Below are 101,837 nucleotides of genomic sequence, written 5' to 3'. Positions count from 1 at the left end.
TTCGGGCAGCGGTTCGGGTTCGGGCAGTGGCTCGGGTTCGGGCAGCGGCTCGGGTTCGGGCAGTGGCTCGGGTTCGGGCAGTGGCTCGGGTTCGGGCAGTGGCTCCGGTTCCGGCAGCGGCTCCGGTTCGGGCAGCGGGTCGGGCAGCGGGTCGGGCGACAATGGCTTTGGCACTGGCGGCGGCGACGGCAGCCCCAACGACATGGACGATACGGACAGGTAGCTGACTCCGGTGCGGGTGGTTCGCTACCACGCACCCGTGCCGGATCCGGTTGCAGTCACCGCTTCGTGCGAAGCCCCATAACGGAACGAGGCGACACCCGCCTCGTTCACTCCGCGAAATCACAGGCCCTGGACGTCACCATCCGAAACCCGTGCATCAGCTGTGAACAGGCAGAAGAACGTCGGTAGCTCGAATTCCAATGTTTCCTTCGCGAATGCCCTGGGATTCGCGGCGTGGATTTTCGTCGCTCACTTCTTGTATCTGTACTTCCTGCAGCTGCAAACGGTGTTGCTGACGAACGACGTTGGTATCGCCTCCATAACCGGCGGTCAGTTTCAGACTCTGATCACAAGTTGTTTGTTGGCTGCTCTATTTCTAACTCTTTACAGGGTTGGGTGGCTGCGCCTGTGTTTTGTGCTGGCGATGACGCTTTTGCTTTTGCTGTATGCGACCAACAACGTCTACTTCGCGATATCGGGCCAGCCCTTTTCACTATCCGCGACGGAAGGCGTCGGGATCAGCGATATAGGCCGCTACTGGGGTTCGTTCGCTGCGGAACTGGGAGTTCTCCAGTATCTGGATTACGGTTTGGCCTTGGCGATAGGCGCGTTCCTGTTTTGGCTGGCCTCCAGGCTGGCGGCGCCGGGGTCAACCCGGTTCTACCGTGCTCCCATTTACATCGCGATCCCGTTGCTGCTTTTGACCTTTGTCGGATACGGCCTTGCCGGCAAGGCGGATGGCAGGGCGGAGGCATTGACCAGGAACCCGTTGCTGGTGCTGGTCACCGAATTTGGAGCCGAGGCCAAGGAGGGGCCGCCCTCGCTCGTCAATGTGATGCCGCCGGAGAAGTTCTACGGCCTGGCGCACGGGACGGAACTCGCGGATCCCGGCGCGCGGTCCATTCTTGCGAAGAATCTGGAGATCCTCCAGAAACGCGAACGCAATGTCGTTTTCGTCATTTTGGAATCCGTCGGCAGCAGGCAGCTTCTCGAAAACGGTCTGCCCCGCGCCGACATAGCGCCGTTCCTGCATTCGCAGGCCGGGAACTCGATCGTCTTTGACAATCTCACGACGGTCTTCCCCGGATCGACGCGCTCGCATGTGGCAATCACGACCGGCGGGCGGACCATCACCTGGGGGTCCGTCTACTCGGAACTCCTGTATCCGTTCCGGGGGCAGACGCTCGTGTCGGCGTTCCGGGAAGCCGGCAGGCCGACAGCGCTTTATTCCGCCGGCGGGCTCGACTTCGAGAACTTGAACATCTTCTACGCCGATCTCGGGTTCGATCAGACGTTCAACCCGGACAGCCTCTCGGCCGACGAGGTCGCGAAGTACCGAACGCACAGTTGGGGCCTGGATGAGCGGCTTGTGGCGGATCGGGCCCTGAAGTGGGCCTCGGGGCGCGAGCCGTTCTTTCTCACGCTCCTCAACGTCATCACGCATCACCCCTATGGTGCGCCCGCCGACTACCAATCGCCGTTTGCCGGCGGCGACAATTTCGACAAATACCGGTCCGCGGTCCATTTCACGGACAGTGTTCTGCGGACGATGGTGGAGGGGCTGAAATCTCGCGGTTTCGCCAAGGACACCCTTCTGTTCATCGTCGGAGACCATGGTGAAGCGTTCGGCGACAAGCATGCCAACAATTTGCTTCACAACAACTTTCTATACGAGGAGAACGTACGGGATTTCCTGATGGTCATCGATCTCTCGGGCGAGATAGAGCCGTTGAGCCTGCCGGTTCGCGGTTCAGTCGCGGATGTCATGCCGACCATCCTGGACACGCAGGGAATAGACGCCGAGCAGGGCGTGATTGGTCAAAGCCTGTTTTCGCGGGACTACGCGGAGCGCATTGCATTTTTCCACAAGAACTCGGAGCCGGAAAAATGGGGCCTGCGCGATGGCCAATGGAAATTTATCGTCGACAAGGCGGACTCCGCGAACCCGGAACTTTACGACCTCGACAACGATCCCCACGAGCAAACCAATCTCGCCGCGAAATTTCCCGAACGCATCGCCGACTACGTCATTCGCCTGGGAAACTGGTATGTGCAGACCAACGACGCGTTCGTTTCCAGGCTTGAGGGTTACGACTACAAGAGCAGTCAGGGCATGACTGTCGCCGGGCTCTCGGAGCCAGGCCCAAAACGCATCGCGATCGGCAGCAAGAACGATCATCTTCCATTCGTGCCCTTGGAAGGCAACATAAATCCCGAAGAGGACTTCGTCGTCTGGACAAACGGACCCGCCTATCCGCAGACGCGGAACATCGAATATCGCTTCACGGACCCATCCGGCGCGAAACAGTCGATTTACATGGACCACACCAGGGAGTGGTCCACCGTGTGGTTGCGGCCGTCGCTAGACGCGCCGCGCGCTGAGGGCGACTGGATGGTGGAGCTCTATGACGGCGACCTCAAAATCCTTGAGAAGCCCTTCACCGTCTCGCGCGGCGCGCCGCTTCGCTGGTCGTTCATGGACAAGACGCCCGGCATCCGCGCCATCAACGTCGGCGTGAAGCCGGAGGGCGAGGATTTTCACATCCTTCAGGACATCAATCCGCGCGAGTCCGCGGCCGTCATCGTTCACGGCGTTCCGTTCGAAAAGGACCGCATGCTGGAATATCTCTGGATCGCGCCGGACGACACATACAGCGCCTACACCTTTGCCCAGAAAGCCGGCTGGGACACATCGTGGACCTTCCGGAAACCCGATGGCCCGATGGTGCCTGGCAAATGGCGGGTGGAGGTCTGGATGGATGGCGATTTCCTGATCGGCAAGGATTTTCGCGTCTCGGCGGACGCGCCCCTTTTCCTGCCGATCGGAGGCCTTGCTTTGAACTGATCTCGATCCCCGAGTACGGACGATGGTCGAAGACAGTTCCGAAAACTGCCCACCTACCGCGGACTCACTCGCCGCTCGCCTACCCCAATATCCCCGGCAGGTTCAGCCCCTTCGCTCGCGCGCAGTCCACCGCGATCTCATAGCCCGCGTCGGCGTGGCGCATGACGCCGGTCGCCGGGTCGTTCCACAGAACGCGCTCCAGCCGCTTGGCCGCCTCCTGCGTGCCGTCGGCGACGATGACCATGCCCGCATGTTGGGAAAATCCCATGCCGACGCCGCCGCCGTGGTGCAGAGACACCCAGGTCGCACCCGAGGCGGTATTGAGCAGCGCGTTGAGCAGCGGCCAGTCCGACACCGCGTCGGAGCCGTCCTTCATCGCCTCCGTCTCGCGGTTGGGCGAGGCGACCGAACCTGAATCCAGGTGGTCGCGGCCGATCACGACAGGCGCCTTCAACTCACCGCTTGCCACCATCTCGTTGAAGGCGAGGCCGAGCCGGTGGCGGTCGCCCAATCCTACCCAGCAGATGCGCGCGGGCAGGCCCTGGAAGGAAATACGCTCGCGCGCCATGTCCAGCCAGTTGTGCAAGTGGGTGTTGCCTGGAGTCAGCTCCTTCACCTTGGCGTCGGTGCGGTAGATGTCCTCCGGGTCGCCCGAGAGTGCGGCCCAGCGGAACGGGCCGATGCCGCGGCAGAACAGCGGGCGGATATAGGCCGGCACGAAGCCCGGAAAAGCGAAGGCGTTCTCGAAACCCTCGTCCTTCGCCACCTGCCGGATGTTGTTGCCGTAGTCCAGCGTCGGCACGCCGGCGTTCCAGAACGCGACCATCGCCTCGACATGCTCGCGCATCGACGCCCGCGCGGCCTTCTCCACCGCCTTCGGGTCGCTCACCCGCTTCTCGCGCCATTCGGCCATCGACCAGCCCTTGGGCAGGTAGCCGTTCAGCGGATCGTGCGCCGAGGTCTGGTCGGTCACCATGTCGGGGCGCACGCCCCTGCGGAAAAGCTTGGGCACGATCTCGGCCGCGTTGCCGAGCAGGCCGACCGACTTCGCCTCGCCCGCTTTCGTCCAGCGCTCGATCTTCTCCAGCGCTTCCTCGATCGTCTCGGCGCGCTCGTCGAGATAGCGGGTGCGCAGGCGGAAATCGATGGAATCAGGATTGCACTCGATCGCCAGGCAGCACGCTCCGGCCATCACCGCGGCCAGCGGCTGCGCGCCGCCCATGCCGCCCAGCCCGGCGGTCAGGATCCACTTGCCCGTGAGGTCGCCGCCATAATGCTGCCGGCCCGCCTCCACGAAGGTCTCGTAGGTGCCCTGAACGATGCCTTGCGTGCCGATGTAGATCCACGATCCGGCCGTCATCTGGCCGTACATCATCAGGCCCTTCTTATCGAGCTCGTTGAATTTTTCCCAGTTCGCCCAGTGCGGCACGATGTTGGAATTGGCGATCAGGACGCGCGGCGCGTTCTCGTGCGTGCGGAACACGCCGACCGGCTTGCCGGACTGGACGAGAAGGGTCTCATCCTCCTTCAGGACTTTGAGCGTCGCGACGATGGTGTCGAAGTCGTTCCAGGTGCGCGCCGCCCGTCCGATGCCGCCATAGACGACGAGTTCGTTCGGGTTCTCGGCGACGTCAGGATCGAGATTGTTCATCAGCATCCTGAGCGGCGCCTCCGTCGTCCACGAAAGCGCATTGAGTTGGCTGCCGCGGGGACTGCGAATCTCGCGGATGTTGTGTCTCGGATTCGATGTAGGGTCGGTCATTGTCTCGTCTCCCGCGAAAACGCGTCTTTGGGGTCGATTTCCGGCGCTAGACGGCATCAAACGTGCCCGCCGGCGTGCTTGTGAACAAATTCAGCGGCCCTTGCGGGCGAGTTGGTAGGCAAGCGCCTCGATTCGTTGCAGGATTTGCTGGAGCACCTCGCGAAGCCTCGCCGATTTTTCCACGTCTTGGTCGAAGGGCGGCGTCTCGCTCTTCAGGTGCGTCGCCTGCGTCAGCTCCATCTGGATGGCGTGCACGCCCGCCTCCGGCTGGCCGTAATGCCTGGTCGTCCAGCCGCCGCGGAAGCGTCCGTTGGTGACCGCCGTATAGCCTTCCGCCGCCCGGCAGATGGCGCTAACCTCTTGTTCCATAAGAGGATCGCAGGTTCTGCCGCCGTCGGTGCCGATGCTGAAGTCGGGCAGCCTGCCCTCGAAAAGGAAGGGGCAGACCGAGCGGATCGAGTGGCAATCGTAGAGAACCGCAACCCCGTGCCTGGCCCTGACGCGCTCGATCTCGGCTTGCAGTACCCGATGGTACGGCTCGTGGAAGCGCAGGACGCGCTCCGACGTCTCGGTCGCGTCAGGCTCCCGGCCCTCAATCCAGAGCGGCTGGTCATCGAAATCCGTCAATGGAATCAAGCCTGTAGTGTTCTGTCCGGGGTAGAGGCTCCTGCCTGTCGGGTCGCGGTTTGCGTCCAGGCAATAGCGGTGGCAGGTCGTGCGCACCGTCGTCACGTCGGGCATAAGCCCTTGATAAAGCTCGTGAACATGCCAGTCGGTGTCGCGCAGCTTGCGGCCCTCGTCGTTCAGCTTCGCCCAGATGTCCTCGGGCACATGCGTACCGGTGTGCGGGAAGGCAAGGATCAGCGGCGAGGCGCCACGATTTAGCTCAACCATTTCCATGGCTTAGCTCTCCAGCCCCGGCAGGATGCCTGATCTCACGCTGGCGTTTAGCGTACCGTCGAGCACCATTGCCGCCGCCGCCTTCAAATCGTCCGCCATATAGCGGTCGGTCTCCAGTTCCGGCACTTTCGACCGTACCGCCCGGTACGCCTTCAGCAGTTCATGGCCGGTCTTCAGCGGCGCGCGGAAGTCCACCCCTTGCGCCGCCGTCACCGCCTCTATGCCTATGATTCCGCAGAGGTTTTCGGTCATCTGCAAGAGCCGCCGCGCGCCGTGGCAAGCCATCGAGACATGGTCTTCCTGGTTCGCCGAGGTCGGCGTCGAATCGACCGAGGCCGGGTGCGACATCTGCTTGTTCTCGCTCATCAATGCAGCACTCGTGACCTCCGCTATCATCAGCCCCGAGTTCAATCCGGGCTTCTTCGCCAGAAACGCGGGCAAACCGAACGACAGCGCCGGATCGACCAGCAGCGCAATGCGCCGCTGCGCGATCGCGCCGATCTCACAGACGGCTATGGCGATCTGGTCGGCGGCGAAAGCCACTGGTTCTGCATGGAAATTTCCGCCAGACACCACCGAACCGTCCGCGAGAACGAGCGGATTGTCGGTCACCGCATTGGCCTCGATCTCCAGCGTGCGAGCCGCCATCCTGAGCAGGTCGAGGCAGGCGCCGTCGACCTGCGGCTGGCAGCGGATGCAATAGGGATCCTGCACCCGCTCGTCGCCTTCGAGATGGCTGTCGCGGATCTCAGATCCTTTCAGCAGCGCCCGCAACGCGGCGGCCGTCTCGATCTGGCCCTTGTGGCCGCGAAGTATATGAATTTCCTCGTGAAATGGCGCGGAAGAGCCCATCGCGGCGTCGGTCGAAAGCGCGCCCGTGATCAGCGCCGCGTTGGCCGCGCGATGCGCTCGGAACAGGCCGGCCAGCGCCAGTGCGGTCGACACCTGCGTGCCGTTGATCAGCGCTAGGCCCTCCTTGGCGGCCAAGGTGATCGGTTTTAGCCCGGCCTTTTCAAGGCCTTGCGCGGCGGGCATCCGTTCACCGCGATAAAGGACCTCGCCCACGCCGAGCATCGCCGCCGTCATATGCGCCAGGGGCGCGAGGTCGCCGGACGCGCCGACCGAGCCTTTTTCGGGAACGACCGGCAAGACGTCCTTCGCCAGCATCGCCTCGATCATCGCAACCGTGTCCGGCCGTATGCCCGATGCGCCTCGGCCGAGCGAGATCAGCTTCAAGGCCATGACAAGCCTAACGATTTCGGAGCCAAGCGGCGCCCCGACGCCGCAGCAATGCGACAGGATCAGGTTGCGCTGCAGCGTCTCGACGTCCTCCGCCGCTATCCGGACGCTGGCGAGTTTTCCGAAGCCGGTGTTGATGCCGTAGACCGGATCGCCCTTGTCGACGATCTTGCGGATGACGCTCGCGGCGGCGGCGATTTTTTCCCTGCAGCTCCCGTCCAGCGAGGGCAGGGCGCCTTCGTAGATTTCTCGCAGTTCGGCGAGGGTGACCTGCCCGGGTTTCAAAACCAGCGACTTCATTGGCCCCTCCAGACGCGGCGGTATAAAGGATTGAATCCCATGCGATAAACGAGTTCCGCCGGGCTCTCGACGTCCCAGACGGCGAGGTCGGCCCACTTGCCGGGCTCCAGCGTTCCTGCCTCGGCGGCGAGCCCCAGCGCCCGTGCCGCCTCGCGGGTCACGCCGGCGATACACTCATCGACGGTCATGCCGAACAGCGTCGCCGCCATGTTCATGGTGAGCAGCAGCGATGTCAGCGGTGAGGTGCCCGGGTTGTTGTCGGTCGCGACCGCCGTCCTGACGCCATGCCGGCGAAACAGGTCGATGGGCGGCTTCCTGGTCTCGCGGATGAAATAGAAAGCGCCGGGCAGGATCACCGCCACGGTGCCGGCCTCAGCCATCGCCACCGCGCCGGATTCATCAGTATATTCAAGGTGATCGGCCGACAGCGCGCCGTATTGTGCAGCAAGCGCTGCGCCGTGCAGGTTGGACAATTGGTCGGCGTGGAGCTTGACCGGCAGGCCGAGCGCCGTGGCCCTGTCGAAGACGCGGGCGATCTGCTCGGGCGAGAAGGCGATGCCCTCGCAAAATCCATCGACCGCGTCGGCAAGGCCCTGCGCGGCGATCGTCGGCAGCATCTCGTTGGCGACCAGATCGATGTAGGCGTCCTTGTCGCCCGCGGCCTCCGGCGGCAGAGCATGCGCGCCGAGGAAGCTGGTGCGTACCGTAACGTTCCGTACGCCCGCGAGGCTCCGGGCCGCGCGCAGCGACTTCGCCTCGTTCTCTAGATCGAGCCCGTAGCCCGACTTGATCTCGATGGTGGTCACGCCTTCGGCGATCAGCGCATCGAGACGCGGCAACGATTGCCGGACCAAATCGTCCTCGCTGGCTGCCCGCAGCGCCTTCACGGAGGAGACGATGCCGCCGCCCGCCCTCGCGACCTCCTCATAGGTCGCGCCGGCGAGCCGCATCTCGAACTCGTTTGCGCGGTTGCCCGCATGGACAAGGTGGGTGTGGCAATCGATCAGGCCGGGAGTCACCAGCCGGCCTTTGCAGTCGATCACCTCGGCCTTGTGGGCGAGTTCGGCAGGCAGTTCGGACTCCAGACCGGCAAAGACGATGCGGCCGTTCTGCGCGGCCACCGCGCCCGCGAAAACCGATCCATGACTACGCTCGCACATCGTTGCAAGCCGGGCATTGCGCCAGACGCTGATCCGATCCGATGCTGGAGCCGAAGCCATCGCCTCCATTCCCTCCGTGGCGAATTATGTATATACATATAAGAGATAACGCCGTCAGCAGTCAATGGGAGGATATCAGATGCGCATACTTCGCGCAGAGAACTACCGCCGGATGCCCTGGAAGAACGGCGGCGGGGAGACGGCGGAGATCGCCGTTTCTCCCGAAGGCGCCGGGCTCGAAGATTTCGAGTGGCGCATTTCAATGGCGCGGGTCGATGCGGGGGGTCCATTCTCGGTGTTTCCCGACGTGGACCGCACGCTGTCGGTTCTGGAGGGCGAGGGAATAATGCTCTCGATCGCGGACCGGCGACCCGAGAGGCTGACCGGCGCTTCCGCGCCCTACAGCTTCCCGGGCGACGTTGCGGCGAACGCCGACCTCGTCGCCGGCCCGATCACCGATCTCAACGTGATGGCGCGGCGCGGCCGGTACAGACACCGGGTGATCGTCCATCAGGTCGAGGAGGCGAAGGACCTGTCCTTCAACGGAACGCAGGCGTTGCTGTTTTGCCCGTCATTAGACCTGCGCGTTAGAGCCAATGCCTTCGACGAGCGTCTCGCCCGCTTCGATGCCGTCATCCTGAAAGATCCGCAAACCGCGCTTCGGATAGTGGGTCGCGGGCAGATCTTCGTGATCGAACTGGACAGACTGCCCTGACCGAACGCCGCCCAGAGATGTTGTCCGAAGGGGATCGAAAGCCCGGGATCCCGCCGTCAAGTTTCCCGCCACAGCCACACCGACATCGTGCCCGACCGGCCTCTGATGCTCGATTGCACCGGCCCGTCGAGCCGGCCGGAACTGGGCAATACCTCGCTGCCGGCAGCGCGGTAGAGGTCCGCGCTTATTGCGATGTCGGCACGGTGCTGCGCGGCGACTTCCATGAGCCGGCTCGCCACGTTCACGCTGTCGCCCGTGGCGGTGATCTGCTGCTGGCTGCCGCCGCCGAGGCGCGATGCGACGATCGAGCCGCAATGCGCGCCGAGCTTGATCCCGATGCGCCTGGCGACCGTCACCGGCTGCGCCACGAGCCAGGCGCGGGCATGCGCGGCGAGCGCGACCGCACAGCGCATCGCATTCGCAGGATCGTCAGGCGTAGGCTGGGGAAGACCGAACACGATCATGGCGCCGTCGCCCATGAAGTTGGTGATGACGCCCTTGTGCGCTTCCGCATCCTTCTCGACCAGCCGGTAGAAATCGTCGAGCAGTTCCCTCATCACCGATGCGCTGGCCACCTCGCTGAACCCGGTAAAGCCTGACAGGTCGATGAAAACGATGGCCGCCTCCTGCCGGACGGGCTCTTTCAGGAAATCCGGATTGCGCGCCAGCCAGTCGCGCAGCGCCGGCGCCTGGAAGCGCCTGAGAAGCTCGTTCTGCCGTGCCAAGCGCTGAGTTCGCCGGCGATCGAGCCAGATCTGCGCCGAACCGAAGACAATGGCGGGCGGCATGCCCGCCGCAAGGGGTAGCGCTGCGCTCAACCACACGCCTTTCGTGAAGAAGACGAAGTTCACGGCGAGCCACAACGCCGCTACGGCCGTGATCGCAAGGAAGCCGAGCGCGCTGCGTCGCCACGCCAGCAGCGCCACGAGAATGATCGGCAGGATGACCGCAAGCGCTGCGTCCGCAAGACGGACCCGGTTGTCCCGGACCAGCCCGTCGCCGGCGACCAGATGCGAGATGGTGGTCGCGACCACCTCGACGCCCGGCAGAACCGGGTCGAAGGGGGTCGGGAAAACGTCGCCGCTGCCGATCACGGTGGCTCCGATCACGACGATGCGGCCGGCGACCTTTTCGCGATCGAGATTTCCCGCCAGGACCGACGTAGCGCCAACCGTCTCGATGGTGCCGCGCGGGCCGTAATAGCTGATCGGCAGGCGCTGACCGAAATCCGTCGAAACCGTATGGTCTCCCAGTACGATCCGGGCCGGTTCGAAGGAAGGCGCCGCGTTCATGGCGAGCGACACCGCCTGCAGCGGAAACGAAACCTCGAGCCTGTCGGCCGTCCGGAAGATCATTGGAGAGAGACGCGGCGTACCGGCGTAGTCGGTCGACACGTTGACGATGCCGATCGCCGCATTTTGAGCAAAACGGTCGAGTGGAAGCGCGAAACCGTCGGCGATCGGCACCCGTGCCAGCGCGCCCTCGCCATCGGCGCCGAGCGTCTGCCGTGTTTCGTCGAAAACAGCCGCGCCGGCAATGACGCCGCGGCTGCGGGCCAGCGCGTCGGCAAGCGCTACATCGTCGGCCTCCTCGCCTGCATCGAGAAGCAGCACGTCGAGCGCAATGGCCTTAGGAGAAAGCTCCGCCACGGCATCGACGATGCGGGCAAGCGTGCCGCGGTCGACGGGATATTTTCCCTCATGGCCCACGAATTCATCGTCGATGGCGACGATGAGCACGACCGGAGGCGGCCTTCGCACGCCCCGGGCAAGGGTGCGCAGGTCGGCCATCGTCGCCTCCAGGCGGTCGAGCATCCAAACGTCGCCGCGCACATGCGGTATGGCCAGGAAAGCGCCCCACAGGCCAGCGAGGATCATCGCGACGATGGTCTGCAGCCGTCGACTGCCCATGAAGCTTATTCGCCGAAGCGGGCAAGCAGCGCCGCGACGCGCGCGGCGCCCCACCGGCGCACCGTCAACGGCGCCGTTCCGGCGTCCACATCGACGCCTTCGCCGGGTCCGAGCGCCACGCCCCGTTCACCCGCCCGGCGACTGACGGCAACGCGTCCGTCGACAACGAAGACCGAGGTCGTGTCCCCAGCCACGTCGACGGCCCATTTCGTCCCGCGCACGGCGGCGATCGCTTGCGGGGTGACAACCTCGAAGCCGCCCTCGACGGCTCCGGCCGGCGCTTCCAGCAGCAGCGCGTTGCCGTCGAGAGTGGCGGCTTCCGGCCCGGCGGCGGCAGCGCGGTCCAGAAGATTGAAGTTCGTGCCCTCCTCGGCGGTGATCTTGACGCCGTTCGGGCAGGTCAGAACGGTGCGCGGGGGATCCTGCAACACCTCTGCCTGACAGCCGCCGGCTGACTGAGCGAATGCAGCCGACGACCAGGCGACAAGCACAACCGCGGCAGGGGCGACGCCCGCCAGGCAATTCCTACCGAATGTCATGGATCTCTCCTTGTTCGCCCGATACCGCCGCAAACCACCGCTTGACCACCTCTATAGCACTTCCTCGACCCTCTCAAACGCCGCGCTTCGGTCAGCCAATTGCTCCAGCCACGAAAAAGCCTCAATCGCGACATTGTCACGACCGCCGATCCGGGCTTTTATCGAAGCCGCATTTTAGATGCCTTCCGGCAGTCGGCCGCGCGGTCTCGCGGGGCAACCGACCCGGAATGCTGCAACGCAACCAAATGCAGCGAAAACAGTTAAGCGAGAGCTCCGCGGTTACGCGGAGTTGAGGGTCCGACGGATTTTAGATGAATATTCAAACTGATCCTAAGCTGCTGGAAAAGCCGGCGCATCATTTCCCGGCTGCTCCAGAACGGACAATTCGTGCGCAATACCTGCACGAGGATCGGCTGAAGGCACTCGGCGAGAGCCTGGCGCGCAACGAAATCCCGTCGATTTTCGGGATGGAGAAATTCGATTTCCAGAAACGCGTGCGTGAGAACGCCGCGAAGATCCTCGACGTCTACCGCACCACCAATGCCGCGCAGACGCGCGGAGAAATGGTGACTCCGGCCGCGCAATGGCTGCTCGACAACAATTATCTGGTCGAGGAGACGATCCACGAGATCAAGCGTGACCTGCCCCGCCGCTTCTACCGCGAGCTGCCGGTGATGACGCTGCCTGACGGCACGACCGTGCCGCGCGCGCTGGCTCTCGCCTGGATCTATGTCGCCCATTCCGACAGCACGGTCGCCGGTCACACTTTCAAATCGGTGGTCGAAGGATTCCAGTCGATCGAGCCGATGAAGATCGGCGAACTGTGGGCGCTGCCCTCACTGCTGCGCTTCGTGCTGATCGAGAATTTGCGGCGTATCGCGGTCCGGGTGAGCCGCGCGCGTCAGATGCGCCAGATCGCCAATGAAGTCGCCGACCGCGTGCTCGCAACGCCCGACGAGGACAACGACCTCAAAATCCTGGCTCCCTACGCGGCGCATGCTCGCGACACCACCTTCGCCACGCAGCTTCTTTATCGCCTGCGCGACGGCTCGCACAATTCCGGCAAGGCATTGACGTGGCTCGAGAAGGAGCTGGAGAAGTCCGGTAGCGACGCCGAAGAGATCATCATCGCCGAACATCAGACGTTGTCGTCCGGCAACGTCACCACCGGCAACATCGTCAGGGGCCTGCGCCTCATCAACGATATCGAGTGGACCGCCTGGTTCGAGGACGTCAGCCGGATCGACGCGCTGCTCAGGGAACGTACCGACGTCGCTTCACTGGACTTTGCCTCGCGGGACCAGTACCGCCAGGCGATCGAGGATCTGGCGCGACGCTCCAACGTCAGCGAGTTCGACGTGGCCGAGCGGGCGACGCAACTCGCCGGCTACGGTGAAGCGCACGCGCCGGGCGGGACCCAAGAGCAAGCCGAGGTTGCGGCTCCGGCGGTCCAGCCGATCGCGGACAATGTAGGCTTCTTCCTGGTCGGCTCGCGCCGCGAGGAGCTCGAGCGCTCGATCGGCTACAGGCCCGGTTTCGGCCGCCGGCTCATGCGTGCCTTCCGGGCGACAGGCTGGACGGGCATCGTCGTACCGGTCTTCCTTCTGACGGTGCTTCTGATGGTCATGGCAGGACAGGCGCTGGCGGCGATCGGCCTGCCCGAGCCGGCGATCGTACTGCTGCTCGTGCTTTTTGCCGTGCCGGCGAGCGAAGGCGCGCTCGGCTTCTTCAACACGATCGTGCTGCTGTTCCTGAAGCCGACGCGGCTCGTCGGCTACGAATTCAAGGACGGCGTACCCGCCGAGGCGCGCACCCTGGTCGTGGTGCCGACCCTCATCGGTTCCCGCGACGACGTCGAGGAGGCTGTGCGCAAGCTCGAGGTGCATCACCTCGCCAATATGACGGGAGAGGTGCATTTCGCGCTGCTCTCCGACTGGCCCGACAGCGATGTCGAGCAGAGCGTCGCGGACGACGAGATTCTAGCCTTCGCACGGGCCGAGATCGCCCGGCTCAACCTGCGCTATCCGATGAGCGGGCCGCCGCGCTTCTACCTGTTGCATCGCCGCCGGCTCTACAATCCGTCGCAGCGGTGCTGGATGGGATGGGAGCGCAAGCGCGGGAAACTGCACGAGCTGAACCTGCTGCTGCGCGGCGACCCAGACACGACCTTCCTGACGCCGGAGGCGCCGCTGCCGCAAGACGTGGTCCACGTCATGACGCTCGATGCCGACACGCGCATGATGCGCGATGCCGTCGACGGTCTGGTAGGCAAGCTCTGCCATCCGCTCAACCGGCCGGTGATCGATCCGGCGGCTGGCAAGGTGGTCGCCGGCTACTCCATTCTGCAGCCGCGCGTGACCCCCTCGCTGACGACCGGCGACGAAGCTTCCTTCCTGCAGCGCGTCCTGTCGTCGAACCGCGGCATCGACCCATATGTGTTCGCCGTCTCGGACCTTTACCAGGACGTGTTCGGTGAAGGCTCCTTCACCGGAAAGGGCCTTTACCACATCGACGCGATGGAGACGGCGCTTGCCGGCCGCATTGCCGAAAACCAGGTGCTGAGCCACGACCTTCTGGAAGGGTCATTCGCCCGCTCCGCGCTGGTGACCGATGTCGAGGTGGTCGAGGACTATCCGACCCGCTATTCGGTCGACGCGTCGCGCCAGCACCGCTGGGCGCGGGGCGATTGGCAGCTGCTCGGCTACATCTTCAGCCCGAAGTCCGGGGTGCCCGCGCTGTCGCGGTGGAAGATGGTCGACAATCTCAGGCGTTCGCTGACCCCGATCTTCTGGGTGATGGCAACGGTGGCCGGCTGGGCGCTGCTGCCTTTCACGCAGGCGGCGCAGTGGCAGGCGCTGCTCGTCCTGGCGCTGTTCATGGCGCCGACCTTCGACATCGTGGACGCGATCCTGCCGAAGAGCCGCGAGGCGACGGTGCGCGGCCACTTCACCGCGCTGGCGCGCGATGCCGCCTTCGGTACGGCGCTGGTGGCGCTGCGGGTGGTCCTGATGGCGCACAGCGCCTGGATGATGGGCGACGCAATCGTGCGGACGCTCTACCGCATGTCCGTTACCCGGCAGAACCTGCTCGAGTGGCGCACCGCCTCCGACGCTTACCGGACGGGCGACAACAGCGTCGGCTCCTACTATCGCCTGATGTACGGCGCGGTGGTCATTGCGGTCGTCGGGCTCGCCATCGCGGTCGCCGCCGATTCCACCGGCGCATTCGTCGGCTTCTTCTTCCTCTTCTTCTGGGCAGGATCGCCGGCCTTCGCGTGGTTGATCAGCCGTTCTGCCGAGACCGAGGACCGGCTGCACGTCTCGCCCGCCGATACCGCGCAGTTGCGGACGGTAGCGCGCCGCACCTGGCACTATTTCGAGACGTTCGTGACGGCCGAGCAAAATCACTTGCCGCCCGACAATTTCCAGGAAACGCCCCTTCCGGTCGTTGCGTCGCGCACCTCGCCGACCAATGTCGGCGTCTATCTGCTGTCGATCGTGTCGGCGCGGGATTTCGGCTGGATCAGCCTGACGGACGCGGCGGCGCGCATAGACGCGACGCTGACGACCATCGAGAACATGGAGCGGCATCGCGGCCATCTCTTCAATTGGTACGAGACGACGACGCTTCGCCCCCTTTCTCCGCTCTACGTGTCGAGCGTCGACAGCGGCAACCTCGCCGGCCATCTGGTGGCGGCTGCCGCGGCCTGCGCGGAATGGGCCGAGGCGCCATCGGTGCATCTGCAGGGCGATTTCGAGGGTATACTCGACTGCGTCACGATCCTTGACGAGAGCCTTTCCGACCTGCCGGACGATCGCCGGCAGCTGCGCCCGCTGCGCCAGCGCCTCGTCGACCGCGTTGTCGGCATGCGCCGCGCCGTCGAGACGATCAAGACGCAGCCTGAGATGGCGTCGATCCGCACCATAAACCTGACGGTTCAGGCGAGCGAGATCCGCAAGCTCGCCGTTGCCATCGATACCGAGGCGAAATCGGAAAAGAGCGCCGTCCTCGCCGATTGGGCGGCAAGGCTGCAGGCCACTTGCGAGGCGCATGTGCAGGACGCGCACAGCGACGACCAGACCGTCGCGGAGCTGCGCAAGACGTTTCTGGCGCTCGGCCAACGCTGCCGCCAGTTCGCTTTCGAGATGGATTTCTCGTTCCTGATGCGCAGGGAGCGCAAGCTGCTGTCGATCGGCTACCGCGTCGAGCAGCACCAGCTCGACGAGAGCTGCTACGATCTGCTCGCCTCCGAAGCGCGGCTGACCAGCCTGTTCGGTATCGCCAAGGGCGACCTGCCGACGGAACACTGGTTCCGGCTCGGACGGCCGATCGTCGAGATCGGGTTCCGGGGCGCGCTGATGTCGTGGTCGGGCTCGATGTTCGAATATCTGATGCCGCCGCTGGTGATGAAGGAGCCGCAAGGCAGCATCCTGAACCAGACCAGCCACCTCATCATCAAGCGCCAGATCCAGTATGGCCGCCAGAAGCGCGTGCCTTGGGGAATTTCGGAGGCGGCCTACAACGCGCGCGATCCCGAGCTGACCTACCAGTACACCAATTTCGGCGTGCCCGGCCTCGGCCTGAAGCGCGGCCTGGGGCAGAATACGGTCGTAGCACCTTATGCGACTTTGCTCTCCGCGCAGTTCATGCCGCGCCAGGCGGTTGAAAACCTGGAGCGCCTGACGGCGATCGGAGCTCTCGGCCGCTACGGCTATCACGACGCGGTCGACTTCACGCCCGAGCGTGTGCCCGAGGGCACCGACCACCAGGTTGTCTACAATTACATGGCGCATCACTCCGGCATGTCGATCGTCGCTGTTGCGAACGTCGTCTTCGAGGGCCGCATGCGCGACCGCTTCCACAGCGATCCGGTCATCGAGGCGGCGGAACTGCTGCTGCAGGAGAAGGCGCCGCGCGACATTCCGGTATCGACCGTGCGTACGGAGGCCGACGAGCGCGTCAAGGGCTTGGCGGTCGAGCAGAGCCCGGACACGCGGCTGGTGCTCAACCCTGCCGCGGCGCTGCGCTCGACCAGCCTGATGTCCAACGGCCGCTACTCGGTGATGGTGACCGCGACCGGTTCAGGCTACAGCCGCTGGGGCGACATGGCGGTGACGCGGTGGCAGGCCGATCCGAGCGAGGACCGGCTTGGCACCTACATCTTCCTGCGCGACACCTCGACCAACGAATGGTGGTCGGCAACCGCAGAGCCCAAAAAGGCGGCGGACGAAGTCTGCGAGACGCTTCTGTGCGACGACAAGGCGACATTCATCAAGACGGTCGGGACCTTGCGGACTGAAGTCGAGTGCATCGTCGTCTCGGAAGGCAACGGCGAGGCGCGCCGCATCACCATCATCAATGACGGGTCGACCGACCGGCTGATCGAAGTGACGTCCTTCGCCGAGCTGGTGCTGGCCTCCGAAGCAAACGACAACGCCCATCCGGTCTTCTCGAAGATGTTCGTCGAGACGGAGATCTCGGCAAATCGAAACATCATCTTCGCGGAGCGCCGCAAGCGCGCCGCGGACGAGCCCGACATAGCCGCGGCGCATTTCGTCACCGATCCAACCGGCGTGCGTGACGCGGAAGCCGAAACCGATCGGCGCGCCTTCATCGGGCGAGGGCGCACGATTGCCGACCCGGCGGCCTTCGACCCCGACTCCCGTCTCGGCGGCCATCACGGCTTCACGCTCGATCCGGTGGCGGCGCTGCGCCGCAGGGTGCGCGTTCGTGCCAACAAGAAGGTGTCGCTCACCTTCTGGACCGTTGTGGCGTCGAACCGCGCGGAAGTCGAGGCGGCTGTCGGCCGCCTCGACCATTCCGGGGGATTCCAGCGGCAGGCCACGCTGGCCTGGACGCAAAGCCAGGTGCAGACGCGGCATATGGGCTTGAGCCTCGCCGACGCCGCAAACGTCCAGAAGCTCGCCTCCTACCTCATCTATCCGGATCCGTTTTTGCGCCAATCCGCTGATGTCGTCGCATCCGGCCTCGGCCGTCAGTCGGCGCTCTGGCCGATGAGCATCTCAGGCGACTACGCGATATTTGCCGTGAGGATCGGCGACGTCGCCGACCTGGACATCGTGGCGAGTGCGCTTCGCTATCAGGAATACATGCGCGCAAGGGGGCTCGTCGCCGACCTCGTCATCATCAACGAACAGGCTTCGTCCTATGTCCAGGACCTGCAGCAGGCGATCGAACAACTGTGCGAGAATAGCCGGTTGCGGGGCAAGGAACTCGGACCGCGCCAGCACATCTTCGCGGTGCGCCGCGACCTGATGGACGAGAGTTCCTACAAGACGCTGCTCGCGGTCGCGCGCGTGGTACTGCACACCCGCAATGGGCGCATCTTCGACCAGATCGAGCGGGCCGAGGCGGCGGCGCTGGCCGCGCGCGACGCCGCACGTCTGGCTATCGGCGAAACGGCCGAAACCGCGGGCAGTCCGGTTTTTGCCCCGGCGCCTGCACGCATCAGCGCGCCTGCGAGCGGCGACGGGCTGCAATCATGGAACGGCTTTGGCGGCTTCGACCGAAACGGCCGCGACTATGTGGTGAGGCTCGGCTCCGGCCGCCGAACCCCGCATCCCTGGATCAACGTCATCTCCAACAAGGCGTTCGGCTTCCACACCTCGGCGGAAGGCGCATCCTTCACCTGGAGCCGCAACAGCCGCGATTTCCAGCTGACGCCCTGGTCGAACGATCCGGTGACCAATCGCCCCGGCGAAGCCTTCTACGTCTACGACCAGTCAAGCGGCAAAGCCTTCTCGCCCTTCGCAGCCGTCGCGCCCGATCCCGCTACGAGCCACGAGGCGCGCCATAGCCAGGGTGTTTCCATCTTCACCGCCAGACGCGGCCCGCTGTCGCTCGAGCTGACGCAGCTCGTCGATCCGGCTGATCCTGTGAAGCTGTCGCGTTTGACGATACGCAATTCCGGATCGGTCGCCGCGCGGCTGACAGTCTACGCCTATGTCGAGTGGGTGCTTGGCAACAACCGCGCGAAATCCGCGCCGACCATTGTGCCGTCGATTGACGCGAGGACCGGCGCGCTGTTTGCCCGCAACCCTTACAGCCTCGATTTCGGCGACCGCGTCGCTTTTCTGGCGTCGGATGGCCAGGCGCAGTCGGTGACGGCCGACCGTCGCGAGTTCATCGGACATGAGGGGACAGTCGAACTGCCGAGGACGGTTGCCGCCGGAGCCGCGCTCTCGGGCAGGGTGGAGGCCGGCGCCGATCCCTGTGCTGCGATGGCGCGCGACGTCGAGGTTCCGGCCCACGGCGAGGTCACGCTGCTGTGGCTTCTGGGCGACGCCGGCTCCCCCGATGAGGCCAGCGCGCTGGCGCAGAAGCATCGGGACAAGGATTTTGACGAACGTCTGGCAGAGACCGAGAAGGAATGGCGCGGTTTCCTGGACACGTTGCAGGTCGAGACGCCGGACGCCTCTTTCGACGCAATGGTCAACCACTGGCTGCCCTACCAAAGTGTTGCCTGCCGCATCCGTGCGCGTTCGGCCTTCTACCAGGCGAGCGGCGCGTTCGGCTTCCGCGACCAGCTGCAGGATACGCTTGCGTTGCTGCTGCACGATCCGCAGCTTGCGCGCGACCAGATTCTGAACGCCGCGCGCCGGCAGTTCGAGGAAGGCGACGTGCAGCACTGGTGGCTGCCGCGCACCGGCGCCGGCGTCAGGACGATGATCTCGGACGACGTGGTGTGGCTGGCCTATGCAGTCCACCGCTATGTCCGGGTGACCGGCGACGATTCCCTCCTGACCGAGCAAGTGCCCTATATCGAAGGCGATCCGCTGCAGCCGGGCCAGCACGACGCCTTCTTCACACCCGAGGTCACCCAGCAGACGACGAGCGTCTACGAGCATTGCGTGCGCGCTCTCGACCTGGCGGTGGCGCGCACCGGCGCCAACGGCCTGCCGCTTATCCTCGGCGGCGACTGGAACGACGGCATGAACCGCGTCGGCGAGGAGGGCAGGGGCGAAAGCGTCTGGCTCGGCTGGTTCCTGCTCAAGACGCTCGGCAACTTCATCGGCATCGCGAAGGCGCATGGCGACGCGAAGCGCGCCAAGGCCTGGGACAAGCACTCCAACAGGCTGAAGCAGGCGCTGGAGAACGCCGCCTGGGACGGCGAATGGTACCGGCGCGGCAGTTTCGACGACGGAACGCCGCTCGGCTCTCGCGATTCCGACGAATGCAAGATAGACTCCATCGCACAGTCGTGGAGCGTGATGTCGGGCGGCGGCGATCCGGTACGCTCGAGGACCGCGATGGAGGCCGCGACCAGACATCTGGTCGACGAAGAGCTGCAGATCATCAAGCTTTTCACGCCGCCCTTCCACGACACGCCCAAGGAGCCCGGTTACATCAAGAGCTATCCGCCCGGCGTGCGCGAGAATGGCGGCCAGTATACCCATGCCGCCGCCTGGTTCGTCATAGCGCTGGCCGAGATGGGCAAGGCGGACGATGCCTACCGCTGCTTCTCGATGCTTAATCCGGTCAACCATTCGCGCGACGAGAAGGCGGCCGAGCAGTATCGCACGGAGCCTTATGTCGTGGCGGCGGACATCTATTCGTCGCCCGACAAGGGCGGGCGGGGCGGCTGGACCTGGTACACCGGGTCCGCCGGCTGGATGTACCGCGCGGCGGTCGAAAGCATCCTCGGAATCCGGAAGGAAGGCAGCCGCCTGACCATAAAGCCGGCGCTGCCTGGCCACTGGGACGGCTACAAGGCAACGTTGCGACTTTCGGACGCGGTCTACCGGATCACGGTTCGCCGCGAAGACGGCATTGAGGCGGCTATCGAGATTGGCGGCGAACGCAGCCCGGGTTGTCAAATCGACCTCAGGCAGACCGGAGACGTTGAAATTACAGTATTCATTCCAAATTGATCTTGAAAATTTTTCACAAAGCTGGCGCGGCCCGCCATTTTTTCGCCGCAAGGTTGCCATTTTTTCTTAATTCTCAATCCGTTAGCTGGATCACAGGACGTTACATGCCGTTGTGGTTTGTTGTTCGCCGATGGGGAACGGGGCCGTTAGGAGCGCATTGAACTGCGACCCGACAGCGAGTACGACAGTCCCTGCATTGTGCGCTGCACAATTTTCATGACGAGGTAATTGCGTGTCATTGTTCGAAATCTACTGGAGGGCTCTCCGGTATCTCGGTGCAGACAAGAGGCGCGTTGCCTTCATCTGCGGCGCCAACGTCATCCTCGCCATGGTGACCATTGCCGAACCTATCCTGTTCGGCCGCATCATCGACGCCATCACGGAAAAGGGCGACCTCGTGCCGACGCTGGCGCTGTGGGCCGGAATCGGCGCATTCAACATCGTCGCCTTCGTGCTGGTTGCGCGCGGCGCCGACCGCGTCGCGCATGCGCGCCGGGCAGGCGTGCTTTGCGATTCCTTCGAACGCGTCATCACCATGCCGCTTGCCTGGCATCACGAGCGCGGCTCGTCGAACACCCTGCACACGCTGCTTAGGGCGGTCGACGCCTTGTTCTCGCTCTGGCTCGAATTCATGCGCCAGCATCTTTCCACCTTCGTCGCGCTGGTGTTGCTTGTGCCCACTGCGCTGACGCTGGACCTGCGCATGTCGCTGGTGCTGGTAGTGCTCGGCGCCCTCTACGTCGTCATCGGGCGGCTGGTGATGCGCAAGACCAACGAAGGCCAGAGGTCGGTAGAGCGGCACTATCATAAGGTTTTCGGGCATGTCAGCGATTCGGTTGGCAACGTCGCGGTCCTGCAAAGCTACAACCGGGTCAGCCATGAGACCGAGGCGCTGCGCGCCCAGGCGCGCGCGCTGCTTGCCGCGCAGAACCCAGTGCTCGACTGGTGGGCGCTGGCGAGCGCCATGCACCGGCTGTCGTCGACGGTGTCCATGATGGTCGTGCTTCTGATCGGTGCGCTGCTGGTCTCGCGCGGCGAACTCAGGATCGGCGACATCGTCGCCTTCACAGGCTTTGCGTCGCTTCTCATCAGCCGGCTGGACCAGGTTTCCAACTTCGTGAACCAGGTTTTCGACGCGCGCGTGAAACTCGAGGAGTTCTACCGCCTCGAAGACGCCGCCGCGATTGCCCAGGAACCGGTCGACCTGCGCGAGCTCGAGCGCGCGGACGGCGACGTGCGCTTCGAGGACGTGAGTTTCGAGTTCCCCAATTCGGGGCAGGGCGTCGCGGACATTTCCTTCGACGTGAAGGCGGGACAGACGGTCGCCATCGTCGGACCGACCGGAGCCGGCAAGACGACGCTCATCAACCTCCTGCAAAGGGTGCATTCGCCGCAGCATGGCCGCATCCTGATCGATGGCGTCGACATCGCCGGCGTGACCCGCAAGTCGCTGCGGCAGTCGATCGCCACCGTCTTCCAGGACTCAGGTCTTTTCAACCGGTCGATCGAGGAGAACATCCGCATCGGGCGCGCCGGAGCGGTGAACAACGAGGTTCACGCTGCGGCGGAGGCCGCCGCGGCGCATGATTTCATCCTGGCCAAAAGCGAAGGCTACGATACGCTGGCGGGAGAGCGGGGGAGCCAGCTTTCCGGCGGAGAACGGCAGCGGATCGCGCTTGCCCGCGCGATTCTCAAGGATGCGCCGATCCTGGTGCTGGACGAAGCGACCAGCGCGCTCGACGTCGAAACCGAAGCCCGGGTCAAGGAAGCGATCGACCGCCTGCGCGCCGGCCGCACAACCTTCATCATCGCGCACCGTCTGACGACCGTGCGCGACGCCGATCTCGTCATCTTCCTCGACAACGGCCGCATCGTGGAGATGGGCGGCTTTGCAGAGCTGTCGGCGCGCAACGGGCGCTTTGCCTCGCTGCTTCGGGCAGGCGGGCTGCTCAATGACGAAGAGGTGCGCCGTATTTCGCGCATCGCGGCGGTGGAAGCAGCCGCCTAGCTTTCCAGCCGCATCGAGGTCGGCCCGGCGCGCCGCGCCCTTCAGCCTGAAGGCCATGCGGCGCTTGGCGCGATTGCGGCAGGTCAGCCGCGGGTTTATGTAGCTCGTCATGAGCGACACCAGCGGCAGCGAGACGAGGAGCGGGACGAGGCGGTTTTCCGACCTCGCCAATCCGAGCAAATTCTTGGCGATGGCCGATCGCATACTGCCCTGGATGGCAGGCGCGAGTTCCATAATGCTCGCCGCCGGGCTCTATCTGGGCTTCAGCGCGCCGGAGGACTTCCAGCAAGGCATTACGGTGCGGATCATGTATATCCACGTGCCGTTCGCCTGGCTTTCCATGCTCTGCTATTCGCTGATGGCGCTCTCGGCGCTTGGCACGCTCGTCTGGCGGCATCCGCTGGCCGATGTTGCGCTTAAGGCGGCAGCGCCCATCGGAGCGGTGTTCACCGCTCTCGCGCTCGTCACCGGCTCCATCTGGGGCAAGCCGATGTGGGGCACGTGGTGGGTGTGGGACGCGCGGCTGACCTCGGTCTTTGTGCTTTTCCTGATGTATCTCGGCATCCTTGCGCTGACGCGGGCGATAGACGATCCGGCCAAGTCGGCGCGCGCGGCGGCGATCATCACGCTGGTCGGCTTCATCAACATCCCGATCATCAAGTTCTCGGTCGACTGGTGGAACACGCTGCACCAGCCGGCGTCGGTATTCAGGCTCGACGGGCCGACCATCGACGCCACGATGCTGGTGCCGCTGCTGGTGATGGCGGTCGGCTTCACGCTGCTGTTCCTGACGTTGCATGTGGCGGCAATGCGCACCGAGATCTACCGCCGGCGGGTGATCGCAATGCGCCAGATCGCGGCAAGGCGGGCTGCGTAGTCCGCCAGACAGCGGGAAGCCGACGCTGTTCTTATCGATCAATGATTGGGATCGAGAGGCACCGGTTGGGATGCGTCGCCGACGCGCGCAACTTCTAAAGTCAGGTCGTACCAAGGCTCCTCGTCAAAGCATGGCCCTGGCGAAAGGCAACCTGCTACCAGGCTTATCGTGAACGGCCATTTGTCTCCGACCCGGGGCATTTTTTCGAGCAGCATCGCTTGCGGCAGATCGACATGATGCTGGCCGATGCGCGTCTGTCTGTGCTTGAGCCGATCTGTGCTGCCGAGCGGCAAGATATCGCTGTCCGTTTCCGGCGCCGAAAAACCGGGACCAAAGGACCAGGGCCAGTTAAAAGTCTTTTCCCAGGCAGAAATATTGAACGTGATCGGCGCTGGACTGCCAGCCTCCTGACACAACCAAATATCGTTGGGAGAGCTATCGGGATCGATGGCCGGCATGATGCACTGCTCGCCTGTCTCCAACGTGTACCATTCGTCGCCGTTAACCGAATATCGTCTGACACTCAATTCATATTGAGCAGCGTTGACGATGAAAACGACATCGTCGGACCCAAGGAAGTCGATGCCGGTCTCGTCCTTGACGTAAAACTCGATAAACCTGATCTGGAACCGTGGCGCCGGCCCGGTTTCCACGCCGATATTGTTGGTGCTGCCCGTAACTGGCTGGGCAGTGGCGCTGTTTAATACAGCGTTCAGGAAGAACAGTGCGCTTATCAACATTCCTTTGCATGAATGCCGCATAGCAAACTCTTGGCCGCTTTTGCCCGTCCGCCCAATTGGCAAGGTTAGGACAGTTGCCATAATCAAACAAGCGTTGACGGTGCTTCTTAGGGAGGTCCGCTGAAATCGCCTAGGGCCACTCCACAGTCGAATATGCCTCGCGCATTTCCGTTATGTCGGCAAGCTTCGCGTGGAAGGCCGACCAGTCGTCGCTGTTGGCGATCGGCTCCCAGAGCGCCTCGACCTCGTCGATCAGCATGGTGCATGGCTTTTCACGCGAGAAATAAGCGTGGTCGAGGCGGATGCCGGCATCGGTCTTGTGTGCAGCGAGGGTTGCAAAGACGGGCTCGAAGTTCTCGGCGGCGTAGAACTCGGCTGACGGGCTAGCCGCAGCGCGCTTCTCGCTCGCCCGACCGCCAAACCAGTCGAAGAAGAACTGCTCGAACGGCATTTTCGTGTCGATCAGGAACTTCCAGACAGAGCGGACGAGCGCGGTCGCGGCATCCTCGCCGGCAGGCGCGAGGCCGAGGCGGCGCAGCATCGCCGCGTTGAAGGCGCGCTGGAAATGCGGTTCGAAGCCGCGCAGCACGTCCTCGAGTTTCGACTTCTCGGCAAGCGGCAGCAGGCATTCGGCAAGCCGCGTCAGGTTCCAGAGCAGGGTGTCGGGCTGGCGGCCATAGGCGTAGAGCCCGGTCTGGTCGAAATAGGCCGCGGTGAAGGCCGGATCCAGAACTGGCAGGAAGCGCCAGGGGCCGTAGTCGAAGCTCTCGCCGGTGATGTTGATGTTGTCGGTGTTGAGCACGCCGTGCACGAAGCCGGCAAGCATCCAGCCGGCCCCGGTGACCGCCACGCGGCGGCTGACCTCTTCGAGGAAGCGCAGCGCGCGCTCGCCGATGTCGTCGTGCCAGAGTTCCGGCATGTAGGTGCGGATGGAGTGGTCGAGCAGCTTTCTGATGTTGTCATGATCGTCGAGGTAGAGCAGGCGCTGGAAGCTGCCGATGCGGATATGCGAGTGGCTGAGCCGGACCAGCACTGAGGATCGGGTGGGCGAGGGCTCGTCGCCGCGCATCAATTCCTCGCCGGTCTCGATCAGGCTGAAGGTCTTCGATGTGTCGACGCCCAGCGCCTCCAGCATCTCGGTGGCGAGCACCTCGCGCACGCCGCCCTTCAAGGTGAGCCGGCCGTCGGCGGTGCGCGACCATGGCGTGCGTCCGCTGCCCTTTGTGCCGAGGTCGAGCAGCCGGCTGTCCTCGAGGTCATGCATCTGGGCGAAGAGAAAGCCGCGCCCGTCGCCGAGCTCGGGGTTGTACACGCGGAACTGATGGCCGTGGTAGCGCAGCGCCAGCGGGATCGGATTGCCGCCGGGGAGGGACGCGAAACGGCCGAAATGGTCGAGCCATTCGGCGTCGGTCAGGCTGCCGAGGCCGACACGCTCGGCCCAGCGCTGGTTGCGGTAGCGGAGGGTATGCTCGGGAAACCTCGCCGGCTCGACCTCGTCGAAGAAATCGCTGCCCAAGGCGGCATGGGCGAGAGAGGGACGGAAGGCTTTCGAGACGGGCATGAAGTCGCTCCGGCCGGAAGCGCCGGCGCTGCACCAGACTTAGCGTCCATGGTGGAAGACGGCGAGGGTCCAATTTTCACGAAGGACGCGGTGATGGCCGAGTTACGGCTCCGGCCGACAAAAAAACCTTACTCCACGAACACCTTCACGCTAGCGGCGCGGCCGGCGGCGTCGATGACGGTGAGCGTGGAATAGCCGGCGCCGTCGGGCTGCCAGATCGCCTCGCGCCGTCGCTCGATCTCGACCAGCGGCTTGCCGTTGGCGAGCCAGCGGAACGGCGCGCGTCCGCCCTGCAGCTTGAGCACCAGCGGGATCGCATCCGCTGTGGCAGCGCCGAGCTCGACGCGTGCTCCGTCGGGCGGGAAGACAATGCGCGGGGCGGGCTCGGCGATGGCGCGGGGTGCTGGCGCAAGTTCGCCCGCCTGTGCGGAGACGAAACGCTCCAGCGTCACCGGCAGGTCGCCGTGGGCGGAACGGAAGGCGCCAGAAGGGGGCCGGCGAAGGGGCGTTGCTGCGAGCCCGGAGCGCACAAACCCTTCGAAGAGGACGGGCGCGGCGGATTCGTAACCGGAAATGCCGGGCACCGAGCCGGAATCGGCACGGCCGACCCAGACGCCGAGCACATGGCGGCCGTCATAGCCTACCGACCAGGCGTCACGGTTGCCGTAGGAAGTGCCGGTCTTGTAGGCAATGCCGCGGGGCGCTGCGCCAACCGGCGGCCGGACCCCGGCCAGTATATCGGTGACTTGCCAGGCAGCCTGGGCCTCGAGGACCATGCCGTTGGCGAGCGGCGCGGGCGCGGCGGCTTCCGAGCCGTCGCGCAGGACCTTCGCCTTGCCGCCGTTCGACAGGCCCGTATAGAGCTGGACGAGGTCGCGCAGCGACAGTCCGATGCCGCCGAGGCCGATGGCGAGGCCTGGCGCTTCGCCGACGGGCAGCGTCGGCGTGACACCGGCCTGGCGGAAGCGCGATACCAGCCGCTGCGGACCGACGGCGTCGAGCAGCCGGATTGCCGGCACGTTGAGCGAAAGCTGCAGCGCCTGGCGAACGCTGACGTCGCCCTGATAGGTCATGTCGAAATTCTTCGGCCGGTAGCCGGCGAAGTCGGCCGGGCGGTCCTCGATCAGCGTTTCCTGCGCGACAAGGCCTTCCTCCATCGCGAGACCATAGATGAACGGTTTCAGCGTCGAGCCGGGCGAGCGCAGCGTGCGGGTCATGTCGATCCAGCCAGAGCGGCTGGGGTCGAAATAATTCGCCGAGCCGACCTCGCCGAGGATTTCGCCGGTCATGGCGTCGGCGAGCACCATGGCCACCGAGATGCGCGGGCCGAGCTTGCGCGCGGCTTCGAGGGCTACGGCTTCCAGCCCTTCCTGCACGCTCTTTCTGATCGTGAGCTGATGCCTGGATTCCGCCGGGCGGCTGCGAAGCGCGGCGTCGGCGGCATGGGCGGCGAGCGCAGGCAGCGCCCGGCGAACGCCGGTGACCTCGTCGAGCGCCGCCCGCGCGGCCTCCATCTCGCCAAGGCGGCCGGCGGTGACCATGCGGGCAAGCACGCGGTCGCGCGCGTTTCTCGCGCCTGCGGGATTGCGGTCGGGCCGGCGGCGCTCGGGCAGTTGGGGCAGTGCGACCAGCAGCGCGGATTCCGAGACGCCGAGCCGCTTCGGCTCCTTGCCGAACCAGGCGAGCGAGGCAGCGCGCACACCCTCCAGATTGCCGCCATAGGGCGCCAGCGTGAGATAGCGTTCGAGGATTTCGGCCTTGGACAGCCGCCGTTCGATCTGGATGGCGCGGAAAATCTGCCGGATCTTCCTGCCGAAGCTGCGGCTTTCGCGCGGCTCGATCAGGCGGGCGAGTTGCATCGACAGGGTCGAACCGCCCGACACGATGCGGCCGTTGCCGGCGAACTGCGTGAACGCGCGGGCGAGCGCGATGTAGTCGACGCCGGCATGGTCATAAAAACGCTTGTCCTCGTAGGCGACCAGCATCGCGACGAATTGCGGATCGACCTGGTCCAGCGTGGTGGCGAGACGCCAACGGCCGTCGGGGGTAGCATAAGCGCGCAAGAGCTGCCCGTCGCGGTCGGTGACCTCGGTCGAGACGGCGAGCTTTTCGGGCAACGGCGCCGGGAAAGCGCGGTCGGCGGCTTCGAAGGCAGCCCAGGTCAAGCCGGCCACGGACACAAGCGAGGCGGCGGTGATCGCGCCGCGGCGGAGCCATTTGTCGAGCCGCATGGCGCTGCCCCTCATCCGCCTGCCGGCACCTTCTCCCCGCAAACGGGGAGAAGGTAGATTGCCTCGGTCACGGCGCCTTGACCTCCATCATGCCGGTCGAGGTGCGGGCCGAATATTGCGGCCGGTACATGTCCTCGACGCCGGCGGCCGGATGCACGAAGATGCCCGGCGTCACCGCACGCACCACATAGGCGAGCGTGATGTTTCGGTCGGAGCCGTCCTCGCGGTCGAAGGCCGCGATGAAGCGGTCGTTGCGGAACTCCAGATGCGCCGCGTCGGTGCGCTGCAGCCAGCCGAAATTCGCCAGGTCCGCGCTGGAAACCAGGCGTGGATTGTCGATCTCGAAACCTGCCGGCAACAGGTCGTTGACCAGCACGCGCGAAGCCCAGCTGTTCTGCTCCGTGACTTGCAGGACGACGACGAAACGCTCGTTCTGCGTCACCTCGGTGACATTCGCCTCGCTGCCGTCCAGCCGGTAGTAGGCACGCGAGATGGTGAAGCCGTCGCCGCCGGCGGGCAGCGGCTGGGCAGGTGCCGCGACCGTCGTGACCACGGCCTGGATCGGGGCCGTTCCGGCGTTGCCGACGACGATCGGCTGGGCGAGGAGCTCCTCGCCCGTCACCGTCCTGGAGAACGCGCCGGTATAGGGCTGTCCGTCGACGGTAAGCTGGAGCGCGGCGTTCCCGGCCTGCAGCGCGCGCGCCGCAAGCAGCATCCAGGCCTCGTCCTGCGTGCTCGTCCAGCGCGTCGCGGCGCGTTCGGCCGAGACGATGCGGATGAGCTCCGGCACGACCGACGGCATCGGCCGGCTTTCGGCGGCGAGGGCCAGCATGGCCGCTCCGTCGCGAAGCTTTGAGCCGTAGTCGGAGCGATACCAGTCGTAGTCGGGCGTGTTCTTTGCCAGCTGGAGCGCCGCCGTGAAGGCCGCCTCCGAACGCTGCGCATCGCCGTAGAGCGCCAAACTCGCGCCGAGCTGCGCCACCGCCAACGGGCTCGAGAAGGCTTCGATCTGCGTATCGGAATAATAGCGCAAATCGCCGACGGAAGCCCGCTTGTTGCGGGCAAGCACGTAGAGGGCATAGGCGATCTCGGAGCCGCGGTCCTCGAGGTCGATGTCGTAGGCGAGCGAGTTCTGCAGGTTGGAAAGCGCCTGGCTCATCGCCTGTGAAGGCACGTCATAACCCTTCTCGCGGGCGCGGGTCAGGAAGTCGGAGACATAGGCGTCGAGCCAGAGGTCGCCCGAGCCCGGTCCCCAGAGGCCGAAACTGCCCGACGAGGACTGGTAGTTGAGCACGCGCCAGATGGCGTCCTGGATGCGCTGCTTCAGCTCCGGTTCGTCCTTCATGCCGGCGCCTGCCGCAAGTTCGCTGACATAGAGCAGCGGCAGCGCGCGGCTGGTCGTCTGCTCCGCGCAGCCGTAGGGGTAGCGGTCGAGCGTCATCAGCATCGAGGGCACGTCGAAGGCAGCGGCCTGGGATACGCCGACGCTTACCGTCGCGCCTTCGAGCAAACTAGCGGCGAGAAGCTCGCGGTCGACGCGCAGCGACGAGCCGTTCGGGCCGAGGTCGACGACCATGCGGGTGGTGACCGGCGTCGCCGCGGGGCGCACCGGCAAGGCAAGCGCCTGCTCGACGGCGAGGCCGTCCGGGTGGGTGAGCCGGATCATGACGCCGCCATCGCCTGCTGTTTCGGCAATCAGCGGCACGGTCATGGTGATGCGTTGGCCGCCGGTGAGCGTCACCATGTCGGGCAGCGCCCCGGTAGAGATGTCGCCTGACGTCTCGATGGCGAGCGCATAGTCGCCGTCGGGACCGTCCGTGTTGGCGATATCGAGCCGCATGACCGCCTGGTCGCCCGACGCCAGGAACCGCGGCAGGCCGGCGGTGATGACGACCGGATCGCGCACGATGACGTCCTGGACCGCGTGTCCTACGGCCTGTTTCGTCCAGGCGACTGTCATGATGCGCACGGTTCCGTTGAACTGCGGAATGTCGAATTCCACCGTGGCCTTGCCGTCATTGTCGAGGCGAACGGCTCCGGAGAAGAAAGCGACGAGCTTCTCGACCGGCGGACTGCCTTCGGCGGACAAGGCCGCGCCATCGCCGCCCGTGCGGATGCGGCCGGCCACGCCCAGCGAGCCGTCGATCAGGCGGCCGTAAAGGTCGCGCAGTTCGATGCCCATCCGGCGCTGGCCGAAGAACCACGCTTCCGGATCGGGCGCCTGGTATTTCGTCAGGTTGAGGATGCCGACATCGACGGCCGCGACCATCACGTAGGCGTCGCTGCCGGGCGCCGCCCCCGTCACCGCGACCGGGATCGAGAGGGTCGAACGCGGCGTCGACTTTTCCGGCGCGGCTGTGGCGACGGTGAGCTCGCGCTGGCCGGGGTCGACCTTCAGCCACTTCACGCCGATGGCGCGGGCGGGCATGCGCGATTGGCTATCGGTTCCGGGCGCCTCGCCCGGCCGGTAGAGCGTGGCGGTGACATAGGCGCCGGCGCCCCAGTCCGCGCCGACGGGGATATCGATCGTGGCGCCGCCCTCGGGCACCGTCGCGGAGACGGTGGCGATCAGCTTCTCGGCGCCGACGGCGATCAGCAATTCGCCGCCGAAGCGCGGCGAAATCTTCAGCCTGGCCACTTCGCCGGGCGCGTAGGTATCCTTGTCGAGAGCGATCTCCAGGCCGTCAGGCGTCTCGGTAGAGCTGGCTGTGACGTACCAGCCGGCGTCGAACTCGTAGCTGGTAGCCGGGCCACCCGGTTCGGGCGTCTCGATCTCCAGCCGGTAGCGGCCCCAGTCGACCGCCTGCGAGATGGAAATTTCGCTGTCGGCGCTGATATCGACCGTGCCTGACGCAACCGCCTCGGTGGTGGTCACCGGCTCGTAGTTCCAGTAGTTGCCGGAGCGGTACCACTGGTAGTTCCGCTCAAGCTTGACGAGCTTCCACAGCGCGCCTGATATCGCCTTGCGCTTGCCGGAGGCATCTGATGCGATGATCGAGAATTTAGCCGTGCCGCCCTGCGGAACCTCGTTGCCGGCGAAATCGGGCCGGATGCCGATCATATCGGCGGTCGGGCGCACCGCGATGTCGAGCGATCGCTCGACGGCGCGGCCGCCGGCTTCGCGCATGCGCACGGTCAAGGTGGCGTCGATCAGCCGCGTGGTCGAGGGCAGCTGCTCGATGGCGACCGGGAAAGTCGCCTTGCCGTCGTCGCCGATGACCGGCAGCGCGGGAAGCGGTACCCGGTTGGCCTGGACGTCCTGCTCGTCGGCGAGCCCGAACCAATAGCCCTTGAAGCTGTCCCACTCGCGTTTCGTGGACAGCGCAAGCTCACCCTCCAGCGCGAGGCCGGCAGCCGGCGCGCCGTAAAGGAAACGGCCGTCGACGGTGATATCAGCGGTCTCGCCGGCGGCGATCTCCGGCTTGTCGGAGGTCATGTCGAACTCGATGCGGTCGGGCACGAAATCCTCGACCAGGAAAGCCTGGGAGGCGACCGGCGGCTCCTTCGGATCGGTGTGGATAGCCAGCGTCCAGGTGCCGCGCATGGCGGCGGACGACAGGCCGAGATCGACGGCATGGCCGCCGGCCGACGCGCCGTCCGACACGATGCGGCGGTCCTCGACGCCGTCGGGTCGCGTGAAGATGAAGGTGAGCGGCAGGTTCTCGACCGCATCGGCAGCGCTGTCGCGCGCGAGGGCCGCGGCATGCACGGTCTCGCCGGCGCGGTAGATGCCGCGCTCGGTCCAGGCGTAGACGTCGAGCGCTCCGGGCGCTTCGCGGCCCGCCACGCCGCGGTCGGACAGGTCGAAGCCGGCCTTGGTCATGTCGAGGAAGACGAAATCCTGGTCGCCGCTGGAGGCCATCAGCACGGCAGGCGCCATGCCGCCTTCGCCGCGGTTGAGGCCGGGGTTGAAGGTGGCGCGGCCCTCGGCGTCGGTCGTGGCGGTGCCGAGAATCTCGTTGTTGCGGGCAAGCAGAGTCAAATCGACATTGGCGAGGGACTTCGCGGTCCCGAGCGAACGGGCAAAGACGTTGAGGCCGTCCTGGCCGGTATAAGTGGACAGGCCGATGTCGGAAACGACGAACCACTGGGTGGCGCGCGAAATCCAGGAATCGGTGCGGTCGTCCTTGGGCTGCGCGGTCAGCACATAGACGCCGGGCTTGCGGTTGGGCAGCGCCTCGTCAACCGGGAAGCTGGTCGTCACTTCCTTGTTCAGCTCGTTGGCGATGACCAGTTCGCCCTCCCAGACCGGGGCTCCGAGCTGGGTCGAGACGCTGTCGAGATCGTAGCTGTCGAGCTGGCGGAGAAACTGGTAGCCGGAAAGGAGCTGCGCCAGCGAGCGGTCGCCGACGCGGAAGAGCTTCATGTCGGCGACATCCATGTTGACGGTAACGACCGGGATGCCGCGCCGGGCGGTGGAGGGCAGCACGAAGCTGTCGCCGGTGAAGCGGGCGGTCGGGGCGCGATCCTGGATGTAGATCGACAGCACGACCGGGCCTTCGAGCACCTCGCCGATCGCCGCCGGCAGGCCGGGGCGGAAGGCTATGCGGTAGTTATGTCCGTGCTCAAGTCCCTCGACGCAAATCTGGCGACCTTCGGCCTCGACGCTCCTGGGCGCCGTCTCTTCGACCGTCACGAAGGGGGCATAGTCGACGCCGGCCTTGACGAGGTCCTCGGAGAACTGGGCGCAAACCCGCGGCGAGGCGCTGTCGGCCTCGACCTTGTGCTCGACCACGCGGAAACCCTTGCGGGCCTTGAGGTCCTCGTATTCGGCTCGGACCGAGGCCGAATTGTCCAAGGCGAGGCTGGCCTCGTAGGCCTGCAGCGAGGGCCGGAACAACTCGCGTCGATCGAGCCCTACCGCGATGGTGGCCAGCACATCGGCGCGTGTCGCGGCGGTGCGCAGCAGGAGATAGGCGTTATAGGCGGCCGACGTGGCGTCGCTCTGCAGAGACGCCGTTTCCTGGCTGTTGATGGCTTGGACTGCAAGGACGGCGCGCGCGAGCTTCAGCCACAGCGTCCCGTCATTGGGGTCGGTCGCGACAGCGGTGGTAAAGCGCTGGACGGCCGTGCGCGGGTCGCCGGTAAGCAGCGCAGCATCGCCGGCGGCGGCCAGAGCCGCGAGGCCCTGCTCGCCGACCGCGACGGACCCGTTGGTCAACCGGGTCCGCATGCTGGCGGCTTCGTCGACCATCCAGGCTGGGAAGTAGGTGAGAGCGGGCGGTGCGCCGATGTCAGGGTCGCCGCTGATCGGAACGACCTTGCCCGCGACCGCGCCGCTGAATGGCTTGATGGTCGCGAAATCGGACTTCAGGAAGCACCATTTCGCCTTGGTGTTGTAGGTGAACGCGCGGCACTGGCCGTCGCCAAGGCAGGACGTCTTGCACTGGTCGAGCGTAACGTTCTGCTCGGACCTCAGATCGAAGCCGAAATAGTCGGAATTGTCCGAAGTGACGACCTGGCGGGCCTCGACGGCCCAGGCGGCATTGACGAAAGCGAACAAAAGGAACGTCAGAACCGAAACAACCGAAAGCCTACGCGCGTGCATGCCGCATCTCCCCCAAAAACACGATCTGCCCTACCGTGGCGCAGCCAGATCCGCCAACGCGCCCAACGGAGACAGGGAGCCGCCTGTCACGGTTTGGTTTGCGCATCCCGCCCTACATGCTATGTCGCAAATTCCGCACCGGAACGCAAAAAACAAAAATCGCGGTGACGAGAGCTTCAAGTGCCATTTCTGACACATCGATTGTGGCCCCTTTACGAGCGCTTCAGAACTTCATTTCAATTTTAGTTTTGATGGTTAGTTTGGCGGAAATGGCAGTAAAGCGTGCGGAGAGTACAGGGAGGCTGATAGCAGGACGCGGCGCGCGGCTCCTGCTCTGCGCCTTGTTGTCAGGCGCTGCCGCCCTGACGCATGCGCCGGCGGCAAACGCCTTCGAACTGTTCGGCTTCAAGCTTTTCGGCTCCGACGACGAGGAAGGAGAGGACATCGTCGACCCGCTCAATTACACCGTCACGCTGACGGTCGAAGGCGACGACGAGAAGCTCAAGGAGGCGCTCGATAAGGCCTCCTCGCTGGTCCAGGACGTCAAGCGCCCGGTTTCAGGGTCGCTTGGCCTGATGGCGAAGGCTCGCGCCGATCGCGAACAGCTGGTCGCCGCGCTCTATTCGGGGTCACGTTACGACGGCGTCGTCACGATCGCGATAGATGGGCGATCCATCGACGATCTGCCGCCCGATGCGGATTTCGGAGCAGGACCGGTGCCAGTCACGATCACCATCGATCCGGGCGCCGTGTTCACCTTGGGCGAAATAGCGCTCGGCGGCGATGCGGCCGACCTCGCGCCGGCGGAGTTCGGGCTCATTCCAGGCGGCGATGCCGGGTCGCGCGCGATCCTCAAGGCCGAAGCTGAGATTGTACGCCGCCTGAAAGAAGACGGGCGGCCGCTCGCGGCCATAACCGGCCGCGACATCGTCGCCGACCACGATACGGCCACGCTCGACGTGACGCTCGCCGTCGAGGCCGGGCCGGTCGCGGGATACGGCCCGACAGTGGTGTCGGGCACCGAAACCATGGATCCAGATTTCACGGCCTATGTGACCGGGCTCAAGGAAGGAAAGCAGTATTCGCCGAAGGAGATGGAGGAGGCGCGCGACCGTCTGCTGGCGCTCGGCGTCTTTTCGAGCGTGACGGTGAGGGAAGCGGAGACGCTCGACGCTAGCGGCCAGATCCCCATCGAGGTCGAGGTCAGCGAGCGAAAGCTGCGCTACTACGGCGTCGGCGCCACCTTCTCCAGCACTGACGGGCTGGGCGTTGAAGGTTATTGGGGCCACCGCAACCTCTTCGGACGCGGGGAGACGCTGCGCATCGAAGGCTCGATCAGCGGTATCGGCGACCAGGACACCTCGGACTTCGACAGCAACGACACTTCGGGTCTCGGCGAGCTGAACTACAGCGCCGCGATCCTGTTCGAGAAGCCGGGGGTCATCGGACCGGATTCGAAGTTCTTCTCGCGATTCCGGACCGTCTACGAGCATCCCGACGCCTACGACCGCTTCTCGACCGAGATCGCGGCCGGCGTGTCTTACCAATTCACGCGCGAGCAAAGCGCTTCGGCAGAAGTCTCGCTGGAATACGAAGACGTCTCCGACTTCTATCACCCCGACGGACAGCGCCATCTTATAGCCAGCATCCCGCTGCAATACGTTTTTGACAATCGCGATGACAAGCTCAACCCGAGGCGTGGGTTCCGGGCGCTGGCCTTTGCGGAACCGGCTCATGATTTTCTCACGGGAGCGACCTTCGTGAAGTTCCGCGGCGAACTCTCCGCTTACAAGGCGATCGACGACGCGCAGCGCTTCGTCGTCGCCGGGCGGGTGGCTGCGGGGTCGATTCTGGGCGCGTCGGTGGAAGACATTCCGGCTGACAGGCGGTTCTATGTCGGCGGCGGCGGATCGGTACGCGGCTACGAATATCAGGGCATCGGCCCCAAGGATCCCGAGGGCAATCCGATCGGCGGGCGCTCCTTTATGGAACTGTCCGGCGAGTTGCGCGTGCAGGTCACCGAGACCATCGGCATCGTGCCGTTCGTGGACGCCGGCACGGTGTCCGAGGACGAATTCCTGGGCTCGGCGCGCTTCCAGGTCGGCGCGGGCGTTGGCCTGCGCTACCTGACGCCGTTCGGGCCGCTCAGGATCGACGCGGCGGTGCCGGTCAACCCCGAGCCGGGCGATCCGGACTTCGCCATTTATGCCGGCGTCGGCCAGGCGTTCTGACCAATGCGGTTCGTCAAGCTTTTCCTGCGCATCCTCCGCTACACGATCTATGCCGCGCTCGCCTTCGTCATCGCCGCCGTCGCGGTGCTGACGCTGACCGAGCGGGGCAGGGACAATCTTGCAGGGTTGATCTCGGATTTCGTTTCCTCGCCTGACCGGATCATCAAGATCGCGGGCATGGACGGCATCTGGTCGGGCAATCTGACGCTGCAAAGCGTGGTGCTGGAAGACGCGGACGGACCCTGGCTCGTGGCGCGCAACGTCGCGGTCGATTGGTCGCCGCTCAAGCTTTTCTCGGCGACGTTCGCCGCCGACCGCATCTTCGCCGAGCGGATCGAGCTGGCGCGCGCGCCAAAGCCGGCGAGCGAGCCCAAGGAGGAGGCGGGTCCGTTCTCGCTGCCGGTTTCGGTCGATCTCAAGCAGATCGACTTGCCCGACATAGCGCTCGGGCCGGCGCTCGCCGGCGGCGTCGCATCGGTCGCGGCGAAAGGTTCGGCGCGTGCGGAAGCCTCGCCGCTGCAGATCGTGTCGCAACTCAACATCGCGCGCAGCGACGGGCGCGCCGGCAATATCGACGCATCGATCGATTTCGCGCCGGACGAGAACCGGCTTGGCATCGACATCCGAGCCTCTGAACCGGCGGGCGGCATCCTTGCCAATCTGCTCAAGCTTCCCGGTGAGCCGGCGGTCGAAATCAACGTTTCGGGCAGCGGGCCGGCGGCCGACTGGTCGGGCAGTGGCACCTTCGCCGTCGACGGGACGGTCGTCACCCGCGTCGAGGCCCGGCACCAGTTGACCGACAGGGGCAGTGCGATCGAGGCCAAGGGCGACGGCGATTTCGAGCGTTTCATGCCGGAGAACCTCAAGCCGCTGCTATCAGGGAAATCGAGCTTTGACTTCGCCGGTCTCCTGACAGGGGCCGGAGGCGTCCAGGTCGAGCGCGCCACCATCGGAAGCAATGCCATCGAGGCCACCGCGTCGGGCACGCTCGACCCGGAAGGCGCCAGCGACTTCGCACTGCAGATCGAGGCGGCGGGAGAGGGCGTGCCGCTCTCGTTCGGCACCGAAGACAGCCCGATCGACATGGTGCTGCAGTCGGCATCGTTTCGCGCCATCGGCGACGGGCGCGAGCCGAACCTCGACATCGCCGCCTCGCTTTCGAGAGTGGCGACCAACGACGCCGAGCTCGACGATCTGGCGATAGCGCTGCATTCCGACGCCTTCAACATCGAGAGCCGCAGCGGGCCGGTAACCGGAACCGCCACCGCGGCAGCCTTGATCATCGACAATCCGACCATCGCACCGCTGATCGCCGGCAAGATCAGCGCCGGGATCGCCGGCACGCTGACGACGGATACGCTTGTTGTCACAGACGGCAATCTCGGCAGCGAGGCGCTGGCGGGCAAATTCACCGGCGAAGTGTCGCTGGTCGATGGCTCGGTGACGCTGAAGCTCAACGCCGACGTGGCGTCGGCGGCGCTGCCGGCTTCGTTGCGGCCGGCGCTTGCGGAACGGGTCAACTTGACGGCCGATATCTCCCGGGACCATGAGGGAATGGTTTCGGCCGATCCCTTCGCCATCTCGTCGGGCGAGCTCTCGGCATCGGGAAAGGTGCGCACCGCAAACCAGGAGATCGACGCCGACATCACCGGCCGGCTGGGCAATGTCGGGCTGCTGGCTCAGGGCGCGACCGGCGCCGTCGACCTCGCGGTGACGGCAAAGGGGGCGCTGGCGAAGCCCGATGTGTCGCTGACGGTAACCAGCGACCGGATCCAGGCGGCGGGACGCGAGATCGAAGGGCTGAAGCTCGTCGCGACAGGCAAGGCCGACGTCGACAATCCAGCGGCGGACGTGTCGCTGACCGGCGTGGTCGGTGGCGAGACGCTCGACGGCAAGGCCAAACTGTCAACCTCTGGCGGCAGGCGCGAGGTCAAGGGACTGACGCTATCGCTCGGGGCAAACCGGATTGCCGGCGATCTGGTGCTTGACGAGAAATTCCTGCCGCTCGGCACGGTCAACTTCCAGCTTCCCGATGTCGGCGCGCTGGCAGCGCTTGCGCTGGAAACGGTGAAGGGCGACCTCAACGGCACGATCAGCTTCACCGACGATGCCGGCAAGCCGGAACTTGCCGTGAACGCCACGACCAAGGCGATTTCGCGCGGTGACATCACCGCGGCCAACGTCGCGATCGACGCTACCGTCAACGACTATCTTTCGGCGCCTGCCGTCTCCGGGCGCGTGCAGGCGGCGACGGTGACTTCCGGCGAGACGGTGATAAAGGGCATCGACGTGACGCTGACCCAGCAGGCCGGCTGGACAGGCTTCGACGGCGGCGCGACGGTGTCGGATATCCCGGCACGCGCCTCCGGCCGCGTGCAGGTTGCGAACGGCAGAACCGTGATCGAGCTAGCCTCCGGCCAGGCCACCGTGCGCGGCCTGAAGGTGGCGCTGGCGCGCCCGTCGAGGATCGAGATTGCTGGCGGCGCCACGACGCTCGACAAGGTCGCGGTCGACGTGGGCGGTGGCACTGCCTTGGTGTCGGGAACGGCGGGCTCGACGCTGAATCTCAATGCCACGCTGACGGCCGTGCCGGCCTCGGTCACGAACAATTTCGTGCCTGGCCTCGATGCAGCAGGGACCATTTCCGGCACCGCCAGGGTTACAGGTGCGGCAGCCAATCCCGCCATAGGTTATTCGATCGACTGGAAGAGCGCGCAGACGGCGCAGACGCGTTCTGCCGGCCTTGGTGCGTTCGCCGTCGCGTCCAGCGGCGATTTTACCGGCGGCAGGCTGAAGTTCCAGGCCAATGCTGCGGGCGGTGGAGGCCTCGGCCTCAAGGGCGGCGGCACGGTGGACACGGGGTCGCGCGCGCTCTCGCTCGATTTTTCGGGCGGCGTGCCGTTCTCCTTCCTGGCTTCTAAGCTGGCGTCGTCGGGTCTGGCGCTCACCGGCAGCTCGAACGTCAATCTGCAGGTGCGCGGCACGACCAACGCGCCCGTCATCGGCGGTTCGCTGTCGACATCGGGCGCGCGTTTCGTTGCCGCGGCTTCCGGCATCGCCATCAACGACATCCGCGCCGAGATCGCGATGGCGAACGGCGTCGCAACCGTGCGCACGCTGACCGGATCGCTATCGACCGGCGGAAGCATCTCCGGTTCGGGAACCGTCGGCATCAATCCCGGCAGCGGATTCCCGGCTGATCTCAAGATCAAGATCGTCAACGGGCGCTACACGGACGGGCGTGTCGTCACCACGACGCTGAACGGCGACCTCGCCATCAGGGGGCCGCTGCTATCGAGGCCAGTGCTGTCGGGCACGGTGAACCTCGAGAAGACAGTCATCACCGTGCCAGACAGGCTGCCGGGCTCGCTCGCCGCGCTCGATGTCAGGCACAAGAATGCGACGCCCGCGGTGAACGCGCAGGCAGCGGCGCTGGCGCCGTCGACAGCCATCGGCGGAGGCTCGGGGGCGCTGACGCTCGACCTGACGGTGAACGCCAACAATCAGATCTTCGTCACCGGGCGCGGCCTTGACGCCGAACTCGGCGGCAGTCTCAGACTGACCGGCTCGACCGCGGCGCCGCAAGCCGTCGGCCAGTTCACGCTGCGGCGCGGCCGGCTCTCCGTGCTCGGCAGGCGGCTCATCTTCTCGCGCGGCACGATCAGCTTCGCCGGCTCGCTGGTCCCCACCCTCGACTTCGCGGCCGATTCGGACGTCGGCAGCACCACGGTTACGGTGACGATCAGCGGCCCGGCCAACAATCCAAAATTCAATTTCTCCTCCGTGCCCGCGCTACCAGAGGACGAGGCGCTGGCGCAGCTGATCTTCGGCCGGTCCATGTCCAACCTGTCGCCGCTGCAGATCGCCCAGCTTGCGGATGCGGCGGCATCGCTGACCGGTGCGGGCGGCAGTTCATCGCTGCTTCAGTCGCTGCGCAGCCAGATCGGCGTCGACGATCTCGATATCAGGACCAATGAGGACGGAAGCACTTCAGTATCGGCCGGCAAATACCTCAACGACCGCACGTATTTCTCGCTGGAAAAGGGCGACAAGGCCGGCTCCGGCAAGGCCAAGATCGATCTCGATATCGGCAAGGGCGTGAAGTTGCGCGGCGAGGCGAACGACGGCGGGGAAGCCAAGGGCGGCATCTTCTTCGAACGCGAGTATTGAGCAGCTTCCCGGGCGCGGACGTTCTGGCCTTACTTCAGGAGCGCTTCTGGCGCTGTCGGTGTCGACGCGACCGTCTCATTCTAATCGTGTCGGCAGGATTTCCGGAATCTCGCCGCGTTAACAATTTTGCGCCAAGTTTGTCGCATTCGCGCATACCGGCTCCCATCCAAAGTTGCACATTCTCTACGGGTTCTCATTCCCGTCTGCTTTGACAACGCAGGCCGGATGCGGAATTGTAATCGGCAGAAAGCCAACAATGGGAGTTCGTCATGACATTCTACAGGAGTAACGGGGACCGCGTTCCGGACCACATCCGCGAGATGGCCGAGAGCGCCAAGGCGGGAACGGTGGACCGTCGTGAATTTCTCGCGATGGCAAGCGTGTTCGGCGCTTCGACCGCGATGGCCTACGGCATGCTCGGCGTTGCGGTGCCGATGGAGGCGCAGGCCCAGGAGCCCAAGAAGGGTGGCGTCCTGAAGGTCGCGATGTCGATCAAGGATCCCAAGGACCCGCGTACCGCCGACTGGTCCGAAATCGCCAACGCTCAGCGCCAGACCCTCGAAGGACTGGTAAAATACACGCGCGAATTCACCTTCGAGCCAAATCTCATCGAGAGCTGGGATGTGAACGACGACGCCACCGAATACGTCCTCCACGTCCGTCCGAATGTCGCCTGGACCAATGGCGACACCTTCAACGCCGACGACGTGGTCTTCAACTTCACGCGTTGGGCCGACAAGAGCGCCGAAGGCAATTCGATGCCGGGCCGTCTCGGCACGATCGTCGATGAAGCTTCGGGCAAGCTGCGCGAAGGCGCGGTGACCAAGGTCGACGACATGACGGTCAAGATTTCGCTGACCAAGCCTGACATCGCGTTGATCCCGAGTCTGTGCGACTATCCGGCACTGATCGTGCACCGCTCGTTCGACGAGACCGGCCGCGATTTCGTCAAGAACCCGATCGGGACCGGCGCGTTTGAGCTCGTCTCCTACGACGTCGGCCAGAAGGTCGTGTACAAGCGTCGCGAAAACGGCGCCTGGTGGAAGGGCGACGTTTATTTGGACGGCGTCGAATTCATTGACTACGGCACCGATCCGTCGGCCATGGTTTCCGCTTATGAGGCGGGCGAAGTGCACACCAACCACGAGACCACGGCCGACTACGTGACGATCCTCGAAGGCGTCGGCGCTCTGACCTCGGAAGTCGTCACCGCTTCGACGATCGTGGCGCGCACCAACGTCGCCAACAAGCCTTATGACGACCAGAAGGTGCGCAACGCGCTGCAGCTCGCGGTCGATAACGCGGTCGTGCTTCAGCTTGGCTACGGCAATGCCGGCGCGCCGGCGGAAAACCACCACGTCGCGCCGATCCATCCGGAATATGTGGCGCTGCCGAAGATTGCCCGCGATCCGGCAAAGGCCAAGGCGATGATGGCCGAAGCCGGCCAGGCCGACTTCGAGCACGAACTGATCACCGTCGACGAGGACTGGCACAAGAACACCGGCGACGCCATCGCCGCGCAGTTGCGCGACGCCGGCATCAAGGTCAAGCGGACGGTGCTGCCCGGCTCGACCTTCTGGAACGACTGGACGAAGTATCCCTACTCGCTCACCAACTGGAACATGCGTCCGCTTGGCGTCCAGGTGGTCGCCATCGCCTACCGGACCGGCGAGGCCTGGAACGAGGCAGCATACTCCAATCCGGAGCTCGACGCCGCCATCGGCGAGGCGCTTTCCATCGCCGACGCGGAGAAGCGCAAGGTGGTCATGGAGAAGATCGAGACCATCCTGCAGAGCTCGGGCATCATCATCCAGCCCTACTGGCGCAAGCTCTACAACAGCTCGATGCCTTCGGTGAAGAACCACGGCATGCATCCGACCTTCGAGCATGAGTACGGCAAGGTCTGGCTGGAAGAAGCTTGATCGCTTCGGCGACGGGAGAGGGGCTCTGCCCCTCTCCGCTCAAATGACAACTGGACGCATCTAACCCCAACCCGCACGGCAGGGGGCGAGCATGCTTGCATTCATTCTACGGCGTCTCGGCACCATGGTTCTCACCATGTTCTGTCTGACGATGGTCGTATTCTTCATGATCAATCTCGAGCCGAACCTGCGCAAGCTGGCAATCAGCCAGCTCGACATGCGCTCGTCTGATGCGCATATCGAGAGCTGGCTGACGAAGAACGGATACCGTCAAAACTTTTTCCTGCGCTACGGCCAGTGGCTGGGTGTCGTGCAGAAGCAGCCCAACATCGATCCCGATACGGGCAAGGCTGTACCCAGATTCAGCTACTGCAACGAGCCGGCCGAACCTCACTACGGTGGCATACTGCAGGGCGATTTCGGCTGTTCGACCAAGTTCAAGACGACCGTCGCCTCGAAGCTCTTCCCGGCGCTGGGCGCCACCGGCATCCTGATGTTCTGGGTCATGGCGACGATGGTGCCCATCGCGCTGCTGATCGGCATCCTTGCCGGCATGCGCGAAGGCACGCGAACGGACCGGACGCTCTCGGTCGCCTCGATTGCGACGACGGCCACGCCCGAATACGTTTCGGGCATCATCTTCACCGTCATCTTCGCTTCGTGGCTCGGCTGGCTGAATGGCTCGGCGGCATCGGCCACCGGGCAAGGCATCACCTTCTACAACTTCACCCTGCCGGTGATGACGATGGCGATCTACGGCATCGGCTATATTGCCCGCATGACCCGCGCCTCGATGGTCGAGGTGATGACGCAGCAATACATCCGCACGGCGCGTTTGAAGGGCCTCTCATTCTCCAACGTGGTCATCAAGCACGCGCTGCGCAATGCGCTGATCGCGCCGTTCACCGTCATCATGCTGCAGTTCCCGTGGCTGCTGACCGGCGTCGTTATCGTCGAGACGATGTTCCGATATCAGGGTTTCGGCTACACGCTGGTCGAGGCAGCCCAGAACAATGATATCGACCTTCTGCTTGGCTGCTCGCTGGTGTCGGTCCTCATCGTGCTGATGACGCAGCTCATCTCCGACATAGGCTACGCCTATCTCAATCCGCGCATCAGAGTGCAGTAGGGGACGCCGGCGATGGGGATCGAATACATAGGCGCCTTCCAGGTTGTCCTCGGCGTGATCGCCCGCTTCTGGCCGGTATGGCTGGGGCTGGCGATCATGCTGACTTTGAGCTTCACCTTCAAGAAAAAGCTCGGTCTCTACGGCCAGCTCTTCGACAGTGGGGTGGGCATCGCCGGCGTCGCGATCTGCTTTTTCTGGCTGTTCACGGCGATCTTTGCCTCGACGATTGCGCCCTTCGATCCGCTCGGCCAAGTTGCGATCATGAAGGACGCGCTGCCGGGCGCAATCGAGCCCGCGTCGCACAAAATCTACCTTTTCGGCGGCGACAAGCTCGCCCGCGACGTGTTTTCGCGCATGGTGTTCGGCAGCCAGATCGTGCTGATCATAGCGCCGGCGGCAACTGCCTTCGCGCTGATGGTCGGCATCACGCTCGGCCTGCCGGCCGGCTATTACGGCGGCCGGATCGACTCGGTGCTTTCCTTCCTCGCCAACCTCGTGCTGGCGTTCCCGGTCATCCTGCTCTTCTATCTGCTGGTCACGCCGGGAATCATGGACACGCCGATCCCTTACGGGCTCGCCGGGCTCTTCTTCCTGTTTCCGATCATCTTCTTCGCCACACTGTTCTGGACGCGATTCAAGGACCGGCCGGACAAGCTCTACCTGACGCTCGGACTGACGCTCGTGCTCGGATTCTGGGTCTATGCCGGCCTCGTCTTCAACGCCGACCCGCTCGGCATCGTTTCCATCGAACCCAACCAGCTCAATATCTTCGTGGCCGTGGTGTTCGCGTCGAGCCCGGGCGTGTTCCGCATCGTTCGTGGTCTGGTCATGGACATCAAGACGCGCGACTATGTTGCGGCGGCGCAGACCCGCGGCGAGAGCCCCTGGTACATCATGCTGTGGGAAATCCTGCCCAATGCGCGCGGTCCGCTGATCGTCGATGCATGCCTGCGCATCGGCTACACGACGATCCTGCTCGGTACACTCGGCTATTTCGGCCTCGGACTGGCGCCGGAAAGCCCGGACTGGGGCACCGCGATCAAGGATGCCAGCCGCCTGCTGCGCTCCTTCATCCACCCGGCGCTGCCGCCCACAATCGCACTGATGTCCTTCGTGCTCGGCCTCAACCTGCTTGCCGACGCGCTGCGCGAACAATCGATGAAAGACTGAAGCCATGTGGTTCTGGAGGCACTGCCGGCTTCCGGAATACGGGCGATAGGAGCGGATGATGAACGAAGCTGTGAAGGCCACGAACATCCAGAACGCCGAACCGATCATCGACATCGAGAACCTGTCGATCTCGTTCTTCACGCGGCGCGGCGAAATCCCTGCGGTTATGGACTTCTCCTGCAAGGTCATGCCCGGCGAGGCGATGGGCATCGTCGGCGAGAGCGGCTGCGGCAAGTCGACCGTCTCGCTCGGCATCATGCGTGATCTTTCCAACGTCGGCAAAATCGTCGGCGGCCGCATCAGGTTCAAGGGCAAGGACATGGGCGAACTGTCCGAGGAGGAGCTGCGTTCCATCCGCGGCAACGAGATCGCCATGATCTACCAGGAACCGATGGCCTCGCTGAACCCGGCGATGAAGGTCGGCCAGCAATTGATGGAAGTGCCGATCCTGCACGACAAGGTGTCGAAGGAGGAGGCCTACAAACGCGCCCTGGAAACGGTTCGCGCGGTGAAGCTCCCCGACCCCGAGCGCATGATGAAATCCTATCCGCACCAGCTCTCGGGCGGCCAGCAACAACGCATCGTCATCGCGATGGCGCTGCTGTCGAAGCCGGCGCTGCTGCTGCTCGACGAGCCGACGACGGCGCTAGACGTGACGGTCGAGGCCGGCATCGTGCAACTCGTGAAGGGGCTCGGCAAGGAATTCGGGACCTCGATGATCTTCGTGTCGCACAATCTCGGCCTGATCCTCGAAACCTGCGACCGCATCACCGTCATGTATTCCGGCGAGGCGGTGGAAACCGGCAACATCCGCGACGTTTTCGACCGCATGCGGCACCCCTATACACAGGGCCTGTTCCGCTCGATTCCGCTGCCCGGCGCCGACAAGAATTCGCGGCCGCTGGTCGCCATTCCCGGTCAGCTGCCGCTGCCGCACGAGCGGCCGAAGGGCTGCAATTTCGGCCCGCGCTGCCATCATTTCGTGGAAGGCCTCTGCAACGCCGCCGAGATTCCGATGATCCCGGTAGAAGGCCATGACGGTCATTTCAGCCGCTGCGTGCGCTTCAACGAGATTGACTGGAGCGCGATGCCGGCGGGCGCCAAGGAGAAGAAGGAACCGGTCAAGCCCGGCGCGCCGATGCTCAAGATCGAGGATCTCAGGAAATACTACAAGGTTTCGGCCAATGAGATTTTCGGCGGGGCCGAGCCGAGGACGGTCAAGGCCAACGAGACGATCAGCTTCATGGCGCGCGAAAGCGAGACGGTGGCGATCGTCGGCGAGTCTGGCTGCGGAAAGTCGACACTCGCGAAGGTACTGCTCGGCCTCGAGACGGCCTCGTCGGGCACGGTTACGCTCGGCAACAAGGAGATCCAGTCGACCGGCATCGAGATGCGCGACGTGCAGACCGTGTCGTCGATCCAGATGGTGTTCCAGAACCCGTTCGATACGCTGAACCCCAGCCATTCGGTGGGTTCGCAGATCATCCGGACGCTAGAGAAGTTCAAGGTCGGCAAGACTGTCGCCGACCGCCGCCAGCGCATGCTCGAACTTCTCGACCTGGTGAAGCTCCCTCGCGCTTTCGCCGAGCGCATGCCGCGCCAGCTTTCAGGCGGGCAGAAGCAGCGCATCGGCGTCGCCCGCGCCTTTGCGGGCAATGCCAAGGTGGTGGTGGCCGATGAGCCGGTGTCGGCGCTCGACGTTTCGGTACAGGCCGCCGTCACCGAGCTTTTGATGGATATCCAGCGCAAGAACAAGACGACGATGCTGTTCATCAGCCACGATCTCAGTGTGGTGCGCTACATCGCCGACCGCGTCGTCGTCATGTATCTCGGCTACATCGTCGAGCAGGGCACGACGGACCAGATATTCTCGCCGCCCTATCACCCCTATACCGAGGCGCTGCTGTCGGCGATCCCGATCGCCGACACCTCCGTGGTGAAGAAGCACATCGTGCTCGAAGGCGACATTCCCTCCGCCATGAACCCGCCGTCCGGCTGCCCATTCCAGACGCGCTGCGGCTACAAGAAGCTGGTGCCCGGCAACCTCTGCGAAACGCAGGTGCCGCCGGTGAAGGATCTCGGCGGCGGCCACAAAAGCCTGTGCTGGCTCGACGACGACGTGCTCGCCAAGATGGAGCCGGTGATCAAGTTCGACGTGGAGCACGCTGCGCATGAGGGCGTACCCGAGGATGCACCTCGCGGCTCCGGTCCAGGATTTGTCGGCGAGCCGCCCAAACGTCCGAGCGGCAAGACCGCCACAGCGGAAGCCGGCGAATTCGCCGAGGACGCAGAGGAGGCTGAATCGACGATCCGCGCGCGCAACCACGAGCATCGCGACGAGACCTCCGAGCCGCGCGCGGCCGACGATCATTCGCACGTCGCGCCGTTTGCGCCGCGCACCGTCGGCGAGGGGCGTCAAAGCGAGGACGAGGACGTGGGCTCGGCTTTCGAGCCTACCGAGGAAGAGAACGAGGAAAAGGCGAAGAAGACCTAGAGCGGCGAACGCTCAATCGGAATCGCTTCGCCGCTCTATCTCTTTGTTTCAGCATCGGATTTGTCCGAAAACCGCTGCGCACTTTTCGGTTTCCGATGCTCTAGAGCGGACTGTCGGACCGCTTCGCTCTAAACCTGCCGGTCGCAGGACTTGAGCTGGGAGGCGTAGTCGCGCGCAGTCTGCTCGGCTTCGCGGGCGTAGGCCTGCAGGCTAGGCTTCTCTTTCCAGTCGCCGCGCTCGTAGCCGCCCCAACCGAAATAATAGGCAAGGTAGAGGTTGTAAGCGTCATCGGCGGCAACGCCGAAGGCCTTGGTGGTCTTGGCATGATACCAGCCGACGAAATCCACGGCGTCGGCGAAGTCGGTGCGGTCGGCGGATTCATTGCCGGTCTCGCGCTGGTACTGCGCCCAGGTCGCGTCGATCGCTTGCGAGTAGCCATAGGCGGTCGATACGCGCTTCCACGGGATGAAACCGAGCAGCCACGTGCGCGGCGGCTTGGCATTGTGCTGGAAGCCGGATTCCTTGCGCAGCGTTGCCATCAGCACCGAAACCGGCACGCCACGCTTGCGCTCGGTCCGCTCCGCGGCATGCTTCCAATCTTCGAACCAACCGGCCTTTTGGTCGAACACGGCGCAAAGATCGTCGATCCTGCTCGGCGCGGCCGAACGTCCGGGCAAAGCCGCGGCCAATGCGGCGACCAACGCCAATCCTGCAATTTTCGTAAAATGCGACATACGCATGGTTTGACGTGTAGCCCCAAAAGCTGAACGGAATCTTGCACTGTCTGTTAACCCCGTTGGGCTTTTGGCCGGCTCCTGTGTCCAAAGTGGGGCATGCGACAATTGCGACGCCTGATGTCGAATTATTTGTAACCTTCGTCATCAAATGACGCCGTGGCTAAAATCCCGCCGGAGGATGGCGGTTTTTCGATAGTCCCGGGGATCGGGCGGCGCTCTTATGACGGCTGAAAAGAGCCGCCGCCACACCGAGGAGCCAGCGGACGATGTCCGGCCAAACCGTTTCGTTTATCCGCGAATTTCGCCTCGACAACGCGCCGGACGAGGTCGTTCGCGCGGCCAGACGTTGCCTGCTCGACCTGATCGGCGTCGCCGCCGCCGGCTCGCGCCTGCCGGTCAGCCGCATCGCCCGATCGGTCGCACACGCCCAGTTTGGTGGCGGAGAAGCAAAATTCCTGTTCGACGGGCGCAAGGCGAGCGGGACAGGGTCCGCTTTCGCCAACGCCACGACCATCGACGGTTTCGATGCCCATGACGGCCATCCGCTGACCAAGGGCCATGCAGGGTGCGGGGCGCTTTCGGGCCTTGTTGCCTTCGCCGGCGATGGCGAGACGATGAGCGGTCGCGAGGCGCTGGCGCATCTGATCGTCGGCTACGAGGTGGCGATCCGCGCCGGGATCGCGCTGCATGCCAGCGCCGCCGAATACCATACGTCCGGCGCATGGGTTGCGCTTGGCGTGGCGGCGATCGGCTCCCGCTGCCTCGGGCTCGACGCTGCGACGGTCCGCGAGGCCCTCGGCGTCGCCGAGTTCAATGGTCCGCGCAGCCCGATGATGCGCTGCATCGACTACCCCACCATGATCAAGGACGGTTCGGGCTGGGGCGCGATGACCGGCGTTGCCGCCGCGCATCTGGCGGCCGCGGGCTTTACGGGCGCGCCAGCGGTCACAGTCGAGGAAACGGTGCACGAGCCCCTGTGGTCCGACCTCGGCAAGCGCTGGCGCATCACCGAGCAGTATCTGAAGGCCTACCCGGTGTGCCGCTGGGCGCAGCCGGCGGTGGAGGCGGCTGCGCAGCTCAGGCGCGACCATGTCTTTGAAGCGGTGGATGTGGCCTCGATCCGGGTGAAGACCTTCACTGAAGCCAGCAGGCTGCATGTCGCCGCGCCCAGCACCACCGAGGAGGCGCAGTACAGCCTGCCGTTTCCGCTTGCTGCCTTTCTCACACGCGGGAGGCTGGGGCCGGAGGAGATCGACGGGGCAGCGCTCGCAGACGAGGCGATCTTGCGGCTTTCGCGGGCGACAACGCTGATTGACGATCCGCGCTGGTCGTCGCTGTTTCCGGCCGAGCGCTGGGCGGAGGTCGAGATTGCGCTGCGCGACGGGCGGACGCTTCGCTCGGAGCCGGCCGTGGCGCGCGGCAGCGCCGAAAACCCGCTGGACGACGCGGAGGTCAGCGGCAAGTTCCACGCGCTGATGCAGGCCGGCGGCGTCGGCGAGCGAGCCGCAGCGATCGAAGCAATGGTCATGGCGCTGGAGGATCACGGGTCGCTGCGCGACCTGCTGCGTCTCATCCATGCGACCCCTGAAGCCGGAGGTGCTCCGTGAACGCCGAGCCCAGACGCAAACGTGGCGCCGAGCGCACGAGCAACCGAGGTCCGGCGGCGATCCCGCAGTTGCCGCTGCGGCGCGTGCGCAATCCCTACCCGCCGATGGCGCTGCTTTCTGCCGACCAGATCGAGGCGATCCATGAGGCCTCGCTGCATATTCTCGAGAATTTCGGCATCGAGGTGATGAGCGCGCGGGCGCTGGCGCTATTCGAGAAAGCGGGCGCGTCCGTCGACCATGCCACGCAGACAGTTCGGCTCGACCGCGGGCTGGTGGCGGAAGCGCTGAAGACAGCGCCGTCGACCTATACGCTCACCCCGCGCAACCCGGCTCATACAATCCATCTCGGCGGCGACACGATCAACTTCACGCTGGTCGCCGGACCGCCAAATGTACATGACATGGAGCGCGGGCGGCGGGCCGGCAACCTCAGTGACTACCAGGACCTCATCCGGCTTGCGCAGCATTTCAACTGCATCCACATGATCGGCAACCAGGTCTGCGCGCCGGTCGAGATGCCATCGAATTCGCGCCATCTCGACACCTACTTCGCCAATCTCACTTTGACGGACAAGGCGTTCCACGTGTCGGCGATCGGCCGGGGCAGGGCGCTCGACGGCATCTCCATGATGGCGATTTCTCGCGGTCTCACGCTCGATCGGCTCGCCGCCGATCCCGGCGTCACCACGATCATCTCGGTCAACTCGCCGCGGCGCTTCGACGACTCCATGTCGGAAGGGCTGATCACCATGGCCGAGCACGGCCAGTCGGTCGCGGTGACACCTTTCACGCTGATGGGGGCAATGAGCCCGGTGACGCTGGCGGGCGCCTTGGCGCAGCAGAATGCTGAGGCGCTGTTCGGCATCGTGCTGACCCAACTCGTGCGGCCCGGCGCGCCGGTGATGTACGGCGCCTTCACCTCGAACGTCGACATGCGTTCCGGCGCTCCGGCTTTCGGAACGCCCGAAAACACCAAGGCCAATGTCGCGTCGGGGCAGCTGGCGCGGCGCTACAATCTGCCCTACCGCACGACCCCTGGCTCCGCCTCCAACGCGGCGGACGCGCAGGGCGCTTACGAGACGATGATGGCGCTGTGGGGCGCGGTGCTTGGCCACGGCAACCTCGTCTATCACGCCGCCGGCTGGCAGGAGGGCGGGCTGACGGCGAGCTTCGAGAAGCTGATCATCGACGTCGAGATGATCCAGCACATGATGGAGTTCCTGCGGCCGATCGAGGTGAACGAGGGCGAGCTTGCGCTGGACGCGCTCGGGCGAGTGCCGACCGGCGGCCACTTCTTCGGCGAGCCGCACACGCTGGAACGCTATTCGACCGCGTTCTACCAGCCGATGCTGTCCAACTGGCAGAACTATGAGGCGTGGCAGGAAGCCGGCGGGCTCGACGCGACGGCGCGCGCGACGCGGCTGTGGAAGAAGGCGCTGGAGGAATATGTCGAGCCGACGATGGATCCCGCCATCCGAGAATCGCTGGAGGCTTATGTGGCCAAGCGGAAAGAGGCGATCGGGAGCGGGGACCCGTGATGCGTGCGGCCCCCTCCGCCTCGCATTCGCTCGGCACCTCCCCCGTAAACGGGGGAGGTGCCGGGATGCATCGGAATCGACGCTGCGGATCCTCCCTGCGAAGCGGGGGAGGGGGACCGCCGTAGGCGGTGGAGGGGGCAGCGTCGGCCGCTAACAAGGTGATTCAACTCCCTCCCGTCCAGATTCGCCAAAACCTCCCAACCGTCTGAACCAGAAGAGAAAAACATGAAATCGCATGCGCAGGTCGTGGTCATTGGCGGAGGCGTCGTCGGCTGCTCGGTGCTCTTTCACCTGGCGCGCGCGGGCTGGACCGACGTCGTGCTTCTGGAGCGCGACGAACTCACATCCGGCTCGACCTGGCATGCCGCCGGCGGCATGCACACGATTAATGGCGATCCCAATGTCGCCAAGCTGCAGAAGTATACGATCGAGCTCTACAAGGAGATCGAGGAGCTTTCGGGCCAGGCGACCGGCGTGCACATCACCGGGGGCGTGCTGCTCGCCGCGACCGAGGCGCGCATGGACTGGTTGCGCGGCGTGGTCGCCAAGGGCCGCTATCTCGGCCTCGACCTTGAGGAGATCTCGGCGAAGGAAGCCGCCGAGCTGATGCCGCTCATCGACCCCAAGCAGTTCGTCGGCGCGGTGCGCAATTCGGAGGACGGACATCTCGACCCGTCAGGGGTCACGCACGCCTACGCCAAGGCTGCCAGGAAACTCGGAGCGGAAGTCGAGCGCTTCACCAAGGTCGAGGACATCGTCCAGCTTGCCGACGGCAAGTGGCGCGTCATCACCAACAAGGGCGAGGTGATCGCCGAGCATGTCGTCAACGCCGGCGGGCTGTGGGCGCGCGAGGTCGGCCGCATGGTCGGGCTGGAGCTTCCCGTGCTCGCCATGGAGCACATGTACCTGATCACCGAGGACATGCCGGAAGTCGCGGACTGGAATGCGAAAGCCGGCAAGGAGATCATCCATGCCGTCGACTTCGACGGCGAGCTGTATCTGCGCCAGGAACGCGGCGGCATGCTGATGGGAACCTACGAGAAGGCGAACAAGCCATGGTCCGAATTCACAACGCCGTGGAACTTCGGCCATGAATTGCTGGAGCCCGACATCGACCGCATCGCGCCGTCGCTCGAAGTGGGGTTCCGCCATTTCCCGGCCTTCCAGAACACCGGCATCAAACAGATCATCAACGGCCCCTTCACCTTCGCGCCCGACGGCAACCCGCTGGTCGGGCCGGTGCGCGGCCTGCCGGGCTTTTGGGTCGCCTGCGGCGTGATGGCCGGTTTTTCGCAGGGCGGCGGCGTTGGGCTCGCGCTGTCGAACTGGATGATCCATGGCGATCCCGGCGCCGACATCTGGGCAATGGACGTGGCTCGCTACGGCGACTGGGCGTCGATGGCCTATACCAACGCCAAGGTGCGTGAAAACTATTCGCGCCGCTTCTCGATCCGCTTCCCGAATGAGGAGCTGCCGGCGGGCCGGCCACTGAAGACGACGCCGGTCTACGATCTTCTCGCCGGGAAGGGCGCGCAGTTCGGCGTCGCCTACGGGCTGGAAGTGCCGCTCTGGTATGCGCCGGAGGGTGTGAAGGATGAATTCTCCTGGCGGCGCTCGACCGATTTCGAGCACGTTGCGCGCGAGGTCGAGACGGTTCGGTTCGGGGTCGGCCTGACCGAGACCTCCTCCTTTGCGAAGTACCGCGTGGTGGGGCAGGGCGCCGAGGGCTGGCTCGACCGGCTGCTCGCCTGCAAGCTGCCGAAGCCCGGCCGCATGACGCTTGCGCCGATGCTGAAGGAAGACGGCAGGCTGATCGGCGACTTCACGCTCGCCAATATCAGCCGCCAGGGCAAGCCGGGCGAATGGCTGATCCTCGGCTCCGGCGTCGCCGAGCAGTTCCACATGCGCTGGTTCGAAAAACACCTGCCCGACGACGGTTCGGTGGCCATCGAGGCGCTCGGCCTCAAGCGCGTCGGCCTGTCGATCGCCGGGCCGAGCGCCAGGAAGGTGCTGGAGAAAGTGACACGCACGGATGTATCGAACGCGGCCTTCCCCTTTATGGCGATCAAGGCGCTGGACATCGGCATGGCGCCCTGCCTTCTGGGACGCGTCAGCTATACCGGCGATCTCGGCTACGAGATCTGGATGGCGCCGGAATACCAGCGCAGCGTGTTCCATGCGCTGATGGTGGCCGGCGAGGAATTCGGCATCGGGCTGTTCGGCTCGCGGGCGCTCAACGCACTGAGGCTGGAGAAGAATTACGGCTCCTGGGCGCGGGAATACCGGCCGATCTACGGGCCGCTCGAAGCCGGGCTCGACCGCTTCATCGCCTACGGCAAGGAAGCCGACTTCATCGGCAAGGCCGCCGCGCTGGCCGAGAAGCAGGCAGGCGGCAAGCTCAGGCTGCGGACCTTCATCCTCGACAACGACGACGCCGACGTGATCGGCGACGAAGCGATCTGGCATGACGGGCAGGTGCGCGGCTGGGTGACGTCAGGCGGCTATGCGCATGCGTCGAAACTGTCCGTGGCGCTGGGCTATGTGCCAAGGGAGATCGCCGACGATGCCGATGGCTTCGAGATCGAACTGCTCGGCAAGCGGTGTCCCGCGCGCATCCAGCCGGCGCCGCTGTTCGACGCCAATCTGGAGCGGATGCGCGGATGAACGCCGCCCTTCACTCCATGAGAAGGCCTCTCGCGATCGATGCGCGCCGCTCTGCTCTGCTCTGCATCGACCTTCAGGAGGAGCATCGGCAAGACCAGCGCCTGCTGGCCGTCGGCTTCGACGGCGTGATCGCCAATGTGGCGCGGCTCCAGCGGGCGGCGCGCCAAAATCGCATTCCCGTCTATCACTTCGCCTACGTCGTCGATTCCGCGGCCGCCCTCCCGCATCATCCGAAACTTCCCGACGGCCGCTCGGCCTTCAGCGACAAGGACGATCCGCTGACGGCGATTTGTCCGGAAGTCGCACCAGTGGACGGGGAACCGCAGATTATCAAGTCGGAGGCCAGCGCCTTCGGCACAGGGCTCGGCGATGCGTTGAAGGCGTCCGGCGTCGAATGGCTTTTTGTCTGCGGCGTCTGGACCGAGGCCTGCGTCGACGCCACGGTCAAGTCGGCGCTGAAGCTCGGCTTTCGTGTCGTGCTGGCAAAGGACGCCTGCGGCAGCGGGTCCGTCGCCATGCATCGGACCGGCATCCTCAATCTTGCCAACCGGCTTTATGGCGGCGCGGTCACCGATACGCGGGGCGCTTGCCGCCTGATGGCCGGAGAAACGATCGACGCCTGGCAGCCTGACCGGCCGGTACCGATGCGTTTCGGCTTCGACGACGCTTCCGAGCTTTACGACGGGCTTTGATCGTCGTCGCTTCGCGTTCAAGATATCCCCGGGGCGCGGGAACGATTTTGCGCACCCAGAGCGTCCCTAGCTCCAAAAATTTGACCGATTGATAAAAAAACAAAACGTGCTAGCGTTTGCGAAATAGCCAGCGACAAGCCAGCTAAGGGGAACTCGCATGCCCGAAGGCCAGTTCAAGGAAGGCATCGCCGGCGGCCGGCTGGCGCCTTCTCAATACGCCGCCAATTTCTCCGACCTGCACCCGCCGCTCGACCATCACGAGGCGCTGGTCGAGGCCGACCGCTGCTATTTCTGCTACGACGCTCCGTGCATGAATGCATGCCCGACGCAGATCGACATTCCGCTGTTCATCCGCGAGATCGCGACCGGCAACCCGATCGGTTCGGCCAAAACCATCTTCGACCAGAACATTCTGGGCGGCATGTGCGCCCGCGTCTGCCCGACCGAGACGCTGTGCGAAGAGGCGTGCGTGCGCGAGGCCGCGGAAGGCAAGCCGGTACAGATCGGCCGCCTGCAGCGCTACGCGACCGACGCGGCGATGGCGGCGGGCAAGCAGTTCTACGGCAGAGCCGAGCCAACCCACAGGAAGATCGCCGTCGTTGGCGCCGGGCCTGCGGGTCTCGCAGCCGCGCACAGGCTCGCCCGCTACGGCCATGACGTCACGATCTTCGAGGCCAAGCCTAAGGCCGGCGGCCTCAACGAATACGGCATCGCTGCCTACAAAAGCACCGACGATTTCGCCCAGGCCGAGGTCGACTATGTCACCGCGATCGGCGGCATCACCATCGAGCACGGCCGCGCGCTTGGGCGCGACGTGCAACTGGCCGACCTGACCGCCGCCTATGACGCCGTGTTTCTTGGCATGGGGCTCGGCGGCGTCAACGCGCTGCGCGCCGAGGGCGAGGATGCCGGCGGCGTCGACAATGCGGTCGAGTTCATCGCCGAGCTGCGCCAGGCGGACGATCTTGGCGGCTTGCCTGTCGGGCGCAGGGTGGTCGTTGTCGGCGGCGGTATGACGGCGATCGACGCCGCGGTGCAGTCGAAGCTGCTCGGAGCCGAGGAGGTGACGATCTGCTACCGCCGCGGCAAGGAGCATATGAACGCATCGGAGTTCGAGCAGGATCTCGCTGCCTCCAAAGGCGTCACCATCCGTCACTGGCTGCAGCCGAAGCGCGTCATCTCGCAGTTCGGCAAGGTCGCGGGCATCGAGCTCGAATACACCCAGATGCAAGACGGCAAGCTGACCGGTCTCGGCCAGACCATCACCATCCCCGCCGATCAGGTGTTCAAGGCGATCGGCCAGACATTCGTCGGTGACCATCTCAACGGCAGCGGCGCCTCGATCGCGATGCGGAACGGCCGCATCGAGGTCGATGCAGAGGGCCGCACTTCGAACCCGAAAATCTGGGCCGGGGGCGACTGCGTCGCCGACGCGCGCGAGGACCTGACGGTCGCGGCGGTCGCGGCGGGCCGCGACGCGGCGGAGAGTATCCACTGGGTTCTGGCTGGAGCGCGCTAGAATGTCCAACGTCGTGAAATTCGTTGGAGTTTTTGGCACAGGTCTATTGTTGTTTTCTACCAACGCATCGGCGATGCATCGCGTGAGCGAGTTCTTTAACGAACCGGAACTTGCCGCAGGGAAACTATTTTCACCTATGCTCGGATGCGAGAACGGGAATCTTATCTCTGGTGGCTACTACCTCGATATCCCGCCGGATAACCCTGCTGCGTTGGTTGTATCGGCAAGCTATCCGTTTAGCGACCATGTGTGGCAGGTCGTTGTCCGAAACATTTCGAGCGAGCCTGTAGCGGTTCAAATCACAATCGTTGTCATCTGTAGTTAGCGGAGAGAATCCATGGCAGACATCCGCAACAATTTCGTCGGCATCAAGTCGCCCAACCCGTTCTGGCTGGCGTCGGCGCCGCCAACCGACAAGGCCTACAACGTCATCCGCGCCTTCAAGGCTGGCTGGGGCGGCGTCGTCTGGAAGACGCTTGGCGAGGAAGGCCCTCCCGTCGTCAACGTCAACGGTCCGCGTTACGGCGCGATCTGGGGCGCGGACAGGCGTTTGCTCGGGCTCAACAACATCGAGCTGATCACCGACCGCGCCCTGCAGATCAATTTGCAGGAGATCAAGCAGGTCAAGCTGAACTGGCCGGACCGCGCCGTCGTCGTCTCGCTGATGGTGCCCTGCGAAGAACAAGCCTGGAAGGCGATCCTGCCGGTGGTGGAAGAGACCGGCGCCGACGGAATCGAGCTCAATTTCGGCTGCCCGCACGGAATGTCGGAGCGCGGCATGGGCGCCGCTGTCGGCCAGGTGCCTGAGTACATCGAGATGGTGGTGCGCTGGTGCAAGGCGAACACCCGCATGCCTGTGATCACCAAGCTTACTCCCAACATCACCGACATCCGCAAGCCCGCGCGCGCGGCGCACGCCGGCGGCACGGATGCCGTCTCGCTGATCAACACGATCAACTCGATCACCGCGGTCAACCTCGACACCTTCTCGCCCGAGCCTTCGATCGACGGCAAGGGCACGCATGGCGGCTATTGCGGCCCGGCGGTGAAGCCGATCGCGATGAACATGGTCGCCGAGATCGCGCGTGACCCCGAAACGCAAGGGCTGCCGATCTCGGCGATCGGCGGCATCACCACCTGGCGCGACGCGGCCGAATTCATGGCGCTCGGCGCCGGCAACGCGCAGGTCTGCACGGCGGCGATGACCTACGGCTTCAAGATCGTGCAGGAGATGATCTCGGGCCTGCAGAACTGGATGGACGAGAAGGGCCACCGTTCGCTCGACGACATCGTCGGACGCGCGACCCCCAACGTCACCGACTGGCAATATCTCAACCTCAACTATGTGGCCAAGGCTCGCATCGACCAAGACGCCTGCATCAAGTGCGGCCGCTGCCACATCGCCTGCGAGGACACATCGCACCAGGCGATCACCAATATGGTCGATGGTGTCAGGCACTTCGAGGTGATGGAGGACGAGTGCGTCGGCTGCAATCTCTGCGTCAACGTCTGCCCGGTCGAGAACTGCATCAGCATGGTGCCGCTCGCCGCCGGCGTGATCGACCAGCGCACCAAGCAGCCAGTTTCGCCCGTCTACGCCAACTGGACGCAGCACCCCAACAATCCGGCTGCGAGGCAGGCCGCGGAGTAAGTTTTTGGCTGAAGGCCGCCCATCAATGGGCGGCCTCCAACACGTTCGCCGTGCGCTGACCTTGGCATAAAGAGTCACGCCCGGCCTCGCGGGTTGAATCCACCTGTGGTCGTACGGTGCTATGATGGCGACTGGACCGGCTGGATTGGCGATGGAGCTGGCGTGGAATTTCCCTCTTCTAAGGGCTACAGCGGCTTTTCATCGACGCTGCCGCTCCCTTCGTCGGGAACCGGTTGACGGCGATGGCGTCCCACTTTCAACGACGAGCGGAACCCGCTATCCCGATGGTCGGCCTGAAGGGAAGCGGAATGGCGACGACAGCACTTTTGATGATCATCGGCCGCGTGGTGTTCGGCGGCTTCTTTCTGATCGCGGGAATCCGCAACTTCCTGCGTTTCGGCGAGCGCAGGGAGATGCGGACAAACTACGGCTGGGTGCTGCCGGCGCCGATCCTGGCGGTAGGCTTCGCCATCCAGCTCGTTTGCGGGCTGGCGCTCGTCCTCGGCATATGGATCGTGCCGGCCACCATCGCGTTGATCGTGTTCCTGTTCGCTGCAACGCCGCTCTACCACAACCCCTTCCAGTTCCAGGGCAAGGAGCGCGATCCGCACCTCTATCTGACGCTGGTCAACATCACGCTGGCGGCCGGATTGTTGCAGATCATCGCAGATTCGATGTGAACCGCAGGACAAGCGACATCCCGGTGCCGCGTCCCTGCTCGCGCCGATTTGTTCAGGAAGACTATGTCCCGCTGCCCTGAACGCCGGAAAAGCTCTAAAACCGTTTGACTAGCCGCATTCGCGCCGACAGAACGGGCGGAAGACTTTTCGAGGTCCAAGCTTGCCGCACGATGTGAACCTGGTAGGGACGATTGCCGTCGGCTTCGTGCTGGCGTCTATCTTCGGCTATCTGGCGGACCGCCTTCGGCTGCCGGCCCTGGTCGGCTATCTCGTCGCCGGCATCTTCCTCGGACCGTTCACGCCGGGTTTCGTGGCCGATGCGGCGATGGCGGGACAACTGGCCGAGATCGGCATCATTCTCCTGATGTTCGGGGTCGGACTGCATTTCTCGGCTTCCGATCTGCTGGCGGTGCGCGGAGTGGTCGTCGCGGGAGCGCTGGGCCAGATCCTGCTTGCGACGCTACTCGGCCTCGGCCTCAGTTCGCTATGGGGCTGGAACGTCGGCCACGGCATCGTCTTCGGCCTGTGCGTTTCGGTGGCGAGCACGGTTGTGCTGCTCAAGGCGCTCGAGGAGCGCAACCTCATGGACACGATCCAGGGGCGCGTCGCGGTCGGATGGCTGATCGTCGAGGATCTCGCGATGGTTCTGGCGCTGGTCCTGCTGCCGGCCTTCGCGGTAAGCATGGGCGGGCATGCCGGACCCGGAAGCACGTCGTTCACGCCGCCGATCGGCATCACCATCCTTCTCACGCTCGCGAAGCTCGCCGGTTTCGCCCTGATCGCTGCCCTGATCGGGCCGAGAGTCGTGCCCTGGATCCTGATCAAGGTCGCGCGCACCGGCTCGCGCGAGCTCTTCACGCTCGCCGTGCTGGCGCTGGCGCTCGGCATCGCCCTGGGCTCGGCGGCGGCTTTCGGCGTGTCCTTCGCGCTCGGCGCCTTCTTCGCCGGCGTGATCATGGCCGAGTCACCGCTCAGCCATCGCGCCGCCGCCAATTCCCTGCCGCTGCAGGATGCCTTCTCGGTGCTGTTCTTCGTTTCGATCGGCATGCTGTTCGACCCCACCATCCTTGTCGAGAAGCCTCTCTCGGTGCTCGCGGTGCTCGCGGTGATCGTTCTTGGCAAGCCGATCAACGCATTGCTCATCGTTCTCGCGCTGCGCTACCCGGCGCGGCTGGCGATCGGCATGGCGGCGACCATCGCGCAGATCGGCGAGTTCTCCTTCATCCTCGCCGGTCTCGGTGCAACCTACGGACTGGTGACCAAGGAGGGCCAGAGCCTGATCCTGGCCGCCGCTTTGCTGGCCATCACCCTCAATCCGCTTGCCTTTGCGGCGGCCGATAGGCTCGAGCGGTGGATCAGCCGCCGCTTCCCGCAATGGTCGGCGGAATACGGCAGGCGGCGTGAGCGTCTGCTTGCGGTCGAACTCGATCGCATCCGGGCGCAGAACGAAAAGCGCGAACACGAGCAGGCCCGCAAGATCACGGAATTCCTCGAGACCTTCCCGCTGTTCAAGGCGATCAACGTCGAAGACCAGGAGGAACTGCTCCTGCTCTTCGCACCGAAGACCGCTTCTCCGGGCGATCGCGTCGTGCGCGTGGGCGAGAAGGGCGATGCGATGTATTTCGTCGTGTCGGGAACCGTCGAGGTGAAAGTCAACGGCGCCGCCTTGCAGCTGACGGCCGGTGCGTTCTTCGGCGAGATGGCGCTGCTTACCGGAGGGCCGCGCACGGCCGACGTGACGGCTGTCGACTACTGCAACTTCCTCACTCTGTCGTCGCGCGATTTCAGGATGTTCATGTCGCGGCATCCGGCCGTGCGGGCCGCGGTGCAGGCGATGGCGGAAGAGCGGCTTGCCATGAACCGCGCCGCCGCGGACGTTCACGAGCATGCCGACGGCCGGCTGGATCGGGGCGCCGCCGCGACGGACCGCTAGCAGAACAAGGGCTTTGCCCGTCGATGCACTACGGCCTTGGCCGAAGCCCGTCGAGGAACAACTGCTCCAGGAAACGCGCCGCGTCCTCGAAGCGGCCTTCGCCGCCGCGGTCGGGGCCAAGCACGGCGCGCACCTGCACGTCGAAATCGGCATAATGCTGCGTCGTCGCCCAGATGGAGAAGATGAGGTGCCAGGGGTCGGTGCGTGCGATCTTGCCGTCGCGCATCCAGCCTTTGATCACCTCCGCCTTCTCGTCGACCAGCGTCCTCAATTCGCCTTCCAGCAGCGACATGATGCGCGGCGCGCCCTGCAGGATCTCATTGGCGAAGAGCCGGCTCTCGCGCGGATAGTCGCGCGCCATCTCCAGCTTGCGGCGGATGTAGCTCCGGAGTTCGGTCAGGGGGTCGCCGACATTGTCGAACTCGCGCAGCGGCGCCAGCCAGGTGTCGAGCAGCCGCTGCATCAGCGCCCTGTGGATGTCCTCCTTGCGCCGGAAATAATAGAGCAGATTCGGCTTCGACATGCCGGCGGCCTCGGCGATCTGGTCGATGGTCGAGCCGCGAAACCCGTGCGCGGAGAAGACTTCGAGCGCCGCTTCCAGGATGAGCTCGCGCTTCTCCTGCTGGATGCGGGTGCGCCTCGGGGTCGCCGCCGAGGCGGTCACGCGCCGGGCCGCTGAAAAAGTCTCTGGCCCAATCCTCTGGACCAGTTTTTGCTGGCCTGTGGAGCGCGTTCCGCGAGGCTCATTTCGGCTATCAGTCCCCTTGACCGCCTCTTTGGCGGTGCTAACGTTTGTCCAATCGGTCAAAAATCTGAGTAGCACAAAAACGCCGCCCGGACCAAGCGTTGGCATCAGCGCAACCACTCGAAAGGAAAGCTTGGTCATGTCGAACCGGCTGAAAGTCACGCCGAACGATCTCAGCGCATTCTGGATGCCGTTCACGGCAAACCGCCAGTTCAAGCAGGCGCCGCGCATGCTGGCCGCCGCCAAGGACATGCACTACACGACGACCGACGGTAGAAAGATCCTCGACGGCACCGCGGGCCTCTGGTGCGTCAATGCGGGCCATTGCCGGCCCAAGATCACCGAAGCGATCCAGCACCAGGCGGCCGAACTCGATTATGCGCCGGCCTTCCAGATGGGCCATCCGATCGTGTTCGAGCTGTCGAACAGGCTCGTCGATCTCGCCCCGGCAGGCATGGACCATGTTTTCTATACCAATTCGGGATCGGAATCGGTCGACACCGCGCTCAAGATCGCGCTCGCCTACCATCGCGCCAAGGGCGACGGGTCACGCACCCGCCTGATCGGCCGCGAGCGCGGCTATCACGGTGTAAACTTCGGCGGCATTTCGGTCGGCGGCATCGTTACCAACCGCAAGATGTTCGGCACGCTTCTCGCCGGCGTCGACCACATGCCGCACACGCATCTGCCGGACAAGAACGCGTTCACCCGCGGCGAGCCGGAGCATGGCGCGGAGCTGGCCAACGAACTTGAGCGCATCGTCGCGCTGCACGACGCCTCGACGATCGCTGCCGTCATCGTCGAGCCGGTCGCCGGTTCTACGGGCGTGCTCATCCCGCCGAAGGGCTATCTCAAGAAGCTGCGCGAAATCTGCACGAAGCACGGCATCCTGCTGATTTTCGACGAGGTCATTACCGGCTTCGGCCGTCTCGGCACGCCGTTCGCCTCGGACTATTTCGGCGTCGTGCCGGACATCATGACGACGGCGAAGGGTGTCACCAACGGCGTCATCCCGATGGGCGCGGTGTTCGTGAAGAAGGAAATCCACGACGCCTTCATGTCGGGGCCGGAGCATGTGATCGAGTTCTTCCACGGCTATACCTATTCCGGCAATCCGATCGCCTGCGCGGCAGCGCTCGGCACGCTCGACACCTACAAGGAAGAGGGGTTGCTGACGCGCGGCGCCGAACTCGCCCCGTACTGGGAAGATGCGCTGCATTCGCTGAAGGGCGAGCCGAATGTCATCGATATCAGAAACATCGGCCTTATCGGCGCAATCGAACTCCAGCCGATCGCCGGCAGCCCGACCAAGCGCGCCTTCTCTGCCTTCGTGAAAGCGTTCGAGAAGGGCGCGCTGATCCGCACGACGGGCGACATCATCGCGCTGTCGCCCCCGCTGATCATCACCAAGGGCCAGATCAACGAACTGATCGACCACGTCCGCGACGTGCTGCGGGCGGTGGACTAGCCATAGAAGTCAAGGAAAACAGCATGGCCGCTCCCGGCGAAAATCTGCGAATCAATTCAGACCGTTTGTGGGATTCGCTGATGGATATGGCGAAGATCGGCCCCGGCATCGCCGGGGGCAACAATCGCCAGACGCTGACCGACGAGGACGGCGAGGGGCGGCGTCTGTTCCAGAAATGGTGCGAGGCGGCCGGGCTCACTATGGGAGTCGACCAGATGGGGACGATGTTTGCCCGCCGCGAGGGCACGGACCCGCAGGCGCTGCCGGTCTATGTCGGCAGCCATCTCGATACGCAGCCGACCGGGGGCAAGTTCGACGGCGTGCTCGGCGTTCTGGGTGGCCTCGAAATCATCCGCACGCTGAACGACCTCGACATCAAGACCAAGCACCCGATCGTCGTCACCAACTGGACGAACGAGGAGGGCACCCGCTACGCGCCGGCCATGCTCGCCTCGGGCGTCTTTGCCGGGGTGCATACGCAGGAATACGCCTACGCGCGCCAGGACAAGGAAGGAAAACGGTTCGGCGACGAGCTTGAGCGCATCGGCTGGAAGGGCGACGAGCCGGTCGGCCAGCGCAAGATGAAGGCCTTCTTCGAGCTGCATATCGAGCAAGGCCCCATTCTCGAGGACGAGGGCATCGACATCGGCGTGGTAACACATGGCCAGGGACTGAAATGGCTGCAGGTAACGCTGACCGGCAGAGAGGCCCACACCGGTTCGACGCCGATGCCGAAGCGGCGTAACGCCGGCCTCGGCATGGCGCGCGTCATCGAGCTGGTGCACGAGGTGGCGATGGACTACCAGCCGGACGCCGTCGGGGCGGTTGGCCACATGGAGGTCTATCCGAACTCGCGCAACATCATCGCCGGCCGCACCGTCTTCACCATCGATATCCGCTCGCCGGAGAAGCAGGTGCTTGACGCCATGGACGGGCGCATCCGCGAGGGTATCGCCACGATCTGCGAGGCGCTCGACATCAAGTTCGAGATCGAGCAGGTCGGCCATTTCGATCCGGTCACCTTCGACACGGGCTGCGTCAAGGCGATCCGCGACGCCGCCGAGCGGCTCGGCTATTCGCACCGCAACATCGTGTCGGGCGCCGGGCACGACGCCTGCTGGATCAACCGCGTCGCGCCGACCGCCATGGTCATGTGCCCCTGCGTCGACGGCCTGTCGCACAACGAGGCCGAGGAGATTTTCCCGGAATGGGCGGCCGCCGGCTGCGACGTGCTGTTCCATGCGGTGGTGGAAACCGCAATCATCACGGATTGACGGCGTAAGGGGGCCGGATGGACGTCGAGGGGCTGCTTCAAAGCGTCATCCGCTTCTCGAACTTCATGACGTCGCGCCTGATCGTTGCCGGCGTCGTCTTCTATGTCGCCTCGGGCTTCACCGACATCGGCAGCGCGTCGGAGGGCTTTCTCCCCGACATGGAACTGATCAACCAGGTCGTCGAGAACTACCAGAACATATTCGACGTCCTCGGTGTCTCCGACTTCGCGCTGCTGCTCATCCTCTTCGTCTTCCTCACCACTATCCACATCATCTACGTCGCGTTCGAACGGATCGGCCGCTACATACCGCCGGCCATCGTGCCGCTATCCGGCTGGGCGGCGATCGACGACGTGACGCGCAGCGCCTTCGATGTGCTGCGCGCCGCGCGCGGGGAGGAACACACCGACGAGGAAAACCAGCGCCTCTACGAATTCAAGAAGAAGCTTCGCGATATCGAGCAGGAAATCGACGCCCGCAACGGAGGAGAACTCGCCGGCGAGGAGGCCGCTTTCCACATCGCCAAGACCTTCATTCTGTTTTCGCTCGGGGCGTGGGTCTATGCGGTGGTCTCGGGAGCCTACACCGGCGACAGGAACATCTTGCTCGTCATCCTGGCGCTTTCGGTCCTGACGGCGCTCTATACCGCCTTCGCGATGTTCCGCATCAACTACTCGCGGATCGAGAATCTGCACGAGGACCTTGTGGGTCAGTTCATGGGTTTCGCGCATATCTGGGCCAGCGAGGAACACCAGAAAAGCATCGCGCAGGCATGCACTCCGTCCCGCGAATTGAGGCCGGCGACATTCGCCGTCCTGGTGCCGGTCTATGGCACGCTCGACCTCTTGATGGAGGACTGGCGCAGGTGGCGCCGGAAACAGTGGCGCGGTCGGGCATGAGCGGTGTTCGACGACTTGTCCTGGCTGCCGTCCTGATGTCCGCCACGGTCGGGGCGACATCAGCCGAACTCGACATTGCGGGCGATTACGGCAACGAAGCGGGCTGCCGCTACGCCATTACGAATGACTACAGCGAGGAAGACATGCTGCTTCTGACGCCGCGGGATGTCGGCACCCACGTCACGCTGTGCAGCTTCGTGCAGGTCTATCCCGCCGAAGCGGACAGCCAGGTCATGGTCGTCACCTGCGGGCACGAGGGCGATGAAACGACGACGCTTGGCCTGATGCGTGTGCAAAAGAGCCCGGATGGCGTGGACGCCTATCTCGTCTTCGACCAAGATGGGACGATGTGGGGCAAGGCCGGGCGGTGCAGATGACAGTGATGGAAGCCACGGCGCGGGCGGGTACCCCCGTCGTCGAAGCCAAGGGACTTGGTCTGACCTTCCGGACCAATGACGGGCCGGTACAGGCGCTGACCGATGTCAGCCTGACGATCGGCAAGGGCGAGTTCGTCTCCTTCATCGGGCCGTCGGGTTGCGGCAAGACGACGTTCCTGCGCGTCATCGCCGATCTCGAGAAGCCAACCGAAGGCACGATCTCGGTCAACGGCATGACCCCGGAACAGGCGCGCGAAAGTCGTGCCTACGGCTATGTGTTCCAGGCTGCGGCGCTGTTTCCCTGGCGCACGATCGACCGCAACGTCGCCCTGCCGCTGGAGATCATGGGGATTCCCGCGGCGGAGCAGAAGGCGCGCATCCGCCGTGTCATGGACCTCGTCAACCTCACCGGCTTCGAGAACAAATATCCATGGCAGCTCTCGGGCGGCATGCAGCAGCGCGCCTCGATCGCGCGCGCACTTGCCTTCGACGCCGATCTCCTGCTGATGGACGAGCCCTTCGGCGCGCTGGACGAGATCGTGCGCGACCACCTCAACAAGCAGCTCCTGGAACTCTGGGCGCGCACCGACAAGACGATCTGCTTCGTCACGCATTCGATCCCGGAGGCGGTCTATCTCTCGACCCGCATCGTGGTGATGTCGCCGCGGCCCGGCCGGGTCACCGACGTCATCGAATCGACGCTGCCCAACGAGCGCCCGCTGCACATCCGCGAGACGGCCGAGTTCCTGGCCATCGCCCACCGCGTCCGCGAGGGCCTGCATGCAGGGCACAGCTATGAGGATTGAGGAGGCCTGATGGATCGCGCCCGCGACAGGATCGTCCCCGTGCTCGCCATCCTGGCGGGGCTGGTGGTCGTCTGGTATATCGCGGCGGTGCTGCTCAACGCGCCGTTCCAGCGCGATCTCGACAGGCGCGCCGGCGAGGCGCCTGATACCGTCGCGTTCATCGCCAAGACGCTGTCCCAGCCGAAGCCCACCATGCCCGCCCCGCACCAGGTCGCGGCCAATTTCTTCGAGAACACGTTCCTCAGAAAAATCACCAGCAACCGCAGCCTGGTCTATCACGCTTGGGTCACACTCTCTTCGACGCTCATGGGTTTCGCCTTCGGCACCGCGCTCGGGGTGCTGATTGCGGTCGGCATCGTCCATTTCACCTCGCTCGACCGCAGCCTGATGCCCTGGCTCATCGCCTCGCAGACCATCCCCATCCTCGCCATCGCGCCGATGGTGATCGTCGTCTTCGCGGCGATCGGCGTCACCGGCATCATCCCGAAATCGCTGATCTCGACCTATCTTTCCTTTTTCCCCGTCGCGGTCGGCATGGTGAAGGGGCTGCGTTCGCCGGAGATCACCCATCTCGACCTGATGCACACGTATAATGCCAGCGCGTCGCAGACATTCTGGAAGCTGCGCGTGCCGGCTTCCACGCCGTTCCTCTTCGCCTCGATGAAGGTCGCTGTGGCGGCGAGCCTGGTTGGAGCCATCGTCGCCGAACTGCCGACCGGCGCGGTGGCCGGCATCGGCGCCAAGCTGCTCTCGGCATCCTACTACAGCCAGACCATCGACATGTGGTCGGCGCTGGTCGCTGGTTCCATTGTGGCGGCTCTGCTGGTGACTCTGGTCGGACAGATCGGACGCCTCGTAGACCGTTCCATGGGAGCCAGGCCCGCATGAGCCGTTTTCATCCCTCATGGCAGGCTCTTGCAGCGCTGGCGCTGGTTGTCCTGGCCAGTCTTCTAGGACCGATGACTCGTCCGGAGGCGCCTGCCGATGCGGTGGCGGCCATCGACTATGGCTGTCCCGCCGCGCACAGCCTCATGATCTGGCTGCTCGGCCTGGCCGCCCTGGTTTCGATGCTCAGCCTGCCGCGCCTGGCCGAGGCGGCGCTCCTGTTCCTAGCGGCGCATGGCGTCGCCGCGTTGCTGGTCACGGGAATCGCGGGTTTCGAGGGCACTGCGGCGACGCCGTATTACCTGATCCTTGCCGCGGCCTGGCTGCTCGCCTGGCGCTGCGTGACGGTGCTTTCGGAACTCAAGCCGGCGGGGCGCGCGGAAAGCATGGTCGTACGCCTGCTCATCCCCGTCGTCTTTGGCGCGTGGATCCTGATCATCTGGGAAACCGTGGTCCGCGGCGCGGGCATTCCCTTCATCCTCTTGCCGCCGCCTTCGGCCATCGGTGTAAAAATTGCGAGTTCGATCCCGACGCTCGCCGCCGACGTCAATCAGACGATATTCAAGGCGGTCATCGCCGGTTACGTCCTCGGCTGCGGCGCGGGTTTCCTGACCGCCATCCTCGCCGATCGAGTATCGTTCCTGCGGCGCGGCCTGCTGCCGATCGGCAACATGGTCTCGGCGCTGCCGATCATCGGCGTCGCGCCGATCATGGTGATGTGGTTCGGCTTCGACTGGCAGTCGAAGGCGGCCGTCGTCACCATCATGACCTTCTTCCCGATGCTGGTGAACACAGTGACCGGCCTTGCCGAATCCGGCCACATGGAGCGCGACCTGATGCGCACCTATGCGTCGAACTACTGGCAGACGTTGTTCAAGCTCAGGCTGCCGGCGGCTGCACCCTTCATCTTCAATGCTTTGAAGATCAACTCAACGCTGGCCTTGATCGGTGCCATCGTTGCCGAATTTTTCGGCACGCCGACCGTCGGCATGGGCTTCCGCATCTCGACTGCCGTCGGACGCATGCAGATCGACATGGTGTGGGCCGAAATCGCTGTTGCGGCGCTCGCAGGTTCGGTCTTCTATGGCCTTATCGCCCTCGCAGAAAGGGCGGCTACGTTTTGGCATCCGTCTGTCCGTGGTGGATAGACGCACTTCAGAGGGTAACAAGATGAAGAAACTGATGGTTTCCATGCTGGCGGGCGCGATGTCGCTTGCCGCATTCCAGGCTTTGGCTGCGGACAAGGTGACGCTGCAGTTGAAGTGGGTCACGCAGGCGCAGTTCGCCGGCTACTACGTCGCCAAGGACAAAGGCTTCTACGAAGAGGAAGGCCTTGACGTCGAGATCAAGCCGGGCGGTCCCGACATCGCTCCCGAGCAGGTGATCGCGGGCGGCGGCGCCGACGTTATCGTTGACTGGATGGGCGGCGCGCTCGCCGCGCGTGACAAGGGTGTCGGCCTCGTCAACATCGCGCAGCCTTTCAAGAAAGCGGGCATGGAGCTCGTCTGCCCGAAGGACGGGCCGGTCAAGACCGAAGCCGACTTCAAGGGCAAGACGCTCGGCGTCTGGTTCTTCGGCAACGAATATCCGTTCTACGCGTGGATGAACAAGATCGGTCTTTCGACCGAAGGCGGAGCCGACGGCGTCACCGTGCTGAAGCAGAGCTTCGACGTGCAGCCGCTGATCCAGAAACAGGCCGACTGCATCTCGGTCATGACCTACAACGAATACTGGCAGCTCATCGACGCCGGCTACAAGCCGGAAGACCTGATCGTCTTCAACTACACCGAGATGGGCAACGACCTCCTGGAAGACGGCCTCTATGCGATGGAAGACAAGCTCAAGGATCCGGCCTTCGAGGAGAAAATGGTCAAGTTCGTCCGCGCCTCGATGAAGGGCTGGAAATACGCCACTGAGAACCCCGACGAGGCAGCCGGCATCGTCGTCGAGAATGGCGGCCAGGACGAGAATCACCAGAAGCGCATGATGGGCGAGGTCGCCAAACTGATCGACAATGCTGACGGCAAGCTGATCGTGCCGGCCTATGAGCGCACCGCCAAGGCCCTGCTCGACCAGAAGATCATCACCAAGGAGCCGTCCGGCGCCTACACGACCGCGATCACCGACAAGGCGATCCAGTAGCGGCTTCGGAATCCTGGGACTGCGAAAGGGGCGGGCAACCGCCCCTTTTTTGCTATCGAGGGAAACTTACCGGCGTGCGCTTCGTTAATGGCGCAGCTGCCGGCAGAACCGTGCGGCTTTGAGAACTAAGGGAGGAATTGACATGCGTACCTTCAGTATCGCGCCGCTTGCGGCTGGCCTCGCAATCTCTATCGCACTGTTCGCCGCATCGCCTGCTGCTGCCGAAATGATGAAAATGTCGGCGACGCTGGACGCCGCCCAGGAAGTGCCGCCGAACGACAGCGCCGGCAAGGGCACGGCCACTGTCAGCTTCGATAGCGACACCAAGAAGCTCGACTGGACGATCGAATATTCCGGCCTTACCGGCGAGGCGACGGCGGCGCATTTCCATGGACCGGCCGCCAAAGGCGGAAATGCAGGCGTGGCGGTACCGATCGAGGACACGAAGAGCGGTGCCAGCGGAACTGCGACGCTGACCGACGCGCAGGCCGCCGACCTGGTGGCCGGCAGGCTCTACATCAACGTCCACACCGCCGCGCATCCGGATGGCGAGATCCGCGGACAGGTCGAAAAGGCGATGTAGTCACGCTGGTGAAGAAGGCGGCGGCGCCGGCCTCCGCCGCCTACCGGCCCTCCCTGATGTCAGTCAGCGTCTTTGTCGGCGTGATCGCCTCGGGATCGAGCTTGATCTCGATGATGGCCGGCTTGCCGCTTTTCCTCGCGCGCTCGAAGGCCGGCGCGAATTCGTCGGTCTTTTCAACCGTCTCGCCATGCCCGCCGAAGGCGCGGGCATAGGCGGCGAAGTCGGGGTTTGCAAGATCAGTTCCCGAGACGCGCCCGGGATAGTCACGCTCCTGGTGCATGCGGATCGTGCCATAGATGCCGTTGTTGAGGATCACGACGATGACCGGCAGGCCGTACTGGACGGCAGTGGCGAATTCCTGTCCGTGCATGAGGAAATCCCCGTCGCCCGCCCAGACGATCACCTCGCGGTCCGGGAACAGATGTTTCGCCGCAACCCCTGCCGGCACGCCGTAGCCCATCGAGCCGGAGGTCGGCGCGGCCTGCGTGGCGAAGCGGCGGTAACGATGGAAGCGGTGCATCCAGGTGGCGAAATTGCCGGCGCCATTGCAGATGATCGCATCCTCCGGCAGCACCGCTTCGAGATGCGTCATGATCGCACCCATATGCACCGTGCCGGGACCGGTCTGCGGCGGCGTCGACCATTCGAGATAGTTCTGGTGCAGTTCCTCGGTGCGGTTTGCCCAGGCCGGCGTTGCCGCCGGCGCGGTTTTCGCGAAGGCTTCCGCGAAGGCCGCCGGCGTCGCGTTGATCGCCACTGTCGGCCGGTAGACGCGGCCGAGTTCGTGCGGGTCGGGATAGACGTGCACGAGCTTCTGGTCGGGGTAGGGGCTCTTCAGCAGCGTGTAGTCCGCCGAGGGCATCTCGCCGAAACGGCAGCCGACCAGGAGCACGAGATCGGCTGCCTTTATATAGGCGGCGAGCTTGGGGTTCACGCCGATGCCGACGTCTCCGGCATAACTCGGATGAAGCTGGTCGCAGAGCGCCTGCCTACGGAAGGAGCAGCCGGCCGGCAGCTTCCAGCGTTCTAGCGACGCGCACATCTGCCTGACGGCTTCCTCCGTCCAGCGCGTGCCGCCGAGGATGACGAAAGGCCTCTGTGCTTTGTCGAGCGATGTCTGGAGAGCCGTGATCTCAGGTTCGCCCGCACGCGTCTCCACCGGTGTGAAGGCGCGCGGCTTCGGCGCATCGACCAGGTCGGTCAGCATGTCCTCCGGCAGCGCGATCACCACCGGCCCCGGCCGGCCGGAGGTGGCGACGGCAAAGGCGCGGGTGACGAGTTCCGGAATGCGCGAGGCATCGTCGATCTCGACCACCCATTTGGCCATGTCGCCATAGAAGCGCTTGTAGTCGACCTCCTGGAAGGCCTCACGTTCCCGGATGCCACGTGCGATCTGGCCGATGAAGAGGATCATCGGGTTGGAGTCCTGCCGGGCGATGTGGACGCCGGCCGACGCGTTGGTCGCGCCGGGGCCGCGCGTGACGAAGCAGATACCCGGTCGGCCGGTCAGCCGGCCCTCGCAATCGGCCATCATGGCCGCGCCGCCTTCCTGCCGGCAGACGATGGTCTTGATCGGAGAATCGTAGAGCGCGTCAAGCACCGCGAGATAGGATTCGCCGGGCACGCAGAAGATGCGCTCGACGCCGTTCGCCTCGAGCGCGTCCACGATCAACTGTCCGCCTGTTTTCATGTCTTCTCCAGTTCGGCCAGGATTTCAGCCGTATGCTCGCCAAGCCGCGGCGAGGGGCGATCGTAGGCCGGCGGCGTTGCCGACATCAGCATCGGCGAGCGTACCGAGGGCAGCATGTTGCCATGTCCGTCGTCGAGATCCATGCGCATGCCGCGTGCGACCACCTGCGGGTCCGCGAACATCCGCGCGATGTCGTTTATCGGACTCGCGGGCACTCCGGCCGCGTCCAGTTCGGGCAGAAGCCCGTCGCGCTCCCACGCCGCCAGCGCGGCGACTAGGGTCTCGCGCAGCCGGACCCGGTTGACCACGCGCGCCGGATTGGTGGCGAAGTCGGGATCGGTCGTCAGACGGTCCAGCCCGACCACCTTGCAGAAGCGCTGGAACTGCCCGTCATTGCCAACGGCGAGGATGAAGAAGCCGTCCTTGACCGGCAGCACCTCGTAAGGCGCGATGTTCATGTGGGCGTTGCCCATCTGCACCGGCGCCTCGCCGGAGACGAGGTAGTTGAGATTCTGGTTGCCCAGAACGGAGACCTGGGTATCGAGCAGCGCCATGTCGATATGCTGGCCTTCGCCCGTCGCCTCCGCGTGGCGGAGGGCCGCCTGTATCGCGATCACCGAATAGAGGCCGGTGAAGATGTCGGAGACTGCGACGCCCACCTTCTGCGGTTCGCGGCCCGGCTCGCCGGTGATCGACATCAGCCCGCCTATCCCCTGGATGATGAAGTCGTAGCCCGCGCGCGGGGCATAGGGTCCGTCCTGCCCGAAGCCGGTGATCGAGCAGTAGACGAGACGCGGGTTGATCTTGCGCAGGCTGTCCCAGTCGAGCCCGTATTTCCTCAGTCCGCCGAGCTTGAAGTTCTCGATCAGCACGTCCGCCGTCGCGACGAGCTTTCGGACGATCGCCGCGCCTTCCGCCGTCGAGAAGTCGACCGCGATCGAGCGCTTGCCGCGGTTGCAGGAGTGGTAGTAGGCGGCCGACAGGTTCTCGCCGTCGTGGCCGGTGACGAAAGGAGGCCCCCATTTGCGCGTGTCGTCGCCGCCGTCGGGGTTCTCGACCTTGATCACGTCCGCGCCGAGGTCGGCGAGCACCTGCCCGGCCCATGGGCCGGCCAGGATGCGCGCGAGTTCGATGACGCGAACGCCGTGGAGAGGAGGTTGGGACATCGGTGGCGTGTCTCTTTTCGAGCGCCCCGTCTAGCAACGGGCGGGGCCGATGTCATGTGCCACGGCTCAGCGGACACTGGATTTCCTGGGGCGTCCGCCTTTTGCCCCATTGGCGCGAGCGGCTGCGGCCTTGGCCGACGAGGTCGCGCGGCCGGCCTGGCGCGCCATATAAGCCCGCGTGCCGAAGATGCCGGCGAGGAGGCCGGGAACGGTGAAGTCCACGTCGAGCGTCTCCCAATGCAGGCCGTAGCCGGCGCCCATGATTTCCACTTCGGCCAGTTCGTCTTCGGTAGCAGCTTCGAGGCCTTGGGCGAGGCGAGGCGGAAAGGCGAAGGTGCATCCGTTGGTAAGCTCGACGACGATGCGGCCGAGCCGGTGATCATAGCGGGCGCTTGCTGCACGGGGATCGTTGGTTGCCGCCGCCTGGCCCCGCGCCAATGCCGCGTCGATTTCCTTGTCCGTCAATTCAGCCATGTATGTCGTTCCATCGGATGAGCAGAGCCTCGCGATTCCGTTCGACCAACCTCATGCAATTACCGATGTCGGCGTGCTTCATCCCGACTGCCCAGACCAACTCGGGCGGCCACCGGCGCTGACAAGGTTTATCTTGGCTTCTCCGTCACCGAAGACATGCACGTGCGCGGGTTCGTGGTCGTCAAGAAAGATAACGATCCTGAAACCGTCGATGCATAGAACCGTCACCATCGAAATAACCTATCGCGATGGGTTATTCAAGGTTCGATCAAGCCACTCCACAAAATTCGCCATGATCACGTTCCGATTCAACTCGTTCAGGCTTTCATGGCGGGTATCGGCGTAAACCGTTGAAACCAGATTCGAAAAGCCCATCCGCCTGAGCCGGTCCCCAAGGTGTTCGACGGCCTTGCCGCCGTCGGTCGCAGGGTCGCTGGCGCCGCCAACGAGATTGATCGGCAGGTCGCGCCCGGGGCGAGAAAAATTGGCGTCGTCGGCTCCGAAGAAGATGAAGCCGAACAAATCCTGCCAGAGCGAGACCGAGGCGTCCCAGCCGCAGAGCGGGTCTTCGACGTATTTTTGCACCTCGTCCTGGTCGCGCGAAAGCCAGTCGAACGGCGTCCTGTGGCCCGGCACTTTTTTTCCCCAGGCCTGGAAGGTGAGGCGGGGCAAGAGCCGCGACGGTACGTCTGAGCCGAGCCGGAACTTTTCCCAGGCGAGGATCGCCTGCGCCGCGCGGCCCGCGAGGCCGGCAGAGAAATTCGCGTTCCATATCGCGGCGGCATGCACCCCCTCCGGATGGCGCAGCAGATAGTTCAACGCGATCAGCCCGCCCATCGAATGTCCGAAGACGATCACCGGCAGGCCGGGATGTTCAGCCCGGATAACGCCATGGATGGCCGCAACGTCGGCGATGACCTTGTCGCGCCCGCTCGGCGTGCCGAAGCGGCCCGGCGGCGCGTCGGGCGCGGTAGTGAAGCCGTGGCCGCGATGGTCGTGCGCGTAGCTGTGAAAGCCGCGCTCGGCGAGGAAGTCGGCGAACCGCTCGTAGCGCAGCGCATGCTCGGCGAGGCCGTGGTTGACCTGTACCACGGCGCGGGCGGGGACGTTCGCGAGGCACGTGTAGAGATTGAGCGACGCGCCGCTCAGTGATGCGACGGTTCTACGGTCGTCGAACGGCATGTCTTGTCTCCGCGTCGACTGTTGGCGATGCAGTGCGGATCGTCAAGGGACAGCGTCCTTGGCCGCCTCGCCGATTTTCGATGTGTCGCACGCCTGTCTTGATGAATGGGCACTTTTCACGCCTCGCCGGGATCGGCATAGTGAAATTCGCGGGAATGCAAGGAGCCAGTCAATGAAATTCCGGTTCACGATGGGCGTCGCCGCCGCGGTCTTCGCTTTAGTCGCGCTGCTCCCGGTCGGGGCAGTTGCGAAGGCTCCGCAGAAAGATCAGGTGGCCCTTTTCGCGGCGGCCGCGAAAGACGGCCGCACGGGCGTCGCCCACAAGACCAAACCGGTCGATGCACGGCCGGCAGTCGCCGGCGAGGTCGTCGTAACGGTGATCAAGAGCGAAGGCGTGGAGACGAGTTCCAAGCCGGCCGAGGCAGGCGACTGGGTCGTCCGCAACCGCTGCCCCGAGACCGGCAACGAAGAATATCTCGTGTCGGCGGCGAAGTTTCCGGCCCGTTACGGCGATGCCCAGTCCGAAGCGGACGCCTCAGGCTACCGGAGCTTCGTGCCGAAGGGCACGGAAATGGGCTATTTCATCGTGCCGCCTTCGGAAGGCGAATTCGTCTTCACAGCACCGTGGGGCGAGGCGATGGTCGCAAGGCCGGGCGATGCGATCGTGCAATCGCCGTCCGACCCTGCCGACACCTACCGCATAGCGGCTGCCTCCTTCGCCTGCAGCTACGAGATCGTAACCCCGCCGTCGAAGCCTTAAGAAACTGCGTTACTTCTGCGCCACCTCCGGGTGGCGCGAACCCTGCCACGCCCAGCGGATCAGGGTCCAGGCGCTGCCGCCTGTCGCCATGCCGAGCAGGTAGATCACCAAGAAAAGGAGGGCGAGCGGCGCTGTTATGCCGAAGCCCAGGAAGGCCACCGTGACGCTTTGCAGGTTCTGCAAGGCGAAAATCAGAAACGCCACCGCCAGAACCACGATCACTGCTGTATGAACCCACCGCATCTCGGCTCCCCTTTGCTGCTCGACAGGCATCCTCGTCACGATGCTCTCGTCCAGCGGGCGGCACAAGAGCCTGGCCGTCCACCGTCTGGAGCGGCCACGCCCGGGTGGCGAGAAGGCTTAGAGTTTGTCAGGAAGCCGCCGCCATCGGCTTGCGGGGCGGGCAGGAAGGCCTATATAGCCCCTATTGCTTTCCCCAGCGCCGGATTTGGCGCAATCCCCGACCATTTCAGACATTTCCCATGCAACCCGCCATCTCCATCTCCAACCTGTCCAAGACCTATGCTTCGGGATTCGAGGCGCTGAAGAGCGTTGACCTCGAGATCAGGCATGGCGAGATTTTCGCGCTGCTCGGCCCCAACGGCGCCGGCAAGACGACGCTGATCAACATCGTTTGCGGCATCGTGAAGCCCGGCGAGGGCACAGTGCTGGCCGACGGCCACGACATCGTCAGGGACTTTCGAGCGACCCGTTCGCTGATCGGGCTGGTTCCGCAGGAACTCACCACGGACGCGTTCGAGACCGTCTGGGGAACGGTCAGCTTCAGCCGCGGCCTGTTCGGCAAGCCCAGGAACCCGGCGCACATCGAGAAGGTGCTGAAGGACCTGTCGCTCTGGGACAAGAAGGACGCCAAGATCATGACGCTGTCGGGCGGCATGAAGCGGCGCGTCATGATCGCCAAGGCGCTCTCCCACGAGCCCAGTATCCTCTTTCTCGACGAGCCATCCGCAGGCGTCGACGTCGAACTGCGGCGCGACATGTGGGAAGTGGTGCGCCGACTGCGCGAATCCGGCGTCACCATCATCCTCACCACCCACTACATCGAGGAGGCCGAGGAGATGGCCGACCGGGTCGGCGTCATCAACAAGGGCAGCCTCGTGCTGGTCGAGGAAAAGGCCGCGCTGATGCGAAAGCTCGGCAAGAAGGAGCTGACGCTGCAGTTGCAGCAGCCGCTCGATCGCATTCCCGAAAGCCTCGCGGCGTTCGCGCTTGAGCTGTCGGGCGACGGCGGCGAGCTCATCTACAGCTACGACACGCAGAGCGAGCGCACCGGCATCACGCGGCTGTTCAAGGCGCTTGAAGCGGAGGAGATACGCTTCCGCGACCTCGTGACCTCGCAAAGCTCGCTGGAGGAAATCTTCGTCAGTCTCGTGAGCACGCGGTCATGAACTTCCATGCTGTGAAGGCGATCTACAAGTTCGAGATGTCGCGCACCTGGCGCACGCTCTTGCAGAGCGTGGTGTCGCCTGTCGTTTCGACCTCGCTCTATTTCGTCGTCTTCGGCGCGGCGATAGGCTCGCGCATCAGCGAGGTCGGCGGCGTCGCCTATGGCGCCTTCATCGTGCCGGGGCTGATCATGCTGTCGCTGCTCACGCAGAGCATCTCCAATGCGTCCTTCGGCATCTATTTCCCGAAATTCGTCGGCACCATCTACGAGCTTCTCTCCGCGCCGGTGTCCTTCGTCGAGGTCGTGCTTGCATATGTCGGCGCGGCCGCCACCAAGTCCATCATGATCGGCCTGATCATACTGGCCACTGCCGGCCTCTTCGTTCCGCTCGAAATCCAGCATCCGTTCTTCATGCTGCTGTTCCTGGTGCTGACCGCGGTGACCTTCAGCCTGTTCGGCTTCATCATCGGCATCTGGGCTACCAATTTCGAGAAGCTGCAGCTCATCCCGCTTCTGATCGTCACGCCGCTCACCTTCCTCGGCGGCAGCTTCTACTCGATCGACATGCTGCCGCCGGTCTGGCGCACCATCACGCTGTTCAACCCGGTGCTCTATCTGGTCAGCGGCTTCCGCTGGAGCTTCTATGGCACGGCCGACGTCAATGTGGCCGTCAGCCTCGGCATGACGGTGCTGTTCCTTGCGGTGTGTCTCGTCTTTGTGTGGTGGATATTCAAGACCGGCTGGCGCATCAAGACTTGATCAGGGCCAACCGGCCATTGCCGTTCCGGGCCGCATCGCCTAAATAGCGCGCAACTCTCCATCCAGATCAGGGATACCGCGCGCGTGGCACGCCAGTTCATCTATCATATGGCCGGGCTCAACAAGTCCTACGGCACCAAGAAAGTCCTCGAGAACCTGCATCTGTCCTTCTACCCGGACGCCAAGATCGGCATCCTGGGTCCGAACGGGTCGGGCAAGTCGACCGTGCTCAAGATCATGGCCGGGATCGACAAGGAATATTCGGGCGAGGCCTGGCTCGCAGACAAGGCGACCGTGGGCTATCTGGCGCAGGAGCCGGAGCTCGACCCGGCGCTCAACGTCTTCGGCAACGTCATGGAAGGCGTCATCAAGAAGACCGCCATCATCGAGCGCTACAACGAGCTGATGATGAACTATTCCGACGAGACGGCCGACGAGTCGGCCAGGCTCCAGGACGAGATGGACCGGCTGAACCTCTGGGATCTGGAGCAGCAGGTCGAGATGGCGATGGAAGCGCTGGGATGCCCGCCCAAGGAGGCCGACGTCACCACGCTGTCGGGCGGCGAGCGCCGCCGCGTCGCGCTCTGCCGGCTGCTGCTCGAGCAGCCCGACCTCTTGCTGCTCGACGAGCCGACCAACCATCTCGACGCCGAGACGACCGCCTGGCTGGAAAAGCACCTGCGCGACTATCCTGGCTCGGTGCTGATCATCACCCACGACCGCTACTTCCTCGACAACGTCACCGGCTGGATTCTCGAACTCGACCGCGGCCGCGGCATCCCCTACGAGGGCAACTACACCAAATATCTCGACGCCAAGGCCAAGCGCCTGATCCAGGAAGGGCGCGAGGACGACGCCCGCCAGAAGGCGATCTGGCGCGAGCGCGAATGGATCGCGTCGAGCCCGAAGGCGCGGCAGACGAAGTCGAAGGCGCGCATCAAGGCCTATGAGGATCTGGTCGAGCAGGCCGACAAGCGCAGGCCGACCGACACGCAGATCGTCATCCCGGCCGGCGAGCGGCTGGGCAACGTCGTCATCGAGGTCGAAAGCCTGAACAAGGGCTTTGGCGACGAACTGCTGATCGAGGATTTGTCCTTCAAGCTGCCGCCGGGCGGCATCGTCGGCATCATCGGCCCGAACGGCGCCGGCAAGACGACGCTCTTCCGCATGATCACCGAACAGGAGAAGCCGGACGCCGGCTCGATCCGCATCGGCGAGACGGTCAAGCTCGGCTATGTCGACCAGAGCCGCGACGCGCTCGACCCCAGCAAGACCGTGTGGGAGGAAATCTCCGGCGGCGCCGAGGTGATCAAGCTCGGCAAGTACGAGGTGAACAGCCGCGCCTACTGCTCGTCGTTCAACTTCCGCGGCGGCGACCAGCAGCAGAAGGTCGGCAACCTCTCGGGCGGCCAGCGCAACCGCGTGCACCTCGCCAAGATGCTGAAGAACGGCGGCAACGTGCTGCTGCTCGACGAACCGACAAACGACCTCGACACCGAGACGCTGGGCGCGCTCGAAGACGCGCTCGAAGCATACGCGGGCTGCGCCGTCATCATCTCGCACGATCGCATGTTCCTCGACCGCATGGCGACCCACATGCTCGCCTTCGAGGGCGACGCGCATGTCGAATGGTTCGAGGGCAATTTCGAGGAATACGAGAAGGACAAGGCGCGGCGGCTGGGCCCGGAAGCCCTCGTCCCCCACCGCATGACGCACAAGCGGCTGACGCGGTAGGGAGTAGGGAATAGCGAATAGTGAGTAGTAAGTAGTGGGGTGCGCGGCAGCGTGCGCCGCCCAATTTAAGGCTGCGCTCTTCCTGTAGCTAACCCCCGGCCCGGCAGCGCGTCACGACGTGTCGGGATGCTCCAGCGCCTCGAAGGCGAACCAGTGGAGGTCGCTCAGCACCTCGTGCACTTCCTGGCGGCGGTTGGCGGGGCGCTGGCCGGGCGGTCGGCCCGGACGCAGCGGCCAGACGCGGCGGGCGCGACCCGAGGCGTTCGCCCCTCGCCGTGCCGCCCGCAGGCGGGCGAAGCGCCTTGCCTGAGCCGGCAGATCGTCCAGCGCGGACGCCAGCGCCTGGAGGCGCAGGGCAAGACGCGACGCGTCCACCGGATCGTCAGGCGATGGGGGAGGCGGCAGAGGGCGGAACGGCGCGCCGAGGTCGAGCCCGGAGATGCGGGGGGCGGCGTATGCGGGCACGTAACGGCGACGCTCGCGACCCTTCGACAAGCTCGGGAGACCCGGCAGCGGATCGAAGAGCGGCAGCAGGCTCAAGGCTCGCGGACGATGAGCACGGACGGCGGCGGCCCGGACGTCGCCAGCCCTTCTGGCCGCGGCGGCCGCGCCATCGGACATCACGACGGCGATGCCGAAGCGGCGCAGGGCGGGCTCCATGGTCACGGGTTTCGACTTGCGCTGATACGCCGGCGGCAATGCCACCACGAGGCCGCGCGCGGCCACGATGATGAGGCGCCGCGCGGCGGATTCGGCCGGCCTGAGCAGCCGCAGGATCGCGCGGTGGAGATGGCGGGTCAGGGTCGGGCGGGAAAAGCACCCCTCACCAGGTTCGGCTAACGCCTCGGCTTTGCCTCGCCGAGCCGAACCATCCTCTCCCGCAAGGGGAGAGGAAAAGCCGGTGAGCCCGGCCATGGCGACGAGCATGGCCAGCACGCGCTTCAGCGCCGCGCGATTTTTCTCGATTGCCGCATTCCAGTCCATCGCCGCCTCCTCCAGACCAGGCCGGCGGGATTATCGCTGCGGTCGGGAGGGGTGTGGATAAAGTCGGGAGAATGATCCTGACAAATGCTCACAGGGAGCGGCGGAGCGGCTTGGCGCGGAAGCGCTCGTCCCCAACCGCATGACGCACAAACGGCTGACGCGGTAGGAAGCTTCTGGTAAAAGTGAAATATGGCTATATATGAACCGGTTCCTAGGCTAGATGCAAAGCGGGAGCGCTTACTATATTTGCTCGGTAGGCTGATAGATGAGTCGCTTCATTCTGGCAGCGATACAAATCGTGGGCATGATTTAATCGCCCTGTCTCCTCATGAAAAAAAAGAGCTTGCATCACTCTTAACAGAGTTGATTGAAGATAAATCTATCGTTGTAAGCCTTTCTTTTGTCGATGGTCTTGCAGGGTTGGGCAACCTAACCGAATCACAAATAAGGGAGATTTATCTCTCCGAACGAAAGCGGCGCGGTAGAACGAGGGCGTTAGCGTCAAAGCAATGGGCTGATTTTTGGGCGCGTTTGGGACGCCAATCCGGTTGGTCCAGATGGGGCGTTGCAACGGAAAAAATGAGCTATGAGCATTTCCTAGAGATGGAGCGTCGCCTCTTTAAAGCACTTAAGTTCCCTGAAAAGGTGAAGGCGTATCTCATTGAAAGAGTATCTGCCGTCCGCGGAACCGTGGAAGGCGCCCTAGAATCGCGCAATTTTGTAAAAGCATCAGAGTCGTTGTCTCGACGCACGATGGATCTGTTGAAGCAGCTAAGGGCTGCACTTCAATCGGCAGACAGCTCAAGCCTTTCCACAAACCAAGTTGCCGGCCTAGCTATTGTAGTTTCCAACCTTAGCGTTTTATTCACGACTAGGGATTGGAGCGCCGCTGGCACGATGTCTGCGATTTCCGGCGGCAGCGTCCAATTAGTCGGCAAGTAACTACGCCCTCACTCCACCCGGCAGCAGAAGGGGAAGAACGGTCCGCTGAGCCCTGGCGCTGCGGTGGGCGTGAAGGTGAAGTCGCGCACGGCGTCGCTTTCGTCGGTGCAGCCGCCGGGTGTCGCCGCGATCGTGCCCTTCACCGGATGGCTGGTCTCGAAGGTCCAAGGATCCTGCGACGAGAAGGTGACGGTGCCTGGGGTCGTCTGGACGCTGTCGCCCGAGAAAGCGTCGATGAAGTTCGCGCCCATTGCCCCGCCGTTACAGGTAAGTTCGATCGCCCAGTTCGGCTCGAAGCCGGAGCAGATCATGCGCTGGCCCGCCGGCACGAGGCCGCCCTCGCAGGCATAGTCCGCGGCCGGCGCCGAAACGGGTGCGGCGATGAGCGTGGCGGCAAGCACTGACTGTCGAAGAATGGCAAGCATGGCGTTCCTCCTTCGCGATGCTCCCAGCCCCGCTCGCCAGGCTACGCCCGAAGCCCGGGCCGGTAAAGCAGCCGCTTGCTGCCGTCGCAGCCGCGACGGGCAGCCGAAGGATCACGTTCGTTCATGGAACGATCGGCCTTTTTGGCTGGACCTTCGCCCCGCCTGCCGCCATCTTGCTCGACCCAAGCGAAGGATTTGTTCGATGCTCGACCTTGTGCCTCGCGCCGACCAGGCGGCCGAAACCGTTCCTGCCCGCAAGCTCGCTGCAAGGGTGGCGGGGCTCTACGCGGCGCTGAAGGGCAGCTTCCAGACGGAGGCGGTCGCCGAGCTCGTGCTCGGCTTCGACGGCATCGCCGGCGATTTTCACGCCGGCGCAACGCGCCGCTCGGGCGGCCGCGAGCCGTGGTATCCGCGCGGCACGGAAATCCGCAACGAGCGCCAGCTCTCCATCGTGGCGCACGACGAGCTGGCGGTCGTCGCGGGGCGCATGGGCCTGGCCGAGCTGAAGCCCGAATGGATCGGCGCCAATCTCGCGATTGAAGGCGTCGCGAGCCTGTCCATGCTGCCGGCGGGCACGCTGCTCTTCTTCGCAGGCGGCGTCACGGTGAAGATCGACGGCCAGAACAAGCCGTGCCGCTATGCCGGCCAGGCGATCGCCGAGAATGCCGCCATGCCCGACCGCGAGGCGGGAGCGCTCCTGTTTCCGAAATCGGCCAAGCGCCTGCGCGGGCTGGTCGGCTGGGTGGAGAAACCCGGCAGGATCGTTGCCGGCGAGGCGATCTCGGTGCGCGTGCCCGAGCAGTGGATTTATCCCGGCTAGAGCGGCGAACGCTCAACCGGGTTCGCTTCGCCGCTCTATCTGTTTGTTTCAGCATCGGATTTGTCCGAAAACCGCTGCGCACTTTTCGGTCCGAGCTCGAAGGCTGCGATGGGCGGCGCCGCCCGGGGCGGCAAATGTCGCGAATAGGACCGCCGGCAAGCCACTGGAAGCACATTTCACTTCCGGCTAATATTCCTTCCGCTCGGCAAGAGGGCTGCCGCAACGGAGGGGGACTTGGGTTGGCAAACGGGATTGAGGGCAGTCGCCCTTGGCGCATGCATCTTCGGCACAACCGGAGAGCTTTTGGCGCAGTGCGGTTACGAAGGCGAGGAACTGTGCCAGGGCGGTCAGACCTATCGCTGCGAAAAGACCGGCAGCGAGCTGACGCCCATTTTTCAGAACCGCCCGTGCGTGGTGAATGTGCCGTCCCTGAACGGAACGTGGACCGGCAGCGGCCATCAAAGCCCCGCCGGCGCCACCGGCGCCGACTGGTCGATCAGCATGACCATCGGCGACGGCGGAGCGTCGATCGATTATCCGTCGCTCGGCTGCGGCGGATCGCTGACCGAGCTTTTCAGGGACGATACCTCGGCGGAATACCGCGAGAGCATCACCTACGGCCAAGACGCCTGCATCGACGGCGGAAGCATTACGGTGAGGTTTTTCCGCGGAAACCTGTCCTGGACCTGGGTGGGGCAGGCGCAAGGACAGAGTTACAACGCGATTGCCGTGCTGAGCCGGTAGCCCCCCTCATTCCTCGTCGTCCGGGTCGAGCAGCCGCGTCGCGCGCCATGACGTCAGCACCGCGTTGGTGCGGTCGATGACGAAGAAGCGCGCGGCGTCGCGGTCGTAGCCTTCGGCCAGCAGCTGCTCGTAGTCGGTGTGCTGGTGGCGCACATGCGCGACGGTCGCCAGCCACACGGCGATCGACGGCGGCAGTTCCTTCATGTGCCTGGCGCCGGCGTCGGCGCGGATCGCCTCGATGTCGGCATAGGGCGCGCCGGGCAAGAGCAGCGTCAGCGCCTCGGTGATCGCCTTGCGGCGTTTGGTGGACGCGATCACGGCGCGTCCCGGTGGCGCGGCGGCATTGCGTCCGGGAAGCTGTCGATGGAGGCGAAATAGGGCTTGATGTCCAAGAGCGGCGTGCCGTCGAGCACGTCGATGGCGTCGAGCGTCAGCAGACCCGCCGCCTCATCCAGCGCGATCAGCCGCGCGACGTGCAGTCCAACAGGATTTGGCCGCGCCGGCGAGCGCAGCGCGAAAACGCCTTTGGCTTCAGAAGCATGGCGCGGTTTCTGGACAATCAGATTCCGCGGCGCGGAACCGAGCCAGGAAAGCAGGACGACGTGGCTGGTGCCCGCAAGGCCGCCGAGCCCGCGACGGTATCTCGGCTCGATCTCAACGCTCGCCGGCAGCCCGGCTGTGCGGGCGGCGGCCATGTTCTTCGGGCAGTCGGCCCTCGTGTTCCACGGCGAGCGGATACGGCCGATGAAGACGAGCCGCGCGTCGCCGGCCATCGCCCCGGGGTCCTCCGCCAGCGCTATCTCGCCCTCCCGCGCCTCAAACATGGGCCACCTCCGTCCGAAACGTCCGCGCCATTTTCTTGTCCGCCTGCGACATTGCCGGTTGCCAAGCTAACGAAATGCACATAAAGATATATTTATATCTCAAATCGAAGAGATCGCAACATGACGGCTACCCTGGACGGTCTGGTAGACACTCTCAAGGCAGCGGCGGAAACCAGCCGTTTGCGCATTCTGGCGCTGTTGTCGCGCGGCGACCTCACCGTCTCCGACCTTACCGAGATCCTCAACCAGTCGCAGCCGCGCGTCTCGCGCCATCTCAAGCTCCTGCTCGATGCCGGCCTGATCGGCCGCTACCAGGAGGGCTCCTGGGCCTATTTCCGCATTGCCGACGGCGATACGGCGCGCGACTTCGTGCACGGCATCGTCGGCCGCGTGAACGCCCGCGATCCGCAGATCGAGCGCGACCTCGAAAGGCTTGCGTCCGTGAAGCGCCGGCGGCAGGCGAGGGCGGCCGAATACTTTTCCGCCAACGCGGCGAGCTGGGACGAGATTCGTTCGCTGCATGCCTCCGACCGCGCCGTCGAGGCGGCACTTCTGAAGCTGGTCGGCAAGCGGCCGTTCCAGTCCATGCTCGACCTCGGCACCGGCACCGGGCGGCTCCTCGAAATCCTCGCGCCGCTCTACCGGCGCGGCGTCGGCATCGACATGTCGCGCGAGATGCTGGCCGTTGCCCGCGCCAATCTCGACAAGGCCGGGATCGCCAACGCGCAGGTGCGCCAGGGCGACATCTACGCGCCGCCGGTCGAGCGCGACAGCTTCGACCTCGTGACCATCCATCAGGTGCTGCACTATCTCGACGACCCCGCGCTGGCGATCGGCGAAGCGGCGCGCCTGCTTCGGCCCGGCGGACGGCTCATCATCGTCGATTTCGCGAGCCATGCGCTGGAGTTCCTGCGCGAGGAGCATGCGCATATGCGCCTCGGCTTCTCCGACCGCCAGATCGCCGACTGGTTCGCGGAAGCCGGCATCGAGCTCGAGGACAGCCAGGAGTTCGAGCCTCGTGGCGGCTCCGAGGCGCGGCTGACGGTGAAGCTTTGGCTCGGCCGCGACCGCCGCCAGCTGATCGCCGAGCCAGTCCGCGCCGGCGAAAGGGAGACCGCGTGATGAACCAGCCCCGTTTCTCCCGCCGCCCGGACATCGGTGCAGGGATTCGCGTCTCCTTCGAATTCTTCCCGCCCAAGACGGACGAGATGGAGGCGCGGCTCTGGGAAACGGTGAAGCGGCTGGAGCCGCTCGATCCGCATTTCGTCTCGGTGACCTACGGCGCCGGCGGCTCGACGCGCGAGCGCACCGCGCGCACGATAAAGCGCATCCTCACCGGCTCGACGCTCACCCCCGCGGCGCATCTGACCTGCGTCGACGCCACCAGCGGCGAGATCGACACGGTCATCGCCGAATTCGCCGGCATGGGCGTGACGCGTTTCGTGGCGCTGCGCGGCGATCCCGGGGCGGGCGTCGGCGCGCGCTACCATCCGCACGAGGGCGGCTACGCCAACGCCGCCGAACTGGTCGGCGCGCTGAGGGCGCAAGGCGACTTCGACATTTCGGTCTCGGCCTATCCGGAGAAGCACCCCGAAAGCCCGGACTTCGCAACCGACATCGAGATGCTGAAACGCAAGGTCGACAACGGCGCGACGCGGGCTATGACGCAGTTCTTCTTCGACAACGATCTCTACGAGAGCTATGTCGAGCGCGTGCGCCGCGCCGGCATCTTCATCCCGATCGTGCCGGGCATACTTCCCGTCCATAATTTCACCCAGGTCGCGAACTTCTCCACGCGTTGCGGCGCTCATGTCCCGCCATGGCTTGCCGAACGCTTCGACGGGCTGCAGGCCGATCCGCAGACCCATGCGCTGGTCGCCGCCGCGGTGGCGGCCGAGCAGGTCATGGACCTCGTCGAGCGCGGGGTGGCCGATTTCCATTTCTACACGATGAACCGCGCCGACCTGGTCTTCGCAATCTGCCACATGATCGGCATCCGGGCGCCGCATGCGGACGGCGCTTCCGCAGCCGCCTAAAGCGGCATCAAACCTTCCCGAATGCAGAAAGGCCGGGCTTTCACCCGGCCTTTCGAAACTTCTCTGCCACCCCTGGCGGCTATTTTCCGCAGCGTGCGCTTACGGAAGAAATCCCATTATGAGGGCGCCGATAAAAGCGAACGCAGCGCAAATCATGAGTGCATTGATTGGCCGTGTCAGTCCCATTGCCTAGCCTCCTCATCGAGAACTATGGCCAAAGTGTAGGGGACTTGAGGCAACAGGCAAGCGGAAAAATTGCTGCAATGCGACCCGACTATGGAAAAAACGACCTGCCGAATAGCTTAAGTCTAGGGAATTTATAGGCAATCGCGCCCGAGGCGGCTGTGGAAAAAATGTGGCGGCCCGATGACGGTCGCCCGGCCGAGGCCCAGCCATACGCCGTGGCATCATCTGGAGCGGCGAACGCTCAATCGGATTCGTTTCGCCGCTCTATCTCTTTGTCTCAGCATCGGAGTTATCCGAAAACCGCTGCGCACTCTTCGGTCCGATGCTCTAGCGTCGCCTGAAAACCCGTCCGTCTATGGTGACGAGTCCAAGGCCGATGAGCAGCATGCCCGCGATTTCGAAAAGCTCCAGCCGTTCGCCGAGGAAGACGAAGCCGAGCAGGATCGCGCTGACCGGCACGATGAGCGTCACCAGCGAGGCGTTGGTGGCGCCTGCCGAGCCGATCAGGCCGAAATAGAGGATGTAGGCGAACGCCGTCGAGAGCAGCGCCAGAGCGAAGACCGCCGCCCAGACGGGGGCGCTCGCGGCCAACAGTCCCGTCGGGCCGACCCACAGCAGCACCACGGGTATCATGATGACCGTCGAGGCAGTGAGCTGGCCGGTCGCCACGATCGCCGGCGGCACGGTCTTGAAGCGGCGCGAGAAGACCAGCGCGACCGCATAGGACAAAGAGGCGCCGATCATGGCGAATTTCGCCCACACCGGCCCGCCGAGGCTGGCAATGATGCCCGGCCCAACCATCACTGCCACTCCGGCGATGCCGAGCAGCACCCCCGCCATCTTGTTCAGCGACAGCTTTTCGTCCGACGTGACGGCGTTGGCGATCAGGATCGTCCAGAAGGGTGTCGTTGAGTTGAGCACGGCGGCAAGCCCTGCGCCCATTTCCGTCTGGCCGGCGAAGATCAGCGAGAAGGGCAGGACGTTGTTGACCACGGCGAGCAGCAGGAAGCTGCCCGCCAGCGGCAGCGCCAGCCGGAACGACGGTCCCCGCGCGCGCAGATAGACATGCAACGCCGCCGCCGCGATCGCCACGCGAAACAGCACCAGCGCCAGCGGGTGCATTTCGGACACGGCGATGCGGGCGAAGAAGAACGAGCCGCCCCAGATCGCGCCGAGCAGCAGAAGGCGCGCCCAGTCGAACGCGGACATTCCTTGCTGCGCAGTTGGTGTTGCGGCGGCCTCGGCCATGCATTTCCTCCATCTCCAAGCGCCAGCTAGGCTCGAATGCGCGGGTCTGCCACCCGCTTCCTGCATCTGCCGCAACTGATTTCCCCTGCTGGCCGCATCGGCGGCTCTGCCCGCTCGTCAAGGAATGGATTTCATTGCGCTCCGGCTTCGACTAGATTCCGAACGCCAGCCGAGGAGCCTCCATGCAGCGATTCGAGAATGCCCGCGAGGCGGCCCGCGCGCTCCGGCCGGACGAGCCCATCTACTGTTTCCGCCCGGAGGTGCTGAAGGCGGACGCCCGGCAGTTCATGGAGATGTTTCCCGGCAAGACCGCCTATGCGGTGAAGACCAATGGCGAGCAGATCGTGCTCAACGCGCTGGTCGAGGCGGGTGTGTCGGCCTTCGACGTCGCATCGCCCGGCGAGTTCGCCGCCGTCCGCGCCGTCTCGCCAGATGCCGAGATGCTCTACATGCATCCGGTCAAGGCGCAGTCCGACATCCGGCTGGCGCTGGAGAAATACGGCATCCGCGTCATCGCCATCGACCATGAGGACGAGATCACCAAGCTGACCCGCGTGGTGCGCGCGCTCGACATCGATCCGGGCGCCATCACCGTCTTCGTTCGTGTCCAGACCAAGGGCCAGGCGGCCTATGAACTGTCGAAGAAATTCGGCGCCGGGCCGGCGAGCGCGGTGGAACTCGCCGAGCGGCTGCACCGCACCGGCTACAAGGTCGGGCTATGCTTCCATGTCGGCAGCCAGATCGAGGATCCCGACACTTACGAGCGGGCGCTGGCGTCCGCCGACTGGGTGCGCAACCGGCTCACCTTCGAGCTTGCCGGCCTCGATGTCGGCGGCGGTTTCCCGGCCGAATACGGCCACGACCCCAACCGCAAGCAGGTCGAGATGCCGTCGCTCGGCCAGCTCATGTCGCGGCTGTCGGGCGACCTCAAGGAATACAATTTCGACCATATGCCGCTGGTGGCGGAGCCCGGCCGCGTGATCGTGGCGCGCTGCCTGTCGCTCATCGTGCGCGTGCTGCTTCGCAAGGGCCGCCGGCTCTACATCAATGACGGCATCTGGGCGTCGCTGTCGGATTCATGGACCGGCAAGATCACGCTGCCTGCCCGCTTCATTCCCGATCCGGCCATCCGCTCGCGCAACGGCAGCGAGAAGAATATCGTGCCGTTCAAGGTGTGCGGCGCGACCTGCGATTCCGTCGACATCCTGTCGCGGCCGTTCTGGCTGCCGGAAACCGTCGACACCGGCGACTGGATCGAAATCGGCCATATCGGCGCCTACTCGCTGTCGCTCAGGACCCGCTTCAACGGCTTCTATCCTGACACTTTCGTCGAGGTGACGACGCCCTTCGACGAGGGCGACACGCCGCAGGGGTTTGCCAGCCTTGAGACGATGGCGGATTGAGTTTCGAGATGGTATCTAACGAGCTTCAAGAACCGACCGTCGCCAAGTGGGGTAAATGGCGAATCGTCTGGATCGATTCGAGAAGGATCGAAGCGTCTCTTAGCGTCTACGAACGAGGCGATGCCGATGGAATTGGCATATCGCCGTATAACGGCTACCTGTCCGAAGATGTAGGTTTCCTCAAAAAAATCGAAAACCTTCGCGGGCTCGTTGTTCCGTTTCCCAAAGGGCTCGACCTGAGTGAGGTCCAAACCTTCAGCCAAATTCGTTTTCTGACGCTGGGTTCGGAGCGAGCATCACTCGATCTGTCGCAATTTATGCAGATCGAGGAATTGGGGATCACGCTCAAGGCCAAAGACATCTTGCCCCCCGAAAACAGCAAACTGTCATGTCTTCGGCTTCGCAATTTTTCCCCTGCGTCGGGGAATCTTGAATCTCTCCCTCCCTTCAACGAGCTAAGCGCACTAAGCGTCGCGGTGGGATCGATCGAATCACTTTCCGGGATCGAGCGTTATGACAATTTGCGAGAGGCTGAGTTCGCTTATTTGCCCAAATTGAAGAAGGTAGAGGCCATTGGAAGGACTTGGGTCGAGACGCTTCACATAGAGACCTGCAGTTCCATTCAGGATTTCGCTGCGCTTGCGAAGTGCAAAAGTCTGCGTCGCCTCCGTTACATCAACTGTGGAGTGATCGGCTCTCTGGCACCGCTTCGCGACTTCAAAGCACTTGAAGAATTCCGGTTTGTGAAAACCAACGTGCTCGATGGAGACATGACTCCATTGATGAGTCTGAAATCCATCGGATTTGAGAACAAAAGACATTATTCTCATACGCCGGAGCAGATAGACGCAGCTATCAGGGGCGAAGCGGTATTTCTGCGCCGATCAGTTACAACGCACTGAAGGTCCGCGCATGAGGAAGCGCGAATGCGGCGCTCACCCCGCATTCGCCTTCAGCCATTTTTTCCAGTCGGCGTGGCTGCCGTTGAAGACGTTGATGTCTGCATTGCCGCGGACGCCCGGAATGACGCCGGTTCCGGTGTACTGCCAGAAGGTGAAGGGGTGATCGGCGTATTTCTGGGTCGGGTGGCCGGCGACCGAGCGCAGCCAATAGGGATAGCCGCGGAAACTCGACAGTTCGTTGTCGTCGAAGAAATCGACCGACGTGTAGATGATCGGCTTCTTGCCGTAGTGTTTTTCCACGATCGAGAGGAAGGTCTTCATCTCGCTGCGCACCGTCGCCGGATCGGGCCGTTTCTTGCAGGTCGGCGAGTCCGGGTTCCACTCCATGTCGAGCACCGGCGGCAAGGCGGAACGATCGTTGGGAACGTTCTCGATGAACCAGCGGGCCTGCTCGGCGGCGGGCCGGCAGAAGTAGTAGAAATGATACGCCGCGCGCGGCACGCCCGCCGCCTTGGCGTTTCGCCAGTGCTCGTCGAAATAGTCGTCGACGCGGTCGCCGCCTTCGGTTGCCTTGATGAAGGCGAAGGAGACGCCGCTCGCCCGCGCCTTATGCCAGTCGACCGAGGTCTGGTATTTCGACACGTCGGTGCCGTGGACCGCGTAGCTCCAGGGCGCGCCGCTGTCCCATTCATGCGGATCGGTATCCTCGAAGCGCGGATGGCTGACCGCTACCGATGCGGTGCCCGATGTGGACGCCGTCGACAATGGGGCAAAGCCATCAGAGACCGAACAGGCAGCGAGCCCAAGCAGCGCCGTCGCGGCGGCAATGCTCAGCACGGCGCGCGAACTTGCCGTCCGCCTGCCCGCCGAAACCAACGCGCTGTCTAACCGCCTGTCCGGCATCCGTCCCCGACCCCTTGCGGCCGCAATGCGGCAGCCACGTCAATCCGGCGCATCATCCGGCCATCCTGGTTGATTTTCGGTTTATATGGCGCGCCGGCCGGCAACAGAACCTGCGCCGGCAATCGCGGCAAATCAATGGCAAAAGAATGGTGGCGGGGAGCGCCGCGGATCAGCGTTTGGTCAAAACGGCACGCACGGCGTAGCCGCGATAAAGCGTTTCAAATTCGAGGCTTGCGCCAACGCGCCGGCATTCCGATTCAAGCACTTCGCGCAAAGAATCACGGGGGGATACGTGGAATTTCGCGAGCCAGGCGCGCAAGCTGGCCTTGAACCAGCCCGGCAAACGCTCCTGTGCGCCGAAGTCGACGATGTGGAGCGAGCCGCCGTCATTGACGGCATCGAGCGCCGCCGCGACGGTTCGGCGCCAATCCGGGATCATCGACAGGGCGTAGGAGACGAAGACGCGATCGAAGCCCGGCAGGCCGAACAGGGTCTCCGCGTCGAAGTCCGAGGCGTCGCCCTGCGCGAGCCCGACCCGCGCCGACAGGTCGCGGCGTCCGATCGCGACCGACGCCGTTTCAAGCATCTCCGCGGAGATGTCCAATCCATGGAACCGGGCCCGCGGGAACGCCTTGGCGGCATGCACGAGATTGCGGCCGGTGCCGCAGCCAAGTTCGAGCACCGTGCCGCGCGCGGGCACGTCGAGGCCGCCGATCAGCCTGTCGCGGCCGAGCAGGTAGAATTTGCGGGTGAGGTCGTAGACGTGGCGCTGGTAGCGGTAGACGCCATCCATCAGTTCCGCGTGCGTGCCGTCCGCGACGCTCATCAGCCGGCCTTCATGTAGAGGTGAAAGCCGCCATAGATCGCGGAGCGGTCGCGCGCGGCGAAGCTGCGCGAATCCTCCTCGGCGTAGCGCCATTGCCCGAGCAGCGCTTCGGAGACGCGGCCCGGCAGCACGCTCTGTTCGGCCGCGGTGCGGAAGATGACGCGCGCGCCAGGAGCGGCGGTGCGCGTTATCTCGGTCCACAGCGCGTTGAGCTGCTCGTCGCTCATCCAGTCCTGCGCATCGAGCAGAACGAAGCGGTCGACCGATGCCGCCGGCTTGTTCGCCAGAAGCTCGGTGAAGTTGACGTGATGCACGGCGACGCGGCCGATGTTCTGTCTCAGCGCCGGATAGTTTGCCTTGTCCAGATAGGCGGGCAATGCGCCCTCGCCGGGCGCCGGGTAGCGCCTGGCGAAAGCCTGCCAGGCGAAATAGTTGTCTTTCAGCGGGAAGTCGCAGGCGAGCTTTTCCAGCCGGGCACTCAGCACGCTCGCCATCGAACCGTCGCCGGAGGTGATGAGCGAATCGTACTGGGCAGGCGGTATGCCGAGGCCGAAGAGCGACGATTTTCGCGACAGCACCAGTTTGAGCAGGCGCGTCTGGAACAGCGGCGCCAGCTCTTCGCTGAAGAATTGGCGCTGTTCGCGGATGTTCCTGGCGGCCAGGATCCCGCGCGGATCGACGCCGTAGAGACGCGCCGTGCGGTGGCCCGCGGCGATGAACAGGCCAAGCAGGCCGGTGCGGTAGAAATTGCGGTCGAAGGTCTTGATGCGCCGGCGTCCGCGCCAGTTGCGGCGCTCCCAGTAGCGGCGCGTCGCGGCGTCGAGATTGGGCGCCAGGAAGCGGTCGTAGGCGGCGGAGTTGGTCGGGTTGCCGGCCTCGCCGAAGAAGCGGAAGAGGTCGGCCTGCGCCGGCAGATGCCGGATCGCGGCAAGCTTCAGCTTGTTGAGCGCGATGTGCGCCTTGTTGAGATCGACGGCGTCGATATGCGCCGGCGAGCGGGTCAGATAGGCAAGCACGTTGCAGCCGCCCGACGCGATGGTGACCACGCGGTGTCCCTCCAGCAGGTCCATCGCCTCGATGTCGACTTCGGGGTCTTCCCATATTTGCGGATAGACGAGCCCCGAGAAAAGAAGCGCGAAAAGCCGCTCGGAAAAGCCCGCCCTGGAGAGCGCCCGGTTCTGGTAGACGGCCTTGCCGAGCTGGCGATTCCCGCGAAAGCCGAGCTCGCTCGAAAGGTCGGTCATGACGGGCGAATCTCCCCCTTGCACATTTCGCAAGCGGGTACCGCGACGGCGTGACAGGTGGATGACAGGGGGAAGTCAGCAGCGACGGCCCAATCTCTTGTCCGGGTTTTCGCGAACAGCCATCTTCCTACTTGAAAATGGAGGAGACTCAATGGCCCGACATGATTTAGATCCCGCGACAGTCACGCCGGACAGTCGCGCGCCGGCGAAGACGCGGCTGTTCGAGGGAGACGGGCCGCATCGCGGGTCGGTCAACGGTGAGGTTCTTGGCACCAAGGTCACGGTCCTGACCTATGGCAACGACGAGCCAGGCGTCGGACCAAAGCTGCACGTCCATCCCTATGACGAAGTCTTCGTCATCCAGGAGGGACGCGCACGCTTCTTCGTCGGCGACCGGGTGATCGATGCCGAGGCCGGCGAGGTCGTGCTTGGGCCTGCCGGCCTGCCACACAAGTTCATCAACCTCGGGCCGGGGCGGCTGCAGACGCTCGACATCCATCATTCGCCGCGCTGGATCCAGGCCGACCTGGAGTAGGTCTCAGCCCCGCCCGAATCCTCCGGGCGTCGGCGTCGTCACGATCACCGCTTCGCCGGGTTCGAGTACGGTCTGGTCGCAGGCGTTGAGCCGCTGAACCGTGCCGTCGGCGCGACGCACCTCGGTCTTGCCGACCTCGCCGTTGCCGCCTCCCGCGATGCCTTCCGGCGGGCGGTTGCGGTGCGAGGACAGGATCGCGCATTCCATGCGCTCCAGGAAGCGGATGGTGCGCCTGGTGCCGTCGCCGGCATGCCACTTGCCCTTGCCGCCGGTGCCCGTCCGGATGTGGAAGTCCTCGAGCAGCACGGGGAAGCGCAGTTCCAGCACCTCCGGGTCGGTCAGGCGCGAGTTGGTCATGTGGGTGTGCACGCCCGACGTGCCGTTGAAGCCGCGCCCGTCGTTCATCTGCCCGGCCGGCGAACCCGAGCAGATCGTCTCGTAGTACTGGTATTTCGCGTTGCCGTAGGTGAGGTTGTTCATGGTGCCTTGCGCGTTGGCGAGCGCGCCCATGGCGCCGAAGATCGCGTTGGTGACGTGCTGCGAGGTCTCGACATTGCCGGCCACCACCGCCGCCGGGTAGGCGGGCCTGAGCATGCATCCCTCGGGGATAATGATGTTGATCGGCCTCAGGCACCCGGCATTCATCGGGATCATGTCCTCGACCATGACGCGGAAGGCGTAAAGCACGGCCGCGCGCGCGACAGGTTCCGGCGCGTTGAAGTTGTTCTTCATCACCGGCGATGTCCCGGTTAAATCGACCGTCGCCTCGCGCTTCTCGCGATCGACCGTAATCTTCACCTTGATGACCTGGCCGGTGTCGGTCGGGTACGCGTATTCGGAGCTATCGGGCAGGCGCTCCAGCACGCGGCGCACGCTTTCGGCGGCGTTGTCCTGCACGTGACCCATATAGGCCTCGACCACATCGAGCCCGAAATGCGTCACCATCTTCCTCAGCTCCGCCACGCCCTTCTCGTTGGCGGCGATCTGCGCCTTAAGGTCGGCAACGTTCTGCGCCGCGTTGCGGGCAGGGTAGGGGTGGTCGGTCAGCAGCGCAAACAGCTCCTTCTCCATGAAGGCGCCGCGATCGACGATGCGGAAATTGTCGATCAGCACGCCTTCCTCGTCGACGGACGTGGCGAGCGGCGTCATCGAGCCCGGCGCGGTGCCGCCGACATCGGCGTGGTGGCCGCGCGAGGCCGAATAGAAGAGGATCTCCTTGCCGGAATCGTCGAACACCGGCGTCACCACGGTGATGTCAGGGAGATGCGTTCCGCCATTGTAGGGCGCGTTCAGCGCGAACACGTCGCCTGGGTGGATGTCACCCGCGTTCAGCCGGATGATCGTCTCGACGGAGCGGTCCATGGACCCCAGATGCACCGGCATGTGCGGCGCGTTGGCGACCAGCGCGCCGTTGCGATCGAAGACCGCGCAGGAGAAGTCGAGCCGCTCCTTGATGTTCACCGACGACGCAGTGTTCTGCAGCGTCACGCCCATCTGCTCGGCGATCGACATGAACAGGTTGTTGAACACTTCGAGCATCACCGGATCGGCCACTGTGCCGAGCGCGGCCTGCCGCTTCTTCTTCTCGATGCGAGAAAGCAGCACATGGTCCTTGGCGGTGATCGCAGCCCCCCAGCCGGGCTCGACCACGATCGTCTGGTGGCTCTCGATGATGAGCGCCGGGCCGGCGATCTTGTGGCCGGGCTTAAGCGTCTCGCGGCGGAATACCGCCGCGTCGCGCCATTCGCCGCCGCAGAAGAGCTTTCGCGTTTCGGCCGCCTTGGGCGCTCCTTCCGTAAGCGGCCGGTCGGTCTCGTCACGCCCGGCAACCCGCCCGTCCTCGCCATGCACCTCGACTGTCTCGACCACCAGCGCCCGGTCGGGATAGGTGAATCCGAACTGCGCCTTGTGCGCGGCTTCGAAGGCCGCCCGGGCCTCGGCGATCGAGAATGTCGCGTGATTTATCGGCAGGGTCGTGTCGGTGCCGTCGTAGCGGACATGCAGGATGGGACGCCAGGAGACCCGTTCCTCGGGCACGCCCTGCGCGGTGAGTTCGGCGAAAACGGGAGCGCACAGGGCATCGATGGCAGCCCGGATTTCGCCCGCGTTGCCGTCGGCCAGCGGCCGCACGAACCCCTGCTGGCGCGAGGCGAAGACGCCGGACATGCCGATGCCGTAGGCCGACAGCAGGCCGGAGAAGGGGTGGATCAGCACCGACTGCATGCCGAGCGCGTCGGCAACCAGGCAGGCATGCTGGCCGCCGGCGCCGCCGAAGCAGTTCAACAGATAGCCGGTGACGTCATAGCCGCGCTGCACGGAGATCTTCTTGATGGCGTTCGCCATGTTCTCGACCGCGATGGTGACGAAGCCTTCCGCGACGGCTTCGGGCGAACGTCCGTCGCCGATCTCGGCGGCAAGTGCCGCGAATTTCTCGCGCACGGTGTCTGTGTCCAGGGGCTGGTCCTGGCCGGGGCCGAAGATGACAGGGAAAAAATCGGGCTGCAGCTTGCCGAGCATGACGTTGGCGTCGGTGACGGCGAGCGGGCCGCCGCGCCGGTAGCAGGCCGGGCCGGGATTGGCGCCCGCCGAATCCGGGCCGACGCGGAAACGTCCTGCCTCGAAATGCAGGATCGAGCCGCCGCCCGCCGCGACCGTGTGGATGCGCATCATCGGCGCGCGCACGCGCACGCCGGCGACCTCGGTGTCGAAAGCGCGTTCGTATTCGCCGTCGTAATGCGCGACGTCGGTCGAGGTGCCGCCCATGTCGAAGCCGATCACCTGGCCGAAGCCGGCCAGTCGCGCCGTCTCGACCATGCCGACCACGCCGCCCGCCGGACCCGACAGCAGCGCGTCCTTGCCCTGAAACATGTCGGCGGCGGTCAGCCCGCCGGACGACATCATGAACATCAGTCTCGGATTGTCGCTCACGGCCGAGCGCTCGCTTCGCTCGCTGGCCTCCGCGAGGGCCGCCTGGCCGGCCGACGCCCGGTCGGGCTTGCGGCCTTCGGCCGGTGTCGAAACTCCGATATCGCCCGCCACCTGCCGCACGTAGCGCGACAGGATCGGCGAGAGATAGGCGTCCACCACCGTCGTGTCGCCGCGTCCGACCAGCTTCACAAGCGGCGAGACCTCGTGGCCGACCGAGATCTGCGCGAAGCCTGCCTTCCTGCAAACCTTGGCCACGGCCTTCTCATGCTCGGGGAATTTCCAGGCATGCATGAAGGCGATGGCGACGGCGTCGATGCCGTCGCGCCGCGCCGCATCGATCGCCGGCTTCACCGCCTCGATGTCGAGCAGCTTCTCCACCGTTCCGTCGGCGCGCACGCGCTCCTCGACCTCGACCACGCGCTCATAGAGCAGTTCGGGCAGGATGATCTCCTTGGCGAAGATGTCGGGCCGGGCCTGGTAGGCGATGCGCAGCGCATCGCGGAATCCCTTGGTGATGAGAAGCAGCACGCGGTCGCCCTTGCGCTCCAGCAACGCATTGGTAGCGACGGTGGTGCCCATCTTGATCTCGCCGACCAGGCCGGTCGGAATCGCATCGCCCGCCTTCAGGCCGAGCAGGTCGCGGATGCCCTGGATCGCGGCGTCGCTGTAGGCCTCGGGGTTTTCGGACAGCAGCTTGCGCGGATGAAGCGCGCCCTGCGGGTCGCGGCCGATGATATCGGTGAAGGTGCCGCCGCGGTCGATCCAGAAATCCCAATTCTTCGCCGGCATCAGCGTTCTCCCCGGAAATACCGCGTTTGATTTTCCTGCGAAGCGCCGTATAAACCAGAACGCTCACACTACGTCAACGTTTTGTCGATAAATCGCGGATGATATTGATGACCAAACCAGCTTCTCGCATTGGCCCGGTGGTGTCGGCGGCGCATCTCGCCGACGGACAGGTTCCGGCACTGTCCGAGGTCGAATTCGCGCTGACCGTGCTCCACAATGCCTTTCAGCGCTGGATTGTGCGCTGCATGAGCGCGTCGGGTGTGCCGGGTCTCGCGGCGATCGACGTGCTGGTGCTGCACGCCGCCAATCACCGCGGCCGCGAGAAGACGCTGGCCGACATCTGCATGATGTTCAACGTCGAGGACACGCATATCGTCGCCTACGCGCTGAAGAAGCTGGAGGGCCTGAAACTGATCTCCACCGGCAGGCGCGGCAAGGAGAAGACGGTGAAGGTCACCAAGGCCGGCGCCGACGCATGCCGGCGCTACCGCGAGGTCCGCGAGGGCCTGCTGTCGTCGAGCGTGAAGGGGCTTGCCTTCGACGAGGCCGACATGAGCCATGTCGCGGCGCTGATGCGGGCGCTGTCGGGCCAGTACGACCAGGCCGCGCGGGCGGCGGCCAGTCTTTGAAGCTGAGCCGGTTGCCTTTGTGTTCTGACGAAGTGTTAAAAGCCGTCAGATGTTGTGACGCACACGACCCAGAGCGTGCCGGACACGACGACCACCGAGCCCGCGCCGATGGAGCCGGCGACGCCGCCGGCTGCGGAGCCTGCTCCGGCCCAGCCCGCCCCGGCTCAGTAAGGGCCTTCACCAAGCGAAGGAAGCCGGTTTCGACCGGCTTTTTTCTTGCCCTTTGTCATGAAACGCGCGCCAGTGGTGCCAATTGCCTGTGCCGCGGACCCCGGCAGCGGGCGCTTTGCCGCAAGAGGTTCTCTCGCCAAGCAGTTCTTTTCGCCTTAAGGAAGCTGCATGTCGATATGGCAGCTTCTTAAGCGCGTGACCGCTGCGGCGACCTCCGGCGTGGGCAGCGTCGTCGAGGCTGTGCGCACCGTTTTCGGCGGCAATCCGGAGTTGCGCCGCCGCGTCGCCTTCTCTGTCGCGATGATCGCTCTGTCGGCCAAGATGGCCAAGGCCGACGGCGTCGTCACGCATGACGAGGTTCGCGCCTTCCAGCAGATATTCGAGGTCCCCGCGTCGGAACGGCGCAATGTCGCGCGGCTCTACGACCTCGCCAAGGCCGATGTCGCCGGCTTCGAGGCCTATGCCGAGCGCATGGCGGGCCTGTGCGGTTCGGGCCACGCCAACTGCGCCATGCTGGAGGACATTCTCGACGGGCTGTTCCACATCGCCAAGGCGGACGGGCTGCTGCACGAGCGCGAAGGCCGCTTCCTGCATCGCGTCGCCCAGATCTTCCGCATCGAGGAAAGCCACTACCAGAGCATTCTGGCGCGCCACGCCAATCTCGGCGACGCCGATCCCTGGCTGATCCTCGGCATTGAGCGCGACAGTCCCTTCGACGAGGTCAAGAGGCGCTACCGCAAGCTCGTCGCCGCCAACCACCCCGACAAGCTGCTGGCCCGCGGCCTGCCGGAAGAATTCATCAAGATCGCGACCACGCGCATCGCCGCGATCAACGCCGCCTATGAGATGATCGAGCGTGGGCTGAAGGTGATATGAGCGGCTTCTCGCCGGATCATGCGGGAGCCGAGGTGCGCGTTTCGCCGAATTTTGGTCCGCGCGTCGGCGTCTCCCGCCCCGACATCGTCCTCCTGCACTACACCGGCATGAAGACGGGCGAGGCGGCGGAGGCCTGGCTCTGCACCCCGGACTCCCAGGTTTCCTCCCATTATCTCGTCCATGAGGACGGCCGCATCGTGCAGATGGTGCGCGAGAGCGACCGCGCCTGGCACGCCGGCAGGAGTTTCTGGCGCGGGATCACCGACATCAACGCGCATTCCGTCGGCATCGAGATCGTCAATCCCGGGCACGAGTTCGGCTATCGCGCCTTTCCCCGACGGCAGATCGCTTCGGTCATCGACCTGTGCAAGGGGATCGTGGCCCGTTACCGCATTACGCCGCCTAGGGTTCTAGCCCATTCGGACGTGGCGCCGGGCCGCAAGGTCGATCCAGGCGAGAAATTTCCCTGGCGCACGCTCGCCGAGGCCGGCGTCGGTCATTTTGTCGCGCCGGCGCGGGTTGGCGGCAAGCCGGTAATCGGTCCAGGAGACGCGGGGGCAGCGGTCGAGGAACTCCAATCCATGCTGTCGCTCTACGGCTACGGCATCGACATAACCAGCGCCTTCGATCAGCAGACGGGTGTGGTTGTCGCTGCTTTTCAACGGCATTTCCGCCCGCGGCGGGTTGACGGACTGGCGGACCGCTCGACGGTGGTGACGCTCAGGCGCCTGCTCGAAGCCTGCCGGTAACGCGCGCCTAGCGCCTTCGACGCGCTTGCGGCGCTTTGGCCGCGGTTAACAATTTGTAACCCAAAGTGACTTGCCCCGCCATTTTTGCCCCAAGGTTGGCAGGCACCCCGGTGCACATAGAGCGCCGGACACTTGTCCCCCCTGTTCCGGCTTAAATGAGGGCAGCCGAGCGTATCCTCTGCGCACGGCCGGATAACGACAGGACCGCATGAAAATATTGACCATTTTAGCGGCAGCGCTTGCTGCCGGCCTCACGACGTTTGCTGCAAATGCCCTGGAGGAGGGTTCCCGGCAGGTGTCCATGGTTTCGGCGAGGCCGGAACTCTCCGGGATCGAAAGATCCGCAGGGAAGGACGAGGCTTCGCCGAAACGCGGCCTGACGAGGGAGGAAGCCTTCCACGCCGCAAGGGCGGAGAAGAAGGATGTCGCGGCGGGCGGGAAGCAGAAGGACGACGTCGCGCCCGTTGCCGAGACGAAGCAAAAGGACGATGTCGTAACGGTCGCCGCCAAGCCCGAGGACCGCTACAAGCCGATCATCGAGAAATACGCGATGCAGAACGGCATCCCCATCGATCTCGCGCATGCCGTCATCACGGTGGAAAGCAACTACAAACCGTATTCGCTGGGTAGGGCGGGCGAGGTCGGCCTCATGCAGATCAAGCCCGCGACCGCCAAGTTGATGGGTTATGACGGCTCTGCCACCGGGCTTTTCGATCCCGAGACCAACATCAAGTTCGGCATGAAATATCTCGGCAAGGCACGGAAGCTCGGCGACGGCACGACCTGCGGCACCATCCTCAAATACAATGCGGGTCATGCCGCCAAGCGCATGAATCCGACCTCACGCGACTATTGCGAGAAGGTGAAGCGTCACATCCTGGAGTCGATCGGCTGGGTGACCCCGGATCGCGAATACGAAAGCGGCGCCTGATTCATTCCGCTTTCCTGTTGCGTTTGCTTCCGCGAACGCCTTTATACGCACTGCCAGCCGGCCGGGCGGCCGCACCAGCAGGAGCCGAAAGGCTGCGGGTGAGGAAAGTCCGGGCTCCATGGAGACACGGTGCCGGCTAACGGCCGGCGGGGGCGACCCCAGGGAAAGTGCCACAGAAAGCAAACCGCCACGGTCACCGTGGCAAGGGTGAAAGGGTGGGGTAAGAGCCCACCGCGCGACTGGCAACAGGAGCGGCACGGCAAACCCCACCGGGAGCAAGACCGAATAGGGGCGGTTGAGGGGCAACCCTCGGGGCTGTTTCCGGCCCACCGTCCGGGTAGGTTGCATGAGGCCGATGGCAACATCGGCCCAAGACGAATGGCCGCCACGTTCTCCGCGCCGCAAGGTGCGGAGGGCCATACAAAACCCGGCTTACAGGCCGGCTGGCAATTTTCTACCGCGTCGGACGCTGTGTCTCAGATGGCGGCATCCATTGATCCGCATCGGCAATGCGTAGTTCGCGCAGGCGACGCGGACCGCCTCCGTGCAACTCGCTTTGCGGGTAGTCCAATTCCCAAAGTTTTCCGGTCTCTTTGTGCCGGTAGAGTTTGTGCCAACTGCTAGCGGCTACCTCGGTCAAGTTTGCCGCCAGCAGTTCATCAATCTGTTTCGCATGTCCTTCGGCGATCATCCGATTTTCTCGCCAAACCCATACCTCTTTTAGCTCGATCATACTCATTCTCAAGCTTCGTCGAGAGCCGCCGCCACCGCCGCCCAAAGCTCCCCGACCGGCTCGCAGCCGACCGACAGCCTGACGAAGCCCGGCGCCACGGCGTCGCCCCAGCGGGCGCGACGCTCGGCGGAGGTGTGCACTCCGCCGAAGGAGGTCGCCGGCTGAATCAGCGCGCAGCCGTTGATGAAGCTCTCCGCCGAGATCTCCGACTCCAGCGTCAGGCCGATCAGGAAGCCGAACCGCTCCATCTGGACGCGCGCCAGATTGTGCGACGGGTCGTCCGCGAGGCCCGGGAAGCGCAATGCCTGCACCTTGGGATGGTTCTTCAGCCGCCGCGCGATCGTCTCCGCCGAAGAGCACATGCGGTCGAAGCGAACCTCCAGCGTCTCCAGCCCGCGATGCACCAGCCACGCCTCGAACGGGCCGGGAATGGCGCCGGAGAGCGAGCGCCAGTCGATTACCGCGGCGATTGCCTTCTCATCGCGGCTGGCGACATGCCCGAACAGCGTGTCCGAATGGCCGTTCGGCGCCTTGGTGTCGGCGGCGACGACGATGTCCGCGCCGAGGTCGAGCGGCCGCTGGCCGTAGGGCGTCATCACCGTGTTGTCTGCGACCACAATTGCGCCCGCTGCGTGAGCCGCCGCCGAGACCGCCGCGATGTCGCAGATGTCGAGGCTCGGATTGGCCGGCGTCTCGAGGAAGACGAGGCGATAGCCGTCAAAGCCGCCGTCGAGGTAGGATGAAGTGGGACGCTGGTCGAACGAGACGCCGAGCGGTTTGAGGAAACGCTCCGCGAGCATGCGCGTCGTGTAGTAGCCGTCGGACGGAAGCAGGATACGGTCTCCAGTCTTGAGCAGGCTGAAGAACACCGCCGATATCGCCGCCATGCCTGATGGGAACGCGACAGCCGGAGCATCTTCGAGATGCGACAGCATCTCCTCCACCCCTTCCCAGGTCGGGTTGTCGAAGCGGCCATATTGCGCAAAGCCCGCTGGAGCGCCGGGAAGGTTGTACATCGCCGCCATGGTCAGCGGCAGCGGCACGGGATCGCCCTTCCTCAGCTTGCGCCGGCGCAGGTGAGGAAGCTTGGCCGCGCGGAATGATGGTGTGTCGGTCATTGTGAGATATTGCTGCTAAATGCTGGAACAACGTCAAGCTTGGCCGGGCGATGGGTGCAAGCGCCTGGGATCAGGTTTGCGTGCGGTCGGATGGATACTTGTAGGGCCGCCCTTCGCTCCTGCCATATGTGAGGTAATGTTCCTGCGCGTCCATGCCCGCGCGCCGGACGTCCTTGTTGATATCTAGATAGATCTCATCGCGAAAATCTGGCGGAAGCATCCTTTGTCTTTCGGCTGGGGTGAGTTCGGCGAAGCTGCGTTTGTACGCTCTTCTCTCAGCCATGCCATAGGTGAGATAGTGCTCCTTCGCTCCCATGCCCGAGCAACGGACGTCGGCATGGAGTTCGAGATAGACGTCATCGTGAAAATCCGGCGGGACTTCGTCGGGCTTGTAGGATCGCCCCTCAGCCATGCCGTATTTTAGATAGTGCTCCCTGGGGCTGATTTCTGCCTGGCGAACGTCCTCGTGAAGCTTGAGATAGACGTCATCGCGGAAATCGCGTGGCAGGCGCTTGCCGCCGAGGTCGACCATCCTGAATATTTGTTGCTTCTCGGTTGGTGGCCCTGGAAAATAGGTTGGTTCGAACCCCATCCGCCTCGCGACCACGTTGAACGACAGTTGATCGCGATAGGAGTACCGACAAACCTGAAGGAACCATTGCAACATCACGGAAATCAGCTCGGGATCGTTGTGCCGGCGCGCCTGGAATCCGGTGGCGACAAGGCCCGCGTTCTCGGGATGGCCGATTGAGCGATAGTGCTTCATCTGGGCGTCGATGGTTGCCGCATCGTCGTATCCCAGGCGTTTCACAATCTCGGCCTCTTCGTAAACACATGACCGCCAAAGGTGCCTGAAGGTAACCATGGGGCTGGCTGATCGGTCCAGCTCGGCGAAAACTGCTTCGTACGGAGCTATCATCCGTAGCGTATTGTCGTGATAGATCGAGGCTTCAT

76 protein-coding genes and 1 other RNA gene (1 of these 77 running past the window's edge) are annotated in these 101,837 nt (G+C 64.6%); 47 read left to right on the top strand and 30 right to left on the bottom strand.

The features are described 5' to 3' along the window. Both ABLE71_RS16210 and ABLE71_RS16205 read left to right on the top strand, forming a co-directional pair. Positions 1-223: hypothetical protein (locus ABLE71_RS16210; RefSeq protein ID WP_348784461.1), on the top strand; the 223-nt coding region annotated here is incomplete at its 5' end. A gap of 423 nt (positions 224-646) precedes the next feature. Next, on the top strand, positions 647-3,067 hold the full coding sequence (locus ABLE71_RS16205) for a sulfatase-like hydrolase/transferase (protein ID WP_348784460.1): 2,421 nt from the start codon (positions 647-649) through the stop codon (positions 3,065-3,067). 79 nt (positions 3,068-3,146) lie between these two features. Here ABLE71_RS16205 and hutU read toward each other — a convergent pair whose 3' ends face one another. From hutU to hutI, 4 genes are all read right to left on the bottom strand, one after another. Continuing rightward, positions 3,147-4,829: a urocanate hydratase gene (hutU, locus tag ABLE71_RS16200; protein WP_348784459.1), complete on the bottom strand. Its 1,683-nt coding sequence runs from the start codon at positions 4,827-4,829 to the stop codon at positions 3,147-3,149. Between the two features lie 90 nt (positions 4,830-4,919). Beyond that, on the bottom strand, positions 4,920-5,729 hold the full coding sequence (gene hutG / locus ABLE71_RS16195; protein ID WP_348784458.1) for an N-formylglutamate deformylase: 810 nt from the start codon (positions 5,727-5,729) through the stop codon (positions 4,920-4,922). Positions 5,730-5,732: 3 nt separating this feature from the next. After that, a complete protein-coding gene (gene hutH / locus ABLE71_RS16190) occupies positions 5,733-7,268 on the bottom strand; it encodes a histidine ammonia-lyase (protein ID WP_348784457.1) in 1,536 nt (511 codons plus the stop codon). Continuing rightward, entirely contained in the window at positions 7,265-8,497 is a 1,233-nt protein-coding gene (gene hutI, locus ABLE71_RS16185; RefSeq protein WP_348784456.1) for an imidazolonepropionase, read from the bottom strand. The genes hutH and hutI overlap by 4 nt, the downstream gene beginning before the upstream one ends. Before the next feature lie 70 nt (positions 8,498-8,567). Here hutI and ABLE71_RS16180 point away from each other — a divergent pair, with 70 nt between their 5' ends. Then, the gene (locus ABLE71_RS16180; protein ID WP_348784455.1) at positions 8,568-9,143 is read left to right on the top strand and encodes a HutD family protein; all 576 of its coding nucleotides are present in this window, start codon (positions 8,568-8,570) and stop codon (positions 9,141-9,143) included. Between the two features lie 56 nt (positions 9,144-9,199). On the opposite strand, the gene ABLE71_RS16175 is transcribed toward ABLE71_RS16180, so the two are convergent. Together ABLE71_RS16175 and ABLE71_RS16170 are read right to left on the bottom strand one after the other, a co-directional pair. Further along, positions 9,200-11,053, bottom strand: a complete 1,854-nt coding sequence (locus ABLE71_RS16175) for an adenylate/guanylate cyclase domain-containing protein (protein WP_348784454.1) — start codon at positions 11,051-11,053, stop codon at positions 9,200-9,202. A 5-nt stretch (positions 11,054-11,058) separates the two neighbouring features. After that, positions 11,059-11,592 (bottom strand): FecR domain-containing protein, encoded by a 534-nt coding sequence (locus ABLE71_RS16170; RefSeq protein ID WP_348784453.1) that lies wholly within the window; start codon positions 11,590-11,592, stop codon positions 11,059-11,061. A gap of 311 nt (positions 11,593-11,903) precedes the next feature. On the opposite strand from ABLE71_RS16170, the gene ABLE71_RS16165 reads away from it, so the two are divergent. The 3 genes from ABLE71_RS16165 to ABLE71_RS16155 all read left to right on the top strand — a co-directional run bounded on the left by ABLE71_RS16165 (position 11,904) and on the right by ABLE71_RS16155 (position 23,368). Next, on the top strand, positions 11,904-20,483 hold the full coding sequence (locus ABLE71_RS16165; RefSeq protein ID WP_348784452.1) for a glucoamylase family protein: 8,580 nt from the start codon (positions 11,904-11,906) through the stop codon (positions 20,481-20,483). A gap of 232 nt (positions 20,484-20,715) precedes the next feature. Further along, on the top strand, positions 20,716-22,491 hold the full coding sequence (locus tag ABLE71_RS16160; RefSeq protein WP_348784451.1) for a glucan ABC transporter ATP-binding protein/ permease: 1,776 nt from the start codon (positions 20,716-20,718) through the stop codon (positions 22,489-22,491). Positions 22,492-22,600: 109 nt separating this feature from the next. Next, the gene (locus ABLE71_RS16155; protein ID WP_348784450.1) at positions 22,601-23,368 is read left to right on the top strand and encodes a heme ABC transporter permease; all 768 of its coding nucleotides are present in this window, start codon (positions 22,601-22,603) and stop codon (positions 23,366-23,368) included. 38 nt (positions 23,369-23,406) lie between these two features. Here the strand turns inward: ABLE71_RS16155 and ABLE71_RS16150 are convergent, their stop codons facing one another. The 4 genes from ABLE71_RS16150 to ABLE71_RS16135 all read right to left on the bottom strand — a co-directional run bounded on the left by ABLE71_RS16150 (position 23,407) and on the right by ABLE71_RS16135 (position 33,448). Continuing rightward, positions 23,407-24,108: a hypothetical protein gene (locus tag ABLE71_RS16150; RefSeq protein WP_348784449.1), complete on the bottom strand. Its 702-nt coding sequence runs from the start codon at positions 24,106-24,108 to the stop codon at positions 23,407-23,409. 130 nt (positions 24,109-24,238) lie between these two features. Then, positions 24,239-25,669 (bottom strand): protein adenylyltransferase SelO, encoded by a 1,431-nt coding sequence (locus ABLE71_RS16145; RefSeq protein ID WP_348784448.1) that lies wholly within the window; start codon positions 25,667-25,669, stop codon positions 24,239-24,241. 128 nt (positions 25,670-25,797) lie between these two features. Beyond that, on the bottom strand, positions 25,798-27,900 hold the full coding sequence (gene pbpC / locus ABLE71_RS16140; protein ID WP_348784447.1) for a penicillin-binding protein 1C: 2,103 nt from the start codon (positions 27,898-27,900) through the stop codon (positions 25,798-25,800). Between the two features lie 67 nt (positions 27,901-27,967). Next, a complete protein-coding gene (locus ABLE71_RS16135) occupies positions 27,968-33,448 on the bottom strand; it encodes an alpha-2-macroglobulin family protein (RefSeq protein ID WP_348784446.1) in 5,481 nt (1,826 codons plus the stop codon). 269 nt (positions 33,449-33,717) lie between these two features. Here ABLE71_RS16135 and ABLE71_RS16130 point away from each other — a divergent pair, with 269 nt between their 5' ends. The 6 genes from ABLE71_RS16130 (at position 33,718) to ABLE71_RS16105 (ending at position 46,564) form a co-directional block, all read left to right on the top strand. After that, entirely contained in the window at positions 33,718-35,679 is a 1,962-nt protein-coding gene (locus ABLE71_RS16130; RefSeq protein ID WP_348784445.1) for an autotransporter assembly complex family protein, read from the top strand. Positions 35,680-35,682: 3 nt separating this feature from the next. Further along, complete coding sequence (locus ABLE71_RS16125) at positions 35,683-39,849, top strand: translocation/assembly module TamB domain-containing protein (RefSeq protein WP_348784444.1); 4,167 nt, start codon at positions 35,683-35,685, stop codon at positions 39,847-39,849. Positions 39,850-40,118: 269 nt separating this feature from the next. Further along, positions 40,119-41,771, top strand: coding sequence for an ABC transporter substrate-binding protein (locus ABLE71_RS16120; protein WP_348784443.1), 1,653 nt, complete (start codon positions 40,119-40,121; stop codon positions 41,769-41,771). A gap of 91 nt (positions 41,772-41,862) precedes the next feature. After that, complete coding sequence (locus ABLE71_RS16115) at positions 41,863-42,900, top strand: ABC transporter permease (protein ID WP_348784442.1); 1,038 nt, start codon at positions 41,863-41,865, stop codon at positions 42,898-42,900. Positions 42,901-42,912: 12 nt separating this feature from the next. Then, entirely contained in the window at positions 42,913-44,070 is a 1,158-nt protein-coding gene (locus ABLE71_RS16110) for an ABC transporter permease (protein WP_348784441.1), read from the top strand. Positions 44,071-44,128: 58 nt separating this feature from the next. Beyond that, positions 44,129-46,564, top strand: a complete 2,436-nt coding sequence (locus ABLE71_RS16105; protein WP_348784440.1) for an ABC transporter ATP-binding protein — start codon at positions 44,129-44,131, stop codon at positions 46,562-46,564. A gap of 128 nt (positions 46,565-46,692) precedes the next feature. Here ABLE71_RS16105 and ABLE71_RS16100 read toward each other — a convergent pair whose 3' ends face one another. After that, the gene (locus tag ABLE71_RS16100; RefSeq protein WP_348784439.1) at positions 46,693-47,304 is read right to left on the bottom strand and encodes a transglycosylase SLT domain-containing protein; all 612 of its coding nucleotides are present in this window, start codon (positions 47,302-47,304) and stop codon (positions 46,693-46,695) included. 263 nt (positions 47,305-47,567) lie between these two features. Between ABLE71_RS16100 and ABLE71_RS16095 the strand changes: the two genes are divergently transcribed. The 9 genes from ABLE71_RS16095 to ABLE71_RS16055 all read left to right on the top strand — a co-directional run bounded on the left by ABLE71_RS16095 (position 47,568) and on the right by ABLE71_RS16055 (position 59,585). After that, the gene (locus tag ABLE71_RS16095) at positions 47,568-48,908 is read left to right on the top strand and encodes an MmgE/PrpD family protein (protein WP_348784438.1); all 1,341 of its coding nucleotides are present in this window, start codon (positions 47,568-47,570) and stop codon (positions 48,906-48,908) included. Continuing rightward, a complete protein-coding gene (locus tag ABLE71_RS16090) occupies positions 48,905-50,446 on the top strand; it encodes a trimethylamine methyltransferase family protein (protein WP_348784437.1) in 1,542 nt (513 codons plus the stop codon). Before ABLE71_RS16095 ends, ABLE71_RS16090 begins: the two co-directional genes overlap by 4 nt. Positions 50,447-50,671: 225 nt before the next feature. Further along, positions 50,672-53,110, top strand: a complete 2,439-nt coding sequence (locus ABLE71_RS16085) for an FAD-dependent oxidoreductase (protein ID WP_348784436.1) — start codon at positions 50,672-50,674, stop codon at positions 53,108-53,110. A 17-nt stretch (positions 53,111-53,127) separates the two neighbouring features. Next, a complete protein-coding gene (locus tag ABLE71_RS16080) occupies positions 53,128-53,802 on the top strand; it encodes an isochorismatase family protein (RefSeq protein WP_348784507.1) in 675 nt (224 codons plus the stop codon). Between the two features lie 157 nt (positions 53,803-53,959). Next, complete coding sequence (locus tag ABLE71_RS16075) at positions 53,960-55,321, top strand: NAD(P)-dependent oxidoreductase (RefSeq protein WP_348784435.1); 1,362 nt, start codon at positions 53,960-53,962, stop codon at positions 55,319-55,321. Position 55,322: 1 nt separating this feature from the next. Further along, positions 55,323-55,646: a hypothetical protein gene (locus ABLE71_RS16070; protein WP_348784434.1), complete on the top strand. Its 324-nt coding sequence runs from the start codon at positions 55,323-55,325 to the stop codon at positions 55,644-55,646. 12 nt (positions 55,647-55,658) lie between these two features. Next, a complete protein-coding gene (preA, locus tag ABLE71_RS16065; protein ID WP_348784433.1) occupies positions 55,659-56,972 on the top strand; it encodes an NAD-dependent dihydropyrimidine dehydrogenase subunit PreA in 1,314 nt (437 codons plus the stop codon). Positions 56,973-57,280: 308 nt separating this feature from the next. Next, positions 57,281-57,652 (top strand): DoxX family protein, encoded by a 372-nt coding sequence (locus tag ABLE71_RS16060; protein ID WP_348784432.1) that lies wholly within the window; start codon positions 57,281-57,283, stop codon positions 57,650-57,652. Between the two features lie 160 nt (positions 57,653-57,812). After that, on the top strand, positions 57,813-59,585 hold the full coding sequence (locus ABLE71_RS16055) for a cation:proton antiporter (RefSeq protein WP_348784431.1): 1,773 nt from the start codon (positions 57,813-57,815) through the stop codon (positions 59,583-59,585). Positions 59,586-59,613: 28 nt separating this feature from the next. On the opposite strand, the gene ABLE71_RS16050 is transcribed toward ABLE71_RS16055, so the two are convergent. Next, a complete protein-coding gene (locus ABLE71_RS16050; RefSeq protein ID WP_348784430.1) occupies positions 59,614-60,249 on the bottom strand; it encodes a TetR family transcriptional regulator C-terminal domain-containing protein in 636 nt (211 codons plus the stop codon). Positions 60,250-60,469: 220 nt separating this feature from the next. Between ABLE71_RS16050 and ABLE71_RS16045 the strand changes: the two genes are divergently transcribed. The 9 genes from ABLE71_RS16045 (at position 60,470) to ABLE71_RS16005 (ending at position 68,764) form a co-directional block, all read left to right on the top strand. Then, the gene (locus tag ABLE71_RS16045; protein WP_348784429.1) at positions 60,470-61,798 is read left to right on the top strand and encodes an aspartate aminotransferase family protein; all 1,329 of its coding nucleotides are present in this window, start codon (positions 60,470-60,472) and stop codon (positions 61,796-61,798) included. Between the two features lie 23 nt (positions 61,799-61,821). After that, complete coding sequence (locus ABLE71_RS16040; protein WP_348784428.1) at positions 61,822-63,072, top strand: Zn-dependent hydrolase; 1,251 nt, start codon at positions 61,822-61,824, stop codon at positions 63,070-63,072. Between the two features lie 17 nt (positions 63,073-63,089). After that, positions 63,090-63,971, top strand: a complete 882-nt coding sequence (locus ABLE71_RS16035) for a hypothetical protein (RefSeq protein WP_348784427.1) — start codon at positions 63,090-63,092, stop codon at positions 63,969-63,971. Beyond that, positions 63,968-64,348 (top strand): hypothetical protein, encoded by a 381-nt coding sequence (locus ABLE71_RS16030; protein WP_348784426.1) that lies wholly within the window; start codon positions 63,968-63,970, stop codon positions 64,346-64,348. Before ABLE71_RS16035 ends, ABLE71_RS16030 begins: the two co-directional genes overlap by 4 nt. A gap of 5 nt (positions 64,349-64,353) precedes the next feature. Then, entirely contained in the window at positions 64,354-65,154 is an 801-nt protein-coding gene (locus tag ABLE71_RS16025; protein WP_348784506.1) for an ABC transporter ATP-binding protein, read from the top strand. A 9-nt stretch (positions 65,155-65,163) separates the two neighbouring features. Then, positions 65,164-66,042 carry an ABC transporter permease gene (locus ABLE71_RS16020; RefSeq protein WP_348784425.1) on the top strand — a complete coding sequence of 293 codons (879 nt, stop codon included), beginning with the start codon at positions 65,164-65,166 and terminating at the stop codon, positions 66,040-66,042. Continuing rightward, positions 66,039-67,187 carry an ABC transporter permease gene (locus tag ABLE71_RS16015; RefSeq protein ID WP_348784424.1) on the top strand — a complete coding sequence of 383 codons (1,149 nt, stop codon included), beginning with the start codon at positions 66,039-66,041 and terminating at the stop codon, positions 67,185-67,187. The genes ABLE71_RS16020 and ABLE71_RS16015 overlap by 4 nt, the downstream gene beginning before the upstream one ends. Before the next feature lie 22 nt (positions 67,188-67,209). Beyond that, positions 67,210-68,181, top strand: coding sequence for an ABC transporter substrate-binding protein (locus ABLE71_RS16010; RefSeq protein WP_348784423.1), 972 nt, complete (start codon positions 67,210-67,212; stop codon positions 68,179-68,181). A gap of 142 nt (positions 68,182-68,323) precedes the next feature. Next, the gene (locus tag ABLE71_RS16005; RefSeq protein WP_348784422.1) at positions 68,324-68,764 is read left to right on the top strand and encodes a CHRD domain-containing protein; all 441 of its coding nucleotides are present in this window, start codon (positions 68,324-68,326) and stop codon (positions 68,762-68,764) included. 40 nt (positions 68,765-68,804) lie between these two features. Here the strand turns inward: ABLE71_RS16005 and ABLE71_RS16000 are convergent, their stop codons facing one another. The 5 genes from ABLE71_RS16000 to ABLE71_RS15980 all read right to left on the bottom strand — a co-directional run bounded on the left by ABLE71_RS16000 (position 68,805) and on the right by ABLE71_RS15980 (position 73,276). Then, positions 68,805-70,454 carry a thiamine pyrophosphate-binding protein gene (locus ABLE71_RS16000; RefSeq protein ID WP_348784421.1) on the bottom strand — a complete coding sequence of 550 codons (1,650 nt, stop codon included), beginning with the start codon at positions 70,452-70,454 and terminating at the stop codon, positions 68,805-68,807. Further along, the gene (locus ABLE71_RS15995; protein ID WP_348784420.1) at positions 70,451-71,620 is read right to left on the bottom strand and encodes a CaiB/BaiF CoA-transferase family protein; all 1,170 of its coding nucleotides are present in this window, start codon (positions 71,618-71,620) and stop codon (positions 70,451-70,453) included. Before ABLE71_RS15995 ends, ABLE71_RS16000 begins: the two co-directional genes overlap by 4 nt. Positions 71,621-71,686: 66 nt before the next feature. Next, positions 71,687-72,094: a DUF2442 domain-containing protein gene (locus tag ABLE71_RS15990; RefSeq protein WP_348784419.1), complete on the bottom strand. Its 408-nt coding sequence runs from the start codon at positions 72,092-72,094 to the stop codon at positions 71,687-71,689. Between the two features lie 78 nt (positions 72,095-72,172). Continuing rightward, positions 72,173-72,325: a DUF4160 domain-containing protein gene (locus ABLE71_RS15985; protein WP_348784418.1), complete on the bottom strand. Its 153-nt coding sequence runs from the start codon at positions 72,323-72,325 to the stop codon at positions 72,173-72,175. A gap of 9 nt (positions 72,326-72,334) precedes the next feature. Further along, on the bottom strand, positions 72,335-73,276 hold the full coding sequence (locus ABLE71_RS15980; protein ID WP_348784417.1) for an alpha/beta hydrolase: 942 nt from the start codon (positions 73,274-73,276) through the stop codon (positions 72,335-72,337). A 172-nt stretch (positions 73,277-73,448) separates the two neighbouring features. Here ABLE71_RS15980 and ABLE71_RS15975 point away from each other — a divergent pair, with 172 nt between their 5' ends. After that, positions 73,449-74,036, top strand: a complete 588-nt coding sequence (locus ABLE71_RS15975; protein ID WP_348784416.1) for a hypothetical protein — start codon at positions 73,449-73,451, stop codon at positions 74,034-74,036. 9 nt (positions 74,037-74,045) lie between these two features. On the opposite strand, the gene ABLE71_RS15970 is transcribed toward ABLE71_RS15975, so the two are convergent. Continuing rightward, complete coding sequence (locus ABLE71_RS15970) at positions 74,046-74,309, bottom strand: hypothetical protein (RefSeq protein WP_348784505.1); 264 nt, start codon at positions 74,307-74,309, stop codon at positions 74,046-74,048. A gap of 209 nt (positions 74,310-74,518) precedes the next feature. On the opposite strand from ABLE71_RS15970, the gene ABLE71_RS15965 reads away from it, so the two are divergent. The 3 genes from ABLE71_RS15965 (at position 74,519) to ettA (ending at position 77,937) form a co-directional block, all read left to right on the top strand. Further along, positions 74,519-75,445: an ABC transporter ATP-binding protein gene (locus ABLE71_RS15965; RefSeq protein WP_348784415.1), complete on the top strand. Its 927-nt coding sequence runs from the start codon at positions 74,519-74,521 to the stop codon at positions 75,443-75,445. Next, positions 75,442-76,203 (top strand): ABC transporter permease, encoded by a 762-nt coding sequence (locus tag ABLE71_RS15960; RefSeq protein WP_348784414.1) that lies wholly within the window; start codon positions 75,442-75,444, stop codon positions 76,201-76,203. Before ABLE71_RS15965 ends, ABLE71_RS15960 begins: the two co-directional genes overlap by 4 nt. An 84-nt stretch (positions 76,204-76,287) precedes the next feature. Next, complete coding sequence (gene ettA / locus ABLE71_RS15955; protein ID WP_348784413.1) at positions 76,288-77,937, top strand: energy-dependent translational throttle protein EttA; 1,650 nt, start codon at positions 76,288-76,290, stop codon at positions 77,935-77,937. 111 nt (positions 77,938-78,048) lie between these two features. Here ettA and ABLE71_RS15950 read toward each other — a convergent pair whose 3' ends face one another. Continuing rightward, the gene (locus ABLE71_RS15950) at positions 78,049-78,921 is read right to left on the bottom strand and encodes a hypothetical protein (RefSeq protein ID WP_348784412.1); all 873 of its coding nucleotides are present in this window, start codon (positions 78,919-78,921) and stop codon (positions 78,049-78,051) included. A 246-nt stretch (positions 78,922-79,167) separates the two neighbouring features. On the opposite strand from ABLE71_RS15950, the gene ABLE71_RS15945 reads away from it, so the two are divergent. Beyond that, complete coding sequence (locus ABLE71_RS15945; protein WP_348784411.1) at positions 79,168-79,863, top strand: hypothetical protein; 696 nt, start codon at positions 79,168-79,170, stop codon at positions 79,861-79,863. An 8-nt stretch (positions 79,864-79,871) separates the two neighbouring features. Here ABLE71_RS15945 and ABLE71_RS15940 read toward each other — a convergent pair whose 3' ends face one another. After that, on the bottom strand, positions 79,872-80,288 hold the full coding sequence (locus ABLE71_RS15940) for a hypothetical protein (RefSeq protein ID WP_348784410.1): 417 nt from the start codon (positions 80,286-80,288) through the stop codon (positions 79,872-79,874). 202 nt (positions 80,289-80,490) lie between these two features. Here ABLE71_RS15940 and ABLE71_RS15935 point away from each other — a divergent pair, with 202 nt between their 5' ends. Then, positions 80,491-81,108, top strand: coding sequence for a molybdenum cofactor sulfurase (locus ABLE71_RS15935; protein ID WP_348784409.1), 618 nt, complete (start codon positions 80,491-80,493; stop codon positions 81,106-81,108). Between the two features lie 234 nt (positions 81,109-81,342). Further along, positions 81,343-81,852, top strand: coding sequence for a hypothetical protein (locus tag ABLE71_RS15930; RefSeq protein ID WP_348784408.1), 510 nt, complete (start codon positions 81,343-81,345; stop codon positions 81,850-81,852). Between the two features lie 6 nt (positions 81,853-81,858). On the opposite strand, the gene ABLE71_RS15925 is transcribed toward ABLE71_RS15930, so the two are convergent. Together ABLE71_RS15925 and tsaA are read right to left on the bottom strand one after the other, a co-directional pair. Then, positions 81,859-82,170 (bottom strand): DUF2293 domain-containing protein, encoded by a 312-nt coding sequence (locus ABLE71_RS15925; protein WP_348784407.1) that lies wholly within the window; start codon positions 82,168-82,170, stop codon positions 81,859-81,861. Then, a complete protein-coding gene (tsaA, locus tag ABLE71_RS15920; protein WP_348784406.1) occupies positions 82,167-82,676 on the bottom strand; it encodes a tRNA (N6-threonylcarbamoyladenosine(37)-N6)-methyltransferase TrmO in 510 nt (169 codons plus the stop codon). The genes ABLE71_RS15925 and tsaA overlap by 4 nt, the downstream gene beginning before the upstream one ends. Positions 82,677-82,796: 120 nt before the next feature. Here tsaA and ABLE71_RS15915 point away from each other — a divergent pair, with 120 nt between their 5' ends. Next, complete coding sequence (locus ABLE71_RS15915; protein ID WP_348784405.1) at positions 82,797-83,798, top strand: metalloregulator ArsR/SmtB family transcription factor; 1,002 nt, start codon at positions 82,797-82,799, stop codon at positions 83,796-83,798. Continuing rightward, positions 83,798-84,712, top strand: coding sequence for a methylenetetrahydrofolate reductase [NAD(P)H] (gene metF / locus ABLE71_RS15910; RefSeq protein WP_348784404.1), 915 nt, complete (start codon positions 83,798-83,800; stop codon positions 84,710-84,712). The genes ABLE71_RS15915 and metF overlap by 1 nt, the downstream gene beginning before the upstream one ends. 513 nt (positions 84,713-85,225) lie before the next feature. Here metF and ABLE71_RS15905 read toward each other — a convergent pair. Next, positions 85,226-86,107 (bottom strand): DMT family transporter, encoded by an 882-nt coding sequence (locus ABLE71_RS15905; RefSeq protein WP_348784403.1) that lies wholly within the window; start codon positions 86,105-86,107, stop codon positions 85,226-85,228. A 221-nt stretch (positions 86,108-86,328) separates the two neighbouring features. On the opposite strand from ABLE71_RS15905, the gene ABLE71_RS15900 reads away from it, so the two are divergent. Together ABLE71_RS15900 and ABLE71_RS15895 are read left to right on the top strand one after the other, a co-directional pair. After that, on the top strand, positions 86,329-87,549 hold the full coding sequence (locus ABLE71_RS15900; protein ID WP_348784402.1) for an alanine racemase: 1,221 nt from the start codon (positions 86,329-86,331) through the stop codon (positions 87,547-87,549). Then, a complete protein-coding gene (locus tag ABLE71_RS15895; protein ID WP_348784401.1) occupies positions 87,546-88,451 on the top strand; it encodes a hypothetical protein in 906 nt (301 codons plus the stop codon). Before ABLE71_RS15900 ends, ABLE71_RS15895 begins: the two co-directional genes overlap by 4 nt. A gap of 33 nt (positions 88,452-88,484) precedes the next feature. Here the strand turns inward: ABLE71_RS15895 and ABLE71_RS15890 are convergent, their stop codons facing one another. The 3 genes from ABLE71_RS15890 to ABLE71_RS15880 form a co-directional block, all read right to left on the bottom strand. Continuing rightward, positions 88,485-89,285, bottom strand: coding sequence for a GH25 family lysozyme (locus ABLE71_RS15890; protein ID WP_348784504.1), 801 nt, complete (start codon positions 89,283-89,285; stop codon positions 88,485-88,487). A 238-nt stretch (positions 89,286-89,523) separates the two neighbouring features. After that, positions 89,524-90,180 carry a class I SAM-dependent methyltransferase gene (locus tag ABLE71_RS15885; protein WP_348784400.1) on the bottom strand — a complete coding sequence of 219 codons (657 nt, stop codon included), beginning with the start codon at positions 90,178-90,180 and terminating at the stop codon, positions 89,524-89,526. After that, positions 90,180-91,424: a DUF3419 family protein gene (locus ABLE71_RS15880; RefSeq protein WP_348784399.1), complete on the bottom strand. Its 1,245-nt coding sequence runs from the start codon at positions 91,422-91,424 to the stop codon at positions 90,180-90,182. The genes ABLE71_RS15885 and ABLE71_RS15880 overlap by 1 nt, the downstream gene beginning before the upstream one ends. Positions 91,425-91,575: 151 nt before the next feature. Here ABLE71_RS15880 and ABLE71_RS15875 point away from each other — a divergent pair, with 151 nt between their 5' ends. Next, on the top strand, positions 91,576-91,959 hold the full coding sequence (locus tag ABLE71_RS15875; RefSeq protein WP_348784398.1) for a cupin domain-containing protein: 384 nt from the start codon (positions 91,576-91,578) through the stop codon (positions 91,957-91,959). Between the two features lie 3 nt (positions 91,960-91,962). Here the strand turns inward: ABLE71_RS15875 and ABLE71_RS15870 are convergent, their stop codons facing one another. Further along, positions 91,963-95,676 (bottom strand): hydantoinase B/oxoprolinase family protein, encoded by a 3,714-nt coding sequence (locus tag ABLE71_RS15870; protein WP_348784397.1) that lies wholly within the window; start codon positions 95,674-95,676, stop codon positions 91,963-91,965. A 107-nt stretch (positions 95,677-95,783) separates the two neighbouring features. Between ABLE71_RS15870 and ABLE71_RS15865 the strand changes: the two genes are divergently transcribed. The 5 genes from ABLE71_RS15865 (at position 95,784) to rnpB (ending at position 99,483) form a co-directional block, all read left to right on the top strand. Beyond that, complete coding sequence (locus ABLE71_RS15865; protein WP_348784396.1) at positions 95,784-96,305, top strand: winged helix DNA-binding protein; 522 nt, start codon at positions 95,784-95,786, stop codon at positions 96,303-96,305. Positions 96,306-96,644: 339 nt separating this feature from the next. Further along, positions 96,645-97,352, top strand: a complete 708-nt coding sequence (locus tag ABLE71_RS15860) for a DnaJ family molecular chaperone (RefSeq protein ID WP_348784395.1) — start codon at positions 96,645-96,647, stop codon at positions 97,350-97,352. Further along, a complete protein-coding gene (locus ABLE71_RS15855) occupies positions 97,349-98,101 on the top strand; it encodes an N-acetylmuramoyl-L-alanine amidase (protein WP_348784394.1) in 753 nt (250 codons plus the stop codon). The genes ABLE71_RS15860 and ABLE71_RS15855 overlap by 4 nt, the downstream gene beginning before the upstream one ends. A 208-nt stretch (positions 98,102-98,309) precedes the next feature. Continuing rightward, the gene (locus ABLE71_RS15850; RefSeq protein WP_348784393.1) at positions 98,310-99,032 is read left to right on the top strand and encodes a transglycosylase SLT domain-containing protein; all 723 of its coding nucleotides are present in this window, start codon (positions 98,310-98,312) and stop codon (positions 99,030-99,032) included. A gap of 53 nt (positions 99,033-99,085) precedes the next feature. After that, positions 99,086-99,483, top strand: an RNA gene (rnpB, locus tag ABLE71_RS15845) — RNase P RNA component class A. Positions 99,484-99,486: 3 nt separating this feature from the next. On the opposite strand, the gene ABLE71_RS15840 is transcribed toward rnpB, so the two are convergent. The 3 genes from ABLE71_RS15840 to ABLE71_RS15830 form a co-directional block, all read right to left on the bottom strand. After that, positions 99,487-99,765: an Imm27 family immunity protein gene (locus ABLE71_RS15840; RefSeq protein ID WP_348784392.1), complete on the bottom strand. Its 279-nt coding sequence runs from the start codon at positions 99,763-99,765 to the stop codon at positions 99,487-99,489. Between the two features lie 8 nt (positions 99,766-99,773). Next, a complete protein-coding gene (locus ABLE71_RS15835; RefSeq protein WP_348784391.1) occupies positions 99,774-100,883 on the bottom strand; it encodes a cystathionine gamma-lyase in 1,110 nt (369 codons plus the stop codon). 70 nt (positions 100,884-100,953) lie between these two features. Next, on the bottom strand, positions 100,954-101,837 hold the 3' portion of the coding sequence (locus tag ABLE71_RS15830; RefSeq protein WP_348784390.1) for a glycosyltransferase domain-containing protein. The gene runs 253 nt beyond the window's last position; the window shows 884 of its 1,137 coding nt (coding positions 254-1,137); the start codon falls outside the window, past its right edge — the gene reads right to left on this strand; the stop codon is at positions 100,954-100,956.

This window comes from Mesorhizobium sp. KR9-304 (assembly GCF_040049215.1).
GTDB lineage: Bacteria > Pseudomonadota > Alphaproteobacteria > Rhizobiales > Rhizobiaceae > Mesorhizobium_K.
Note: the sequence above shows the minus strand (reverse complement) of the source record. Positions and strands in the feature narration are given on the sequence as shown.

Excerpts from the sequence above, each read along its gene's own strand:
- ABLE71_RS16125 (WP_348784444.1), top strand. The coding sequence starts at position 35,683 with ATGCGGTTCGTCAAGCTTTTCCTGCGCATCCTCCGCTACACGATCTAT.
- ABLE71_RS16000 (WP_348784421.1), bottom strand. The coding sequence starts at position 70,454 with ATGAAAACAGGCGGACAGTTGATCGTGGACGCGCTCGAGGCGAACGGC.
- ABLE71_RS15915 (WP_348784405.1), top strand. The coding sequence starts at position 82,797 with ATGACGGCTACCCTGGACGGTCTGGTAGACACTCTCAAGGCAGCGGCG.
- ABLE71_RS15985 (WP_348784418.1), bottom strand. The coding sequence starts at position 72,325 with ATGGTGACGGTTCTATGCATCGACGGTTTCAGGATCGTTATCTTTCTT.
- preA (WP_348784433.1), top strand. The coding sequence starts at position 55,659 with ATGGCAGACATCCGCAACAATTTCGTCGGCATCAAGTCGCCCAACCCG.
- ABLE71_RS16010 (WP_348784423.1), top strand. The coding sequence starts at position 67,210 with ATGAAGAAACTGATGGTTTCCATGCTGGCGGGCGCGATGTCGCTTGCC.
- ABLE71_RS16080 (WP_348784507.1), top strand. The coding sequence starts at position 53,128 with ATGAGAAGGCCTCTCGCGATCGATGCGCGCCGCTCTGCTCTGCTCTGC.
- ABLE71_RS16035 (WP_348784427.1), top strand. The coding sequence starts at position 63,090 with ATGGACGTCGAGGGGCTGCTTCAAAGCGTCATCCGCTTCTCGAACTTC.
- ABLE71_RS15965 (WP_348784415.1), top strand. The coding sequence starts at position 74,519 with ATGCAACCCGCCATCTCCATCTCCAACCTGTCCAAGACCTATGCTTCG.
- ABLE71_RS16165 (WP_348784452.1), top strand. The coding sequence starts at position 11,904 with ATGAATATTCAAACTGATCCTAAGCTGCTGGAAAAGCCGGCGCATCAT.
- ABLE71_RS16115 (WP_348784442.1), top strand. The coding sequence starts at position 41,863 with ATGCTTGCATTCATTCTACGGCGTCTCGGCACCATGGTTCTCACCATG.
- ABLE71_RS16120 (WP_348784443.1), top strand. The coding sequence starts at position 40,119 with ATGACATTCTACAGGAGTAACGGGGACCGCGTTCCGGACCACATCCGC.
- hutH (WP_348784457.1), bottom strand. The coding sequence starts at position 7,268 with ATGAAGTCGCTGGTTTTGAAACCCGGGCAGGTCACCCTCGCCGAACTG.
- ABLE71_RS16005 (WP_348784422.1), top strand. The coding sequence starts at position 68,324 with ATGCGTACCTTCAGTATCGCGCCGCTTGCGGCTGGCCTCGCAATCTCT.
- ABLE71_RS15860 (WP_348784395.1), top strand. The coding sequence starts at position 96,645 with ATGTCGATATGGCAGCTTCTTAAGCGCGTGACCGCTGCGGCGACCTCC.
- ABLE71_RS16135 (WP_348784446.1), bottom strand. The coding sequence starts at position 33,448 with ATGCACGCGCGTAGGCTTTCGGTTGTTTCGGTTCTGACGTTCCTTTTG.
- ABLE71_RS15835 (WP_348784391.1), bottom strand. The coding sequence starts at position 100,883 with ATGACCGACACACCATCATTCCGCGCGGCCAAGCTTCCTCACCTGCGC.
- ABLE71_RS15875 (WP_348784398.1), top strand. The coding sequence starts at position 91,576 with ATGGCCCGACATGATTTAGATCCCGCGACAGTCACGCCGGACAGTCGC.
- ABLE71_RS16175 (WP_348784454.1), bottom strand. The coding sequence starts at position 11,053 with ATGGGCAGTCGACGGCTGCAGACCATCGTCGCGATGATCCTCGCTGGC.
- ABLE71_RS16085 (WP_348784436.1), top strand. The coding sequence starts at position 50,672 with ATGAAATCGCATGCGCAGGTCGTGGTCATTGGCGGAGGCGTCGTCGGC.
- ABLE71_RS16170 (WP_348784453.1), bottom strand. The coding sequence starts at position 11,592 with ATGACATTCGGTAGGAATTGCCTGGCGGGCGTCGCCCCTGCCGCGGTT.
- ABLE71_RS16030 (WP_348784426.1), top strand. The coding sequence starts at position 63,968 with ATGAGCGGTGTTCGACGACTTGTCCTGGCTGCCGTCCTGATGTCCGCC.
- ABLE71_RS15885 (WP_348784400.1), bottom strand. The coding sequence starts at position 90,180 with ATGAGCGTCGCGGACGGCACGCACGCGGAACTGATGGATGGCGTCTAC.
- ABLE71_RS15850 (WP_348784393.1), top strand. The coding sequence starts at position 98,310 with ATGAAAATATTGACCATTTTAGCGGCAGCGCTTGCTGCCGGCCTCACG.
- ABLE71_RS16015 (WP_348784424.1), top strand. The coding sequence starts at position 66,039 with ATGAGCCGTTTTCATCCCTCATGGCAGGCTCTTGCAGCGCTGGCGCTG.
- ABLE71_RS15880 (WP_348784399.1), bottom strand. The coding sequence starts at position 91,424 with ATGACCGACCTTTCGAGCGAGCTCGGCTTTCGCGGGAATCGCCAGCTC.
- ABLE71_RS16070 (WP_348784434.1), top strand. The coding sequence starts at position 55,323 with ATGTCCAACGTCGTGAAATTCGTTGGAGTTTTTGGCACAGGTCTATTG.
- ABLE71_RS16180 (WP_348784455.1), top strand. The coding sequence starts at position 8,568 with ATGCGCATACTTCGCGCAGAGAACTACCGCCGGATGCCCTGGAAGAAC.
- ABLE71_RS16095 (WP_348784438.1), top strand. The coding sequence starts at position 47,568 with ATGTCCGGCCAAACCGTTTCGTTTATCCGCGAATTTCGCCTCGACAAC.
- metF (WP_348784404.1), top strand. The coding sequence starts at position 83,798 with ATGAACCAGCCCCGTTTCTCCCGCCGCCCGGACATCGGTGCAGGGATT.
- ABLE71_RS15865 (WP_348784396.1), top strand. The coding sequence starts at position 95,784 with ATGACCAAACCAGCTTCTCGCATTGGCCCGGTGGTGTCGGCGGCGCAT.
- ABLE71_RS16020 (WP_348784425.1), top strand. The coding sequence starts at position 65,164 with ATGGATCGCGCCCGCGACAGGATCGTCCCCGTGCTCGCCATCCTGGCG.
- ABLE71_RS15950 (WP_348784412.1), bottom strand. The coding sequence starts at position 78,921 with ATGGACTGGAATGCGGCAATCGAGAAAAATCGCGCGGCGCTGAAGCGC.
- hutI (WP_348784456.1), bottom strand. The coding sequence starts at position 8,497 with ATGGAGGCGATGGCTTCGGCTCCAGCATCGGATCGGATCAGCGTCTGG.
- ABLE71_RS15935 (WP_348784409.1), top strand. The coding sequence starts at position 80,491 with ATGCTCGACCTTGTGCCTCGCGCCGACCAGGCGGCCGAAACCGTTCCT.
- ABLE71_RS16155 (WP_348784450.1), top strand. The coding sequence starts at position 22,601 with ATGAGCGACACCAGCGGCAGCGAGACGAGGAGCGGGACGAGGCGGTTT.
- tsaA (WP_348784406.1), bottom strand. The coding sequence starts at position 82,676 with ATGTTTGAGGCGCGGGAGGGCGAGATAGCGCTGGCGGAGGACCCCGGG.
- hutG (WP_348784458.1), bottom strand. The coding sequence starts at position 5,729 with ATGGAAATGGTTGAGCTAAATCGTGGCGCCTCGCCGCTGATCCTTGCC.
- ABLE71_RS16040 (WP_348784428.1), top strand. The coding sequence starts at position 61,822 with ATGGCCGCTCCCGGCGAAAATCTGCGAATCAATTCAGACCGTTTGTGG.
- ABLE71_RS16205 (WP_348784460.1), top strand. The coding sequence starts at position 647 with ATGACGCTTTTGCTTTTGCTGTATGCGACCAACAACGTCTACTTCGCG.
- hutU (WP_348784459.1), bottom strand. The coding sequence starts at position 4,829 with ATGACCGACCCTACATCGAATCCGAGACACAACATCCGCGAGATTCGC.
- ABLE71_RS15855 (WP_348784394.1), top strand. The coding sequence starts at position 97,349 with ATGAGCGGCTTCTCGCCGGATCATGCGGGAGCCGAGGTGCGCGTTTCG.
- ABLE71_RS15995 (WP_348784420.1), bottom strand. The coding sequence starts at position 71,620 with ATGTCCCAACCTCCTCTCCACGGCGTTCGCGTCATCGAACTCGCGCGC.
- ABLE71_RS15975 (WP_348784416.1), top strand. The coding sequence starts at position 73,449 with ATGAAATTCCGGTTCACGATGGGCGTCGCCGCCGCGGTCTTCGCTTTA.
- ABLE71_RS16150 (WP_348784449.1), bottom strand. The coding sequence starts at position 24,108 with ATGTTGATAAGCGCACTGTTCTTCCTGAACGCTGTATTAAACAGCGCC.
- pbpC (WP_348784447.1), bottom strand. The coding sequence starts at position 27,900 with ATGCGGCTCGACAAATGGCTCCGCCGCGGCGCGATCACCGCCGCCTCG.
- ABLE71_RS15970 (WP_348784505.1), bottom strand. The coding sequence starts at position 74,309 with ATGCCTGTCGAGCAGCAAAGGGGAGCCGAGATGCGGTGGGTTCATACA.
- ABLE71_RS15900 (WP_348784402.1), top strand. The coding sequence starts at position 86,329 with ATGCAGCGATTCGAGAATGCCCGCGAGGCGGCCCGCGCGCTCCGGCCG.
- ABLE71_RS15940 (WP_348784410.1), bottom strand. The coding sequence starts at position 80,288 with ATGCTTGCCATTCTTCGACAGTCAGTGCTTGCCGCCACGCTCATCGCC.
- ABLE71_RS15840 (WP_348784392.1), bottom strand. The coding sequence starts at position 99,765 with ATGATCGAGCTAAAAGAGGTATGGGTTTGGCGAGAAAATCGGATGATC.
- ABLE71_RS16110 (WP_348784441.1), top strand. The coding sequence starts at position 42,913 with ATGGGGATCGAATACATAGGCGCCTTCCAGGTTGTCCTCGGCGTGATC.
- ABLE71_RS16060 (WP_348784432.1), top strand. The coding sequence starts at position 57,281 with ATGGCGACGACAGCACTTTTGATGATCATCGGCCGCGTGGTGTTCGGC.
- ABLE71_RS16105 (WP_348784440.1), top strand. The coding sequence starts at position 44,129 with ATGAACGAAGCTGTGAAGGCCACGAACATCCAGAACGCCGAACCGATC.
- ABLE71_RS16045 (WP_348784429.1), top strand. The coding sequence starts at position 60,470 with ATGTCGAACCGGCTGAAAGTCACGCCGAACGATCTCAGCGCATTCTGG.
- ABLE71_RS16100 (WP_348784439.1), bottom strand. The coding sequence starts at position 47,304 with ATGCGTATGTCGCATTTTACGAAAATTGCAGGATTGGCGTTGGTCGCC.
- ABLE71_RS16130 (WP_348784445.1), top strand. The coding sequence starts at position 33,718 with ATGGCAGTAAAGCGTGCGGAGAGTACAGGGAGGCTGATAGCAGGACGC.
- ABLE71_RS16145 (WP_348784448.1), bottom strand. The coding sequence starts at position 25,669 with ATGCCCGTCTCGAAAGCCTTCCGTCCCTCTCTCGCCCATGCCGCCTTG.
- ABLE71_RS15905 (WP_348784403.1), bottom strand. The coding sequence starts at position 86,107 with ATGTCCGCGTTCGACTGGGCGCGCCTTCTGCTGCTCGGCGCGATCTGG.
- ABLE71_RS15990 (WP_348784419.1), bottom strand. The coding sequence starts at position 72,094 with ATGGCTGAATTGACGGACAAGGAAATCGACGCGGCATTGGCGCGGGGC.
- ABLE71_RS16075 (WP_348784435.1), top strand. The coding sequence starts at position 53,960 with ATGCCCGAAGGCCAGTTCAAGGAAGGCATCGCCGGCGGCCGGCTGGCG.
- ABLE71_RS15960 (WP_348784414.1), top strand. The coding sequence starts at position 75,442 with ATGAACTTCCATGCTGTGAAGGCGATCTACAAGTTCGAGATGTCGCGC.
- ABLE71_RS16025 (WP_348784506.1), top strand. The coding sequence starts at position 64,354 with ATGGAAGCCACGGCGCGGGCGGGTACCCCCGTCGTCGAAGCCAAGGGA.
- ABLE71_RS15980 (WP_348784417.1), bottom strand. The coding sequence starts at position 73,276 with ATGCCGTTCGACGACCGTAGAACCGTCGCATCACTGAGCGGCGCGTCG.
- ABLE71_RS15870 (WP_348784397.1), bottom strand. The coding sequence starts at position 95,676 with ATGCCGGCGAAGAATTGGGATTTCTGGATCGACCGCGGCGGCACCTTC.